Raw genomic sequence first — 114938 nt, forward strand, 5'->3', positions numbered from 1 at the left:
GGTTGCCCTGGCGCAATTGCTGGCTCGACAGGTTCACCGCCACCGTCACATCCGTGATGCCCTCACCGGCCCACGTACACAACTGGCGGCAAGCCTGGCGCAACACGAACTCGCCGATGGCCACTACCTGCCCTGTGGTTTCAGCGATGTCGATGAAGGCGCCTGGCAACAGCAGGCCGCGCTCTGGATGGTGCCATCGCACCAAGGCCTCGACGCCGACGATTCGGCTGTCACTGAGCCTGACCTTGGGCTGGTAGTGCACGTCCAGTTGCCCTTCGTTCAGCGCCTTGCGCAACTGGTGCTCCAGTTGCAGGCGCTGGTGGGCGTCAGCCTGCAGGCTTTCGGTGTAGAACTGCAGGTTGTCTCCGCCCAGGCGCTTGGCGGCTTGCATGGCGAGCTCGGCCTGGCTCATCAGCTCGTTGAGGTCGCGGGTGTTGTCAGGAAACAGGCTGATGCCGATCGAAGCGCCCAGGGTAACCTCGCGGCCGTCCAGCAGCAGCGGAGCGCGCAGCTTGGCCAACAGCCGAGTGGTCACGCGGATCAGGCTGGAGAGGTGGCTGTAGGCATCGAACAGCACCACGAACTCGTCGGCCCCCAGGCGGGCGATGGTATTGGCTTCCGGCAGCGCGGCGCTGATGCGCTTGGCCATCTGGCGCAACACTTCGTCGGCCTGGTCGTGGCCGAAGCTGTCATTGAGCAGCTTGAAGCGGTCCAGGTCGATGTGCAGCAACGCCAGGCTGCGGCCACCCTGGCGCAGCCCCTGGATTGCCTCGTACAGGCGCTGGCGAAACAGGCTGCGGTTGCCCAGCCCTGTCAGCTCGTCATGGTTCGTCAGGTAATAGAGGCGTTCCTCGGAAGCACGCCGCGAGGACAGGTCCGACACAAAGGCAATGACCTTGCGCGTTTGCCCCTTGTCGTCCCGCACCACGCTCAATTGCAGCCATTGCGGGTACAGCTCACCGGTAGCCCGCGCCTCCACTACCTCACCTTGCCAACTGCCGCGGGTAGCCATGGCCTGTTCGATCTGGGGCCAATGCCGGCGGGTGTCGTGGCTGCAGGGCCAGTCATGGAAAGGCAGGCCTTTGCAATCCGTGGCGGTATAGCCAGTGATTCGGGTGAACGCCTGGTTCAGGGCCTGCAGGTGGAAATCAGGCCCCAGGATCGCGATGCCTTCGCTGATTGCGCCAAACACGCTGGCTGCCAATTGCTGCTGCTCTTCTTGCTCACGCCTTGCACTGATGTCACGGCGGGTACCGAGCATTCGGATCACCCGGCCATTGGCCTCACGCTCCACCGCACGCCCGCGGTCTTCTATCCACAACCAGCGGCCGTCGCTATGGCGCACCCGGTATTCGACCCGGTAAGCATCGGTGCGGCCTTTCATATGGCTGACCAAAGCGCGGCGCAGCACCGGCAGGTCGTCGGGGTGCATGCGTGGCTTGAGATGTTCCAACACCCGCGCGCTGGTGTCTTCGGCGAGGCCGAACAGGCTCTGAAGATGCGTGTGGTGGACCTCATCGGTGCGCAAGTTCCAATCCCACAGCCCCAACTCGCTCGCCTCCAGCGCCATGGCCAGGCGCGCCTCGCTCTTGCTCAGCGCCTGGTGGGCGCTGTCCAGCGCACGGCTACGTTCTTCTACACGCTGTTCAAGGGTTGCATGAGCCTGATGCAACTGCGCCTGTGCCTGGCTGCGCCGCTCCATTTCGATCGCCAGCTCCTGGTTCAGGCGCGAAATCGCCACCTGCTCCTGCTGGAGAGATTCGATCAGCGCCTGATTCTGGAAACGCCTGAGCAAGCCGCGACGGATCAACCGGTGTACCTGCCAGGCCACCAGGCACAGCGAAACCAGCAGCATCAGCCCCAGCCACCCCCAGCCACGCTCATGCAGGCCACCGAAGGCCAGCAGGTAAACGATGGGCGGGCCCAGGCAGGGCAGCACAAAAGCCAGGAATGCGTTGATGCTCACGGCATAGGCGATGCTTGCCGACAAGGCTGCAGCGCCCAGCAGGCCGAAGATCCAGGCTTGCTGGATGAAATTGTCCTGAGGTGTGAGGGCGATTGCGGCCACACCCAACGTGAGGCCGCTGGCGCAGGCGCCAACGAGGAAGCGGCGCATCCAGCGAGGCGAAGCCTGGTCCGGCGGCAAAGCGGAATCGAAGGCTGCCATGAGGATCACCCGCAGGGCGATCAGGGCCATCAGCCAGATCAGCCAGGCGCTGACCAGCAGATGATTGCCCGGCAGCCAGGACAGCCAGGTACAAAGCATGCCGACCAGCAGCATCAACAATGTGGGCAGCAATGACCCCTGATACAGCAGGCGCGTGCGCTCGGCCGCCAATTGCGCGGTGAAGTCGCCCGGCAGGGCATGCAGAGGCTCCGTGGCACCGGTTGCTTCATTCATAGGCATGTTCTTGTTGTAGGGCCTTTGAGGCCACGCAGCATACACAACAATTGTGTCTACGACAGTGGTTACCCGGCGGCCGGGCGTGCAAGGTTTGCCCCGCGCCGCGCCGCGCCATAGAATGCCCCGATGCATGATGACCTCTCGTTTCTCCTCAACTCTCTCAACGATGCCCAGCGCCAGGCGGTAGCCGCCAGCCTCGGGCGCCAGTTGGTGCTCGCCGGTGCCGGCTCGGGCAAAACCCGCGTGCTGGTGCACCGTATCGCCTGGCTGATGCAGATCGAGGGCGCTTCGCCACATTCGATCCTGTCGGTGACCTTCACCAACAAGGCTGCCAGCGAGATGCGCCAGCGTATCGAGCAGTTGATCGGAGTGAGCCCGGCCGGGATGTGGGTTGGCACCTTCCACGGCCTGGCGCACCGCCTGCTGCGCGCGCATTGGCAAGAGGCGCGGCTGTCGCAGAACTTCCAGATCCTCGACAGTGATGACCAGCAACGGCTGGTCAAGCGAGTGATCCGCGAGTTGGGCCTGGATGACAACAAATGGCCCGCGCGCCAGGCGCAATGGTTCATCAACGGCCAGAAAGACGAAGGCCTGCGCCCGCATAACCTGCAGCCCAACGGCGACCTGTTCGTTACCACGATGCGCTCGATCTACGAAGCCTACGAGCAGGCGTGCGAGCGTGCCGGGGTCATCGACTTCTCCGAACTGTTGCTGCGCGCGCTCGACCTGTGGCGCGACCATCCGACGCTGCTGGAGCACTACCAACGGCGCTTCCGCCATGTGCTGGTCGACGAATTCCAGGACACCAACTCGGTGCAATACGCCTGGCTGCAGTTGCTGGCACGCGGTGGCCAAAGCCTGATGGTGGTGGGCGACGACGACCAGTCGATTTATGGCTGGCGCGGGGCCAAGATCGAGAACATCCAGCAATACAGCACCGACTTCCCCGATGCCGAGCTGATCCGCCTGGAGCAGAACTACCGCTCCACCGGCACCATTCTCAACGCTGCCAACGCGGTGATCGCCAATAACAGCGGCCGGCTGGGCAAGGAGCTGTGGAGCGATGTAGGCGAAGGCGAGCCGATCAGCCTCTATGCCGCCTACAACGAACACGACGAAGCCCGCTATGTTGTCGAGAGCATCGAGAGCGCGCTCAAAACGGGCCTGGCACGTAGCGAAATCGCAATTCTGTACCGCTCGAACGCACAGTCTCGCGTGCTGGAGGAGGCGCTGCTGCGTGAGCGCATTCCCTACCGCATCTACGGTGGGCAGCGCTTCTTCGAGCGTGCTGAGATCAAGAACGCCATGGCGTATCTGCGCCTGCTCGACGGGCGTGGCAACGATGCGGCACTGGAGCGAGTCATCAACCTGCCACCGCGCGGCATCGGCGAAAAAACCATCGAAAATCTTCGCGTGATGGCGCGTCAGGCCGGTGTATCGCTTTGGCAGGCGACGGTGACCGCCGCCGAAGGCAAGGGCCGTGCGGCCAATGCGTTGAAAGGCTTCATCGAGCTGGTCGAGACATTGGCAGCCGCGACTGAAGAGATGCCGCTGCACAAGATGACCCAGACGGTCATTTCGCAATCCGGGCTGATCGAATACCACGAGGCGGAAAAAGGCGAAAAAGGCCAGGCTCGGGTGGAGAACCTGGAAGAACTCGTCAGCGCCGCCCGCGCTTTCGAGAAAGAAGAGCCCGAGGACGACCAGACTCTGCTGGCCGCATTCCTCGGGCATGCTTCGCTGGAAGCGGGCGATACCCAGGCCGATGAGCATGAGGACAGCATCCAGCTGATGACCCTGCACAGCGCCAAGGGGCTGGAGTTTCCGTATGTGTTCCTGGTGGGGCTGGAAGAAGGGCTGTTCCCGCACAAGATGAGCATGGAAGAGCCAGGCCGGCTGGAAGAAGAGCGCCGCCTGGCTTACGTCGGCATTACCCGCGCCATGCAGCACCTGGTGCTGACCTACGCCGAAACACGCAGGCTCTACGGCAGCGAGACGTACAACAAGGCGTCGCGCTTCGTTCGCGAGATTCCACCGCAGGTGTTGCGCGAGGTTCGGCTGTCCGGCAGCGTCAGCCGCCCCTGGAGCGGCTCTTCTTCATCAGCCGCCACAACCAGCAACCTGTTCGCCAATGCGGGCATTCCACAAACCAGTTTCAACCTGGGGCAGCGCGTGCAGCATGCGGTGTTCGGCGAAGGGATCATCATGAACTTCGAAGGCTCCGGGGCACAGGCGCGGGTACAGGTCAATTTTGACGAAGGCAGCAAGTGGTTGATGCTGGGCTACGCCAAATTGGTACCTCTAGAAGGCTGATCCGCCAACCTCGAGCGCCTTTTTCGACAAACATGGAAACAATCTCCCCCTAGTCAGCCCTGATGGCCAGGGGCAACATGGCGCTTGTGATATCCGTTCACTATGGGAATTACTCGATGAAACGTTTTCTCAGCATTGCCATGGCGCTGTGCATAGGCTTGACCATGAGCCTGGATGCCTCCGCAGCCAAGCGCTTCGGCGGCGGCAAGAGCATGGGTGCCGCGCCAACCCACCAAACTCGCCAGGCCACGCCAAATTCGCCTGCCGCCACTACGCCTGCACAGGCTGGCCGCCCGGCCGCCAGCGGCGCTTCGCGCTGGCTCGGCCCGTTGGCTGGCATTGCCGCAGGCGGCCTGTTGGCTTCCATGTTCATGGGTGACGGCTTCGAGGGCTTCCAGTTCTTCGATATGTTGATCCTTGGCCTGATCGCCTTCCTGGTGTTTCGCTTCATCTCTGCCCGCCGCCGCCAGCAGCAGGCGCAGATGGCTACTCCTGCCGGCCCGGTGCCGTTCCAGCGCGAAGCACATGAGCAACCTGCTTCTGGTGGCCTGTTCGGTCGCCAGGGCGCGCCAGCCCACAACCCTGCTGCCAACGCCCCGGCCTGGTTCAACGAGCAGAATTTCCTGGGCGCCGCTCGCGAACATTTCGGTGCACTGCAGCGGCACTGGGACGCGAACGAGATGGACAAGATCGGCGAGTTCGTAACCCCTGAGCTGCTGCAAGCACTCAAGCAAGAGCGTGCCAGCCTCGGTGATGGCTACCAGGCCACTCACATCGAGAACCTGCACGTGCAGCTCGACGGTGTAGACGACCGTGCAGACCGTACCATCGCTACGCTGACCTTCACTGGTGTTTCCAAGGAGTCGCGCTTCGATCAGGGCGAGCCCTTCAGTGAAAGCTGGAACATGGAACGCGCCCAGGGTGAGAACCAGCCCTGGATCATTGCAGGTATTCGCCAGAACAGCTGACGCCGTCCAGCGGCTGAGCGCTTCAACAAAACCCCGGGCATCACGGCCCGGGGTTTTGCTTTGTGCAAATTGCTCTACTATCGGTCAAACACAGCAGTCGGCGCTGGCTTTGGGGCAAGCGCCGCATCAGTCGCTCAGCCGTTTTATGGAAGGACACCCCGTGGAAGACGTCATGGAACAACTTCGTGAAGCCAATGAACCCGTGCCGGTTGCGCTGGAATTGCCAGATGAAGACCTTTTGGTTGAGATTCAGGAGCTGCTTCTGATTCACATCCCCGATGACATGAAGGCGTTCCTGCTCACTGTCAGCGATGTGGTCTACGGTAGCCTGGAGCCGGTGACCGTTACCGATCCTCAGTCACACACCTATCTGCCGGAAGTTGCCGCCAATGCATGGGATGTGGGGATGCCTCGCGAGTACGTGCCGCTCTGCCAGGACGGGGATAATTACTACGCCGTGGAAGAGGATGGCACGGTGTTGCTGTGGGACGGCGATGAAGAAGCCGTCACCGAAGAGAGCTGGGATTCGGTATGGACCTGGGCCCGTGACGTCTGGCTGGAGTCCTGAGGCGTTTCAGTGCTTGTGCTCGCCACGCTCCTCTTGAGCGTGGTTGAGCGTCTCCAGCAGCGCTACCTGCATTCTGGTGTGCAGGCGGATCATCCAGCGCCATAGCAGCGCGGCAACGCCCAATGTCACCCCTACGATCACCAGCAGCATTTCAAGCGTCGGCAACATACTGGCCGAAAGCGTAGCCAGTACCACGAACAGCAATGCCAACGATGCGACCGGAATTACCTCCGCAATGATTCTTCGAACCCTGTAGGTGTGCCTGCCGGCGAAGTCGTCACCCACGCTCATTTCCGCGAGCAGCATCGCCAGCGCCTTGAGCTTGCGGTAAGCGGCGATAAGGAATGGCAACGCCAGCACCAACAGCGCGCCGCATAGCAAGGCCTTCTGCCCAGCCTCATCGCTGATCCAGGCCCCTAACCACTCTCCAAGCCGTGGTTCGAAATACCGGCCTGCCAGGCACAGCGCGATCACCAGCGCCAGGTTCACTCCTACTTGCAGCAATATCTTGCGAACCAGGGCCGCTAATTGCGCACGCTCGCCGCTAGGCTGGATATTACGAAGCCACTCGCCATACAAGCCCAGTACCCGGCTGGCACGTTGCGGTACGGCACGCCCGAGTATGCCGGCCAACGGATCAGCTGCACGGATGAGATAGGGGGTCAGCAATGTCGTGATAGCGGACACTGCCACCGCAACAGGATAGAGAAAGTCGCTTGTTACTTTGAGGCTTATACCCAGCGCGGCGATGATGAACGAGAATTCGCCGATCTGTGAAAGGCCCATCCCCACCCGTAGCGACGTGCGCCCATCGTTGCCAGCGACAAATGCACCGAGGCTGCAGGATATGACCTTGCCGAGCACCACCGCGCAGGTAATGACCGCGATGGGCCAGGCATACTCAAGCAGGATGGCAGGCTGAATCAACAGCCCTATCGCCACAAAGAAAATGGCGCTGAACAGATCACGCACTGGCTCGATCAATCGTTCTATCTTGGGCAGCTGGCGAGACTCGGCCATGATCGCGCCGATCAGGAAGGCGCCCAGCACCATGCTGTATTCCAGCTTCACCACCAGCAGGCAGAACCCGAAGCACAGCCCCAGCACCGTGATCAGCAACATCTCATCGCTCTGGAAACGAGCCACATACGCCAGCACCCGGGGCACCAGCAGGATGCCAACCACCAAAGCGACGATCATGAAGAGAGTGAGCTTGCCTACCGTGGAAAAGACCTCACCAGAACTGACACTGCCGCTGACCGCGATTCCCGAAAGCAACGCGATGATGCCGATGCCCAGGATGTCCTCGACGATCAGCACCCCGAATATCAACTGCGCAAAGCGCTGGTGCTTCATGTTCAGGTCGTTGAGCGCCTTGACGATAATGGTGGTCGAGGAAATCGCCAGGATCGCACCGAGGAACAATGAATCCATCGAACCCCAGCCGAACGCCTGGCCAATTTCATAGCCGATCCACATCATCAGCATGATTTCGAGGAACGCGGCAATGAATGCGGTGGCGCCTACCTTGAAGAGCTTGCGCAGGCTGAACTCCAGGCCCAGGCAGAACATCAGGAAGATCACGCCAAGCTCGGCGAGCGTCTTGATGGTTTCTTCGTCGTGGATGAGGCCGAAGGGCGGGGTGTAAGGCCCTATGAGAAAGCCCGAAACAATGTAGCCCAGCACGACGGGCTGGCGCAGGCGGTGAAACAGTACGGTGACCACGCCTGCTACGAGCATGATCACTGCAAGATCCTGGATGAAGGCCACTGCGTGCATGGTGAAAACTCCTTTCTTCCGCCACGGGCGCGATAGAAGCCAAGATAACACCGGCACACTTTTCCTAGGGTTCGTGCAATATACGGAAACAGATCTATAGCGTACCGAAGCCCGCCCGCAGAGCGGCGCTGGTGCACCCAAGCGGCGCCTCAAGCGCGCCCTTCAGCCCAAACCGTGAGCTTCTCTATGGAACCTGGAAACGCCCAGCTGACAATGACCGTGCTGATGACCCCGGACATGGCCAATTTCTCCGGCAATGTGCATGGCGGCACTCTGCTCAAGTATCTGGATGAAGTCGCATATGCCTGCGCCAGCCGCTACGCCGGCCGTTACGTGGTCACGCTTTCGGTAGATCAGGTGATCTTCCGTGAGCCTATACATGTGGGCGAGCTGGTTACCTTCCTTGCATCGGTGAACTACACCGGCAACACCTCGATGGAAATAGGCATCAAGGTGGTGACCGAGAATATCCAGCAGCGCTCGGTGCGCCACACCAATAGCTGCTTCTTCACCATGGTCGCGGTGGACGAGCAGCGCAAGCCCGCTACGGTGCCAACGCTGCAGCCAGACACCGCCGACGGCAAGCGGCGGTTCGCCCAGGCCCAGCAACGTCGGCTGATCCGCCAGGAACTGGAAAAGCGCTATCAGGACCTTCGCAACGAAGAGACGAACTGAGAGGGAGCGCGCTTCGAAGCGAACCCTGGGGTGCGCGATCCGATCCTGCGAGCGCACCAGCTCGAGCTCGTAGCTGCCGCAAGCCTGGGTTTCGAGCAAGACTTCGTGGACCGCCGCAGCAGCCGCTTCGAAGGCTGCCAGGGGAGAGTCGCCCAACAGCAAGCGTGAAAGGAACAGGCCTGAAGTCAGGTCCCCTACCCCGACTGGCTGCCTTGGGAAGGCCAGCAACGGTCGGCGGAGCAACCAGGTGCCTTGCTGGGTCACCAGCAGCATTTCAAAGTCCTCCGGCTTTCGGCCCGGGTAGTTCAAATGCTTGACCATCACCACCGCCGGGCCTTGAACGAGCAGCGCCCTGGCCATGGTCGCGCAGTCAGCCAGCGACTCAGGCTCGCGCCCCGCGAACGTATTGAGCTCGAGCTGATTGGGGCATAGCAGGTCGGCGCGTGGCACTGCGTTGTCGCGCAGAAAGCGGGTGACTGCCTCCGGAACGATGCAGCCTTTCTCCGGGTGGCCCATCACCGGGTCACAAAGGTAGATGGCCTTGGGGTTGGCAGCCTTGACGCGCTCGACCACCTGCAGAATTGCTTCGCCCTGCTCGGCGCTGCCCAGGTACCCGCTGAGCACCGCATCGCAGTTGCCCAATTCGCCAATTGCAGCGATGCCATCGACCAGCTGAGGAATTTTCGCGCTGTCGAGCACTTCTCCGGTCCAGCGGCCATACTGAGTGTGGTTGGAGAACTGCACGGTATTCAAGGGCCATACGTTGACCCCCGACCGCTGCATCGCGAACACGGCAGCGCTGTTTCCGGCGTGGCCGAAAACCACATGAGATTGAATCGCGAGCAGGTGGGGTGTGCGTGGCATGGTGGTTCCGTAACGACTGATAAAACACTGGTTGATGCCGCTCAGTATGGCGGCAAGCTGGCCTGTACGACAGGCCTGAGACACAGGTAAGCTGACTGCATTCCGCCGGAGCCTGACGCAATGTTGACCCTCGAGAACCTGATGGTGCTGTTGCTGTTCCTTGCAGCCGGCGGCTGGCTCTGGCACAACCATGGCCTTCGCGAAAAGGCGCTTGCAAAAGTGAAAGCCCATTGCGCGCAACTGGAGCTGGAACTGCTGGACGAGAACGTCGCTTTCAAGCGCTTTGCCTTTGTCCGCGATGCCAAAGGCCAGCGCCGCTTCGCTCGGCTCTACAGTTTCGAGTTCACCGTCACTGGCGAGCAACGCCACCCGGGCAATGTCACTCAGTTTGGCCCGCACTCTGTGCAGATCGAACTGGCGCCCTACCCCTTCGAGATCAAGACGCCACAGCCCACTGCAGAGATCATCGAATTGAGCCAGTGGCGGCAAGAGCACAAGAAGCGTCAGCCGTGAGGAGCGATTAGGCAAGCCTCCAGTACAGCGGACAATGCTGCAGCATCCTGAGAATGTTCGAAGATCAGCTCCAGGCGGCTGTCTCGTTGCCAGAGGCTGGGCGCCCACACCAGAGGTTGCCCCTGAATACCGTTGCTTGAAAACCAACCCTTCCTGCTGTGGATAACCATCTTGGCGCGTACCCACGGCCAACGACTCAACGCAGCTGCCAGCCTGTCGCAGTCAAAAAGTTGCTCCGCTGGCCAACATCTCCCGATCGACCAGTGTCGGGCTGACTGATTGATTTGCATGTCAGTGGCAGGGCCGGGCATTTCCAACCCGAAAGGCAGCGCCACAACCGGCTTATCCACAGATGCCCTCATATCCACCGGCAACATTTCCAGCCTTGCAGATTCGAGGATCAAAGACACTGCCAGCCCTGGCGCGAACCCTGCCATCAATTCCACCACCCGGCTTTGTTCAAGCAGGTCCACCTTGCTCAGAAGGATCCGACCAGCCTTAGGGAGGCTGGCTTGTACCTGTTCCGGCAGTAGCTGGCCTTGGGCCAAGGCCAGCGCGTCCAGTACCAGCACCAGCGGTTGCACATTCAGCACACCGGCCCAAGGCGCCTGGCATAACTGTTCAAGCAAGCTGGCAGGATGGCCAAGCCCTGATGCCTCGATGAACAAACGGTTTGGCCTGGCCTTGCGCAATAATCGCCCGAGCCCCACCTGAAAGGGCAGCCCGTTGACGCAGCACACGCACCCGCCCGCCACCTCGGCAATCGAGACTCCCGTGTCGTCGGTTGCCATCAAGGCTGCGTCCAGGCCGATCTGGCCAAACTCATTGACCAGCACTGCCCAGCGCTCACTGGCGGGCTTGTGTGCCAGCAATTGGCGTATCAGGCTGGTCTTGCCGGCTCCTAAGGGCCCAGCGATCAAATGGGTGGTAATCTGGCTGAGCATACAAGGCAGTCAATGAGGGCAGAGATGCGAGTGGTGTGGGTAATCGTGCTGTGGGCCATAGGCCAGGTCGCCTGGGCACAGGCCTGTATCGTGCACAGCACAGCCGATCGATTGGACGTCAAGGTTTGCCAGCAGAACCGTAACATACCCTCGGGGCTGTTCCACGACGGCTTTTGCCAGCCCCACCTGCCAGGCCAGAAGGTCTCCGTGAGCTTTGCGGATCAATGCCCCACGGGTGCCTTCGGTGTTTGCAGCGAAGCGTATGTGGATAACATGCCCTATCAGCAAGACATCTATTATTACGGCATAGCGTCAGATGCACGCTTCCTCAAACCCTTTTGTGAACAAAAGAGCAAAGGGTTGTGGATAACACCGAAATGATCAGTACCAACTGCCAAATGGGTCCTCTGTCCTCGCCCATGTGGCCGGGTCCGTAGCCCATTCATCGTCGGTGAGCAGGCATTTGTCCAAAGCAGCGGTCAGGCTGTCAATGTTCAAATCCTGGCCGATGAATACCAGCTCTTGGCGGCAGTCGCCGGTGCCGGCTCGCCACACTCGATCAATCGCTGCCCTCTCGTCTTTATCCACAGGCCATTGCGCTTTCGGGACGTACCTCCACCATTTGCCCGCACCGCCGAACCGCCCTATTCCACCGGCCTGGGACCAACTGCCGGCTTCTTCAAGACGAGTCGCGAGCCAGAAGTAGCCTTTTGAGCGCAGCAAACTGCCCTGCTCGAAAGGGCTGTTGATAAATTCGAAAAAGCGCTGTGGATGAAATGGGCGACGCGCATTGTAGGTCAAGGCGCGGATGCCATACTCATCCGACTCACTCACCTCCTCACCACGCATCACTGCCAGCCATCCCGGCGCCTGCTCGGCCTGTTGGAAGTCGAACAGGCCCGTACCGAGGATGCTCATCGGTTCGATCTCACCGTTGCTTACGGTCTCCAGGCGCGCCCGTGGGTTCAGGCTGGCGAGCACTGCCTTTAACGAAAGCAGCGCACTTTCACTCACCAGGTCAGCCTTGTTCATGATGATCACATCAGCGAACTCGACCTGCTCGATGAGCAGGTCCGTAACAGTGCGCTCGTCATCCTCACCCAGGTGCTGTTCACCATCGATGAGCGCCTCGGCGGCGGTGTAGCGCGCCATGAAAGTACGCGCATCGACCACAGTCACCATGGTATCGAGCCGGGCACGATCAGCCAGGCTGCGGCCCTCGTCGTCTGCGAAAGTGAAAGTTTCTGCGACGGGCATGGGTTCGGAGATGCCGGTAGATTCGATGATCAAATAATCGAAGCAGCCTGCATCCGCCAACCTTCCGACCTCTACCAAGAGGTCTTCGCGAAGCGTGCAACAGATACAACCGTTGCTCATCTCGACGAGCTTTTCTTCAGTTCGGTTGAGGCTTACGCCTTGCCGAACCTGCTGAGCGTCGATGTTGATATCGCTCATATCGTTCACGATCACCGCTACGCGCAGGCCATCGCGATTGCGCAGCACATGATTGAGCACGGTGGTTTTACCGGCGCCGAGAAAGCCCGACAACACGGTGACAGGAAGGCGGTTGTCAGGCATGGCAGCCCCTCGCTCATTAAAATCATGGGAGCGAGGACTATACGCTTAGTGTTACGTTATAACAAATTAACGTGTTTCACGTGGAACATTTCAAGTACGTGGTTTCACTGTTCCACAGTTCGGCCCCAGCCACACTGCGCGAGTGTTCATGCTGCCTTTTTGTTGAGTTCCTGAGGCATTGAAGGTGCCATTGACGGTAGTCGTGAACTCCTTGTCACTGGCGAAGCGCGCTTCACCGTTACCTTGCGCTCGCGGGCAGCTGAAGGTGAATTTCCACACGTTGCCATTACGCTCGGTGATGCGTTGGGTGCAGCCGGATTTGGGATCTTGAAGGGGAATGTCGTTAGCCTTCACCTGTTCAGGTGTAAGGCACGATTGGACGCCGTTACCGCCTACGGTGATGCCTTGCTTGCTCAGGGTTTGCTCCATCATGGCGCGTTGTTCCGGAGGTAAATTACGCAACTGGCCGAGCAGGAATTGCATGTCAGGAAGTGGCTTGCCATCAACTTGCATATTGCTGGTGGTCAACTCCCACAGCCCAGGCTGCAGCATCTGGCCGTAGGCAACAGGAGAAGCGATCAGCACGGCGGCAAGGGTGGCGGCTTTGAAACGCATGGCAAACTCCGGTCAGGTTAACTGGCTATATGGACCAGCAATAAGCTCATACGTTGCCCGAATGGGCACAGCAGTGCCACTCCCGGCAACTATGCTTGTCCAACCAGAACGAGCCGTTTCGCTTGATAGGTCTTTCATGGACGTCCATAGCCCGTTGTTCTTCGGATTGCTGCTAGGCCTGGTGCATACACTCGGTGTCATCGCCGCCGTGCATGCGCTGTTCACCGTGCGCACCTCTCAAGGTGCCATTGCGTGGGCCATGTCGCTGTTCTTCATCCCGTACTTCACGCTGATTCCCTATTTGATGTTTGGCCGCCGGGCGTTCGACGCTTACATCGACGCGCGGCGGCAGGCCAACAGGGAGATGCACAGCGCAATCGCTGATCTGAACTGGCGGCCCTGGATCGAAGAAGCTCTGGCAGCCAAAGCTTCAAGCTCCTATGGAGAGCTTCGTGCTTTGCGCAAGCTGGGGCGAATGCCGTGCCTTGCCAATAACAAGGTTGGCCTGCTGGTCAACGGAGAAGCGACGTTCACCGAAATATTTGCCGCCATCCGCAACGCGCGCCAAGTGGTGCTGATCCAGTTTTTCATCATCCACGATGATCTGATCGGCCGCCGCCTCCAGGCGTTACTGATAGAGAAGGCAGCTGCGGGAGTCGAGATCTTCGTTCTCTACGATAAGGTGGGCAGCCATGCCCTGCCCAAGCGCTACATTGACACCCTGACCAAGGCCGGCGTGCAGATGCGAGCATTTTCTACCCGCAAGGGTCTGTTCAACCGCTTCCAGGTAAACTTTCGAAACCACCGCAAGATTGTCGTGGTCGACGGCGAGAAGGGATTTGTGGGCGGCCATAACGTCGGTGATGAGTACCTGGGCGACCACCCCCCTCTTTCACCTTGGCGCGACACTCATGTTTGGGTAATAGGGCCGGTAGTGGCGTGCCTGCAGGAGTCATTCGCCGAGGACTGGTACTGGGCAACCCGTAGGTTGCCTCCGCTGCTGCTACCTGATGAATACCCCGACGACGGACTGCTCTGCCAGGTGCTGGCCAGTGGGCCGGCAGACGAGCATGAGACATGCGCACTGTTCTTCATGGAAGCAATCCACAGCGCTCGGCAGCGAATCTGGATCACCAGCCCCTACTTTGTGCCGGACGAAGCGGTCAGTGCCGCATTGCGGCTGGCAGTGTTGCGCGGTGTGGATGTTCGCATCCTGCTGCCGTCCAGGCCCGATCACAAGATCGTGTATGCCGCGTCCAGCCTGTATGCCTTCGAAGCGGTGCGGGCGGGCGTGAGAGTCTTTCGCTACCAACCTGGCTTCCTGCACCAGAAGGTCGTACTGATCGACGATGAAATCAGCGCCATCGGTAGCGCCAATATGGACAACCGATCGTTTCGCCTCAACTTCGAGGTGATGCTACTGACCGTTGATGCAGGGTTTACGAGTGAAGTGGAGGCCATGCTGGAAAACGACTTCAGCCAGTCGCATGAGCTGAGTGCAGCAGACATCACCGATACCCACCGCCTGCAGAAAATGAGTATGCGCATCGCTCGGCTGATCGCCCCGGTGCTGTAGTAAAACTACAGAGTTTTCTGACAGAAAATGCAGAAGCGTCCTGCATCCGCTCGCAGCGCAGGCATCATCTAATGCCCTCATCACTTTCATGAGGGCATACCGATGCACAGTCACAACCTGTTTCCCGAGCCAACCACCTTGTCCGTAAGCGATGAGATTGAAAGCTGTTTGAGTATCAACACGCCCGATGCGCAGATCGGCCTGATGAACTTGCTAGGGCTGGTCAGCCATGAGATCGCCCAAGAGAACGATGGTGTATTGCACACCCTGAGCTTTCGAAATGGGCATCGTTTGAAAGTGTTCAGCGATGGCACGCTGGTGACGGTGGTGGGTAAACGAATCAACTTTCACCCCAGTGAAATCTATCCGTTCAATACGTTACTCGGAGAGCCTGGGGAACAGCTTTGAGCTGTATTCCAACTGACCCGAAGTGAACTCCCGGTGGATGCGTTCGGTGTCCGGGATCGGGTGGCTCAGACGCCCTCTGGGAGCGCAATGTGAGGCTTCGAGTCAGCGCTCGAGGGCTCCGGCAGCGAAAGGGGTTGTGACCCTATAAAAAGATGGCCTCGCCCCGCACGATGTCAGCTATAGCGGCCGACCAGCGTTTGATCAGGTACATTTGCGAGAAAACGGGTGGAGTGTACATCCCATGGAAAGTCGCTCCTCACCCTTCTCCAGAACAAATAGTCAGTAAAGGCCGGTTGCACTACCAGGTTCGCATACCGGAACCTGATGCGCGCTGACCATGTTGTAGTTGAGCAGGAAGCCCACGCTACCTTCGGACTCAGCCACTTCAGCCACCCAACCAATAGGGTTGATGAACAACGAATTGTCATGGTTCAGCACTCCGACAGCCGCAGTGGTCTCATCAAAATCCCAAACGACATCGCCCCAGTGCCAGCCTTGCCCCTCTACGTATTGATGGCCGAGCAACGCGCCAAGCGCGAATATTTCACCTTCAGAGGGCGGGGTGCCATTCGCTTTGCAATTACGTATCCACTCCGTAATCGCCGCCACCACATCAACCGGAGCGTGGCCTTGGGTAAGGCCCAGTAAGCCGAGCCCCTGGTCTATCAAAACGCTGAGTTCCTCTACCAGGTTAGCAGGCACCTTACTGACTTCAGCCATTTCTTGTTCCTTTGTTTGAAACCTGCGTTCGGGCGGAGGCAGGCTGTTTCGCTCAGCCTGAAGCTGATTGACCCACCTGCGCAGCGCCCATTGACTCCTGCTTTACTCCACCGTCACCGACTTCGCCAAATTCCTCGGCTGGTCCACATCGGTGCCCTTGAGCACTGCCACATAATACGAAAGCAGCTGCAACGGAATGGTGTAGAGGATCGGTGCCAATGCGTCATCGACATGAGGCATCGCAACCACGGTAGTACCCTCGCCATTGCTCAACTGCGCCTGAGCATCAGCGAACACCACCAACTCACCGCCGCGTGCACGCACTTCCTGCAGGTTCGACTTGAGCTTTTCCAGCAACTCGTTGTTTGGGGCCACGGTCACCACGGGCATGTCCGCGTCTACGAGCGCCAGAGGGCCGTGCTTGAGCTCGCCGGCTGGGTATGCCTCGGCGTGGATATAGGAGATTTCCTTGAGCTTGAGGGCACCTTCCATGGCCACGGGGAATTGCGCGCCGCGGCCAAGGAACAGGGTGTGGTGCTTCTCGGCGAACAATTGCGCGACTTGCTCGATGGTGCTGTCCATCGCCAACGCTTCGCCCAAGCGCACCGGCAGGCGACGCAGCTCTTCAACCAGGTGAGCCTCAACGCCTTGCTCCAGAGTCCCTTGAGCCTGGCCGATCCCTAATGTCAGAAGCATCAGCGCCACCAGTTGCGTGGTGAAAGCCTTGGTTGAGGCTACGCCGATTTCCGGGCCTGCCTGGGTGAGCAATGTAAGATCGGATTCGCGTACCAGGGAGCTGATGCCCACGTTGCAGATCGCCAGGCTCCCCAGATACCCGAGCGACTTGGCATTACGCAGTGCTGCGAGAGTATCGGCTGTTTCACCCGACTGGGAGATGGTGACGAACAAGGTGCCTGGCTGAACTACGACCTTGCGGTAGCGGAACTCGGAAGCCACTTCCACCTGGCAAGGCACACCCGCCAAACCTTCAAGCCAGTAACGCGCGACCATGCCCGCATGGTAGCTAGTACCACACGCCACGATCTGCACATTGCGCACCTGGGCAAACAACGCAGGCGCCTGTGGCCCGAAAGAGGGCACCAGCACCTGCCCTTGACCCAGGCGACCTTCGAGCGTGCGCTGAACTACGCTGGGTTGCTCGTGAATTTCCTTGAGCATGAAGTGGCGGTATTCGCCCTTGTCGGCCGCCTCGGCGCCTTCTTGGTGCTGTACTACTTCGCGATGCACCGGTTGGCCATCGGCCGCCCAGATCTGCACTGACTCACGAGTAATCTGTGCGATGTCGCCCTCTTCCAGATACATGAAGCGGTCGGTGACCTGGCGCAGGGCGAGCTGGTCGGAGGCCAGGAAATTTTCTTCCAGGCCCAACCCGATCACCAACGGGCTACCACTGCGCGCAGCGACGAGGCGATCGGGCTGGCTCAAGCGAATGGCTGCCAGGCCGTAGGCACCGTGCAGTTGCTTGACAGTGGCCTTGAGCGCAGCGACCAATTCGCCGTGCTCTTTGAGTTTGTGATGCAGCAGGTGAGCGATCACCTCAGTATCGGTTTGCGAGCTGAAGACGTATCCGAGGCCTTGCAGTTCGGCGCGCAGAGGCTCGTGGTTCTCGATGATGCCGTTGTGCACGATTGCCAGCTCACCGTTGGAAAAATGCGGGTGAGCGTTGCCTTCGGTAGGCGAGCCGTGTGTAGCCCAGCGAGTATGGGCAATCCCCAGGCCACCGTTGAGCGGGGTGGTTTGAAGGGAGGCCGCCAGTTCGCTGACCTTACCGATACTGCGCCGGCGCTCGAGTTGGCCGTCACGGGTGACCACCGCCACCCCGGCACTGTCGTAGCCGCGGTACTCAAGGCGCTTGAGCCCCTCGACCAGCACAGGGATGACATTACGTTCGGCGACTGCGCCAACGATTCCACACATGGTTCAAATCTCCTGGGTAGCGGGGGCGCAGATCAGCGTAACGCCGAGGCCCCGGATGTGATCGCGCGCCTCGGGCGCCAGGCGATCATCGGTAATGAGTACATGGACACTGCTCCAAGGCAGCTCCAGATTGGGAATACGGCGGCCGATCTTGTCCGATTCGGCAAGCACGATGACTTCGCGAGAAACCTGCGCCATGACGCGGCTCAGGCCCAGCAGCTCATTGAATGTGGTGGTGCCACGCTCCAGGTCGATGCCATCAGCACCAATGAACAGCTGGTCGAAGTCATAAGACCGCAGCACCTGCTCAGCGACCTGGCCCTGGAAAGATTCGGAATGGGGGTCCCAGGTGCCGCCGGTCATCAGCAGAACGGGCTCATGTTCGAGCTCGCGCAGCGACGTGGCAACTTGCAGGGAGTTGGTCATCACCACCAGCCCAGGCTGCCGACCCAACTGCGGGATCATGGCGGCCGTGGTGCTGCCGCTGTCGAGAATGATGCGGGCGTGTTCACGAATGAGCTTAACAGCGGCCTGTGCGATCGCCTGCTTGTGCACAGATACCTTATGCACAGGCTCCTCGATCATTTCGCGAGGTACCGGTACAGCCCCACCATAACGGCGCAGCAGCAATCCGTTACTTTCTAACGCAGCGAGATCCTTGCGGATCGTCACCTCCGAGGTATGAAAGTGCTGCGCAAGGTTATCCACAGACACTTCACCCGCCTCTGAGAGGAGCGCAAGAATGCGGTGCCGGCGTTGTGGGGTATTACGTTTTGGGATCATTAAGTTTCGATTCGAAAGTTAAGTGCGCGAATCAAAACCTAAAATGCAGCTGAGGTCAAGGCCAGTGTTCACCGGCCCTGGACTGTGCATAACTTTTAAAGCTTGGGCTTCTTCACCGGCCGGGCCCAACCTTGCACGTTACGCTGGCGGCCTCGTGCAACGCCTAGCTCGTTGGCGGGTACATCCTGGGTGATGGTGGAACCCGCTGCAGTAGTGGAGCCATCGCCCAACGTCACAGGTGCCACCAGCGCACTGTTCGAGCCGACAAACACGTCCTCGCCCATCACAGTCTGATGTTTGTTCGCACCGTCGTAATTGCACGTTATGGTGCCAGCGCCGATGTTGGTACGCGCGCCGATCCGAGCGTCACCCAGGTAGCTCAGATGGCCGGCCTTGGCGCCTTCACCCAAGTGAGCATTTTTGAGCTCGACGAAGTTACCCACATGTGCGCGGGGCCCCAGTTCGCTACCAGGGCGTAGACGAGCAAATGGGCCAGCATCGGCACCCTCGCCTACCACGGCGCCTTCAAGGTGACTATGGGCCTTGATGACTGCGCCTTTGCGCAGAGTGCTGTCCTTGATCACACAGTTTGGGCCGATATGCACGTCGTCCTCGATGACCACCTCGCCCTCCAGGATGACGTTCACGTCGATCAGCACGTCGCGGCCGATTGTTACGCTGCCACGGACATCCAAACGGGCTGGATCGCGCAATGTCACACCCGCTGCCATCAGCCGTAACGCTTCACGGTGCTGATAATGGCGCTCCAGCTCAGCCAACTGCCGGCGATCATTGGCGCCCTGCACTTCCATGGCATCGAGCGGTTGCTCAGTGGCTACAACCAAACCATCGGCCACAGCCATGGCAATGACATCTGTCAGGTAATACTCGCCTTGGGCGTTATTGTTGGACAAGCGGCCCAACCATTGGGCGAGCCGTTCACGAGGCACTGCAAGAATGCCAGTATTGCCCTCGGAGATCGCCTTCTGCGCTTCGCTTGCGTCTTTCTGCTCGACGATGGAGGCAACCTTGCCCTGCTCGTCACGGACGATTCGGCCATATCCGGTCGGGTCGCCCAGTGTCACGGTGAGCAATGCGATCTGGTTGTCAGTCACACGGGCCAGCAGGCGTTGCAGGGTATCTACCTGAATCAGCGGGACATCGCCGTAGAGAATGAGCACGGTGGCGGCTGACAGAACGGGCAGCGCTTGCGCCACTGCATGTCCTGTACCCAGTTGCTCCGCCTGGATGACAAAATCCAGGTCGGGGGCCTGAAGCTGTTCTTTGACCTTGTCCGCGCCATGCCCCACCACGACGTGGATACCCACAGGGGAAAGCGCTCGTGCGCTGTGGATAACATGCCCGAGCATAGAGCGGCCGGCCACAGGATGAAGCACCTTGGGTAATGCGGAACGCATGCGGGTGCCCTGGCCAGCGGCGAGTACGACGATATCGAGAGACATAAGGTGAAGTATCCGTTTCTGATCGACCACCCGAAACACGCGTGGCCAGAAAAAGAAAAAGGGTAGCCGAAGCTACCCTTTCTACTCAACGCAAGGTGCCGATGAAATCAACCACCGAACTTCTTGCGGATCTGCTGGATGGTACGCAGCTGGGCAGCGGCCTCGGCCAGGCGGGCGGAAGCCGCGCTGTAGTCGAAGTCTGCGCCTCTTTCGTTAAGAGCCTTCTCGGCGGCCTTGACGGCCTCCTGAGCGGAGGCTTCATCCAGGTCGGCAGCGCGTTGCACGGTGTCGGCCAAGACCTTCACCACGTTAGGCTGCACCTCGAGAAACCCACCGGAGATGTAGAACACCTCGGCTTCACCACCCTGCTTGATCACACGGATCGGGCCCGGCTTGAGGTCGGTCAGCAAGGGCGCGTGGCCCGGAGCGATACCGAGATCACCCAGGTTACCGTGCGCGATTACCATCTCGACCAGGCCGGAGAAGATTTCCCCTTCCGCGCTGACGATATCGCAATGGACAGTCATAGCCATCTGTTTGCCTCAACCTGAGGGGTGCCCGCAAGCGGGCACCAGGATTACAGTTTCTTGGCTTTCTCGATCGCTTCGTCGATGCTACCGACCATGTAGAACGCTTGTTCCGGCATATGATCGAAGTCACCGTTGAGGATGCCTTTGAAGCCTGCAATGGTGTCCTTGAGCGAAACGTACTTGCCCGAGGCACCGGTGAAGACTTCAGCCACGAAGAACGGCTGGGACAGGAAGCGCTGGATCTTACGAGCGCGGGATACCAGCTGCTTGTCGGTTTCGGACAGCTCGTCCATACCGAGGATAGCAATGATGTCCTTCAGCTCTTTGTAGCGCTGCAGCACATACTGAACGCCGCGAGCGGTCTCGTAGTGCTCCTGGCCAACAACCAGCGGATCCAGCTGGCGCGAGGTCGAATCCAGTGGGTCGACCGCAGGGTAGATACCCAGCGAGGCGATGTCACGGGACAGTACGACAGTGGCGTCCAAGTGGGCGAAGGTGGTCGCAGGCGACGGGTCGGTCAAGTCATCCGCAGGAACGTATACGGCCTGGATGGAGGTGATCGAACCTTGCTTGGTCGAAGTGATGCGCTCTTGCAGCACGCCCATCTCTTCGGCCAGAGTCGGTTGGTAACCTACGGCAGAGGGCATACGGCCCAGCAGTGCAGACACTTCGGTACCGGCCAGGGTGTAACGGTAGATATTATCGACGAACAGCAGAACGTCGTTACCTTCGTCACGGAATTTCTCGGCCATGGTCAGGCCGGTCAGGGCAACGCGCAGGCGGTTCCCTGGTGGCTCGTTCATCTGGCCGTAGACCAGGGCAACCTTGTCGAGAACGTTGGAGTCCTTCATCTCGTGGTAGAAGTCGTTACCCTCACGAGTACGCTCACCCACACCTGCGAACACGGAATAACCGCTGTGTTCGATGGCGATGTTACGGATCAGCTCCATCATGTTCACGGTCTTGCCGACGCCGGCGCCGCCGAACAGGCCGACCTTGCCGCCTTTGGCGAACGGGCAAACCAGGTCGATTACCTTGATGCCGGTTTCCAGCAGGTCGTTGCCGCCAGCTTGCTCAGCGAAGGAAGGCGCGGCGCGGTGAATGCCCCAGCGCTCTTCTTCGCCGATCGGGCCGGCTTCGTCGATCGGATTGCCCAGCACGTCCATGATACGGCCCAGTGTGGCCTTGCCAACCGGGACAGAGATGGCCGCTTTGGTGTCGACCACGTCCAGGCCACGCTTGAGGCCTTCGGTGGAACCCATCGCAATGGTACGCACCACGCCGTCGCCCAGCTGCTGCTGAACTTCCAGAGTGGTTTCAGCGCCTTGAACCTTCAGGGCGTTGTAGATGTTCGGCACGCTGTCACGCGGGAATTCCACGTCGATGACGGCGCCGATGATTTGAACGATACGTCCGCTACTCATAGCTGGATCCTCTGAATATTTGAACCGTTAAACCGCGGCAGCGCCGCCGACGATTTCCGAGATCTCCTGGGTGATCGCAGCCTGACGCGCCTTGTTGTAGATCAACTGCAGTTCCTTGATAACGGAACCGGCGTTGTCTGTGGCGTTCTTCATCGCGATCATCCGCGCAGCCTGCTCGGCCGCGTTGTTCTCGACCACCGCCTGGTAGACCTGCGACTCCACGTAACGCACCATCAAGCCGTCAAGCAGCTCCTTGGCGTCGGGTTCGTACAGGTAGTCCCAGTGATGCTTGAGTTCCTGATCCGGGGTTGCAACCAACGGCACCAACTGCTCGATGGTGGGCTTTTGCACCATGGTGTTGACGAACTTGTTGGACACCACGGCCAGGCGATCGATACGGCCTTCCAGATACGCATCGAGCATCACCTTGACGCTACCGATCAGATCGTTGATCGATGGCTCTTCGCCCAGGTGGCTGATTGCGGCTACGACGTTGCCGCCGAAGTTGCGGAAGAAGGCTGCGCCCTTGCTGCCCACCACGCAGAGGTCAATCTCGACACCCTTCTCGCGGTTGGCCGACATGTCCTTGACCAAGGCCTTGAACAGGTTGGTGTTCAGGCCACCGCACAAGCCACGGTCACTGCTCACCACCACGTAACCGACACGCTTTACTTCGCGTTCGATCATGAAGGGATGGCGGTACTCCGGGTTGGCGTTGGCCAGATGACCGATCACCTGGCGGATACGCTCCGCGTACGGGCGGCTGGCAGCCATGCGCATTTGTGCTCTGCGCATCTTGCTGACAGCCACTTTTTCCATGGCGCTGGTAATCTTTTGCGTGCTTTTTACGCTCGCAATCTTACTGCGAATCTCTTTTGCGCCTGCCATGTATCACCTATCAGGTTAGCAAGCGGGGGCTTACGCCCCCGCTGCGGCTTACCAGGTCTGGGTGGCCTTGAACTTCTCGATGCCAGCCTTGAGGCCTGCGTCGATTTCGTCGTTGAAGTCACCCTTCTCGTTGATCTTCGCCAACAGTGCGGCGTGATCACGCTTGAAGTAAGCAATCATGGCCTGCTCGAAGCTGCCCACCTTGTCGATGGCCACGTCGGTCAGGAAGCCACGCTCGGCGGCATACAGCGACAGGGACATATCGGCAATGGACATAGGCGCGTATTGCTTCTGCTTCATCAGCTCGGTAACACGCTGGCCGTGCTCCAGTTGCTTGCGGGTCGCTTCGTCGAGATCGGAAGCGAACTGAGCGAAAGCAGCCAGTTCACGATACTGAGCCAGAGCGGTACGAATACCACCGGACAGCTTCTTGATGATCTTGGTCTGGGCTGCACCACCAACACGGGATACCGACACACCGGCGTTGACCGCCGGGCGCAGGCCCGAGTTGAACATGCCGGTTTCCAGGAAGATCTGACCGTCGGTGATGGAGATCACGTTGGTCGGAACGAACGCGGAAACGTCGCCAGCCTGGGTTTCGATGATCGGCAGGGCGGTCAGGGAACCGGTCTTGCCTTTCACTTCACCGTTGGTGAACTTCTCTACGTACTCTTCCGAAACGCGCGAGGCACGCTCCAGCAGGCGGGAGTGGAGATAGAACACGTCGCCTGGGTAGGCTTCACGGCCTGGCGGACGGCGCAGCAGCAGCGAGATCTGGCGGTAGGCAACGGCCTGTTTGGACAGGTCGTCGTACACGATCAGAGCATCTTCGCCGCGGTCGCGGAAGTATTCACCCATGGTGCAGCCGGAGTACGGAGCCAGGAACTGCAGGGCAGCCGATTCCGATGCGCTGGCGGCAACGATGATGGTGTTGGCCAGGGCGCCAGCTTCTTCAAGCTTGCGCACGACGTTGGCGATGGTCGACTGCTTCTGGCCAACGGCCACGTACACGCAGAAGATGCCGCTGTCTTTCTGGTTGATGATGGCGTCGATGGCCAGGGCGGTCTTGCCGATCTGACGGTCACCGATGATCAGCTCACGCTGGCCACGGCCTACCGGGATCATGGCATCGACGGCCTTGTAGCCAGTCTGCACAGGCTGGTCGACCGACTTACGCCAGATCACGCCCGGTGCAACTTTTTCGACAGCGTCGGTTTCGGTGGTGCTCAGCGGGCCCTTGCCATCGACTGGATTACCCAGTGCGTCGACAACGCGACCCAGCAAGCCCTTGCCTACCGGAACCTGCAGAATACGGCCGGTGCACTTGGCGCTCATGCCTTCTGCCAGGTCGGTATAAGCACCCAGGACCACTGCACCCACCGAGTCTTGCTCGAGGTTCAGGGCCATGCCGAAGACGCTGCCCGGGAATTCGATCATCTCGCCGTACATGACGTCGGTCAGACCATGGATCCGCACGATACCGTCAGAAACGCTGACGACGGTACCTTCGTTGCGGGCTTGGGAGGTCACGTCGAGTTTCTCGATGCGCCCCTTGATGATTTCACTAATTTCGGAAGGATTGAGTTGCTGCATTGCTCTGCTGCCCCTTCAAACTCAAGATTTCAATGCTTCGGCCAGTTTCGCGATTTTGCCGCGAACCGAGCCATCGATTACCAGGTCGCCGGCGCGGATGACGACGCCGCCGATCAGGCTGGCATCCTCCGACGCGTGCAGGCGAACTTCCTGGCCGAGCCGTGCACTGAGAACCTTGGCGAGTTTGTCTTGCTGATCTTGGTTCAACGCAAAAGCACTGGTGACTTCCACGTCCACGGATTTTTCCTGCTCGGCCTTGTACAGGTCGAACAGCGCAGCGATCTCCGGCAACAGCAGGAGGCGCTCGTTTTCCGCGGCAACATGAATGAAATTCTGTGCCTGGGCGTCAAACTTGTCGCCGCACACTTCAATGAAAGCGGCGGCCTTTTCGTCGTTCGTCAGACGCGGGGCCTTGAGCATGCGCTGGATGGTGCCGTCTTGCGACACCGCAGCGGCCAGGCCAAGCATCGCTGACCAATTGGCCAGCTGCTGGTGGGCCTGGGCATGCTCAAAGGCTGCCTTAGCGTAAGGTCGGGCCAACGTGGTCAGTTCTGCCATGATCGCCCTCGCTTAGATCTCTGCGGCCAATTTATTGACCAGATCCGCGTGTGCGTTTTGATCGATCGAAGCACCCAGAATCTTCTCCGCGCCAACGACAGCCAGGCTGCCGACTTGTGCACGCAGGGCGTCCTTGACGCCGTTGATTTCCTGCTCGATCTCCGCTGCCGCCTGAGCTTTCAGACGATCGGCTTCGACGCGAGCCTGCTCGCGAGCTTCCTCGACGATCTGGTTGCCGCTCTTCTTGGCCTGCTCAATGATTTCGCTTGCCTGAGCCTTCGCTTCGCGCAGTTGCTGACCCACTTTATCTTGGGCCAACTCCAGGTCGCGAGCAGCACGGCTGGCAGCGTCCAGACCATCAGCGATCTTCTTCTGGCGTTCCTGCAATGCCGCGATGACCGGAGGCCATACGCACTTCATGCAGAACCACACGAAAATGAAGAACGCAACGGACTGGCCTATCAGGGTTGCATTAATGTTCACGCCAACACCTCGCTCGTTCTTAGTCCATCACACCCGGTCACTCGAAAACGAGTGATCAACCGGCGACTTGAGCGACGAAGGGGTTTGCGAAGGTGAAGAACAGGGCGATACCCACACCGATCATGGTCACGGCGTCGAGCAGGCCGGCGACGATGAACATTTTGACTTGCAGCATCGGGACCATTTCTGGCTGGCGAGCAGCGCCTTCCAGGAACTTGCCACCCAGCAGGCCGAAGCCGATTGCGGTACCCAGAGCGCCCAGGCCGATCAGCAGAGCAACAGCGATAGCGGTCAGACCAACTACAGTTTCCATCTTTCCTCCCGACTTTTTACGTCGTATTGGTTAGGTTTCTTAGGTTTTTAACGGTAAAGCAAAGTCGTTACAGGGGCCCTGCCGGGGCGCGGCCCCTGTTCCCGCCCAGAAGGGCAGAAACAGTACACAAGACGCGCCAGACGAGCCTTAGTGGTTATCTTCGTTGGCCATCGACAGGTAGACGATGGTCAGCATCATGAAGATGAACGCTTGCAGCGTGATGATCAGGATGTGGAACACAGCCCACGCCCATTGCAGTGCGATACCCAGGCCGCTCAGCCAGAGAATGCCACTGCCGAACATCACAGCGATGAGGATGAACACCAGCTCGCCGGCATACATGTTGCCGAACAGTCGCAGTGCCAGCGAAACCGGCTTGGCGATCAGGGTGACGAACTCGAGCAGGAAGTTGACCGGGATCAGAATGATCTGAACCGCAATGTTCTTGCTGCTGAAAGGATGCAGGGTCAACTCGCCCAGGAAGCCGCCGATCCCCTTGATCTTGATGCTGTAGAAGATGATCAGGGCGAACACCGACAGAGCCATGCCCAGCGTTGCGTTCGGGTCGGTCGTGGGGACGGCACGGAAGGCGATTTCGTGGTTACCGGACAGCTTTGCGGCCACTTGAGGAATCCAGTCGACCGGGATCAGGTCGACGGCGTTCATCAGGAAGACCCAGGCGAAGATGGTCAGGGCCAGCGGTGCGATGACGGCACTACGGCCGTGGAAGCTGTCCCTGACGCTGGTGTCGACGAACTCCACCAGCACTTCGACGAAGTTCTGCAAGCGGCCGGGTTGGCCGGAAGTGGCCTTGCGTGCAGCCATGCGGAACAGCAGCACGAACAGCAGGCCCAGTGCTACGGACCAACCCAGGGTATCGACGTGGAATGCCCAGAAGCCCATTGCCTTGGCCTCGGCAGCAGAGTGCGCCAAGCCCCAGGTGCCGTCAGGAAGTTTCCCGAAGGTCAGGTTCTGCAAGTGGTGCTGTATATAGCCCGATGCGGTTTCTGCTGCCATGGTTGCCTCAAACGCCCTAAGGTCTCGAAAATCTTGTTTTCATGAGCAGGGGCGCAAACCAGCTGACCGATTGGGCCAGCAGAAAGCAGCCAAACAGCGCCAACGGCGCCAGTGGCTTAACCCCCGCGAACGCCAGTGCAAACAGCACTGCCGTGAGAATCATTTTGCCCGCCTCGCCGGCATAGAACGACCGAACGATGGCTTGGGCTGCCCTGGCGCCGGAATACCTGAACGCCTTATAAGCAAAATAAACATTCGGAAGCCAGGCAATCACGCCGCCAATCAGGCCGGAGTAACCGCTGACCGTTCCGTAAGCCCGCCACACTACACCGGCAGCTACCAACGAAACCAACATTTGCGCCAAAAGAACCGGGAACACCGGCCACCGATGAAAGGGCAAGCGGTTTGGCGTGCGGGTTTCCATCGACTTGGCTCCTTTTGGCCGGCCTGCCTTGAATCAACGACTTGGCATAAAATGTGCCGGCAAAATGCGCGCAGAGTATAGGGGTGGTTCAGCCCCTGTTCAACTGCCGCAGGGGCATTTCCGACTGGGCGACCACACCAGATATGTTTCAGCGAATGTGCGCAAGAACGCCCTGAAGTTCATCCAGCGAGTTGTAGCGAATCACGAGTTGGCCTTTGCCCTTCTGGCCATGCCGAATCTGCACCGCAGAGCCTAAACGCTCAGCCAGGCGCTGCTCGAGCCGGGTGATGTCCGGGTCGGGTTTGGCAGGCTCGGCTGGCGCAGGTTTGCCACTGAGCCATTGCCGAACCAGCGCCTCGGTCTGGCGTACGGTCAGCCCTCGTGCGACAACGTGTCGCGCCCCCTCGACCTGTTGATCGTCAGGCAAACCGAGCAGCGCGCGCGCATGCCCCATTTCCAGGTCACCGTGGGAAAGCATGGTCTTGATCACATCCGGCAAGGCGATCAAACGCATCAGGTTCGCCACGCTGACACGGGACTTGCCCACAGCGTCCGCGACCTGCTGCTGGGTCAGCTGGAATTCCTGCTGCAGGCGTTGCAGGGCGATGGCTTCCTCGACCGGGTTGAGGTCCTCGCGCTGGATGTTCTCGATCAGCGCCATGGCGATAGCCGCTTCGTCGGGCACCTCGCGCACCATTGCCGGGATAGTGTCCAGGCCCGCTTGCTGGCTGGCGCGCCACCGCCGTTCCCCGGCAATGATTTCGTAACGGTTCTGGCCGATCGGGCGTACCACGATCGGCTGCATCACGCCCTGGCTCTTGATCGACAGCGACAATTCTTCAAGCGCTTGCGGGTCCATATCGCGGCGCGGCTGGTATTTGCCACGCTGGATCAGGTCCAACGGCAAGTGCTGCAACTCGCTTTGGTCGATGCTGGCCGCCTGCTCTTCCAGCACGGTCGCGTTGGAGCCACTGAGCAGTGCGTCGAGCCCGCGGCCGAGCCCTCGTTTCTTGACAGCCATGGTGATTCCTCAGATGGCGGTGGCGCTGCGCGCTTTGCGGCGCTGCCGGCGAACCATTTCGTTTGCCAGTTCCAGGTAGGCCTGCGCCCCCCGGGACTGCTTGTCGTAGCTCAGCGCGGGCATGCCGAAGCTGGGTGCTTCGGCCAGGCGCACGTTGCGTGGAATCACCGTGTCGTACAGCTGGTCGCCAAAATGTTCCTTCAGCTGGGCCGATACATCGTTGATCAGGCTGAGCCGAGGATCGTACATGGTGCGCAGCAGGCCTTCGATCTTCAGGTCCGGATTGAGCAGCGTACCGATACGCTTGATGTTGTCCACAAGGTCGCTCAGCCCTTCGAGCGCGTAGTACTCGCACTGCATGGGGATAATCACCCCATCGGAGGCCACCAGGGCGTTGAGCGTGAGCATGGACAGCGATGGTGGACAGTCGATGAGGATGTAGTCGTAGTTTTCCCGGATCGGCGCCAGCGCAGTGCGCAGACGGCTTTCCTTCATCTGCATTTCAAGCAGTACGACTTCGGCCGCAGTGAGGTCACGATTGGCTGGCAGCAGCTGGTAGCCGCCGTGTTCGGAAAAATGCATGGCTTGAGCAAGGTCGCACTCACCTATCAGCACGTCGTAGACCGAATGCTCCAAGGCGTGTTTATCCACACCACTGCCCATCGTCGCGTTACCTTGGGGATCGAGATCGATCATCAGGACGCGCCGACGCGTCGCCACCAGCGATGCCGCAAGGTTGATGCAGGTTGTGGTTTTACCCACACCCCCTTTCTGGTTCGCGATCGCGAATACCTTAGCCATTGTTGCCTGTGTTCCCAGTCATGCCGTGCGGCGCAGTATCAGCAGATGGCGTTGGCCCTGACAACCAGGGACGGCCAAAGCCTGCTCGCTCTGCATTTCGAAATCCGGCGGCAATGCTACCAGTTCATCGGAAGGATGCAGACCCTTCATTGCCAACCAGTGGGTTTGTGTGTCGCCCAGATGCCGTGTCCAGCCAGTGAAGTCAGCCAGGCTGCTGAACGCGCGCGAAACGATGCCGTGATAGGGCTCGGCAGGTTGATGCTGCTCGACCCGGCTGTGGACAACTTGCAAGTTCGTCAGGCCGAGCTCCAGCTTGACCTGAGTCTGAAAGCGGGTCTTCTTGCCGTTGCTGTCGAGCGTAGTGATCTGTTTTTCCGGAAACATGATCGCCAGTGGAATCCCGGGCATTCCCCCACCGCTACCCACATCGAGCCAACGCTCGGCGTGGGGATCGATCCAAGGCAGGATGCTCAGGCTATCGAGCAGGTGCCGGGAGACCATTTCATCCGGATCGCGTACTGCGGTCAGGTTGTAGGCCTTGTTCCACTTGATCAACAGCGCCAGATATCCGAGCAGCCCATTGTGTTGCGCCTCGGTCATCTCTATGCCGAGCGCTCGTGCACCTGTGGACAACTCTTCGGCATGCCTGCCATTCACCACTTCACTCACGCACTGTGCTCCAGCTCGCGGCCCGCGCCGCGTTTTTTCAGATGAATCATCAACAGGCTCACAGCGGCGGGAGTCACACCGGGAATGCGTGAAGCCTGGCCGAGCGTTTCTGGGCGCGCCTTGTCGAGCTTGCCCTGGATCTCGCGGGAAAGCCCAGAGATGCCAAGATAGTCGATATCCACAGGCAGGCGGGTGTTTTCGCTGGCACGCAGCCGATCGATCTCATCCTGCTGGCGGTCGATGTAGCCGGCGTACTTGGTACGAATCTCGACTTGCTCTGCGACCTGTGGGTCAATCACGGCTGCCTCGGTCACCTGCGCAAGCGTGGCGTAGTCGATTTCAGGGCGGCTCAGCAATGCCAAAAGATTGTATTCATGCGTCAACGGCGTGCCGAAGCGTTCACTGATCGCATTGCCTATCGGCGTATTGGGCCGCACCCAGGTGCCTCGTAGCCGTTGCTCCTCAAGTTCGATAGCCTCGCGCTTGGCGCTGAAGGCAGCCCAGCGGGCATCATCCACAAGGCCCAGTTTGCGACCTTGCTCGGTCAGGCGCAGGTCGGCGTTGTCTTCCCGCAGGATCAACCGGTATTCGGCGCGAGAGGTGAACATCCGATAAGGCTCTTGAGTTCCCAAGGTGATCAGATCGTCAACCAGTACCCCGATGTAGGCTTCGTCGCGACGTGGGCACCAGCTCTCGTGCCCTTTGGCACGCAACGCGGCGTTGGTGCCGGCGAGCAGGCCTTGTGCGCCAGCCTCTTCGTAGCCGGTTGTACCGTTGATCTGGCCAGCGAAGAACAAACCGCCGATCACTTTGGTTTCCAGGCTGTACTTCAGGTCCCGGGGATCGAAGTAGTCATATTCGATCGCATAACCCGGACGCATGATGTGCGCGTTCTCCATCCCTCTGATCGAACGCACCACCTGCAGTTGCACGTCAAAAGGCAGCGACGTCGAGATGCCATTTGGATACAGCTCATGGGTCGTCAAGCCTTCCGGCTCGATGAATACCTGGTGACTGTCCTTATCGGCAAATCGATGGATCTTGTCTTCGATCGACGGGCAGTAGCGTGGCCCGACCCCTTCGATCACACCCGAATACATGGGTGAGCGATCCAGGTTGGCCGCGATGATTTCATGGGTCCGCGCGTTGGTATGGGTAATCCAGCAACTGACCTGACGCGGGTGCATCTGAGCGTCGCCCATGAACGACATCACCGGAATAGGGGTATCTCCCGGCTGTTCGGTCATTACCGAGAAATCCACAGACTTGCCGTCGATACGCGGCGGCGTACCGGTTTTCAAACGGCCCACACGCAGGGGCAGTTCGCGAAGCCGGCGTGCCAATGCGATTGAAGGCGGGTCACCTGCCCGGCCACCGGAATAGTTTTCCATCCCGATGTGGATAAGCCCGCCAAGGAAGGTGCCAGTTGTCAACACCACCGAGTCGGCTTCAAAGCGAAGGCCCATTTGGGTGACTACACCCTTGACCTGATCTTGTTCGACGATCAAGTCATCGCAGGCTTGCTGAAATATCCACAGGTTGGGCTGATTCTCAAGGATTTCGCGTACTGCGGCCTTGTAAAGAATACGGTCGGCCTGCGCTCGAGTAGCGCGCACTGCCGGGCCCTTCCGGTTGTTCAACACCCGAAACTGGATGCCGCCTTTGTCGGTGGCCAATGCCATTGCACCGCCGAGCGCATCGATTTCCTTGACCAGGTGGCTTTTGCCGATCCCCCCGATCGCGGGGTTGCAGCTCATCTGCCCCAGCGTTTCCACGTTGTGGGTCAGCAACAGGGTTTTCGCGCCCATGCGTGCCGAAGCCAGTGCTGCCTCGGTCCCGGCATGGCCGCCACCAATGACGATCACTTCAAAACGGGAAGGGAAATCCACCACGCACCTCGTGCCTGTTAGTAGATGGGAAATAGGGATAGCCGCGCAGTATAGGGAAACCAATAAGCGGAATGAAGCGGTTGAGCAAAAAATAGCCAGAGATGGACGAGCGGTTTCGAAGCCTTTCAGCTAAAAGAGATAAAAAAGAAAAAATGTATAAAAGCTTTGTTTTTATGTTTATGTATACAGAGGCCAATATCTGTGGATAAAGAGCTACATCCACCGCCAATCGTGGTGTACAGAGAATTTAAACCTTGTGATCATCCCGGCGTGGGCCCCTTGGAAAACCTGGAATAGCCTGTGCATAAATCTGCAGTTACGCACAGGCATGGTTTTCCTCAGGGTTATCCCTGTGCTTATCAATACCCCTCACGTAGGGTTTTCCACAGGGCTTATCCAGCGCTCGGGCGCAAAAAAGCCGGCATTGCGCCGGCTTGATGCCATTCTGGATCGGGCTATTTGCCGATGCAGAAGCTTGTGAATATTCGCCCCAGAAGGTCATCCGGCGTAAAAGCACCTGTAATTTCGCCCAAGGCCTGTTGTGCCAGCCGTAGGTCTTCTGCAAGCAGCTCCCCTGCGCCGGCCTCGGTCAACTGCAGATGGCCGTGCTCCAGCTGATCGCCTGCCCGCCGCAAGGCGTCCAGATGACGGCGCCGTGCACTGAAGCCGCTCTCGGAGGTCTGCTCATAGCCCATTGCAGCCTTCAGGTGGTTTCTGAGCAGTTGCAGGCCCTCATCTGCTCTGTTGGCACTCAGGCTCAACGTGACGTGGCCGTCAGTGTCTGTCACTGCTTGCACAGTTTCGCCGGATAGATCTGCCTTGTTGCGCACCAGGGTTACCTTGCCCGTGGGTGGCGCCTGATCCAGAAACTCGGGCCATAGCGCAAAAGGATTGGCAGCTTCCGGCGCGGTAGAGTCCACCACCAGCAATACGCGGTCTGCACCTGCGATCGCATCCAATGCACGTTGCACACCGATTTTTTCCACGCGGTCTTCGGTGTCGCGCAACCCGGCAGTGTCGATCACATGCAGCGGCATGCCATCGATGTGGATATGTTCACGCAGCACATCACGAGTGGTGCCGGCGACGTCCGTCACGATTGCCGCTTCCTTGCCCGCCAGCAGGTTGAGCAAGCTGGATTTACCGGCGTTAGGCCTGCCAGCGATCACGACAGTCATCCCATCGCGCAAAAGAGCCCCTTGGGCTGCTTGCCGAATCACCTCAGCCAAGTGCTGGCGAACGCCAGTCAGCTGGCTCAACACATGGCCATCGGCAAGAAAGTCGATTTCCTCCTCCGGAAAGTCGATGGCCGCTTCAACGTAGATGCGCAAGGCGATCAAGCGCTCCACCAGCTCATGGATCTGCCGTGAAAACTCACCTTGCAATGAGCGCAGCGCATTGCGCGCGGCTTGCTCTGAACTCGCCTCGATCAAGTCAGCGATCGCTTCGGCCTGTGCCAGGTCAAGTTTGTCGTTGAGGAAGGCGCGTTCACTGAATTCACCGGGCCGCGCCAGGCGGCAGCCGGCGTTGATGCAGGCATTGAGCAACAGGTCGAGTACCACGGGGCCGCCGTGCCCTTGCAGTTCCAGTACATCTTCACCGGTGAACGAGTGCGGCCCCGGGAAGTAAAGCGCCAGGCCTTGATCTATTACCGAGCCCTGAGCATCTCTGAGAGGACCGTAGTGGGCGTATCGCGGCTTGGGAGCGGGGTGAGCAACCTGGTGGGCCACCTCCAACGCCAGAGGCCCTGAGACTCGCACGATCCCCACTCCAGCCCTGCCTTGGGCAGTCGCGATCGCGGCAATGGTGTCTTTATTCACAGCCTGCTCCTGGTGATGAAAATGTCAGATAGCAAAACGCCCCTGAAGCAGGGGCGTTTTGTCCACAGCATAAGCCGCGTCAGGCTTCGGCTTTCTTGCTTGCGGCCTCGATGTTACGGGTAATTACCCACTGCTGCAGGATCGACAACGTGTTGTTGGTGATCCAGTACAGCACAAGGCCAGCCGGGAACATCAGGAAGAACGCGGTGAAGATGATCGGCATCAGCTTCATCACCTTGGCCTGCATCGGATCCGGCGGTGCGGGGTTCAGCCGCTGCTGAATGAACATGGTGGCGCCCATGATGATCGGCAGGATGAAGAAGGGGTCTTTGATCGACAGGTCGCTGATCCAGAACATCCAGGGCTGTTGGCGAACCTCGACGCTTTCCAGCAGTACCCAGTACAAGGCCAGGAAAACCGGCATCTGTACGACGATTGGCAAGCAACCGCCCAACGGGTTGATGCGCTCTTTCTTGTAGAGCTCCATCATCGCCTGGGACATTTTCTGACGGTCGTCACCGAACTGTTCCTTCAACGCGGCCAGGCGTGGCGCTACAGCACGCATGCGCGCCATCGAACGGTAGCTGGCGGCAGAAAGCGGGAAGAACAGCAGCTTGATCAGGATGGTCAGGCAGATGATCGACCAACCCCAGTTACCGAGCAGGTTGTGGATATGTTTCAGCAGCCAGAAGATCGGTTGGGCAATGAACCACAGGAAGCCGTAATCGACGGTCAATTCCAGGCCTGGCGAGAGTGCCTTTAGCTTGTCCTGGACTTTCGGGCCTGCGTAAAGCGTGACGTTCGCTTGCGCCTTGGTGCCAGGGGCCGCGGTGATCGTGGAACCCGTGAAACCGACGATGTAATTGCCTTGGCTGTCCTTGCGAGTGGAGACAACGTTGCTGTCATCCCTGGACGGAATCCAGACAGTCACGAAGTAATGTTGCAACCAGGCAACCCAACCACCTTGCACGGTTTCCTTGAAACTGCCTTTGTCGATGTCCTTCATCGCCACTTTTTTGTAGGGCTCGGAAGGTGTCCACACCGCAGCGCCGAGGTAGGTGGCGGTGCTGGTAGCAGTGCTGGCGGACGGATCCGCGCTGCTGTCGCGCTTGAGCTGAGCGAAAAGGTTGCCAGTCCAGGGCTGTGCGCTCTGGTTATCGATCAGGTAGCTCACCTGCACATCGTATTCGCCCCGCTTGAGGGTGAAGCGCTTGATGTAGTTGACCCCGGCGGCACTGTAGGTCAGGTCGACCACCAGTTGATCCTGGCCATCGGCCAGTTGATAACTTTTTTGCGTCGAAACGTAAAGCGGGCGGCCGGCTGCCTGGGCATCGGGGCCATTGGCGCCAATCAAGCCACTCTGGCCTACATACAGGCGCTCGCCGCCATTGTCGAACAACTGGAACGGAACGTCCGGGCGGCCTTGCTGGCGCGGATATTCAGGCAGTGTCAGCTGCACCACGTCCCCGCCTTTGGGGTCGATGGCCAAGTCAAGGACATCAGTGCGTACATGCACAAGTGATGCGCTCGCCGGGGCGGTTTCAGCAGCCGGGGCAGCAGGCGTGGTGTTAGGGACGTCGGACACCGTGGCGTTGTCCGAAGGAGCCTGCGGCACATCGCTCGGCACTTGGGCCTGATGGTTGGCCTGAGCGTCCGGCAGTTGCGCCTGGCCGTAATCCTGGTTCCATTTCAGGACCATGGTGTAGGCGACGACTGCCAGGGCGACCATCAGGATCGTGCGTTTAATATCCATGATTACTCGGCTATCGGAGAAGATCGAGAAGGAGAGGAAGGCGGAACCGGATCGACACCGCCCGGATGCCAAGGGTGGCAACGGCATAGCCGCCTGGTCGCCATCCAGCCACCACGCCACACGCCATGCAATTCGATGGCTTCAATGGCATAGGCTGAGCAGCTTGGGTAGAAACGACAGTGGCTGGCCATCAGCGGGCTAATGGCATAACGGTAAAACTGGATCGGAAGCAGGACCAGTTTACGCATCTTGACTGTGCTGCCCCTTTGAATCGGTTTCAGCGCAAGGTTGTGCTGCTCGTAGCCGTGCCAGCCGTTTCCAGAGTTTGCCGAAGTGCTGATGCAGCTCGGGGTTTTCTGTGTCGGCCAAGCCTTTGCGGGCCACGATGACCACATCCCATCCAGCCAACTGGTGTTGGTGCTGGCGGAATGATTCGCGAATTACACGCTTGAGCCGATTGCGCTGGACCGAAAGCTTCACGCTTTTCTTGCCAATCACAAAACCCAGGCGCGGGTGATCGAGCGCATTGTCGCGCGCAAGGATCAGGAGGTTCTTCCCCGGAACCTTGCCGGTCGGGGAGTCAAAGACCGCCTTGAATTGCCCGGGTACCAGCAGTCGCTTGCCCCGGCTGAAGTCCTGACTCACCTACCTGTGCCGGCTATATCAGACTGCCAGACGCTTGCGGCCCTTGGCACGGCGACGCGACAGAACGGTGCGGCCGTTCTTGGTGGCCATGCGAGCACGGAAGCCGTGAGTGCGAGCGCGCTTGATGGTGCTGGGTTGGAAAGTGCGTTTCATGGGTAGTTACCTGGTTCGTCAACCAGGGCCGGGATGGCCCCTGTTTTTAAGAGACCGGCGATTCTAGTGAAAGCCCGCACGCAGGTCAATTTCCGACCAATTTCTCCGTTGCTTCATACGGACGAGCGGTCGACCCACGTGCTCAAGGAGTAAAAAAGAAAAAGGCATATAAAGCTTCTTAGAAGATGTTGTAGTACTTAGAGAAGCCCGGTTCTGTGGATAAGCTACTGTAGGCCACAGAGTACGCAGCCCGTAGAGAAATGGAAACTGGCCTAAAAGCGGTGCGGCGGGGGTGGGCTACCCGTGCACGGGTTGTGGGTAAATACGTTTGTTATGCACAGGCATAGTTATGCACAGCTTTCACAGAGTGGTTTTCCCTAGAGCTCCAGGTCAGTTATGCACAGACCTCCTGAGTTTGTATTTCGGGAGGTCTATGCCAGTTTTCGCTCCGCCCGTCCTAGAGATCAGTGCCTCGGTGTGGATAAGTTAGGGGTACACCGGTACAATGGCGGGTCGATCTTGCCCTCGCTGTTTTTCTCTCAGGGGATGTCCGTGTCAGTGGAAATCTGGCAGCAATGCGTAGAGCTGCTACGCGAAGAGCTGCCTGCTCAATTGTTCAATACCTGGATCCGCCCACTTCAAGTGGAGATGGAAGGCGCAGAGCTTCGTGTCTATGCGCCTAATCGATTCGTTCTCGACTGGGTCAATGAAAAGTACCTGGGCCGCTTGCTTGAGCTCATGGGCGACAAGGGTGGCGTCCCCGCCGTGTCGTTGATGATCGGCAGCCGGCGTAGCCCTACTGCTCGGCAATCCCCTAGTGCGCCACCTCCGGCAGCATCGCCTGTAATCTCTGCTCCCAGTGCCGCAGCGCCTTTTGCTGAACCGGCAGCGCCCCGGGAAGTGCCCCAGGTGGTAACGCCTCCTGCTAGCGAAGTTCATGACATCCCGGCTTCTCCCGGCGGCAAGGGTGAAAAGCGTGATGTTCAGGTCGAGGGTGCGCTCAAGCACACCAGTTACCTGAACCGCACCTTTACGTTCGAAAACTTCGTCGAGGGCAAGTCCAACCAGTTGGCGCGCGCGGCTGCCTGGCAGGTAGCAGACAACCCCAAGCACGGTTACAACCCACTGTTCCTGTATGGCGGTGTGGGCTTGGGTAAAACGCACTTGATGCATGCTGTGGGTAACCATCTGCTCAAGAAGAACCCGAATGCCAAGGTGGTCTACTTGCACTCGGAGCGTTTCGTCGCTGACATGGTCAAGGCACTGCAGCTGAACGCCATCAACGAGTTCAAGCGCTTTTATCGCTCCGTCGATGCGCTGCTGATCGATGACATCCAGTTCTTTGCGCGCAAGGAGCGTTCCCAGGAGGAGTTTTTCCACACCTTCAACGCCCTGCTCGAGGGGGGCCAACAGGTCATCCTCACCAGCGATCGCTATCCAAAGGAAATCGAAGGCCTGGAAGAGCGTCTCAAGTCCCGCTTCGGTTGGGGCCTCACAGTGGCGGTTGAGCCTCCTGAGCTTGAGACGCGGGTCGCGATTCTGATGAAGAAGGCCGACCAGGCTAAAGTCGAGCTGCCTCATGACGCGGCGTTCTTCATTGCCCAGCGCATCCGCTCCAACGTCCGTGAACTGGAAGGCGCGCTCAAGCGTGTGATCGCGCATTCCCACTTCATGGGTCGCGATATCACGATCGAGTTGATTCGTGAGTCGCTCAAGGACTTGCTGGCGCTCCAGGACAAGCTCGTGAGTGTGGATAACATTCAGCGCACTGTCGCCGAGTACTACAAGATCAAGATCTCTGACCTGCTGTCCAAGCGTCGGTCGCGCTCAGTCGCCCGGCCGCGGCAAGTTGCCATGGCGTTGTCGAAGGAGCTTACCAACCACAGCCTGCCTGAAATCGGCGATGTGTTTGGTGGCCGTGACCATACGACAGTTCTGCACGCATGCAGAAAGATCAATGAGCTCAAAGAGTCTGACGCGGACATTCGCGAAGACTATAAAAACCTGCTGCGGACGTTGACCACATGACGCCACGGCTCGTAGAACTTTAAGGCAAGGACCAGACCATGCATTTCACCATTCAACGCGAAGCCCTGTTGAAGCCACTGCAGCTGGTTGCAGGTGTCGTAGAGCGACGTCAGACACTCCCAGTGCTCTCCAACGTGCTGCTGATCGTCGACGGCCAGCAGTTATCGCTGACCGGCACTGACCTTGAAGTCGAACTGGTAGGTCGTGTGCAATTGGATGAACCTGCCGAAGCCGGCGAGATTACCGTTCCCGCGCGCAAGCTGATGGACATCTGCAAAAGCCTGCCTGCCGACGCACTGATCGATGTGCGTGTCGACGAACAGAAGTTGATGGTAAAGGCGGGCCGCAGCCGTTTCACGCTTTCCACGCTGCCGGCCAAGGATTTCCCTACTGTCGAAGAAGGCCCGGGTTCACTGACCTGTTCGCTTGAGCAGAGCCGCCTGCGCCGGTTGATTGACCGGACTGGCTTCGCCATGGCGCAACAGGACGTTCGGTACTACCTCAATGGCATGCTGCTGGAAGTCAGTGCCGGCCTAATTCGCGCAGTCGCCACCGACGGCCACCGCCTTGCCATGTGCTCGATGAATGTAGATATAGGCCAGGCTGATCGCCATCAGGTGATCGTGCCTCGCAAGGGTATCCTCGAGCTTGCGCGTTTGTTGACCGAGCCTGATGGCCAGGTCGCTATTGTTCTGGGCCGGCATCACATAAGAGCCACTACAGGCGAATTCACGTTCACCTCGAAACTGGTCGACGGTAAATTCCCTGACTACGAACGCGTATTGCCTAAGGGCGGTGACAAGCACGTGGTCGGTGATCGCCAGGCGCTGCGTGAAGCATTCAGCCGAACGGCAATTCTGTCCAACGAAAAATACCGCGGGATTCGCCTGTTGCTCGAAAGCGGCCTGCTGAAAATTCAGGCTAACAACCCTGAACAGGAAGAGGCTGAAGAAGAGATCGGCGTTGACTACCAAGGCGACTCCCTGGAGATCGGCTTCAACGTCAGTTACCTGCTCGACGTACTCGGTGTCATGGGGACCGAGCAGGTTCGTTTGGTATTGTCCAATTCCAGCAGCAGTGCGCTTTTGCAAGAAGCGGATAACGAAGACTCGGCGTATGTTGTTATGCCGATGCGCCTCTAACCTGTAGATGGCATTGTGTCGCGTCACCGTCACCGCGCTGCGCAACCTGCGCGCGGTGACGTTACTCCCCTCCCCTCGTATCAATATCCTCTATGGCGAAAACGGCAGCGGTAAAACCAGCCTGCTGGAGTCGCTCCATGTGCTTGGCTTGGCTCGATCCTTCCGTAGTGCCAAATTACTTCCTGTGATTCAGCATGAGCAGGACGCCTGCACTGTGTTTGGTCAGGTAGACCTTGGATCAGGCCGTATCAGCAATTTGGGTGTTTCCCGCGAAAGGCAGGGCGATTTCACCATCAGGGTTGATGGGCAAAACGCAAAAAGTACGGCCCAGTTGGCAGAAATTCTTCCTTTGCAGTTGATCAACCCTGACAGCTTTCGCTTGCTCGAAGGGGCGCCCAAGGTGCGTCGCCAGTTTCTGGACTGGGGAGTGTTCCACGTGGAACCTCGATTCATGGCTACTTGGCAGCGTTTGCAGAAGGCGCTGAAGCAGCGGAACTCATGGTTGCGCCATGGTACACTTGATGCCATTTCTCAGGCGGCCTGGGACCGTGAATTATGCGGAGCCAGTGAGCAGCTCGACGAATTCAGGCGTGCTTACATCAAAGCGCTGAAACCAGTATTCGAGGAAGTTCTGGCTCAGCTTGTGGAGCTGGAGGGGCTAACCCTCAGTTACTACCGAGGTTGGGATAAAGACCGGCCGTTAAGTGATGTGCTTGCTGCGGGCCTGCACAGGGATCAGCAGCTTGGCCATACCCATGCCGGCCCTCAGCGCGCCGACCTTCGACTCAAGATAGGTGTGCATAACGCGGCAGATATCTTGTCGAGAGGCCAGCAGAAGCTGGTGGTGTGTGCGCTAAAAATTGCACAGGGGCACTTGGTAAGCCAAGTGCGCCGTGGTCAATGCGTCTACCTGGTCGACGACCTACCGTCCGAACTGGATGAGCGTCACCGTAGGGCACTGTGCCGATTATTGGAAGAATTGAAGTGCCAGGTGTTCATCACCTGCGTACAACATGAATTGTTGAGTGGGGACTGGCAGGCGGATACGCCGGTATCGATGTTCCACGTGGAACACGGTGAGATCACCCAGCACCTCGACCCTCGGGAGTAAGGCATGAGCGAAAATCAAACGTACGATTCCTCGAGTATCAAAGTACTCAAGGGCCTAGACGCCGTACGTAAACGGCCTGGCATGTACATCGGTGATACCGACGATGGCACGGGCCTTCACCACATGGTCTTCGAAGTGGTGGATAACTCTATTGACGAGGCACTGGCTGGTCACTGTGATGACATCACCGTCACTATCCACACCGATGAATCGATCTCGGTACGTGACAACGGCCGTGGTATTCCTGTGGATATCCACAAGGAAGAAGGTGTTTCTGCAGCCGAAGTCATCATGACCGTTCTGCACGCCGGCGGAAAATTTGACGATAACTCCTACAAAGTATCCGGCGGCCTCCATGGCGTTGGTGTGTCAGTGGTCAATGCGTTGTCTGAATCGCTGCGACTGACCGTGCGTCGCGCAGGCAAGATCTGGGAACAGCATTATGTTCACGGCGTGCCCCAGGCACCTATCGAGGCTGTTGGCGATAGCGAAACCAGCGGCACCGAGATCCATTTCAAGCCCTCTGACCAGACTTTTAAAAATATCCATTTCAGCTGGGATATTTTGGCCAAGCGCATCCGTGAGTTGTCGTTTCTTAACTCGGGCGTTGGCATTGTGCTGAGGGATGAGCGTTCGGGTAAGGAAGAGACCTTCCGCTATGAAGGCGGCTTGCGCGCATTCGTGGAGTACCTGAACACTAACAAGACATCGATCAACCAGCAGGTCTTTCACTTCAACGTTCAACGTGAAGACGGCGTAGGTGTTGAAATCGCTCTGCAATGGAATGACGGCTTCAACGAAAACCTGCTGTGCTTCACCAACAACATCCCACAACGGGACGGCGGTACGCACCTGGTGGGTTTTCGCTCGGCCCTGACTCGAAACCTGAACACCTATATCGAGCAGGAAGGCCTGGCGAAGAAGAACAAAGTTGCGACCACTGGTGACGATGCGCGCGAAGGCCTGACAGCCATCATTTCGGTGAAAGTGCCTGACCCGAAATTCAGCTCGCAGACCAAAGACAAGCTGGTCTCTTCCGAGGTGAAAACCGCGGTCGAGCAGGAGATGGGCAAGTACTTCTCTGACTTCCTGTTGGAAAACCCGAACGAAGCCAAAGCCGTAGTCGGCAAGATGATCGATGCGGCCCGTGCTCGTGAGGCTGCTCGTAAAGCCCGTGAGATGACGCGCCGTAAGGGCGCTCTGGACATCGCTGGTTTGCCAGGCAAGCTTGCCGACTGCCAGGAAAAGGACCCTGCCCTTTCCGAGCTTTACCTGGTGGAGGGTGATTCCGCCGGCGGCTCCGCGAAGCAGGGCCGTAACCGTAAGACTCAGGCCATCCTGCCCCTCAAAGGCAAGATCCTGAACGTCGAGAAAGCACGCTTTGACAAGATGATCTCGTCCCAGGAAGTGGGCACCCTGATCACCGCGCTGGGTTGCGGTATCGGGCGCGAGGAGTACAACATCGACAAGCTGCGCTACCACAACATCATCATCATGACCGATGCTGATGTGGACGGTTCGCACATCCGTACCTTGCTGCTGACCTTCTTCTTCCGCCAGTTGCCCGAGCTTGTCGAGCGTGGCTATGTGTACATTGCGCAACCGCCGCTGTACAAGGTCAAGCGCGGCAAGCACGAGCAATACATCAAGGACGATGAGGCCATGGAAGACTACATGACCCAGTCGGCCCTGGAAGATGCGAGCCTGCATCTGGGTGAAGGCGCGCCAGGCATCGGTGGCGAACAGCTCGAACGTTTGGTCAACGACTTCCGCACCGTGATGAAGACCCTCAAGCGTGTCTCCCGCCTCTACCCGCAGGAGATTACCGAGCACTTCGTTTATGTTCCGGCAGTGTCTCTGGAGCAACTGGCTGACCAGGCCTATATGAACCAGTGGCTGGAGAAGTTCTCTGCCCGCCTGCAGCGCTCTGAAAAGTCAGGCCTCACTTACAAGGCGACCCTGCGCGAAGATCGCGAGCGTAATGTCTGGCTGCCAGAGGTGGAAGTCAGTTCCCATGGCCTTTCCAGTTACGTGACCTTCAACCGTGACTTCTTCGGTAGCAATGACTACAAGACCGTCACGGCGCTGGGGGCTCAGCTGAGCAGCCTGTTCGATGAGGGTGCGTACGTTCAGCGTGGCGAGCGCAAGAAGCCTGTGAGCGAGTTCAAGGAAGCCCTGGAATGGCTGATGAACGAGAGCACCAAACGCCACACTATCCAGCGCTACAAAGGGCTGGGCGAGATGAACCCTGACCAACTGTGGGAAACCACCATGGACCCGGAAACTCGCCGCATGTTGAAGGTCACCATCGAAGACGCCATCGCGGCCGACCAGATCTTCAATACCTTGATGGGTGACGCGGTTGAACCACGTCGCGACTTCATCGAAAGCAACGCCCTGGCGGTGTCTAACCTCGACTTCTGACAGCCCCAGCATGCACTCAGGCCCGGCTGCCCAACAGCCGGGCCTTTTGTTTTTCGGCCTGAATACTCTCTGCTACCCTCCAGTTCAATCTTTGACTGGAGGTTACATGCTCAAACTCATCCGCCCTGCCCTCTCCGCGATACTGCTTGCAAGCGCCTGCAGTGCCGCTCAAGCGGCCCAGGACTGCTCAGGTGCTGTCAGTACCGTGGATATGCAGGAGTGCGCTCAGAAGTCGCTCAAGGCGGCTGATGCCGACCTCAACATGTCCTATCAGAAGCTACTCAAGCGCCTCTCTGGCAGTTCGGCGCCGGGCGAAGACAATGCCGCTTCCAGGCGCAAGCTGATCAATGCCCAGAAAGCCTGGATTGCATTTCGAGATGCTGATTGTGATGCGCAGTATCAAGCCCATATCGGTGGAACGTTGCGAGGCCTGGTTTTGCTGGGCTGTAAACAGCAGCACACCGAACAGCGCACCAAGGAACTGGATAACTACTTGCCCAACTGATTCCCTGTCATCGCTCATCGGGATAATCGGCGCAAAATGGGGCGGCCAGAGTTGCTTCTCTAGCCGCCCACGATCAACCCATTTGCCGGCAGTGGTAGCGCCGTTTTATACCGGACCTGCTTGAGTGCAAAGCTCGAGCGGATATTGGCCACCCTGGGAACCGCGTCAGGTGGTCCATGATGAAGCGTTCCAGCGCGTGGATATCGGGCACCAGCACGCGGATCAGGAAGTCCGCGTCGCCGCTCATCAAGTAGCACTCCATCACTTCATCACGCTGAGATATCGCCTGTTCGAAGCGAGCCAAGGCGTCTTCCACCTGTTTTTCCAGGCTCACGTGTATGAAAACGTTCACGTGCAGCCCCAGAAGCTCAGGCGCCAGCAAAGTCACCTGCTGTCTAATCAACCCCAACTCCTCCATCGCCTTGACTCGATTGAAGCAGGGTGTGGGCGAAAGGTTGACCGAACGCGCGAGCTCCGCGTTCGTGATACGTGCGTTGTCTTGCAGCGCATTGAGGATGCCGATGTCGGCACGGTCCAGCTTTCGCATTACGGGGCTCCCATAGGTTTGTGTGCAGAGCCAAAGCTGCTTTTTGCAGCAACGATGGCAACGAGCGCGAGCTTAGCTACTGTTCTTAGCGGATTTTGGTATGTGTTACGTATTAGGTTTTATTTCGTATGGCTCCAATAATTAATGGAGTTTAATGAATCTAGAAGTACGATAAAGTACGAATGAGCTAGGTCGCCATGAGCAGGTCCTGATTTCTGTCGCACAAATCAAGCAATGCGTCCCAAACCACCCTCAGCCTCACGGCCTTATGAAGTTCGCGCCGCGAACTGATCCAGTAACTGCGCTGCAGATGCTCGCCGGGCAATACCCTCACCAGCTCAGGATCCCCAGCAGCCATGTAGTTGGGCAATACCGCAATCCCGAGCCCTGCGCGGGCTGCGAACTGTTGCGCGATTACGCTGGTACTGCGAAACGCCACGTTAGGCGACCGGCAGAAACCATCGAGAAACAGCAGTTCCTGGCTGAACAGCAGATCGTCCACATAGCCGATCCACTGATGCAGGCCCAATTGTTCGCGTGATTCGAGGGGTGGCGCCTGATCCAGGTAGCCGGGGCTGGCATAGAGCGCCAGGCGGTAGTCGGTGAGTTTGCGTGTGATCAGCAAGTCGGCCTGCGGGCGCTCAAGCTGAATGCTGATCTCTGCTTCCCGATTGAGGATGCTCACGAACCGGGGAACCGCGACCATATCCATTTCCAGCCCGGGGTAGCGTGTGAGCAATTCGTTCATTCGTGGAGTGAGGAATGCCACACCCAACCCTTCGGTTACCCCGAGCCTTACCCTCCCCAAAGGCACAAGGTTTTGTGTAATAGCCTCCTGGGCCAACAGCGCCGCGTTCTCCATGGCCTCTGCATGGGTAACCAGCGCCTGCCCCGCAGGGGTAAGAACATGGCCGGCGGCGTGCTGTACGAATAACGCTGTACCCAGCGCTTGCTCGATGCGCTCGACATGCCGCGCGACCGTAGTATGCGTCGTTCCCAGGCGCTTGGCGGCCGCCAGCAAACGGCCGCTGCGGTGTAGCTCCAGAAAGAATTTCAGGTCATTCCAGTCGAACATGGCCGGCCCGTAAGTGTTTTTATTCTTGCCCTACAGCTCAGCACAGTTGTGCGAAAACGCACAGCCAGTGGGCGAAAACGCCGGTGGGCAAGGCGGTTTCAATCAACCACTATCAAAGGCGAACAATAAAAACAGGAGCGGAGGGGCTTATGCCACCAGCCAGCGAAACCTGGGATTACATCGTCGTTGGTGCCGGCCCGGCGGGTGCATTGCTCGCCAATCGGCTTTCGGCCGACCCAACAGCCCGAGTGCTGCTGCTCGAAGCCGGCGGCAACGACAACTACGCCTGGATTCACATCCCGGTGGGCTATCTCTATTGCATCGGTAACCCACGCACCGACTGGTGTTTCAAAACCTCAGAGCAACCCGGCCTTGGTGGCCGCAGCCTGAGCTACCCTCGCGGCAGGGTGCTGGGCGGCTGCTCCTCCATCAATGGCATGATCTACATGCGCGGCCAGGCACGCGATTACGACGGGTGGGCCGCGCAAGGCTGCAGTGGCTGGAGTTGGAACGACGTATTGCCGCTGTTCAAGAAAAGCGAGAACCACTTCGGAGGTGATAGCCAATGGCATGGTGGCAGTGGCGAATGGCGAGTCGAGCGCCAGCGTTATCACTGGCCAATCCTGGACGCTTTCCGCAGTGCAGCGGCTGAAGCCGGCATCGCGCCTGTGGATGACTTCAATACCGGCGACAACGAAGGCTGTGGATATTTTCAGGTCAACCAAAAGGGCGGTGTTCGGTGGAATTCGGCCAAAGCCTTCATCCGGCCTATTCTGAAGCGGCCGAATTTCACGCTGTTAACCCAAGCTACAGCTGACAGGCTGATTTTCGATGGCAGCAGGGTCAAGGGCCTCGAGGCCATCTGCCAAGGTGCCCGGCGCCGCTTCCATGCGCGCCGGGAAGTAATCCTCTGCGCTGGCGCTATCGGCTCACCGGCTATCCTTCAACGCTCCGGGCTTGGCCCTCGTAGCGCGTTGCACGCATTGGGGATCGAAGTTAGGCGTGACATGCCGAGCGTGGGGGCGAACCTGCAAGATCACCTTCAACTCAGGCTGATCTACAAAGTGAACAACGCCCGCACCCTGAATCAGGTGGCCAATTCACTGTGGGGCAAGATGGGCATGGGGCTGCGTTATCTTTACGACCGCAGCGGCCCGCTCGCTATGGCGCCAAGCCAACTGGGGGCCTTTGCCAAATCCAGCCCCGAGCAAGCCAGCGCCGATCTGCAATACCACGTACAACCGTTGTCACTGGACCGCTTTGGCGAACCGCTGCACACCTTCGCCGCCTTCACCGCTTCAGTCTGCAACCTGAGGCCGATGAGCCGGGGCAGTGTGCTCATCCAGTCAACTGCCGCCGGGGATGCGCCCAGGATTGATCCCAATTACCTCAGCCACCCCAAGACCTGAACGTTGCCGCCCGTGCCATTCGGCTGACTCGGCGTATCGTTCAGGCGCCATCACTGGCTCGCTTTGCACCAGAGGAATATCTGCCCGGTGCCAGCCTGCAAACCGAGGACGCATTGCACCAGGCCGCCAGTGCGATCGGAACCACGATCTTTCACCCAGCCGGTACATGTCGCATGGGCCATGACGACGCGGCGGTAGTGGATGATCAACTGCGAGTGCAAGGCGTGGCGGGGCTGCGCGTGGCTGACGCCTCGATCATGCCTACCATCGTGTCCGGCAATACCTGCTCACCCACACTGATGATCGCGGAAAAGGCAGCCCAATTGATCTTGCAGGGTGCTTCCCGGGGCGCCCAGGTAATCAACCACACCCCGAAGGAGGCGCCGCAGCCTGTAGCTAGCTGATGCAACAGCAGGGCTCCGACAGTGCAGTCGACCGGAGCTGACAGTGGACAACAACAATAATCACTGTGCCCCACCGGGGCCGAGGACCAGACCCATGTCGGACTACATCCAGCCACATCCAGGCGCCGTTGCGCCTGGCGCACGGCGCGAAGAGCGCAAGATCATCTTCGCCTCTTCTCTGGGTACCGTTTTCGAATGGTATGACTTCTTCCTGTACGGCGCTCTCGCCGCTGTCATCAGCAAGCAGTTCTTCTCCGGGGTGAATGACACCACGGCGTTCATTTTCGCGCTGATGGCGTTCGCTGCAGGCTTTCTGGTCAGGCCATTCGGTGCATTGGTGTTCGGCCGGCTCGGCGACATGATCGGGCGCAAGTACACCTTTCTCGTCACCATCGTGCTGATGGGCGTGTCGACCTTCGCGGTAGGCCTGCTGCCCTCCTACAGCAGCATCGGCATCGCCGCACCCGTGATCCTGATTGTGCTGCGCATGCTGCAGGGGCTGGCCCTTGGAGGAGAATATGGCGGGGCTGCTACCTATGTCGCTGAGCATGCGCCAGCGAACAAGCGTGGCCATCACACTGGCTGGATACAATCGACGGCAACGTTGGGGTTGTTGTTGTCGCTGGTCGTGGTGATGGGCTGCCGTTATATCAGCGGTGACCAATTCGAGGCATGGGGCTGGCGGCTACCGTTTCTGCTGTCTATCGTGTTGCTGGGTATCTCTACCTGGATTCGGCTGAGCCTTCATGAGTCCCCTGCCTTTCTGAAGATGAAATCCGAAGGCAAGACCTGCAAGGCCCCGATCCGCGAGTCCTTTGGCTCGTGGCCGAACCTCAAGGTCGTGCTGATCGCACTGTTCAGCATCAATGCAGGCCAGGCAGTCACGTTCTACACCGCACAGTTTTACGTGTTGTTCTTCCTCACCCAGATCCTGAAGATGGACCCCGGCCAGGCCAACAGCCTGATGATCGTCGCGGTGATACTGGGCGCGCCGTTCTTCGTGATTTGCGGGTGGCTGTCGGATCGCATTGGCCGCAAGCCCATTCTGGTAACCGGCCTGATATTGGCCACCGTACTGTACTTTCCATTGTTCAAAGCGCTCAGCCACTATGCCAACCCTGCCATCGACAGGGCCAGTGCTCAGGCGCCCATTACAGTAATGGCAGACCCCGCCACCTGCACCTTCCAGTTCGACCCGGTCGGCAAGGCCCGCTTCGACAGTCCTTGTGACAAGGTCAAGACCTTCCTGGTAAAGGCCGGCCTGCCCTATACGAGCCAGGCTGCACCCGCAGGCAGTGATGTGGTGGTGTCGGTGGGTGATACGCGAATCGCAGGGTTCGATCAGGCCGCGTTAGCTAACGCTGTGAATGCGGCAGGCTACCCCGCCAAGGCAGATCCCGGGCAGGTCAACCAGGTGATGGTGGTGGTCGTCATTTTTGCGCTGATCCTGATCGCGACCTTGTGTTACGGCCCGCTCGCTGCGGTGATGGTGGAGTTGTTCCCCACGCGCATCCGCTACACCTCGATGTCATTGCCTTATCACATCGGTAATGGTTGGTTTGGCGGCTTGCTGCCGACCGTATCCTTTGCGCTGGTGGTGTATACGGGAAATATTTTCTACGGGCTGTGGTACCCGGTGATTGTGACGGCAGTCAGCGTCATCGTGAGCCTGGCCTGCCTCAAGGAAACCCGGCACGTTGATATCACCAAGACGTGAAGCGTTTCAACGTCATTCACAATTGGAAGATAAAGAAATAAGCAGCTAATTCATGAGCTTAGCTGCTTATTTCAAAAGTTATTCCAAGTGTTGCTCACAAGTTATCCACAATCAGGCACTCGGCGCTTCGATGGGTTCGGGCAGTGAACCCATCGCGCGCTGTGCGGTTTCATTCCAGGCCTGTACGCGATCATTGAGCGCTGCGATGTCACGCGGGCCCTTGCCTTGGGCATACAGCGGTTCACCAATGACCAGCTCGATGGTGCCGCTGTATTTCCCCAGCCCTCTCTAGGCCAGTATTTGCCAGCGTTGTGCGCAATAGGCAGCACAGGCAGGTCGGCGTTTGCCGCCAGCGCCGCGCCGCTGCGGGTGAACTTGCCTACCTGGCCATAAGGCACGCGGGTGCCTTCGGGGAATATCAGCACCCAAACGCCATCCTTGAGCAGCTTGTCGCCTTCGGCGGCCACCAGTTTGAGCGCCTCTTTAGGGTTGTCGCGGTTGATTGCGATGGGCCTGAGCATCGCCATGGCCCAGCCGAAAAACGGCACGAACAACAGCTCACGCTTCAGCACCTGGCTCATAGGCTGGAAGTAGGCGGACAGGAAAAAGGTTTCCCAGGTGCTCTGGTGATTGGACACGATCACGCAGGGCTGCGCCGGCACGTTCTCGGCCCCGGTGATGCGTACATCCAGTTTGAGCACAATGCGCGCCAGGAAGATCGCAAAACGGCACCAGTGACCGTTGACGAACCGATAGCGCTTGGCGAACGGCAGGAACGGGGCGACAAAGAAGCTCAAAGTGCACCAGACCAGCGAGCTGCTGGCCAGAATGAAGTAGAACAAGGCGACGCGACCGGTCGACTGTTTGGTCATGGCGTTGTGTTCCGTAGCGGAGCCTGGGTGCTTCTGCACCCGCCTCCTGGTTGTTCTAAAGGTGGATAAGTGCCTGTGCCACGGCGGCCAGGTCTTCAAAAACCTGGGTGTCGGCTTCCAGGCCCTTGCTCAGAGTTCGCTCACCTTTGCCGGTTTTCACCAGCACAGGTTGGGCTCCCGCAGCGCGCGCCGCCTGCAGGTCGCTGGCGCTGTCGCCGACGAACCAGACACCCTCCAGCGGGACGCTGTAGTGGGCAGCGATCTGTTCAAGCATGCCGGGCAATGGCTTGCGGCAGGTGCAGTGTTCATCCGGCCCATGTGGGCAGTAGATGATCATGCCCACTTCGCCGCCCTCGCCCGCTACCAGCTCGCGCAGCCGCGCGTGCATGGCATCGAGTGTTGCCAGCGGGTAATAGCCGCGGGCGATGCCGGACTGGTTGGTGGCCACAGCCACCGTCCAGCCGGCTTTGCTCAGCTCAGCGATCGCACTGATGGAGCCGGGGATCGGAACCCACTCTTCCAACGACTTGATATAGGCGTCGGAATCCTGGTTGATCACACCGTCACGATCGAGAATGAGCAGCTTCACGGCTTACCCCAGCACAGAAATGTCGGCAACGCCGAGGAACAGCCCGCGCAGGCGTGCCAGCAGTGCATAGCGGTTGGCACGTACGTTGGCGTCCTCGGCGTTGACCATCACGGCCTCGAAGAACGCATCTACCGGCTCGCGCAACGCAGCCAGGCGAGCCAGGGCTTCGCTGTACTGGCGCGCCTGGAACATCGGCTGCACGGCATGGTCGGCTTGCTGGATGGCCGAATACAGCGAAAACTCGTTGGCGTTGTCGAAGTACTTGGGCTCGACACTGCTCGCGACATTGCCTTCGGCCTTGCCCAACAGGTTGGACACACGCTTGTTCACTGCGGCCAAAGCCTCGGCCTCGGGCAGCTTGCGGAAGGCCTGAACGGCCTGCACGCGCTGGTCGAAATCAAGCGCGGACGCAGGCTTGAGTGCACGCACTGCGAGGTAGCAGGCCACGTCCACACCTTCATCTTCGTAGCGAGCTCGCAGGCGATCGAAGACGAACTCCAGCACCTGTTCGCACAGCGCCGCAGCCTGCACCTTGTTGCCGTAGAGCGAGATGGTTTTTTCCACCGCTTCGACCAGGTTCAGGTCCAGCTGCTTCTCGATCAGAATACGCAGCACGCCCAGAGCGGCGCGGCGAAGTGCGTACGGGTCCTTGCTGCCGGTGGGCAGCATGCCGATGCCGAAGATGCCGACCAGGGTATCGAGCTTGTCGGCCAGTGCTACGGCAGCACCGGTGAGGGTTTCAGGCAGCTCGGCGCCAGCACCGCGCGGCATGTACTGCTCGTTCAGCGCTTTGGCGACGTCTTCGGGCTCACCGTCGTGAGTGGCGTAGTAGTAACCGGCGATGCCTTGCATTTCCGGGAATTCGCCGACCATTTCAGTGGCCAGGTCACATTTGGACAGCAGGCCTGCGCGCGCGGCGCGGTCGGCGTTGCCCTGAATGCGCGGCGCGACCCAGGCAGCCAGTTGCGATACACGCACGGCCTTGTCGTACACGGTGCCCAGCTGAGCCTGGAACACCACGTTTCGCAGCCGCTCGTTGAAGCTCTCGAGCGGTTGCTTCTTGTCCTGGTTGAAGAAGAACTCGGCATCGGTCAAGCGTGGGCGCACGACTTTTTCGTTGCCCGAGACGATCTGGAGCGGGTCCTTGCTCTCGACGTTGGCCACGGTGATGAAGCGCGGCAGCAGTTTGCCGTCAGCGTCCAGCAGGCAGAAGTACTTCTGGTTGTCCTGCATGGTGGTGATCAGCGCTTCCTGGGGCACCTCGAGGAAGCGCTCTTCGAACGAGCACACCAGCGGTACCGGCCATTCGACCAGCGCGGACACTTCATCGAGCAGCGCTGGCGGCACGATAGCGGTGCCTTCCTGCTGCAGGGCCAGCGCCTCGGTGCGCTTGGCGATCAGCTCGCGGCGCTCGACGAAGTCGGCCAGCACGTAGGCCTTGCGCAGGTCTTCGCGGTAGCTGGCGGGCGATTGGATACGCACGGCCTCCGGATGGTGGAAGCGGTGGCCGCGGGAGTCACGGCCGGCCCGTTGTGCCAACAGGGTGCAGTCGACGACTTCGTCACCGAACAGCATCACCAGCCATTGGGTCGGGCGCACGAACTCTTCCTTGCGCGCACCCCAGCGCATGCGCTTGGGGATCGGCAGGTCGTTGAGCGAGTCTTCGACGATGGTCGGCAGCAGGCTGGCAGTGGGCTTGCCCTTGATGTTCTGGCTGTAGCGCAACTTGGCGCCGCTGCGGTCGACTTCGGAGATATCCACACCGCACTTGCGGGCAAAGCCCAGGGCGGCCTGAGTCGGGTTGCCTTCAGCGTCGAAGGCTGCCTGCACGGGCGGGCCATCGAGGTTGATAGCGCGGTCGGCCTGCTGCACATCAAGGCTGTTGATCAGTACGGCAAGGCGGCGGGGGGCAGCATAGAACTGCTTGCCGGTGTAGTTCAGGCCTGCAGCCTGCAGGCCCTTCTCGATGCCGGCCAGGAAAGCTTCACCCAGCGCCTGCAGCGCCTTGGGTGGCAGTTCTTCGGTGCCCAGTTCTACCAGGAAATCTTGAGCACTCATTGCGCAGCCTCCAGCTTAGCCAACACTTCGTCTCGTATATCGGGGGATGCCATCGGGAAGCCCAGGCGAGCACGGGCTTGCAGGTAGCTTTGCGCGACGGCGCGGGCCAGGGTACGCACGCGCAGGATGTAGCGCTGGCGCTCGGTGACCGAAATGGCCCGGCGCGCATCCAGCAGGTTGAAGGTGTGCGAGGCCTTGAGCACCATTTCGTACGTTGGCAGCGGCAGTTGCAGCTCGATCAGGCGGTTGGCTTCGCTTTCGTAGAAGTCGAACAGCTCGAACAGCTTCTCGACATTGGCGTGCTCGAAATTGTAGGTCGACTGCTCCACCTCGTTCTGGTGGAACACATCGCCGTAGGTGACCTTGCCGAATGGGCCGTCGGTCCAGACCAGGTCGTAGACCGAGTCCACACCCTGCAGGTACATGGCCAGGCGCTCCAGGCCGTAGGTGATTTCACCAGTGACCGGATAGCATTCGATGCCGCCAACCTGCTGGAAGTAGGTGAACTGAGTCACCTCCATGCCGTTGAGCCAGATTTCCCAGCCCAGGCCCCACGCGCCCAGAGTCGGCGATTCCCAGTTGTCTTCGACGAAGCGGATGTCGTGCACTTGCGGGTCGAGCCCGATGTGCTTGAGCGAGCCCAGGTACAGCTCCTGGAAGTTCGCCGGGTTCGGCTTGAGCACCACCTGGAACTGGTAGTAATGCTGCAGGCGGTTGGGGTTTTCGCCATAGCGGCCGTCACCGGGGCGGCGGCTGGGCTGCACGTAGGCGGCATTCCAGTTTTCAGGGCCGACGGCGCGCAGGAAGGTGGCCGTGTGAAAGGTGCCCGCGCCTACTTCCATATCGTAGGGCTGGAGCACCACACAACCTTGCTCGGCCCAGTACTGTTGCAGGGCGAGAATCAAGTCTTGGAAGGTACGCACGGCTGGCGTAGGCTGGGTCACGAAGTCACCTGTCTCTTGGGCTGCACATGTAAAGAGCGGGAGTATACCGCGAATCGCCCCACCCCCACCACCCCCAAGGACGGCAAGATGCCCCGTTGTTTCTGGTGTTCCGATGACCCCCTCTATCAGGCTTACCACGATCAGGAGTGGGGCGTGCCGTTGCGGGACCCAGGGCGTTTGTTCGAGTTGCTGCTGCTCGAAGGCTTCCAGGCTGGGCTGTCTTGGATCACAGTGCTGCGCAAACGTGAGCGCTATCGCCAGGTGCTGTTCGGCTTCGATCCGGTGCGCCTGGCACGCATGACCGACGAAGAAATCGAAGCGCGCATGCAAGACCCCGGCATCATCCGCAATCTGCTCAAGCTCAAGGCTGCCCGGCGCAACGCACAGGCCTGGCTGGAGCTGCCTGACCCTGCAGCCTTTCTGTGGAGCTTCGTCGGCGGCCAGCCCATCATCAACCACCATGCTGGCCGCGAAACCATCGCCACAGAAACCGAAGAAGCGCGCGCCATGAGCAAAGCCCTCAAGAAGGCTGGCTTCACTTTCGTAGGGCCGACCATCTGCTACGCCTTCATGCAGGCCAGTGGCATGGTGATGGACCACACCACCGACTGCGATCGCTACGCACCGCTGGCCGGGTAGCGCGCATCGGTTAGAATGCCGCGCAACCGAAAGCTGCGACGGGACGATGCTGTGGAAACCTTCAAAGGCGCCCTGCTGGTGGGCGCGCTCAAAACCTTCGCCTTGCTGCCCTGGCGCGCCGTTCAAGGCGTGGGCGCTGGTATCGGCTGGTTGATGTGGAAACTGCCGAACCGCTCCCGCGAGGTGGTGCGCATAAACCTGGCCAAATGCTTTCCGGAAATGGACCCCGCAGCGCGTGAGCAACTGGTCGGGCGCAGCCTTAAAGGCATCGGCCGCTCCTTCACCGAGAGCGCCTGCGCCTGGATCTGGCCGGCCGAGCGCTCGCTGGCACTGGTGCGTGAAGTGCAGGGCCTCGAAGTACTGCAGGCGGCGCTGGCCAGCGGCAAGGGGGTAGTCGGCATCACCAGCCACCTGGGCAACTGGGAAGTGCTTAACCACTTCTACTGCCATCAGTGTAACCCGATCATCTTCTACCGGCCGCCGAAGCAGAAGGCCGTGGACGACCTGCTGCGCAAACAGCGCGTGCAGTTGGGCAACCGCGTCGCCCCCTCTACCAAGGAAGGCATCCTCAGCGTCATCAAGGAAGTGCGCAAAGGTGGCCAGGTCGGCATCCCGGCAGACCCGGAACCGGCCGAATCCGCCGGCCTGTTCGTGCCGTTTCTGGGCACGCTCGCCCTGACCAGCAAGTTCGTGCCCAACATGCTCAGCGGCGGCAAGGCGGTGGGTGTATTCCTGCACGCACTGCGCCTGCCCGACGGCAGCGGCTTCAAGGTGATTATCGAAGCCGCGCCGGAAGGCATGTACAGCGCAAACACCGAAGAGGCCGTGGCATCCATGAGCGCGGTGGTGGAGCGCTATGTGCGCGAATACCCCGACCAGTACATGTGGAGCATGAAGCGCTTCAAGAAGCGGCCTGCGGGTGAGGCGCGGTGGTACTGATGAAGCAGAAGCTGGGGATGGCCTGAAGTACTCGAATCCCCAGCTTCAACCCGCCCAGAGACAAGCTGAAAAACCGTTAATCCGCCCTGCCTGCGACTGTCCAGAGCCATTCGCCTGATTACGACGCACTTGTTCTGCCATCTCCGATATACGTCGTCGCGCCATCCACACATTCGGTAAGGCAAACCAAGTGATCATCTGCGCGTGATCCTTGGCCAAATCTGACCTTGGCTGCCAGGGTATTGATTGATCGCCTCCAGAATCCCCGCTGCCAGGCTGCGTTTCTCCAATAGCCTGCGCAAGTAATATGTTTGATAACGCAATTGCTGACTAGGGCTTTTCGAGCAGATCTACGAAGTTTTTCGGGAGTTTCCCGGAGATGTAGAGACGGAGCCGTTTTCGGCATCATTGAAATAATCAGCAACGGATGTTTTTAATGTAAAGCCAGAGTTGCAAAATATGTATTCGATGAAATATCTGTAAGAAACATCTCGGCATAAGATACTGGTTTTCGTCTCGTCAATCATGGTCTTAAGATTTATCTGTTCGTCCGGTTTAGCTTAATTTGGTAAGTGTGTGGTAGATATTGCTATCGAGTGAGATTTCATATGTGGCGATGCATGTTAGCGGTGTTTTTATGGAATCTGGCGCAGGGAGCGCAAGCAGAGAGCCGTTCAACAGATTTACTGAATGTCTATGAGGCAGCTCTATTGAATAGCGCGAGCCTGGCGGCGGCTGAAGCGAGAAGGCGCGAGGCCGTGGAAGTAATCCCCCAGGCGAAAGCGCAACTGCTGCCGAACCTGCGAGCGGGTGTGGCGTATCAGCAGGTCAGTAGCCATGGAGGTGAGGGGATGGCAGGTACGTATCAAGCGCCCAGGCTCACCGCAGCGTTGCGTCAACCCTTGTTCGACGCTGCACGCTGGTACCGGCTCGAAGGTGCGGGCCATGAGGCTGAGCAGGCCGAGCTGGATTATGTGCTTGCCATCAGCGGCCTCGTCCTGGAGGTCGCACAAGCCTATGGCCAAGCACTCAAGGCGCAGGTAACAGCCCATAGCGCTCAGCAGGAGGTTCAAGGGCTCTCGCAGCATGTGGCTTCGACCCATGCGCGCTTGATCAGCGGCATGGCTACCATCGTCGACCTGGCTGAAGCCCGTGCGGCGCTGGATCAGGCAAGGGCGCAATCGGCGTCTGCGGGCCACGCGGTGGCGGCAACTCAGGCGAAGCTCCGGCAACTCACCGGGTTACGGCCGCAAACGCTACGGCCGTTAGCCATTGAGCCTGTCGAAGTGCTGGAAGATACGCCGGGCACGCTGCTGGCCCAGGCGTTACAGCATAGCGCTTCGCTGAAACGTGCCGAGGCGCAGGTAAGCACGGCAGGGGCCGCCGTGAAAGCGGCCCGTGGTGCCCATGCTCCGACGCTCGATGCTGTGGTCAGCCATAGCCGCAGCGATTTGTCGGGTACCGGAAGCCGAACAGCACCCGGATTGTCGCAAACCCTGTGGGCAGTGGAATTGAATGTGCCACTGTTCGACGGGGGCGGCACGCAGTCACGCGTGCGCGCAGCAGCAGCGCAATTGCAAGCGGCCGAGTACGAGCAGGCGGCATTGCGTCAGGAAATCGCGACTCAGGTCAGTGTCTACCACAGTGAATGGCGTGTTGCCCGCCAGCAAGTCAAAGCGTATCGAGAGGCCGAATATTCAGCCATGCAGTTGTTGAAGGCGACGCGGGTGGGTCGCGACCTGGGCACGCGCAATACGCAGGACGTTATTGAAGCAGAGCGTCGTTGGTACAGCGCTCAACGTGATAGAGAACACGCAAGGCTCGATGTATGGGTCAGTCATTTGAAACTGAAACATGCCGTAGCACCCCTAACACGCGAAGATGTCGTGGCGTTGAATGCACAACTTTTGGCGAATGGTGATTGGCCTGAAGTTTGAATTTTTAAAACTGTAAGAAACTGTTAAAGAGAATAAAAAATGTTCGGGGAACAGTCTCCAGACACGGGCTTGGCTTGCTTGTTGATAATGGCGCAGCTGCATCAAGTCGCACTGTCAGCCCAGCAGTTGTCGCATCAGTTCAATACAGATGGCGGGCACTTCGACGCGAGCCGTTTGATCGCCGCTGCGCGGCACCATGGTTTCAAGGCAAGGTCGCTGGCGCCTGGCCAAGGCACCTTGGCGAGCTTCCCGTGGCCGGCGATTGCCCTGGGCGTTGACGGTGGTTTCTTTATCGTCGCCCGCGTGCAGGGCGATGAGGTGCTCATCCACGATCCTCTTTGCCAGGCCGCGCAGACCATCACCCTTGCCGCGTTGCAACAGCGCTGGAGCGGCGAAGTGATCGTGCTGCAAACCCAGGCGGCCGCCAGCGCCGGCAGCAGCCGGTTCGACTTCAGCTGGTTCATCCCAGCGGTCGTGAAGCACCGCAGCCTGTTGCTGGAAGTCCTTCTGGTGTCACTGGTGTTGCACTTGCTGTCACTCGCCACGCCTTTGTTCTTCCAGGTGGTGATGGACAAAGTGCTGGTGCACCAAGGGCTGTCGACACTTGACGTGATTGCTGTGGGCCTGTTGGCGGTGATGCTGTTCGAAACCGCATTGGGTGTGCTGCGCACCTATGTGTTCAGCCACACCACCAGCCGTATGGACGTCGAACTGGGTTCGCGGATGTTCCGCCACTTGCTGAATTTGCCGCTGGGGTACTTCCTGGCACGGCGGGTGGGGACTCCATCGCCCGGGTCCGCGAACTTGAAAACATTCGCGCGTTTCTGACGGGCAGTACCGTCACCGTGGTGCTGGATGTGCTGTTTTCGGTGGTGTTCATCGCCGTGATGTGGGTGTACAGCGGCTGGCTCGACGCTGGTGGTGCTGTTGTCCTTGCCGGTGTACATCGTACTGGCAGTGCTCATCACCCCTGTGCTGCGTGCACGCTTGAACGAGAGCTTTGCCCGGGGTGCCGAGAATCAGGCATTTCTGGTCGAAACCCTCAGCGGCATCGGCACACTCAAGGCACTGGCGGTGGAACCCAACATCGCCCGGCGCTGGGACGACCAGCTCGCCGCGTACGTCAAGGCCAGCTTTCGCACTCAGTGGGTCAACACCCTGGCCAACGAAGGGGTGGGGCTGGTGGGCAAACTGGTGACCGTCGCCACCTTATGGCTGGGCGCGCGGCTGGTCATCGACGGTGAGTTGTCGGTGGGGCAATTGATCGCTTTCAACATGCTGGCTGGCCGGGTGGCACAGCCGATCATGCGCCTGGCGCAGTTGTGGACGCAGTTTCAGCAGGCCGGTGTGTCGATGCAGCGGCTGGCCGACATCCTCGACCAGCCGCCGGAGCTGCAGCAAGCCTCACGCAGCCCTTTGCCACGCCTGCACGGCGCGGTGCAGTTTGATCAGGTCAGCTTTCGCTACCGTCCGGGTGCCAGCGCAGTGCTACAACAGGTCAGCTTCGCCATCCAGCCGGGCGAAGTGATTGGCGTAGTGGGCCGCTCCGGCTCTGGCAAAAGCACGCTTACCCGCCTGCTGCAACGCCTGCATGTGCCGGAAAGCGGTCGTGTGCTGGTCGACGGCTGTGACCTGGCCGTGGCCGACCCCACCTCGCTGCGCCGGCAGATCGGCGTGGTGCTGCAAGACAACGTACTGTTCAACCGTTCGGTGCGCGACAACATCGCCCTGGCCGACCCTGCCGCCACGCTTGAGCGGGTGATGGCGGCTGCACAACTGGCGGGCGCCCACGAGTTCATTCTGGAGCTGCCCGAAGGCTACGACACAGTCGTGGGTGAGCAGGGGGCGTCACTGTCCGGCGGCCAGCGTCAGCGCATTGCCATTGCCCGCGCGTTGATGGGCGACCCGCGCATCCTGATCTTCGACGAAGCCACCAGTGCGCTGGATTACGAATCCGAGCGGGCCATTCAGCAGAACATGCAGCACATCTGTGACGGCCGCACCGTGGTGATTATCGCCCACCGCCTCAGTGCCGTGCGCCATGCCCACCGCATTCTGGTGATGGAGCGTGGGCAGCTGGCCGAGCAAGGCAGTCATGAGCAGCTAATGAGTGTGCCCGGCGGCATCTACGCGCGCCTGCACCAGTTGCAACAGGGCGGTGGCCTATGAACCGCAGGCAGCGTTTCCGCGCACTGATGGCGCGCTACCGCGAAGCCTGGCAACAGGCGTGGGCGCAGCGCGTGCAGATGGCCGGGCCAAACCTGCAGCGGGCTGAGCTCGAGTTTCAACCCGCCGCGCTGGCCTTGCGCGACACCCCGGCTCACCCTGCGCCGCGCCTGGCGCTGCGAGTGCTGCTGGCTTTGATCGCCCTGGCGCTGCTATGGGCGGTGTTCGGCAAGGTCGATGTCGTTGCAACCGCAGCCGGCAAAGTGGTGCAAGGCGGCAACAGCAAACTTATCCAGCCCAGCGAGGCCGGGGTCGTCAGTGCTATTCACGTACGTGACGGCCAAACCGTGCAGGCCGGCGACATACTGCTGACGCTGGACGCCGGCGACGCCCATGCAGACGTGACGCGCCTGAACAGCGAGTGGCTCGCTGCCCAGGTGGACTACGCCCGTGCCAGTGCGCTGTTGCTCGCCGCCGACAATCACCTCCCGCCGCCGCCGGTGCAGGTCGACGGCATCCCCGCCGAACAACGGGCAGGCGCAGAGCGCTGGGTGCAAAGCCAATACCATGAGTGGCGCCGTGCCGTCGACAAAGCCCAGGCCGACATCGACCAGCGCCAGGCGCAACTAAAGGCAGTGCAAGCCAGCCTAGCGGCATTGGCGCGCTCTCTGCCCATTGCGCAGCAGCTGGCTGCCGATGATCAGCGCCTGCACAGCGAGCGTTACGTGCCCCAGCATGCCCTGCTGGAAAAACAGCAGGCATTGATCGAGCAAGAGCGCGAGCAGCAGGCACAACAGGCACGCCAGCAAGAACTGCGCGCCGCCCACCGCCAGGCCGGTACCCACCTTGCCTGGCTGAATGCACAAACCCGTCGGCAATGGCTGGAGCTGCAGCAACAAAGCGCTGTGCAACGCACCACCTTGCACAGCCAACTGCAAAAAGCCCAACGCCGCCTACGCCTCACTCAACTGCGCGCCCCGGTCACCGGCACCGTACAGCAACTGGCCGTGCACACCACGGGCGGCGTGGTCACCCAGGCCCAGCCGTTGATGGTGATCGTGCCAGACAACGCCCCACTGGAAATCGAAGCACGCCTGCAAAACAAGGACATCGGCTTCGTTCACGCCGGCCAGGCGGCGAAAGTGAAGGTAGAGACTTTTCTGTTCACCAAATACGGGTTGCTGGGCGGCACGGTGCGCACGGTTTCTCGCGATGCGATCGCCGATGAACACGGCGCGCTTCATTACAGCATGCGTGTCGCCCTGGCGCGGGACGCGCTGATGGTGGAGGGGGTGGAGCGCAAGTTGAGCCCGGGGATGGCGGTGCAAGTGGAAGTAAAAACAGGGCGCAGAACAGTAATGGATTATTTGTTGAGCCCTTTGAAGGTGGTGGTGAGTGAAAGTTTGGGAGAGCGTTAGTTGAGGCTTCAGGGGAATGCCAGATTTTTGCGTAGGAGCTCGGCTGCGCCGGGCGACGCGGAGATTTACACACCCGCAAAGTTCTTGAGTGGTTCACGGTCGTCGCGTCGCGCAACCTAGTTGCGCCCTACGGAGGTTAAGGCTTCGCATGTTGAGTGTAGGGGCGCGAGCCCCGATGAGTAATCGAAACTACTTGTAAAGGAGCGGAAGATGCTGGTTCTCCGATTGTCGCTTGAAAGAACGTGGAAGGCTGTAGTAGTCATGTGTGCGTGCTTGTTTCTCGCGGCCTGCACCAAACCCGTTTCCATAAGAAAGCCGTTTGAAGTGTCTCGTGCCGGGGAGGTGGTATCTGCACAATTCACTGTGAGGCGCTCGGGTGGCTACAGTTTTTCGCTTATGTTCGTGAAAGCGCCTGTGTTTGAAGACATCAAGAAGCAACAGATCATTTGGGGTGGCCCTTATAAAGACGGTATTGGAATTGATATGAATATTCGAATTATTCGAGATGGAGTTTTGATGCTGAATCAAAACGTACGTACTGTAGGGACATCGTGGGGCCAAGGGTTTTATTGGGGAAGTCGACACATCAATGCCTCAGCACGTGTAGTTCATACTCTTGGGTTGCCTCCGGGAGATTATGTTGTCGAAATGCGTACATTGCGTGAGACGCCAGAGTTCAGAGATATCGAGACGTTTGCTGAGTTTTCCTACGACGACCCGAAAGTTTGAGTCATTTAAAAATGTGTGCGATGAAAATATACATTGTGCCCCTTAGGGATGCTGAAGCAGGGCGTGTATATCAGTAGCAATTGAATAAAGGTGATTTTGAGGGAGCACTTTTTCTAACCATGAATATCCTCGCAGTCAGGGAACGACTCATCACCCAATGCGCCAATGCTCTGGCGCGGGATGCAGCATGTGCTCGGCGGATATCCGAAACTACTTGTAAAGGAGCGGAGCATGACCGTTTTAAAGTTTTATCTTAAAAGAGTATGGAAAGCTGTATTGGTGGTGGGCACTTGTCTATTGCTCCAGGCCTGTACTGAGCCCGTTACTATAGCTAAGCCATTTGAAGTGTCCCGTGCCGGGCAGGAGGTATCAGCTCAATTCACCGTGGGGCGCTCGGGCAACTACAGCTTTTCACTTGTGTTTGTGAAAGATAATGTTTTCGAAAAGATTAAGGAGCAGCAGCTTATTTGGGGTGACTCCTATAGAGACGGTGTTGGAATTGACATAAATATCCGGGTTGTTCGAGACGGGGTTTTGATGCTGAATCAAAACGTGCGGACTGCAGGGACATTTTGGCATCAAGGGTTTCGTTGGGAGGGTCGACGCTTCGAAACTTCACTGCGCGCAGTTCGTATACTGAATTTGACGCCAGGTGATTATGTTGTAGAAATGCGCACGATAGTTGATACCCCAGCATTTAAGGGTATTCAAACATTTGCTGAATTTTCCTACTACAACCCGAAAGTTTGATGCCTTAACCATGATAGTAAAAAGTTTGGTGCGCCGAAAAGCCCCATGTCGACCTCCAAGTTTTTTGCAGCAGGGTATGCATATCATTACCAAGCGAATATAGGTGAGCTGAAGTGCGCACTTTTTCCAACCATGAATATCCTCGTGGTCATGGAACGCCTCATCACCCAGTGCGCCAATGCTCTGGTGGGGGTGCAGCATGTGCCAAACGGATATCCGAAACTGCTTGTAAAGGAGCAAAGTATGATCGTTTTCAAATTTTCTCTTAGAAGAGTATGGAAAACTGTATTAGTTGTGGGCGCTTGCTTGTTGCTCCAGGCCTGTGCTGAACCCGTTTCTATAATCAAGCCATTTGAGGCATACCGTGCGGGGCAGGAGGTGTCAGCTCAATTCACCGTAAGGCGTTCAGGCAACTACAGCTTTTCACTTATGCTTGTAAAAGATAACGTTCTCGAAAAAATTAAGGAGCAGCAGATTATTTGGGGTGACTCCTATAGAGACGGTGTTGGAATTGACATGAATATCCGGATTGTTCGAAACGGGTTTTTGATGCTGGATCAAAACGTGCGTACTGCAGGGACATTTTGGCATAAAGGGTTTTGGTGGGAGGGTCGGCACTTTGAAACCTCGCTACGTGCAGTTCGCATACTGAATCTGCCGCCGGGTGATTATGTTGTAGAAATGCGTACATTGCATGATACCGCAGAGTTTAAAGCCATCGAGATATTTGCCTACTTTTCCTACCACAACCCGAAAGTTTAATATTCTAACCAAGAGGATGAAAAGATGAGTGCAGAGAAAAGATATAGAGTGACCTTCAAAGTTGCAGAGGCAGGATCTCCATATCAATATCAGGCCGATAAAGGCGATCATAAAGCGGGTGATGTAGTCGAGTCTTCAGGGGGCCACATGTGGTACTCTTTGGAAGATGGCGTGGATGAACCTCAGAGCTATGGATTCGCATCGAAACTCGGATCACCTTTTGGTGAAGGCGCAGTTACCAATAATGACGATCGCGCTTACAGCCAGACCACCTATGAAATGGATATAGAACTGACAGAAGAACAATTTACTACGCTGACTAATTTTTCAATTTCACCCAAGGAGTACGGATTTAATAGCGATGAATACAACGTTCTTAGCAATAGCTGTGTAGACTTCGTTTTCAAAGCGCTACATATCCTTGGCTATAATCCTACTGACTATCATGGCGACCTTCTTCCAACCGAAAACATCGACGATGTCAACAGGCTCCTATACAACTACGGCGCCGATATCGTCCTTCACGACCTTGATCGCCACGGCGATCACTATCAGGCGAAGGACGGTCAGCAAAGCCGTTGGCTCACTGCTGACGACGTTACAGCCGCGCCTGACATCCCAAGCCCCATCAACGTCGAAATCAACACCTCCCCACAACCCCAACAGCGCGTTGAAGGAGAGAGCAAAGCCCAGCAAGACGTCTCCAACGGCTTCATCAAGAACACGGCAACGGACAATGTTTTCGCTTCGGGCAATCTGCTCAGCGACAGCGATTTCGCCTCGACCCAGATGGCCGGCATGGCCAGCGGCGGCGTACGCCCGGGCGAAGTGCAGACTGACCCTAACCCCCGGCCAAATGCGCATCTGTCGTCGTTCTACGCCGCGCCAGACGCCGAAAGCCCGGACTTCAGCCTGCGCAACGCAACGACGTTGAACGGCCTTTCCACCCAGGCGAGCTTCAACACCTATGTCGATCCGTTGCTGCTGGACCTGACCGGCGAAGGCGTGCGCATGACTGACCTGAGCGACGCCGTGCTGTTCGATACCGACCACAGCGGCACCCTCAAGCGTAGCGGCTGGGCGGGCCCCAGCACCGGCATGCTGGTGGTCGACGACGGCAGTGGGCAGGTCAGCAATGCCAGCCAGATGTTCTCCGAATACTACGGCGGCCAGGCCGGGGCCGACGGGGCGGCGGGTGAGAGGCGCTTCAAGGACGGCTTCGCTGCGCTGGCCAGTGAGGACGCCGACCAGGACGGTGTGATCGGCCCGAGCGACCCGGTCTGGAGCAAGCTGCGGGTATGGGTGGACAGCAGCCACGATGCCAAGGTCGATGGCGGTGAACTCAAGACCCTGGACGAATTGGGCATCAGCCAGCTCACGGTGAGCCCCACCGGCCGAGAGCCGCAGGCCCGCGACGGCAACCGCGTGGTCGCCAGCGGGACGTTTACCGCCAATGGCCAAGCGCGGGAGATGCTGGCCGTAGACTTCGTCAGCGAAGCTGTGAGCAACCGCGTCGCCAGTGAGGAAGGCGGCGTGCGCATCACCTCTACCACCGGCGGCAACGACAGCCGCACGATCACCGCCTTTGCCAGCCAGAGCGATACCGCGCAAACCCTGGATGCGGCAGTGCTGGGGGTGAATAACCTCTATGGCGGCAGCGGTGACGACACCTTGACCGCAGCGCCCGCTGGCAGTTGGCTCGCCGGTGGTGCCGGTAGCAACACCTATAACGGTGGTGCCGGTGACGACGTGTTCGTCATCAGCGCGTCCGACGCCCCAGCGAACATTCACGGCAACGGCGGCCGTGACACCGCCATCATCGTCGGCAAAGAGGTGTGGAATTGAACATGGCCAAGGCCGGCCTGACCATCGCCCAGGGCGGTGATGGTAATGACAGGTTGGTCAGCGGCGGCTACGCGAGCGTGTTCCTCAAGGGAGGCACCGGCGATACGGTGATGATTGGCGGTGGCGGCACCGACGTGCTGGTGGGGGGCAGCGGCCGAAACAGTATCATCGGTGGCAGTGGCAAGGCGGTGATCTATGCCGGCCCCAACGGCGATACCATCTACGGGGCACAGAGCGGCAGCATCATCCACGCCGGTGGGGGCAATGACCGGATCGTCGCTGGCCCAAGTGACGATGTGATCGAGGTGGGCCACGGTAATGCAACGATCGATGGTGGCGGCGGAGTCGACATCGTTACCCTGCATGGCACCCATGGCGAGTACCGCATTACGCGAACCGACGAAGGCTTCGAGGTCGCCGACAATGTTGCCGGGCGGGATGGCACCGCCACCTTGAAGAATATCCAGAAGCTGAATTTCTCGAACATCTGCGCAGTCGATTTGCAGTTGCCCAACGCCATGCCGGTGGCCGATGTGCTGCGCACCAACCAGCAGGGCGAGCCTTTCGAGCGTAGCCGCGCGCAGTTGATCAGCGCCGCCACCCTGGTTGCCAATGACCTGTTGCTGGCCAGCCAGGGAGGCCTGCGCCTGGACAGCGTCGGTGATGCGATGGGCGGCTCGGTGAGCCTGACCGAGCAAGGCGATGTACTGTTCACCCCGGAGCCCGGTTACACAGGGATGATGAGCTTCAAGTACGGGATCGTCGATGCGGCGGGCAACCCGGCAGCAGCTGTGGTCAACCTGGGGGACGGCCAGAGTGCGCCGATGCGCGCCAGTGTGACCTTGCTGGAGCCCGGCATGCCCGATGATCCATTGGCCGCCCAGCAATGGTACCTGAGCGACAGCCGGGTGCTCCCGGTGTGGCAGGACTACTCCGGCAAGGGCGTACGCATCGCCATGTTCGAGCCAGGCGGCGAGTTTGCCACGGCACCGGAGACTTTCGACATTCAGCACCCGGACCTGGTGGCCAACGTGGACCCCACCTGGCTTGCGTCCCAACGCGAGAAAGGGGTGCTGCCTGGCCTGGCCTCTACCCACGCCACCATGGTTGCCGGGGTGATGGTTGCGGCGCGCAACGGCCAGGGCGGTGTGGGTGTCGCCCACGGCGCGACCCTGAGCGGCTATTACCTGGCGAACAAAGGTGATGACCTCACAGGCCTGGGGCACATGCTCAACCATGATATTGCCAACCACAGTTGGGGGTTTCAGACCGACTTCGCGCTTGGCAACCTAAATGGCAGTAGTGTCAACACGGCGGCGGCCTTGGCGAGCAATGCGCGTTACGCCGCGCACAACGGCCGCGGAGGGCTGGGCACGGTGATCGTCACCGCCGGCGGCAATGACCGCGCCAAAGGTGGCAGCGCCCAAGGTTCGCTGACCAATAACAACCGCTTCTCGATCGAGGTGGGGGCGATCAACGCCAAAGGTGACCTGTCTACCTTGCAGGTGGGGGGCACGCCGTTCTCGAACCCTGGTGCCAGCCTGCTGGTGTCAGCGCCTGGCAGTAATGTGTTGTCGACCAGCCGGCAGGTGGAAACCGATCGTGGCTCTACGTTCGGCAATGATTACAGCAGCATGCAAGGCACCAGCTTCGCCGCACCGATCGTTTCAGGTGTGGTCGCCTTGATGCTTGAGGCCAACCCCAACCTGGGCTATCGCGATGTGCAGCAGATTCTTGCGTTGTCTGCCCGGCGGGTGGCTGAAGGCGACGCCGGATGGCACGACAACGGTGCGCGCAACTGGAACGGCGGTGGTATGCATGCCAGCCACGATTATGGCTTCGGAAACGTGGATGCTCGTGCGGCCGTGCGTTTGGCCGAAAGCTGGATGGCCCGCAGTACGGGAGAGGACGAGCGTATGCTCGCAGCGGGTAGCGGCGCTCTGGGCCTGGCCCTGAGCGGCGGCGGCCAGTTGGTCAACACTCTGCAGATGGAAGCAGGGGTGAAGGTCGAGCACGTTGAAGTCGACCTGGATACCACCGTTGGCCGGCTCGGTGACCTTACCGTGACCCTGGTCTCGCCTGACGGCACCCGCAGCACGCTGCTCGACCGCGCTGGCAAGGTGCCGCAAGGCATGGAGGGGGCCAGCGACAGCGATGTGGGCAGCACCCGTACCGGTGATTTCAAATACAGTTTCATGAGCACCCATGGTTGGGGTGAGCGCTCGGCTGGCGTCTGGACACTTGAGGTAAACAGTGCCGCCAATGGTGAACCCGTGACGCTCAACAACTGGGCACTGCGCCTGTACGGCAGTGAGGCCACTGCAGACGACACCTACTTCTACACTGACGAATTCGCCCAGTCGCTGGCGAGCGCCGCTGGCCGTGGGACGCTGGATGATGCGAGCAGTGGCTCCGCAGGCGGGCGTAACACCCTGAATGCCGCTGCAGTCAGTGGCGATGTCAGCGTTTCGCTGGAGACCGGTAGCGCCAGCATCGCTGGGGCGGCATTGGCTCTGGCAAACCCGGCCGAAATCCACAACCTGGTGAGTGGCGACGGCAACGACACCTTGGTGGCGGGCCCCGCCGACGCGTTGCTCGACGGCGGCAGAGGGCACAACAGCCTCACCGGCGGCGGCGGCCAGGACCTGTTCGTGGTTCACCGTCGTGAGGGTGGCCAGGACACCTTGCAGCGTTTCGAGCCGGCGAAAGGTGAGGTGATCAACCTGGTTGGTTTTACCGGCAAGTCATTTGCCGACCTCGCCCTGAACCAGCAGGAAGCGGATGTGCGGGTAGAGCTGGGCAACGGCCAGCACATCCTGCTTGCACAGCAAACCGTGGAACAGCTCGGTGCCGCACACTTTCAGTTCCAGGACCACTTCGTCGCTCCCGCCCGCTATGTGAACAGCGCGCCGGTTCCGACTGGAGAAATTGCGCAGGCGGGTATCGTTGTGCTCAATGGTGGTGGCGCAGGGGTGAGCCTGACCACGGGTGACGACGGCCAATTCGTTTTCTCATTGGCCGGTAAGGTGTACAGCCGTGACAGTGCCAGCGCCGATCACTTCGTGATCAGCCACCAGCCCAACGCTCAGAACTACAAAAACGCTCTGCGTGGCTTCCGCCATGGGGTCGACAAAATTGACCTGAGCCAGGTCGGTGTTACCCGCTTTGAGGAGCTTTCGGTGGAAAAGCTGAACCGTGGCACCATCAATGGCATTTCGCAAATTCACGGTGTGGAGGTGAGCTCCCCAATGCTGCGAGGCGCGGGGGAGCCGGTAAAACTGCTGTACCTCGATGCTCTGGAGGCCGCGCAACTGGACGCTGGCGATTTTATTTTCGCCAGTGAGCATTTGCCGATGGAGACCGGAACGCCTCAACCCCTGGCGAGCCCACTTGCCGGCTTGCTTGCGGCGACTGCCCCAACCTCCATGGTTGATACGGTAGACGGACCCAGCGGCGGTGCGGACCGTCAGGCGGCGTCACATGCCAGCCAGTTGGTGCACGCCATGGCAGCCTTCGCCCCTGCCCCGGGTGTGGCGTTCGCTCAAGAGGCGCCGTACTGGGAACCCCAGCAGGGCATGTTGGCGGTAGCCTGAACCGTGTGCGTGGGTAGGGTGAGCCCTACCCACGTTCAACGTTCGGAAGCAGTGGTCGCCTGGCATGTAGCACTGCTGTTTGTTGTCTCGTTGAGTTTTTTTGCTCAACTCAGCTTGCGCAGAAACACAGCCATCTCCTTTTCCGCCTGCTTATCGCCCTGCCCTCGAGCCGCTTCGATCCCCTGCTCCCAGGCCTGGCGGGCAGCGGTGGGATCGCCAGCCGCCCTGTGTGCTTTGCCCAAAAGCTTCCACGCGGCCGAGTACTTGGCGTCATGTGCAACGCAGCGTGCCAGATGCTCTGCCGCCTGCGGGTAATCGCCCTGGTCCAGGTAGGCTTTGCCCAGGCCAAAGCGCAACAGTGAGTTATCCACACCCTTGGCCAGCATTTTCTCCAGGGATTCGATCATCTGGTGCTCTCCTAGAAGAAACTCAAACCGACGTGGAAGAGTTTTTCCACATCGCGAATCTGCTTTTTATCCACAACGAACAGGATGACGTGATCACCACTCTCGATCACGGTGCTGTCATGGGCGATCAGCACCTCATCGGCGCGGATGATCGCGCCGATGGTGGTCCCGCTGGGCAGGTTGATCTGCCCGATGGCGCGCCCCACCACCTTGCTCGAACGGGCATCACCGTGGGCAATGGCTTCGATGGCCTCGGCCGCGCCCCTGCGCAATGAGTGCACGCTGACGATATCGCCGCGGCGCACGTGCGTGAGCAACGTACCGATGGTCGCCAACTGCGGGCTGATGGCGATGTCGATCTCGCCCCCCTGGATCAGGTCGACATAGGCCGGGTTGTTGATGATCGTCATCACCTTGCGCGCACCCAGCCGCTTGGCCAGCAGCGACGACATGATGTTGGCCTCGTCATCGTTGGTCAGCGCCAGGAAGATATCCGCCTGGGCGATGTTCTCTTCCAGCAGCAGGTCGCGATCCGAAGCACTGCCTTGCAGCACCACCGTGCTGTCGAGGGTGTCCGAAAGCTGGCGGCAGCGCGCCGGGCTCATCTCGATGATCTTCACCTGGTAGCGGCTTTCGATGGCTTCGGCCAGCCGCTCGCCGATATGGCCACCGCCTGCGATGACGATGCGCTTGTTGTTCTGATCCAGTGTGCGCAGCTCGCCCATCACGGCTCGGATGTCGTTGCGCGCCGCGATGAAGAACACCTCGTCGTCGGCTTCGATCACGGTGTCGCCGCGTGGTGTGATGGGCCGGTCACGGCGAAAGATCGCCGCCACGCGCGTGTCTACGTTAGGCATGTGCTGGCGAATCTGGCGCAGTTGCTGGCCTACCAGCGGGCCGCCGTAGTAAGCCTTCACCGCCACCAACTGTGCCTTGCCTTCGGCGAAGTCGATCACTTGCAAGGCCCCAGGGTGCTCGATGAGGCGCCGGATGTAGTTGGTGACCACCTGTTCGGGGCTGATCAACACGTCCACGGGAATGGCGTCGTTGTCGAACAGGCCTGCCCGCGTGAGGTAGGCCGACTCGCGCACCCGGGCAATGCGGGTGGGGGTGTGAAACAGCGTGTACGCCACCTGGCAGGCGACCATGTTGGACTCATCGCTGCTGGTGACGGCCACCAGCATGTCGGCATCCTCGGCGCCGGCCTGGCGCAGCACCGTGGGAAAGGAGCCACGGCCTTGCACGGTGCGGATGTCCAGGCGATCACCGAGGGTACGCAGGCGGTCGCCATCGGTGTCCACTACCGTGATGTCGTTGGCCTCGCTGGCCAGGTACTCGGCCAGCGTGCCGCCAACCTGGCCGGCACCCAGAATGATGATCTTCATGATCGGCTCCCGTCAGGCCGCGGCGGCGGCGATCTTGATCAGTTTGGCGTAATAGAACCCATCGTGGCCGCCTTCCTGGGGGAACAACTGGCGCCCATGTGGCTGGGGGATGCCTGCCCCGGTGGGCAGTGCCAGCTCACGCGCGCCCGGGGTGCGAGCCAGGAACGCAGCGATGTTCTCGCTGTTCTCGGCCGGCAGCACCGAGCAGGTGGCATAGACCAGCACGCCGCCGACTTCCAGGGTTTTCCACAGGGCGTCGAGCAGCTCGCCTTGCAGCTGGGCCAGCGCCGGAATGCCATCGGGCTGGCGGGCCAGCTTGATGTCGGGGTGGCGGCGGATCACGCCAGTGGCAGAACAGGGTGCGTCGAGCAGGATGCGCTGGAAGGGTTTGCCGTCCCACCAGGCGCTGGCCTCGCGGCCGTCAGCAGCGATGAGGGTGGCCTGCAGCCCCAGGCGTGCGAGGTTGTCCTGCACGCGTACCAGGCGTTTGGGCTCAAGATCGATACCTACCACCTCGGCCAGCCCGGGCTCTTGCTCGAGCATGTGGCAGGTTTTGCCGCCAGGCGCGCAGCAGGCGTCGAGCACCCGTTGGCCGGGCTTGAGCTCCAGCAACCCGGCTGCCAATTGCGCGGCTTCATCCTGCACGCTGGCCCAGCCTTCAGCGAAGCCTGGCAACTGGTCCACGTCACAGGCCTGGGCCAGCGTCACGCCGTCGGCGCTGAAAGCACAAGGCTGGGCCGCGATGCCGGCCTGATCCAGCAGGCGCAGGTAATGGTCACGTTGTTGGTGGCGCACGTTCACGCGCAAGGTCATGGGCGGGTGTGCATTGCTTGCCAGGCAAAGCGCTTCCCACTGCTCTGGCCAGGCGGCCTTGAGGGCCTTCTGCAGCCAGCGCGGGTAAGCAGTGCGTGCGACCGGGTCGTTGCTCATGTCCTGCAATGTTTGCGCGCCATCACGCTGCGCGTTGCGCAGCACGGCATTGAGCAGGCCCTTGGCCCAAGGCTTCTCTAGCTTGTCGGCGCAGGCAACGGTTTCAGCGATAGCGGCGTGCGCCGGCACGCGGCTGTGCAGCAACTGATAAAGGCCCACCAGCAACAGCGCCTGGAGATCCAGGTCGTTGGCCTTGAAAGGCTTTTGCATCAGTTTGCCGATCAGCAACGACAGCGCCGGCTCCCAGCGTGCGGCGCCGAAGGCGAGGTCCTGGGCCAGGCCACGGTCGCGCGGCTCGACCTTGGCCAACTGCGGCGGTAGCGAGCTACCCAGCGACGCTTTACCGGCCAGCACTGCGGCCAGTGCCCGTGCAGCCGCCAGGCGCGGGCTCATTGGCCCAGCACCGTGCCGAGGGCGAATTGCTCGCGGCGGCTGTTGAACAGGTCGCTGAACGCCAGTGGCTTGCCACCGGGCAATTGCAGGCGTGTCAGGCGCAGTGCGCCCTGGCCGCAGGCGACCAGCAGGCCGGTTTTATCCACAGCGATCACCTCACCGGGCTGGCCGTTGCCCTCTTCCACGCCCGCAGCCAGCACCTTGACGGGTTCACCGTTGAGCGTGCTGTGGCAGACCGGCCAAGGGAAGAACGCGCGAATGGCGCGCTCCAGTTCAGCTGCGCTCAGTTGCCAATCCAGGCGCGCTTCGTCCTTGTTGAGCTTGTGCGCATAGGTGGCCAGCGAGTCGTCCTGCCGCTCGCCGTGCAGCGTGCCGGCGGCCAGGCCTTCGATTGCCTGCAGCACCGCGCCAGGGCCCATCTGCGCCAGGCGATCATGCAAGCTCCCGCCGGTGTCTCCGGCGCTGATCGGGGTACTCACTTTGAGCAGCATCGGGCCGGTGTCAAGGCCGGCTTCCATGCGCATCACCGTCACGCCGCTCTCTGCGTCACCTGCCTGCACGGCCCGCTGGATGGGCGCCGCGCCGCGCCAGCGGGGCAGCAACGAGGCATGGCTGTTGATGCAACCCAGGCGCGGGATGTCGAGCACTGCCTGCGGCAGGATCAGGCCGTAGGCGACCACCACCATCAGATCCGGTTGCAGCGCCGCCAGCACTTGCTGGGCCTCGACAGGCTTGAGGCTGGGCGGCTGATACACCTCGATACCATGCTCCACGGCCAACTGCTTCACCGGGCTTGGCATCAGCTTTTGCCCGCGCCCCGCCGGGCGGTCGGGTTGGGTGTAGACGGCGATCACGTCATGGTCACTGGCCAGCAGCGCCTTCAAGTGTTCGGCAGCAAATTCAGGTGTTCCGGCAAAAACGATGCGCATCGGTTCGAACCATCAAATAAAAAAGGCTTGCCGGGGCAAGCCTTTGTTGAAGTGGGTGGTCAAGCTTGCTGGCGTTGCTGTTTTTCCAGCTTCTTCTTGATCCGGTCGCGCTTGAGCGTCGACAGGTAATCGACGAACAGCTTGCCATTGAGGTGGTCGCACTCGTGCTGGATGCAGACTGCCAGCAAACCCTCGGCGATCATTTCAAACGGTTGGCCATCACGGCCCAGCGCGTTGATCCTGACCTTTTGCGGGCGGTCGACGTTTTCGTAGAAGCCCGGTACGGAGAGGCAGCCTTCCTGATACTGGTCCATCTGGTCGGTCAGCGATTCGAACTCCGGGTTGATGAACACCAGAGGTTCGCTACGATCTTCGGACAGGTCCATGACCACCACGCGCTTGTGCACGTTGACCTGGGTAGCGGCCAGGCCGATGCCAGGGGCGTCGTACATGGTTTCGAACATGTCGTCGATCAACTGGCGCAGGCTGTCGTCGACCTCGGCCACAGGCTTGGCGAGGGTGCGCAGGCGAGGGTCCGGGAATTCGAGAATGTTTAAAATAGCCATATGCTCAAGTGCCGTACTTTAAGGTAATGTCAGCGATGCGCTCAGGGGCGACCCGCCGGGCGCGGGCATTGACGAATGCGTACATGATAAAGGGATTCACGGCATGAGGAAATCACTACTGGCCCTGCTGTTGTTGGCCGCCAGCGGCCTTGCGCAGGCGCAAGTGCAACTCAGGGACGGTTATCCGGAGCGCTACACGGTAGTCCAGGGCGACACACTCTGGGACATTTCCGGCAGGTTCCTCAGCAAGCCCTGGCAGTGGCCCGAGATCTGGCATGCCAACCCGCAGATTGCCAACCCCGACCTGATCTACCCCGGCGATACTCTGGTGCTCACCTTCGTCGATGGCCAGCCACGGCTTTCGGTGCAGCGCGGCGCGTCACGGGGCACCATCGAGCTCTCGCCAACCGTGCGTACCAGCCCGGTCGCCGAAGCGATCCCGACCATTCCGCTCGGGGCAATCAACGCCTTTCTTCTCGACAACCGCGTAGTGGATTCTGCGGAAGATTTTGCCCGTGCCCCCTACATCGTCGCCGGCAATCAGGAGCGTGTACTCAGCGGGCGAGGCGATCGCATCTATGGGCGCGGGCAGTTTGCACCAGACCAGAGCGCCTACGGGATCTTCCGCCAGGGCAAGACCTACTTCGACCCGGCCACTCATGAGGTGCTGGGCATCAACGCCGACAACATCGGCGGCGCCGAGGTGATCGCCACCGAGGGCGACGTAGCCACCCTCGCCTTGCAGGCCTCCAACGCCGAAGTGCGCCTGGGTGATCGGTTGTTCCCGACCGGCCTGACGCCGGTGAACTCGTTCTTCTACCCCAGCCCGCCCACCCGCGAAGTGCATGGCACGATCCTGGACGTGCCCCGCGGTGTGACGCAGATCGGCAAATACGATGTGGTGACCTTGAATCGCGGCCGCCGCGATGGGCTCGTCGAGGGCAACGTGCTTGCCATCTACAAGACCGGGGAAACGGTCCGTGACCGAGTCACCGGCGAGCAGGTGAAAGTGCCTGACGAACGCGCGGGGATGCTGATGGTGTTCCGCACCTACGAAAAACTCAGCTATGGTCTAGTGCTCAACGCCAACCGTTCCCTGTCAATCATGGACAAAGTCACCAACCCATAGTGGCGTTTGTACAACATTCATCAACAGAGTTATCCACAGGCTGTGCATTTGAGCCTGTGACGCAGAGATCAAGGATGATCACATGCCATTGTTCGACCCCTGCGGGCATTCGCCCGCCGAGCTGGATGCTCGCCTGCGCCTGCATTTGCTTCCCGATATCGGTGCTATCCACTTCGCTCGCCTGATCCAGGCCTTTGGCAGCGGTTGCGCCGCACTGGCGGCTCCCGCCGCAGCCTGGCGCGCGTTGGGCCTGAAAGCCAGTAGCGCCGCAGCACGCCGCGAACCCATAATTAGGGACGCCGCCTTGGCCGCCAGCCGCTGGCTGGACCAACCAGGCCGGCATTTGCTCGCTTGGGACGCCTCGATCTACCCAGCCCTGCTCAAGGAAATTGCCGACCCCCGCCACTGCTCTTTGTGCGTGGCAACCCCGCATTGTTGGAACGCCCGCAGCTCGCCATCGTTGGCAGCCGCCGTGCCAGCACGCCAGGCCTGGACAACGCGCAGGCATTCGCCCAGGCATTGGCGAAAGCCGGTTTTGTGGTCACCAGCGGGCTGGCCCTGGGTATAGATGGCGCAGCGCATCGGGGGGCGATCAAGGCTGGGGGCGGCACCATCGCAGTGCTGGGCACGGGCCTCGAGAATATTTATCCACAGCGTCACAAGGGCCTGGCGGAAGAATTGGTCGAGGCGGGTGGCGCGCTGGTTTCCGAGTATCCGCTGGCAACTACTCCGGCCAAAGACAACTTCCCACGCCGCAACCGTTTGATCAGCGGCCTGAGCGTCGGTGTACTGGTGGTGGAGGCCCAATTGGCCAGCGGGTCGCTCATCACTGCGCGCCTGGCCGCCGAGCAGGGCCGGGAGGTGTATGCCGTGCCCGGTTCCATCCATCATCCTGGCGCCAGGGGTTGCCACCAGTTGATCCGCGATGGCGCGCAACTGGTAGAGAGCGTGGAGCACATTCTGGAGGGGCTCAGTGGCTGGACTTCCCACAGTGCCGCCCTGCCCGCTCCGGCGACCGTGGACGACCCGATACTTCGCGAGCTGGCCGCCGGTGCCCGCGGCAGTGAAGCACTGGCACGTGACCTGGGCTGGTCGTTGCCACGCTTGCTGGCCGCACTCACTGAACTCGAAATCACCGGGCAGGTCGTTTCTGAAGCCGGGCGATGGTTTGCCCGCCCGCTGCCGGATACACTGCGCGCACGTTGAAACGGGGAGTGACAGACATGGTGAGCAGTTGGCGCACGCAGCAGGCCGCACGAGCGATACGCGCAGGTGCGGTGCTGGCCTATCCGACCGAGGCTGTCTGGGGCCTGGGGTGTGACCCATGGGATGAGGAGGCGGTGATTCGCCTGCTGGCGATCAAGTCGCGGCCCATGGCCAAGGGGCTGATCCTCATCGCCGACAACATCCGCCAGTTCGACTTCCTGTTCGAAGATTATCCACAGGACTGGCTCGACAAGATGGCTTGTACCTGGCCAGGCCCCAATACCTGGTTGGTCCCCCACCGCGACCTGCTCCCGGAATGGATCACCGGCCAGCATGACAGCGTTGCGGTGCGGGTCAGCGACCACCCGCTGGTGCGGGAGCTGTGTGCGCTGGTCGGGCCGATCGTCTCGACCTCCGCCAACCCCCAGGGCAAGGACCCTGCCCGCACGCGCTTGCGTATCGAGCAGTATTTCCGAGGCCAGGTCGATCATGTGCTCGGTGGGCACCTGGGCGGGCGCAAGAACCCGAGCGTGATCCGCGACCTGCGCTCGGGTGAAGTCATCCGCCCTTAGGCTCTGTACGAAACTGACTGAAACGCAGGTTAGGCAAGGCGAAAACCGGCGAGGAAGCGGAGTTGACTGGTTGTCAATGAGCATTCCGAGCCGGTTTTCAACGCGGCATAACCAAGTTTCAGGCGGTTTCGTACAAAGCCTAGGGCAAGAGGATGGTCGAGCCGGTAGTGCGCCGGCCGGAAAGCTCGGTGTGCGCCTTGGCGGCTTCGGCCAGCGGGTAGCGCTGGTTGATCTCGATGTTGAGCTTGCCACTGGTGATCATGCCGAACAGCTCGTCGGCCATGCCTTGCAACGCGGAAGGCACCGCATAAGTGGCCAAGGTCGGGCGAGTCACATAGAGCGAGCCCTTGCTCGACAGCACGCCAAGATTTACCCCACTTACCGCGCCGGACGCGTTACCGAAGCTGACCAGCAAGCCACGCGGGGCTACGCAGTCGAGCGAGGTTTCCCATGTGTCCTTGCCTACGCCGTCGTACACCACCGGGCATTTCTTGCCGTCGGTCAGCTCCAGCACGCGCTGGGCAACGTTCTCATGGCTATAGTCGATCACTTCCCAGGCACCAGCGGCTTTTGCCTTGGCGGCCTTCTCCGGGGAGCTGACGGTGCCGATCACCCTGGCGCCCAACGCCTTGGCCCATTGGCAGGCCAGCAGCCCGACACCGCCTGCTGCCGCATGAAACAAAATAGTCTCGCCGGCTTCCAGCCGGTAGGTCTGGCGCAGCAGGTATTGCACGGTCAGGCCCTTGAGCATCACAGCGGCCGCCTGCTCGAAAGAGATCGCCTCGGGCAATTTGACCAGCACGTTGGAGGGCAGCACGTGTACGTCGCTGTACGCTCCCAATGGGCCGCCAGCATGGGCAACGCGGTCGCCGACTTTCAGATGGGTCACTGCGCTGCCCACCGCCTCGATCTCACCTGCCGCTTCTGTACCCAGGCCTGATGGAAAGTTGGAGATCGGATAGAGGCCACCACGGAAGTAAGTGTCGATGTAGTTGAGGCCAATGGCCTTGTTGCGAACGCGCACTTCATTCGGGCCCGGCTCGGCCGGGGTGTAGTCGACGTATTGCAATACTTCCGGGCCGCCGGTGGCGTCGAACTGGATACGTTTGGCCATGGTGATCTCCTTCGGGCAAGGGCAAAACACCTATCGGACGCCTTTGCGCAGGCTTCGTCAACTGCTGAGCGGCCGCCTCGGTGATATGCTGTGGGCCGTTTTAACCGGGCCCGGCAGTGCCACTGGGGCCCCTCGCGTCGAGGTCAGTTCATGAGCCACCCCGTACCGAAGCCGTCAAAGCCTATTTGCTCGACCTGCAAGACCGCATTTGCCAGGCACTTCAAGCCGAAGATGGCGGCGCCTCCTTCACTGAAGAGGCGTGGGTGCGCGAGGCCGGTGGCGGTGGCCGCACGCGGGTGATGGCTGAAGGTACGTTGATCGAAAAGGGCGGGGTCAATTTCTCACATGTCTTCGGTGCTGGCCTGCCGCCGTCGGCCAGTGCGCACCGGCCGGAACTCGCCGGGCGTGGGTTCGAGGCGCTGGGGGTGTCGCTGGTGATCCACCCGCACAACCCCCACATCCCGACCTCTCACGCCAACGTGCGCTTCTTCATTGCCGAAAAAGAAGGTGAAGAGCCGGTTTGGTGGTTTGGTGGCGGCTTCGACCTCACGCCTTATTACGCTCATGAAGAAGACTGCGTGCATTGGCACCGGGTGGCCGAGCGCGCCTGTGCGCCTTTCGGCGCCGACGTTTACCCGCGTTACAAGGCCTGGTGCGACCGCTACTTCCACCTCAAGCACCGCGGCGAGCCACGCGGCATCGGCGGGCTGTTCTTCGACGACCTGAACGAATGGGATTTCGACACCAGCTTTGCCTTCATGCGGGCCATCGGTGACGCCTACATCGAAGCTTATTTGCCCATTGTGCAGCGCCGCCGCCATCTTGCCTGGACGCCCGAGCAGCGTGAATTTCAGGAGTTTCGCCGTGGCCGCTATGTCGAGTTCAATCTCGTCTACGACCGCGGCACGTTGTTTGGCCTGCAATCGGGCGGGCGAACCGAGTCGATCCTGATGTCCCTGCCTCCTCAGGTACGTTGGGGCTACGATTGGCGCCCCGCCCCAGGCAGCGCGGAAGCGCGGCTGACCGACTACTTTCTTCAGGACCGCGACTGGCTCGGCCTGACCCCTGACAATCACGCGCCTGACCACGGGAAGTGCCTGTAATGGACCGCTACGTCGTATTTGGAAACCCGATTGCCCACAGTAAATCGCCGTTGATCCACCGCCTGTTCGCCGAACAAGCCAGCCAACAGCTCGACTACAGCACCCAGCTGGCGCCGCTGGACGGTTTCACAGCCTGCGCCAAGGATTTCTTTCATCAGGGCGGCCTGGGCGGCAACGTGACCGTACCGTTCAAGGAAGAAGCTTTTCGCCTGTGTGACGAGCTGACCGAGCGAGCCAAGCGAGCCGGTGCGGTGAACATGCTCAGCCGCCTGGAAGATGGCAGCCTGCGGGTGACGACACCGACGGCGAAGGCCTGGTGCGTGACCTGATGAGCAATGCCGGCGCCACGCTGGTGGGCAAGCGCATTTTGCTGCTCGGCGCAGGAGGGGCGGTGCGCGGGGTGCTGGAGCCATTGCTTGAGCAAGAACCCGAGGCGCTGGTCATTGCCAACCGTACCTTGGAGAAGGCTGAGCTGCTGGCGGAAATGTTCGCTGAACTGGGCCCCGTGAGTGCCAGTGCTTTTGGCGTGCTGGCAGAGCCTTTCGACCTGATCATCAATGCCACTGCCGCCAGCCTGGCTGGCGAGCTGCCGCCGCTCGCGGCCAGCCTCATCGCGCCGGGCCGCACGCTGTGCTACGACATGATGTATGGCAAGGAGCCTACGCCCTTCCTGCGATGGGCGACCGAGCATGGGGCGGCTCAGGCAATCGACGGTTTGGGCATGCTGGTAGAGCAGGCGGCGGTGGCGTTCCGTGCCTGGCGAGGGGTAGATGTGGACAGCGCGGTGGTGCTTCGCCAGTTGCGCGAGCAGTTAGGCTAAAACACCCCCAGAGCACTTGGCAGATGCCACTGTTTTCCAGGTGGAAGGGAGGCTTGCCGCGCGACATGCTGATTTCAGGGCATCACGTCGCCCGTTACACGGCGTCTGGCAAGCCGGCCTCCCACTGAACCTCACGCTCAGAGCCGGGCCTTCACCGCCTCGAGCGCATCCTTGCCGTCAACTGTCTTCACACCGGCCAGCCACTTATCCAACACCTCGGGATGTGCCTTGAGCCAGGCCTTGGCTGCCTCTGCGTTGCTTTTCTTGGTGTCCACCACGTCCGCCATGATGGTGTTTTCCATCTCGGGCGTGAACATCAGCTGGGTCAGCAACTTGCCCACTTGCGGGCAGGCCTGGGCATAGCCCGGGCGGGTCAGGGTGAACACGCTGCCGGTGGACCCGAAGTATTCTCGCCGCCAGTGAGGTACTTCATCTTCAACTTCACATTCATCGGGTGCGGCTGCCAGCCCAGGAACACGATGAATTTTTCTCGGCGTACGGCGCGGTCCACTTCGGCCAACATGGCCTGCTCGCTGGACTCGGTGAGCTTCCATTCGCCCAGGTGGAAGTCGTTTTTCTTGATGATTTCCTGCAGCGACTGATTGGCCGGCGCGCCCGCGCCAATGCCGTAAATCTTGTGATCGAACTTGTCTGCTTGCTTGTCGAGGTCAGCGAAGTCAGTGCACGCCGGCGTTGTACACGTAGTCCGGCACTGCCAGCGTGAATTCGGTGCCCTCCAGATTCTTGGCCAACTGCACCACTTTGCCGTTGGCGATGAACTGATCGTGGAAACCTTGTTGAGCCGGCATCCAGTTACCGAGGAAGACGTCCACCTGGCCGTCGCGCAAGCCACCATAGGTGATGGGCACTGCCAGCGAATCCACTTTTACCTGATAGCCCATGCCCTCGAGCAGAAAACTGGTGATGGCGTTGGTGGCGGCAATGTCGCTCCAACCCGGGTCGGCCATCTTGACCGGGCTACAGCTGTCCTCAGCCCAGGCGCCGGCGCTCATCGCCATTACGCTTGCGGCCATCACGGTGGTTATCGTCTTCATGGCTTCCCCTTTTTACTCGGATTGGCAGGGTTGTGGATAACGTGCCCTGCGCTCCAGATCGTCCAGGTCGATATGGTTGCGCATGTATTGCTGGCTGGCATCGACCAGCGGCTGGTGATCCCAGCTCTTGAGTTGCCCTTGAGCGAGCGAGGCGGCGACGAAGCGGCGCCGACGCTGGCTGGCCAGCACTTGCTGATGGATCGCCGGCATGTCCCATTTGTCCCGCGCCTCGGCAAGGAACCGGTCGAACAGCTCGCGATGATCAGGCGCTGTGCTCAGGTCCTCACGCTCTTGCGGATCTTGCCGCACGTTGTAGAGCAGGCAAGGGTCGGCCTCACTGTAGATGAATTTGTAGTCGCCCCGGCGGATCATCATCAGAGGGCTGTTGGTGCCCTCGGCCATGTACTCGCCGAATACCCCGTCGTGAGCTCCGCTGCCGTCGAGGTGGCCCAGCAGCGAGCGGCCATCGAGCGGCAACTGTGGCTGTACCTCGCCACCCGCCAGCTCCACCAGCGTTGGCAGCAGGTCGGCAGTGGACACCGAGGCGCTCACCCGCCTGGCGGGGAACTGGCCCGGTGCGTGGATCAGCGAAGGTACCCGCGCCGACATCTCGAACCAGTGCATCTTGTACCAGAGCCCCCGCTCGCCAAGCATGTCGCCATGGTCGCCGGAGAACACGATGATGGTGTCATCGGCCAAACCACACTCCTCCAACGTGGCCAGCAGCCGCCCGACGTTATGATCGATGTAACTGCATGCGCCGAAGTAGGCACGGCGAGCGTCGCGGATCTTGTTTTCCGGCAGCGGTTTGCCCAGAGATCGTAGACCTTGAGCAGGCGCTGAGAGTGGGGGTCGAGCGCCTGCTGATCGGGTACGTTCGCCGGCATCGGAATGTCGTCGTCGCCGTACAGGTCCCAGAACGGCTTGGGAATGGTGTACGGGTCGTGCGGGTGGGTCATCGACACGGTCAGGCAGAACGGCTGGCCGCTGGCCTCGCGCACGTGGTCGTAAAGGTATTGCTGGGCCTTGAATACCACTTCTTCGTCGAAGTCGAGCTGGTTGGTGCGCACGCAGGGCCCGGCTTGCAACACCGACGACATGTTGTGATACCAGCTGGGGCGTACGTCAGGCTCGTCCCAGTTCACCGCCCATCCGTAGTCGGCGGGGTAGATGTCGCTGGTCAGGCGCTGTTCGTAGCCGTGCAATTGGTCGGGGCCACAGAAGTGCATCTTTCCGGAGAGCGCCGTGTGGTAGCCCAGCTTGCGCAGGTAGTGGGCATAGGTGGGGACGTCCGCCGCAAAGTCGGCTGCGTTGTCGTAGGCGCCGATCTTGCTCGGCAATTGGCCGCTGACCAAGGTAAAGCGTGAAGGCGCGCACAGCGGGCTGTTGCAATAGGCGGAGTCGAACAGCACGGCTTCGCTCGCCAGGCGCGACAGGTGAGGCAACTTGATCGGAGACGGCGCGTAAAACGGCAGCAGGGTGCGGCCATCTGGTCGGCCATCAGGAAAAGAATGTTCTTGCGCTTCATAAGATCGCAGCGTTCCATTGTGGTGGGTTATGCGATATTGCTGAACGCAGGATGAAGCGCCGTGGCTCGTGGCGTAAATCCCGCACTCGATAATGCCTAGGATAAGCACAACTTATGTTTGAGAGCCTTGGTGTGGTATCGCTCGACGCGTTGCGCGCCTTCGAAGCCGCCGCGCGGCATCGCAGCTTCACCGCCGCAGCCGCAGAACTGGGCACCACTCAGCCGGCCATCAGCCAACAGATCAAGCGCCTTGAAGAGCAACTGGCCGTACGCCTGTTCGACCGGGTTTACCGGGGCATCGACCTGACCGACGCCGGCGCCACGCTGTTCGAGCACGTACAGGCAGGCTTGCAGAACATCGATACGGGCCTGGGCGCGATCACTGCTCAGGGCCAGCATGAGGTACTGCAGGTCGCGACCGATTTCGCCTTCGCCGCTTATTGGCTGATGCCGCGATTGCATCGCTTTCATCAGGCACACCCGCAGGTGGACGTAAGCCTTGTGACCTCCGAACGCAGCCACGGCATGTTGCGCAGCGATATCGATATTGCCGTGCTGTTTGGCGATGGCCGGTTTCGCCAGGGTGAAAGCCATTGGTTGTTCGATGAGCAAGTATTCCCGGTGTGCAGCCCCCGGCTTCTGGAAGCGGATGCCGCACACTTGCCGCTCAAGGCGCTGCAAGCTTTGCCACTGTTGCACCTGCGCGGGGAAACCAGCAGCCAGTGGTTCGATTGGGCGCGGCTGTTCCGGTATTGGGAGATCCCAGCACAGCCTGCGCCGGGGCAGTTGCGTTTCGATAACTACACCTTGCTGATCCAGGCCGCGATTGCCGGCCAGGGTGTGGCGATAGGTTGGCGGCACCTGGTCGATGCGCTGCTCGACCAAGGCCTGCTGTGCCGGCCGTTCCAGGAGAGTGCCCGTTCGAACATGGGCTATTACGTGGTAGTGCCCCAACGCAAGCGCCGCAGCCGAATGATCCAGCGCTTCGTCGATTGGCTGATGGTCGAGCAGGTTGGCCCATTGGCGCCTGAGCGCTTTGCACGCTGAGGCGCCAGGCGCGTCAGTCGAGCACGCCGCTCAGGATCTCGTAGATCACGCTGGTGCCGATGGCCACCAGCACTACATCAGGGCCGACTCGGCGCCATTCGTAGCCTTCGTAACGCGGCAGATGCGCCATGGCACGGCGGTCGAGTGGGCGGCCGTAGCCGTGAGGCAGGGGTTGGCCTCTGACCAGGTGCACGCCCGGCGGCATGGGCCGGCCCTGGCCGAAGTCGCCGCGGTGGTCGCTGATGCTCTGGCGCACGGGGCCGAAGTCGCGTGGCGGCTGTGGGCCGCCGCTTGGCTGGCCATGCGCGGCCGGTGGGTGGCCGCCAGGTCCTCCTGGGCCGCCCTGGCCTGGGCCATGGTCATCCGGGCCTGGCCCGGCTTGAACCAGTGGCGCAGCCGCAAGCAGTGCGATACCCAGGCCGGCAATCAGTGAGTGGGGCAGTTTCATCAAGGTTTCCTCAGCCAATGCCCGCGTGCGGGCAACGAAAAGGGCGCGAACCCTATGTGCTCGCGCCCTTGTGTTCTTGCCCGTTAGTGCCTGAAAAACCGAGGGAATTCCTCTGTATCAGAAACTTTACCCCACCTTGGCAGAGCCTTTACGTTCGCTGTTACAGGCGCGCAGCACGCACGCCTTCAGCCAGTTGCTTGCACAACCCGAGCACGCCTTCCACTGCTTCACCTGGGGTGGCGGCCTTGGCGATCTGATCGACCAGAGCCGAACCCACCACAACGCCGTCTGCCAGCCTCGCAATATCGGCAGCCTGCTCCGGCGTGCGAATGCCGAAGCCCACGCTGATCGGCAAGTCGGTGTGGCGACGCAGCCGCGCGACCGCCTCGGTCACGTGCTCGGTGGTGGCCGAGCCCGCGCCGGTCACACCCGCCACCGACACGTAATAGACGAACCCAGAGCTGCCGCTGAGCACCGTAGGCAGCCGCGCGTCGTCAGTGGTCGGTGTAGTCAGCCGGATGAAGTCGATGCCCGCAGCCTGGGCCGGGTCGCACAGGTCGTGGTTATGCTCTGGCGGCAGGTCGACCACGATCAGCCCATCGACGCCAGCCTCGCCCGCATCGGCGATGAAGCGCTCGATACCGTAATTGTGGATCGGGTTGAAGTAGCCCATCAGCACCAGCGGCGTGCTGCGGTCACCTGCGCGGAAGTCGCGGGCCATCTGCAGCGTCTTGGCCAGGGTCTGGCGCGCCTTGAGGGCACGGATGTTGGCCAGTTGAATGGCTGGGCCATCCGCCATGGGGTCAGTGAACGGCATGCCCAGCTCGATCACATCGGCGCCTGCCTGCGGCAGGCCCTTGAGAATCGCCAGCGACGTGTCGTAATCCGGGTCGCCGGAGGTGACGAAGGTCACCAGCGCGGCGCGGTTGGCTTGCTTGAGCTCGTCGAAGCGGCTTTGCAGGCGGCTCATCAGTGTTTCTCCCGCGTCGAAAGGTCCAGATGGTGCATCACGGTTTGCATGTCCTTGTCGCCGCGGCCGGAGAGGTTCACCACCATCAGGTGGTCCTTGGGCAACGTAGGGGCGCGCTTGAACACTTCAGCCAGGGCGTGAGCGCTTTCCAGCGCCGGAATGATGCCTTCGAGGCGGCAGCATTGGTGAAACGCTGCCAGGGCCTCGTCATCGGTGACCGACGTGTATTCGCCCCGCCCGATGTCATGCAGCCAGGCGTGCTCAGGGCCGATGCCGGGGTAGTCCAGGCCTGCGGAGATCGAGTGGGCGTCGATGATCTGGCCGTCTTCATCCTGCAACAGGAAGGTGCGGTTGCCGTGCAGCACGCCCGGGCGGCCGCCATTGAGGCTGGCGGCATGCTGGCCGGTGGCGATGCCGTGGCCTGCTGCTTCGACGCCGATGATCTGCACGCTCTTGTCGTCCAGGAAGGGGTGGAACAGGCCCATGGCGTTGGAGCCACCGCCGATGCACGCGACCAGGCTGTCAGGCAGGCGGCCTTCGGCAGCTTGCATCTGTTCGCGGGTTTCCTTGCCAATCACGGCCTGGAAGTCGCGCACCATCGCCGGATACGGGTGCGGGCCTGCGACGGTACCGATCAGGTAGAAGGTGCTCTCGACGTTGGTCACCCAGTCGCGCAGCGCCTCGTTCATAGCGTCCTTGAGCGTGCCGGTGCCTGCGGTGACCGGGATGATCTCGGCGCCCAGCAGCTTCATGCGGAACACGTTGGCCTGCTGGCGCTCGATATCGGTAGTGCCCATGTAGATCACGCATTTGAGGCCGAAGCGCGCGGCCACAGTGGCAGTCGCTACACCATGCATGCCGGCGCCGGTCTCGGCGATGATGCGTTGCTTGCCCATGCGCCGGGCCAGCAGGATCTGGCCGATGCAGTTGTTGATCTTGTGCGCGCCGGTGTGGTTGAGCTCTTCACGCTTTAGGTAGATCTTGGCGCCGCCGCAGTGTTCGGTCAGGCGCTCGGCGAAGTACAGCGGGCTGGGGCGGCCCACGTAGTCGCGTTGGAAGTACGCCAGCTCCTCGAGAAACGCTGGGTCGTTCTTGGCCGCTTCGTATTCGCGGTTCAGGTCGAGAATCAACGGCATCAGGGTTTCGGCAACATAGCGGCCACCGAACTGGCCAAACAGGCCGTTGGTATCAGGGCCGCTGCGGTATTGGGCTTGGGTCATGAATCACTCCCGCTGAAGGGTGGCTTGACGATGAAGCCACTTTACCCAGCCCACAGCCGGCTGAAAACCGATAAGATCGATTCAACCTGTCAGGAAAACTCACCTATATGCGCCGAGACCTTCCTTCACTCAATGCACTGCGGGCGTTTGACGCCACCGCTCGCTCAGGCAGCGTCAGCCAGGCGGCGGAAAGCCTGAACGTTACGCACGGCGCGGTCAGCCGGCAGCTCCGGCTGCTCGAAGATGAGCTTGGCGTGCAATTGTTCGCCAAGGACGGGCGCGGCCTTAAACTCACAGAATCCGGCGTTCGGTTGCGAGATGTTTGCGATGAGGCTTTCGGGCGTTTACGGCAGGTATGCGCACAGTTGAGCCAGGCTCAGGAGGGTGCGCCCTTTTTGCTGGGCTGCTCCGGAAGCCTGCTTGCACGCTGGTTCATTCCGCGGTTGGGGCAGCTCAACGCTGACCTTCCCGACCTGCGCCTGCACCTGTCGGCCGGCGAAGGCGACGTTGACCCGCGCAGCGCGACCTGGGATGCGTTGCTGGTGTTCGCCGAGCCGCCCTGGCCTGCGCAGATGCAGGTTCATGAACTGGTGCCGGAGCGTATCGGCCCTGTGCTCAGCCCGCGCCACCCCCGCTTCGAACAACTGGCCCATGCGCCAGCCCGTGCTCTGCTGGACGAGCCGTTGCTGCATACGCTGTCGCGGCCACAGGCGTGGCCCGAATGGGCACGGCGCAACGATCTCGCACCCGACGCGCTAACGCAGGGCCAAGGTTTCGAGCATCTGTATTATTTGCTGGAGGCTGCTGTGGCAGGGCTGGGCGTGGCGATTGCGCCCGAAGTGCTGGTGGCCGATGACTTGAAAGCCGGGCGTTTGGCGGCGCCGTGGGGCTTCAGCCAAACCCCGGCGCGCCTGGCACTATGGGTGCCGGGGCGCGCCGCGGACGGGCGTGCCCAGCGATTGGCGGCATGGCTCGCCACCGCGCTGGGCGCCACTGCGCTGGGCGCCGAGGATCAGTCGGAGCGTTTGCACAGCAGGTAGGCTGCCAGCAGGCCCAGAGCGCCGACGGCGATACCGGCAGTGGTCAGCGGGTGCTCTTGCGCGTAATCACGGGTAGCGATGCCGGTTTCACGGGTTTTGACCTTCACTTCTTCATACGCGTCGGCCAGCAGGCTGCGCGATTGCTTCAGTGCGGATTCGGCGCTGGCCTTGAGATTCTTGATGGTCTTGCGCGACTCATCGGTTGCGTCGTCCTTGAGGCCTTCGAGCGAGCGCAGCAGGCTCTCGATCTCGGCTTCCATGCTTTGCAGCGATGCTTTACGTAGCGAATTGGCCATTGGGTGTTCACTCCTGCGAGGTGAGTTGCGGTGTAGAGGTGGGACTTCAACACGTTGCGAAAGTGCGGTCGGGCTGAACTTTTGCTTCCGCTTCGCCCCTTAAAGGTATGAGCCACCAGCCGGTGGCGTGCGCCCTGAACAGGAGTAAGCCCATGTCTGATCATCACACTTACAAAAAGGCCGAACTGGTAGGTTCCTCCACCAACAGCGTCGAGGACGCCATCAACAATGCCCTGGCTGAAGCGAACAAATCGCTCGACTTGATGGAGTGGTTCGAGGTGGTAGAAACCCGTGGCCACATTCGCGATGGCAAGGTCGCTCATTTCCAGGTGACCATCAAAGTTGGCTTCAAGATCGCCAACAGCTGACCCAGGCACTGGCTAAAAAAATCTTTTTACGCTAATACAGTGGTGCCCTTCGAATGGGCCAGGATAGCTGAGCAGTATCAACAGACCAGGGAACGTGACCGATGAAAAAACTTTTGTTGGCGGTAGGGTTGTTGGGCATGGCGGGTTCCGCGTTCGCCGCGGGCACTTCGTGCGATACCGTTAAAGGCGATATCGACGCCAAGATCAAAGCCAAGGGCGCTTCGGGCTACAGCCTGGAAGTGGTCGACAAGGGCAGCGCAGCCGACGGCAAGGTGGTTGGCAGCTGCGAAGGTGGTACCAAGGAGATCGTCTACAAAAGAGGCTGAAGCACCGCCCTTGTGTAGGAACAGCGAAGCCCGGCCGATGCCGGGCTTCGTGCTTCAGGCAGTCATGATTTCAGACAGCAACCGATACGAGTGAAGCCGGTCGGCATGCTCGTACAGGTCGCAGGTGAAGATCAGTTCATCGGCCAGGGTCTGCTCCAGCAGCACCTCCAGCTTCGCGCGGATTTTCGCCGGGCTGCCGATCATGGCCAGGCCCAGGAAGCTGCCTACTGCGTCTTTTTCATGCGGCAGCCACAGCCCCTCCATGCTAGGCACGGGCGGCTGCTGAACCAGGCTTTGCCCGCGAATCAGGTTGAGGATGCGCCGGTAGACGGAGGTAGCCAGGTAATCGGCCTGCTCGTCAGAGTCGGCTGCCACCAGCGGGACGCCCAGCATCACGTACGGTTTATCGAGCACGGCTGATGGCGTGAAGTGATCGCGGTAGACACGAATCGCCTCATGCATCATGCGTGGCGCGAAATGCGAAGCGAAGGCATAAGGCAGGCCGCGCATGCCCGCCAGCTGCGCGCTGAACAGGCTTGAGCCGAGCAGCCAGATGGGCACCTCGGTGCCGCTGCCTGGTACTGCAATCACCCGCTGCCCTGGTGTGCGAGGGCCCAGATAGGCAGCCAGCTCCGCAACGTCATCGGGGAAGTCGTCAGAAGAGCCGGAGCGTTCACGGCGCAGTGCGCGGGCGGTCATCTGGTCTGAGCCGGGCGCGCGGCCCAGGCCGAGGTCGATCCGGCCCGGATAGAGGCTGGCAAGGGTGCCGAACTGTTCAGCGATCACCAGCGGCGCGTGGTTGGGCAGCATCACGCCACCCGAGCCTACTCGAATGGTGGAAGTGCCGCCCGCCAGGTAGCCCAGCAGCACAGACGTGGCTGAGCTGGCGATGCCGTCCATGTTGTGGTGCTCGGCCACCCAAAAGCGGTTATACCCCCAGCGTTCCACATGCTGGGCCAGGTCCAGCGAGTTGCGCAGTGACTGAGCCGGGCCCAGGTCTTGCCGAACTGGTACCAGGTCCAGCGCCGAATACTTGATGCTTGCCAACGTACTCATGAAAACTCCACTTAAAAAATGACACCCCCGCGCCGTTTTTTAATTGTCAGGCGGCTACATTGAACGCTTTCGCCGAACGGTGCAAACCGAGTGAACTTGCCTGGTGGCTGGCCCTCAGAACCCTTACTGAACCGGCACAATGCCAAAGGAGGCAGCATGACCATCAAGAAGCAAGCATCCGCTCACTGGGAAGGTGGCCTGAAAGACGGCACCGGCAAGATTTCCGTCGGCAGCGGCGCTTTCAGCGACCTGCCCTATGGTTTCAAAGCGCGTTTCGAAGGTGTCAAAGGCTCCAACCCTGAAGAGCTGATCGGTGCAGCCCACGCCGGCTGCTTCTCGATGGCGCTGTCGATGATCCTTGGTGAAGCGGGCCTGACCGCCACTGCGATCGATACCCAGGCTGAAGTGTCCCTGGAAGAGAAGCCTGACGGCTTTGCCATCACCGCTGTGCACCTGACCCTCAAGGCAAGCGTGCCGGGCGCCAGCGAAGAGCAGTTCAAGGAACTGGCCAACAAGGCCAAGGTTGGCTGCCCGGTGTCGAAAGTGCTGAATGCCGATATCACTCTCGATGCCTCGTTGGTGAATTGAGATGAGGCGCGCGGCGTTCTGGTGTGTGTTTGCCCTGTGGGCCGGCAGTGCCAGCGCCGCGCCGCTCGATTGTGAAACGCTCAAGGCTGAGATCGAGGCCAAGATCCAGTCCAATGGTGTGGCCGACTACACCCTCGAGATTGTGGACAGCGCTGAGGCCAAGGACCCGTCAATGATCGTCGGCAGTTGCGCCAACGGCACTCGCAAGATCATCTACCAGAAGAACGGCTGAGCCTTTACCACAGGCAGTAGTTGCTTCTGTCCTGCGCTACCACCTGATTGCTGGGGTCATACAGCAAGGCGCTGGGCTCGATGCCCAGATTGCGCGCCTGAATCCGATACCGGCCTCCCGCCTTGAACCCGTTGTACTGCACGGTGATGTAGCACATCCGCTCACTCGGCTGGCTCATGATTGCCAGCGGAGCGTTGGCTTCGTAGTCGTAGCGAAACTCAAGCGTGTGAGTGCCGGGCGTAACCTGAAAATAACGCCCGTCGTCCAGGCGCTTGCCGTCCAGCCGCTCGGCGAGGATCGCTTTGCCGTTCAGCATGCTCAGCTCGACCCATGCCTGTGCCGGGTCGTGTGGTGGCACCGGCGTAGTGTTGCAAGCACTGAGCAGTGCCAGAGTGGGCAGCAGGGCAAGCGTTAAGCGCATCGGTCAGCTCCAGGGCGTCGTTGGCGCCAGCATAACGCCAAAGCCTCAAGCGCGCTGGCAGCCGGCCGGCTGCCCCTTGCTCACCAGCTTGTTCCGCTCGTCGTAGAGCTTCGCCCAAGGCGTAAAGCCAACAGTGCCCGCCTGCAGGCGATAACGCTCACCGGCGTTGAAGTGGGCAAATTTGACGTTGAGCTGGCAGTCACGCCAAAGCGGGTTGGCGTCCGGCCCGATGTTGGTCGGTGCAACGGCGAATTGATAGCGCACGGTCAGCTCATGGCTGCCCGGCTGCACTTCGAAGTAGCGTTTGTCTTCCCACTGCTTGGCATCGACCTCTTGGGCGTGCAGAGAATTGTTCTGCGGCACCTGAAGGTCGACCCACGCTTGATGAGGGTCGGGGCTGGGCAGGCCGATCAGTGAGCAGCCTGGCAGTGCCAGCAGGCCGCAAAGTAACAATTTTTCACGCATTGGCGCACTCCGAAGCAGCAAAATGGGGGCGAATGGTGGCTGGCGATCTCTGTCGCGTCAGGTGCTGCACAGGGGGATGAAAATGATCTGGCAACGGCACACCCGCCACGGCAAACGAGACAACTCAAAGCGGCCCTGGGTTCCCCTGGTGCTGCTCGGCCTGCTGAGCGGTTGCTCCAGCGTTCGTTACTACAGCCAGCTTGCCGAGGGCCAATTGGCGCTGCTACACGCACGCGAGCCCGTTGAAGCCGTGATCGCCGACCCTTCACGCCCTGCGGCGCTGCGGCAGTACTTGAGCCAGGCGCTGCTTGCGCGGCGTTTCGCAAGCGAGCAACTGCACCTGCCCGATAACCGCAGCTACCGGCTCTACGCCGATATTCATCGCCCATTCGTGGTGTGGAACGTCTTCGCCACCGATGAGTTTTCCCTGCAGCCTCTGACCCACTGCTTCCCCATTGCCGGTTGTGTCGCCTATCAGGGCTTCTACGCTCAAGGCGCCGCACGCGGTGCGGCGGCGCTGTTGCGCCAGCAGGGCAAGGACGTCTACGTGGGCGGGGTCGAAACCTATTCCACGTTGGGCTGGTTCAATGACCCGATCATCAGCACCATGACCGGTTGGGGCCAGGAGCGGCTGGACACCTTGATCTTCCATGAGCTGGCGCACCAGCGTTTCTATGTGAAGAACGACACCCAATTCAATGAGTCTTTCGCAACCTTCGTGGAGCAGGAAGGCACTCGCCAATGGCGAGCATGGCGCAAGCTGCCGCCGGCCGATCAAGGCCAGCAGGCGCAGCGTGAGCAGTTCGTGCAACTGGTGCTGAGTGCTCGGCAAAAGCTGGACGCGCTGTATCGCCAGCCGCTTTCCAGTGGTGCCATGCGCGAGGCCAAGGCCGCACAATTTCAACGCCTGCGGGATGATTACCAGCGCTTGCGCGATCAACAGTGGCACGGCGACCGCCGTTACGATGCCTGGGTCTACTCGCCTTTGAACAATGCCAAGCTGTTGCCCTTCGGCTTGTACGATCAATGGGTGCCTGCCTTCGCTGCGGTGTTCATTCAGCAAGGGAAGGACTGGCCACGTTTCTACGCCGAGGTCGAGCGCCTTGGCGCCCTTCCTCCCGCCGAACGTGCAGCGGCATTGCAGGCGCTTATGCCGGCGAGCGAGAAAACGCCTGGTGCAACGCCTTGAGCGTAGCGAAGTGGTAGGTCGGCGCTTCGCCCAGCAGCTCGGCTTCGCTGCCGAACCCATAACCCACCGCTACGCAATCGAGCCCATTGGCCCGAGCGCCAATCAGATCGTGCTTGCGGTCACCAATCATCAGGGTATCGGCCGGTGCCAGCCCTTCTTCCTCGAGCAGGTGGGCGATGAGCTCGACCTTGTTGGTGCGGGTGCCGTCCAGCTCGCTGCCGTAGATCATTTTGAAGTGTCGGGCAAAATCGAAGTGCCTTGCGATCTCACGGGCGAACTCCCAGGGCTTGGACGTCGCGATGTACAGATGCCGACCTTGAGCAACCAGCGTTTCGAGCAACTCGGTGACACCTTCGAACATTTCGTTTTCATACAGGCCTGTGACGCGGAAGCGGTCTCGGTAATGGTTAACGGCTTCCCACGCCTGAGCCTCGCTCAAGGCATAAAACTGCATGAAGGCTTGCAGCAACGGCGGCCCGATGAAGTGCTCGAGCCTGGCGAGGTCTGGCTCATCGATACCCAACTTGCCGAGGGCGTACTGAATCGAACGTGTGATGCCTTCGCGCGGGTCGGTCAGGGTGCCGTCGAGGTCGAACAGGATGTTGCGGTGGTCCAGGCTCATGTGCGGTCGTACCCCGCCGCGAGGTGGCGGTCCTTGAGCTTGACGTAGTTGGCCGCGCTGTAGGTGAAGAATGCGCGTTCCTTGTCGGTGAGCTCGCGTGCCTGCCTGGCTGGGCTGCCAACGTACAGGTAGCCGCTTTCCAGGCGTTTGCCCGGTGGCACCAGGCTGCCGGCACCGATGATCACTTCATCCTCGACCACCGCACCATCCATGATGGTGCTGCCCATGCCCACCAGGATGCGGCTGCCCAGGGTGCACCCATGCAACATCACCTTGTGCCCGATGGTCACGTCGTCGCCGATCAGCAGCGGGAAGCCATCGGGGTTGAACGGCCCTGCGTGGGTGATGTGCAGCACGCTGGCGTCCTGCACACTGGTGCGCTGGCCGATGCGGATGTGGTGCATGTCGCCGCGGATCACTGCGAGCGGCCACACCGAGCTGTCATCGCCAATCTCGACATCGCCCAGCACCACCGCGCTGCGGTCGACGAATACCTTGGCTCCCAACTGGGGAGCATGTTGTTCGAACCTTCGAATGGACACGATAGCCTCCTTTGATGCCGCCGATTTGCTGCGGTCGGGGTCGATTGTAATTGAAGATGGTCCCATGATTCTTCAGAGCCAAGGTGCAAATACCGTGAGCGAGAACAACCCGCTGCTTCAGCCCTACGACCTGCCACCCTTTTCCGCGATCCTTCCTGAGCATGTGCAGCCTGCCATCGAACAGATCCTGAGCGATAACCGTGCCGCCCTCGTCGGCCTTTTGCAAAGCCAGGCGGGCAAACCTACCTGGAACGGCCTGGTGCTGGCGATGGACGAGCTCAATGATCGCCTGGGCGCCGCCTGGAGCCCGGTGAGCCACCTCAATGCAGTGTGCAACAGCCCCGAACTGCGCCAGGCGTATGAAGCCTGCCTGCCTGCCTTGAGCGCCTACTCCACCGAGATCGGCCAGAACCGCGAGCTGTTCGACGCCTTCCAGGCCCTGGCGAACAGCCCAGAAGCGGCCGGTTTCGATGTGGGGCAGAAAACCACGCTGGAGCACTCGCTGCGCGACTTCCGCCTATCGGGCATCGACCTGCCGGCCGACAAGCAGAAGCGCTACGCCGAAGTGCAAAGCAAGCTCTCCGAACTGGGCAGCCAGTTCTCCAACCAGCTGCTCGACGCCACCCAGGCCTGGAGCAAGCACGTCACCGACGAGGCGCAACTGGCCGGCCTGACTGATTCGGCCAAGGCGCAGATGGCTGCTGCGGCCCAGGCCAAGGGCCTTGAAGGTTGGCTGATCACTCTGGAATTTCCCAGCTACTACGCAGTGATGACCTATGCCCACGACCGGGCACTGCGTGAAGAGGTGTACCGCGCCTACAGCACTCGCGCCTCCGATCAGGGCCCGAATGCCGGCCAGAACGACAATGGCCCGGTGATGCAGCAACTGCTGGATTTGCGCCAGGAGCTGGCCAGCCTGCTGGGCTTTGCCAACTACGCCGAGAAAAGCCTCGCCACCAAGATGGCTGAGAGCGGCGACCAGGTATTGAGCTTCCTGCGGGACCTGGCCAAACGCAGCAAGCCCTTCGCCGCCAAAGACCTCGAAGAGCTCAAGGCCTACGCCGCCGAGCAAGGCTGCCCGACGCTGGAAAGCTGGGACACCGGCTACTACGGCGAAAAGCTTCGCGAGCAGCGCTACAGCGTTTCGCAGGAAGCGCTTCGGGCGTACTTCCCGATCGATAAAGTGTTGAGCGGCCTGTTCAGCCTGGTCGAGCGCCTCTATGGCATCCAGATCGCCGAGCTCGAGGGTTTCGACAGCTGGCACCCGGATGTGCGCCTGTTCGAGATCAAGGAAAACGGCCAGCACGTAGGCCGCTTCTTCTTCGACCTCTACGCCCGCGCCAACAAGCGCGGCGGCGCCTGGATGGACGGTGCGCGCGACCGCCGCCGTACCGCCGATGGCACGCTGCAGAGCCCTGTGGCAAACCTGGTGTGCAATTTCACCCCGGCAGTTCCCGGCAAGCCGGCACTGCTCACCCACGATGAAGTGACCACGTTGTTCCACGAGTTCGGCCATGGCCTGCATCACCTGCTCACCCGCATCGAGCACGCCGGGGTCTCCGGCATCAATGGTGTGGCGTGGGACGCAGTCGAGCTGCCCAGCCAGTTCATGGAAAACTGGTGCTGGGAACCTGAAGGTCTGGCGCTGATTTCCGGCCATTACGAAACCGGCGAGCCGCTGCCGCAGGACCTGCTCGACAAGATGCTGGCCGCCAAGAACTTCCAGTCTGGCCTGATGATGGTGCGCCAGCTGGAGTTCTCGCTGTTCGACTTCGAACTGCACGCCACCCATGGCGACGGCCGCTCGGCGTTGCAGGTGCTGGAGGCGGTGCGCGACGAGGTGTCGGTGATGCGCCCGCCCGCCTACAACCGTTTCCCCAACAGCTTTGCGCACATCTTCGCTGGCGGTTACGCGGCCGGTTATTACAGCTACAAGTGGGCTGAAGTGTTGTCGGCCGATGCGTTCTCGCGCTTCGAAGAAGAAGGCGTGCTCAACGGCGATACCGGCCGTGCATTCCGTGATGCGATCCTGGCCCGTGGTGGGTCGCAGGCGCCGATGGTGCTGTTCGTCGACTTCCGTGGCCGCGAGCCATCGATCGACGCACTGCTGCGCCACAGCGGCCTGGCGGATGAGCGTGCTGCCTGATGGAGCCTACCGTGACCAAGACCCCGAAACGCTTCATCGCCGGCGCTGTGTGCCCGGCGTGCAGCGAGCAGGACAAGCTGATGATGTGGAGCGAGGATGACGTGCCGCACCGTGAGTGCGTTGCCTGCGGTTATTCCGATACGCTCAACGCGCAAGGGCAGTCGGTGCCGCGTGAGCTCGGCACGCGGGTGAACCAGGCCGAGGTGAAACCCAAGCCCAAGGTTCAGACGGTGCAGTTCTTCCCGAACCCGAAACTCAAGAAGTAGATGTCAGGCGCGGCGCGGGTACCCACCCGTGCCGCTCAACCTGCCTTGAACCGTTCACGGCTGTTGGACAGGTGCAGCCACATGGCGGCGCGTGCGCCGTCGCTGTCCTGGCGCTGAATCGCGCTGTAGATCCCTTCGTGCTCGCGAGCTGCCGGCAATGCCAGTGCGGACAAGTCGCTGCTGCCCCGCTCCACGGGCTTTACCTGTGTGCGCGGGATCATCCCCCGGCCCAGATGCAACATCAGGTCGGTGAAGTAGCGATTACCGGTGGCCTCGGCAATCAACAGATGAAATCGCCAATCCGCCGCGGCGCAGCGCTCATCGTCGCCCAGGTGGGCCTGGTAGTCGTCCAGCGCTTCGCGCATATCCTGCAGGTGTTCCATTTGCCTGTGGCGCGCGGCCAGCGCGGCGGCCTGGCTTTCCAGCCCGAGGCGCACATCAAGGATTCTCCCGACTGCCTGCGCGGTATCGGCGGCAAGGCGCAAGCCTGGCTCACCGGCCAGTACGAAAGTGCCCACGCCATGGCGGGTTTCGACCATGCCCGCCGCCTGCAACCTGGAAAGCGCTTCTCGCACGACCGTACGGCTGACGCCGAATGCCTGGACGATGGTGTTTTCCGGCGGCAGCTTGCTGCCTGCGGCGTACGTACCTGCACGGATGCGTTGGCTGAGGGCGTCGACCAGGCCTTGAGCGAGGCTCTGGCCACGTCTGCGTGGGGTGTTGCTGACCATGGCGAAACCTTGGTGAAAATTTGAGCGCATGATGTAAGAACGGTAGTTGTAATACAACTATACGGTTCGTTGTATCGGCCGCAATTTATGGCTTTTATGAGTGGTGCACGCCATCTGGACGGCAGCGTTGTCAGTTTTAAAATCAGGTCGTATGATGTCTATCGACTGGCGTTTCGCGTTCGAATGCTGCGATGCCGTTATCGACCTCCAAGGACACTCCCCCATGAACAACACCAACAATGCTGTGGGCAGCGCACCGATCATCACCGAGCTGCAGGTCGTGCCCGTCGCCGGCCATGACAGCATGCTGATGAACCTCTCTGGCGCACACGGGCCTTACTTCACCCGCAATATCGTGATCCTCAAGGACAACGCCGGCCATGTCGGTGTGGGCGAAGTGCCAGGCGGCGAGAAGATTCGCCAGACCCTCGAAGACGCCCGCAGCCTGTTGGTCGGCAAGCCCATCGGCCAGTACCAGCGCATTCTTAACGACATGCGCCGTGAGTTCGCTGCGCGCGACGTAGGTGGCCGTGGGCTGCAGACATTCGACCTGCGCATCACCGTGCATGCGGTCACCGCCGTGGAAGCCGCGCTGCTCGACCTGCTTGGCCAATTCCTCGATGTGCCTGTAGCGGCGCTGCTGGGCGAAGGCCAGCAACGTGAAGCAGTGAAAATGCTCGGTTACCTTTTTTATGTAGGCGATCGCAACAAGACCGACCTGGCCTACCGCAGTGAGCCGGAGGCCGACAACGACTGGTTCCGTGTGCGCCACGACGAGGCGCTTACGCCTGAGCGGGTGGTTCGCCTGGCAGAAGCTGCTCATGCGAAATATGGTTTTGAAGACTTCAAGCTCAAAGGCGGCGTGCTGCGCGGCGACGAAGAGATCGAAGCGGTGACCGCTCTGGCCGAACGCTTCCCGCAAGCGCGCGTGACACTGGACCCCAACGGGGCCTGGTCGCTCCAGGAGGCAATCCGCCTGTGCCGCGATCAGCACAAGGTGTTGGCTTATGCCGAAGACCCTTGCGGTGCAGAAAACGGTTATTCCGGCCGCGAAGTGATGGCCGAGTTCCGCCGCGCCACCGGCTTGCCCACTGCCACCAACATGATCGCCACCGACTGGCGCCAGATGGGCCACGCCATTCAGTTGCAGTCAGTGGACATCCCGCTGGCCGACCCACACTTCTGGACCATGCAAGGCTCGGTACGGGTGGCGCAGATGTGCAACGACTGGGGCCTGACCTGGGGCTCGCATTCGAACAACCACTTCGATATCTCGCTGGCCATGTTCACGCACGTCGCAGCCGCAGCCCCGGGCAACATCACCGCCATCGACACTCACTGGATCTGGCAGGACGGCCAGCGCCTGACCAAAGAGCCTTTGCAGATCGTCGGTGGCGAAGTCCGAGTGCCGGCCAAGCCTGGCCTGGGTGTGGAGATCGACATGGACCAGGTCGCCAAGGCCCACGAGCTGTACAAGGGCATGGGCCTGGGCGCACGCGATGACGCCGTGGCCATGCAGTTCCTGATCCCGAACTGGACCTTCGATAACAAGAAGCCCTGCCTGGTCAGGTGAGTCTCTAGCGGCGAGCTGCAAGCTGCTAGCAGAGGCGGGTGGTGTGTCACCGCTTTACTGGACACCTGACTTGAGCGGCAGCACGGTTTCATAGGGGGTTTTGTATCCCAGTGAGCCGTGCGGTCGTTCGAAATTGTAGTACTCGATATATTCCTGGATCAGCCGTTTTGTCCGCGCATGAGGTTGGGCGCCCCAGCGCTTGAGCCACTCGCGCTTCAAAAGACTGAACCAGCTCTCGGCGCAGGCATTATCCCAGCAGTTACCTTTCCGAGACATGCTTTGGGCAAAGCCATGTTGCAGGAGCCAGCGGCGTACCCGCTCGCCACGATATTGGACGCCCTGATCACTATGAAACAACCCTTGGTGCGTTAGTCCTTCTGCTCTTCTGGCCATCTCGAGGGCCTTGATCACCAGCTCTTCCCGGGGCTGCAAACTCATCGAATGGCCGATCAGACGACGATTGGGCAATGACAGCACGGTCGCCAGATAAAACCAGCATCCATTTTCCAGGCGCAGTTGCGTGATGTCCGAGACCCATGTTTGCTTGGCCGGCGGGTTGTCGAACTGTCGCTCAAGCAAGTTGGGACGCGCAGGGTCGAGTACGCGCGCATATCGACGTTTGCGAGGCACGTAACAGGCGCGGCGGTCCATTTTTCGCATCAGGCGATGAACCCGATTGCGGCCGACTTTGACACCTTCCTGAGTCAATTGGTGGTGGATCTTACGGCTGCCCAATATCTGCATGGACTGGTCATGCAACTGCTCGATCCGCTCACTCAAAGCCATATTCTCCTGCTTGCGCAGGGAGCCGGGCCCCTGAGAGCTGGCCAGCCAAGCGTAGTAACCACTGCGCGCGACGTTGAGTACCCGACAGCACACCGCAACGGGCCATTCGTTCATTTGGTCGCGAATGGCCACATAAATTACTGCTGGCGCTTTGCAAAGTACTCTTCGGCCTTTTTTAAGATGGCAGTCTCCATCTTCAGTCGCTCGATTTCACGCTTCAGCCGCTTGTTCTCGCGCTCAAGATCCGCATTGCTGCGAGCAGGCGGTTCCGGTTTTTCTGCCATGGTGTGTGCCCCTATTCTGCCGGTACGAGAATACTCAGTACGCCAACGGCTGAGTACCGCGAGATGGATACCCAGCTCTTTGGCGGTTTCAGTGAGCGTACCGGCAGACTCGATTGAGCGCTTGACCGCTTGAGCTTTGAAAGCGTCGCTGAAGCGACGACGATGTTGGCATTGCATGGACACCCCTCCGTTTGAAAGGGTGTCCAGCAAATTGGTGACACACCACGGGCCTGATGAGTGGCCCGCCTTTTCTTTCGGCTTGGGGCTAACAGCTAGTGGCTCAGCTCTGCTGAACCTGATTGCGCCCAGCTGCCTTGGCTTTGTACAGCGCCTGGTCGGCACGCTTGAGCGCGGAGTCGCCCGGCTCGCCCGAGGCGAAGGCGGTGCTGCCGATGGAGACGGTGATGGTTACGCGCTCGCCTTTGAAGTGAAACGGGCAGGCCTCGATGGAGCTTCGCAGGGTTTCCAACAATGCGGCGGCCGCTTCGGGCTGCGTTTCAGGCATCAGCAGTACGAACTCTTCCCCGCCGAAGCGCGCGAGGAAATCTCCTGAACGCAGGCGCCTGCCGAGCACGGTGGCGACGATCTTCAGTACCTTGTCCCCGGCCAGATGACCGTAGCCGTCATTGATGGCTTTGAAGTGATCCAGGTCGAAGATGGCCACCTGAAGGTCGGAGCCCTCCTGTTCACGCTGGCTGATCGCCCGATCCAGCCGCTCACCCCAGGCGGCACGGTTGGGCAGGCCGGTCAGTGGGTCGAGTAACGCCTTCTGCCGTTGTACTTCGAGGTTTTCACGGTAGTGCTGGGCCTCCTGCTCCATGCTGGCGACCCGCTGCGCAAGGCCTTGCAGGCGCTCGGCGGTTTCCTGATCGCGCAGTTCGCGTTGCTTTCGGTGTTCATCCAGGGTGCCAACCAGCCCGTCCAGCCGGTTCTCCAGTACACGACGCAACCCCGCCGCGTCGGGCGCCTGGTTGACCGAGTCACGCAGGCCACCCACTTGTTCACGCAGTGACCGATCGAGTTGGTGAGCGGCATCCTGGCTCTGGTTATGCCCTTCACTGGTGATGTGTAACTGATCGATGAAGTGGTCGAAGCGTTCGTTGAGCTCGGCCAGGTAGCGTTGCAACTCCAGCTGGCCATGGTCGCTGATGCCCAAGGCCAATACCGCGACGTCGTCGAGCAGGGGGAGCAGCTCGTACCAGTTGAGCCCGTGTGCCAGCCGGCCGCGCATGGACTCAGCCAACGGCAGCAGCCGCTCTGGCAAGGTGCAGGTCGTCCAGCATGCCCAGCATCGTGCTTTCGATGTGCGTGGCGACCGAGCTGTAGGATGGCTCGGGCGACTCGGGCAGCACGTAGAGCAGCTCTTCGTCGGTGGCGTCCGGGTCTGCGGCGGCGATGGCCTGGGCCATCAGGTCAGGCAAGGGAAGGCTGTCGAGCAATACCGGGCGTGTGGGCGGCGGCTCGCTCGGCTCTTGTGCAGGTTCGGCCACGGGTACAGCCACAGCTGTTGTCGGTGCGGGTTCGGCACGTTCGGGGGCGGGCGCGGGTTCAGGCTCGGCCGCGGGGTGCTCGGCGCTGGCGTTTTTTGCTGGCTCTGGCTCTGCTCCGGCCTCGGGCTCGGCCGCTTTGGCGGCAGGCTGTTCAACATTGGGGGCAGCTTCTTGAGGCGTGGCAAAGGCTGCAGGTTCTTGCGCAATTTCGGCTTGGACGGGCTTTTGCACCGGCTCCGCAGCAGCGCTCGGCGCCAGCAGCTCCTCTCGGGCCAAGGCCTCTGCAGGTAACGGAGCCGCCTGCGGCACTGCGGTGTCGGACGCCTCAGCCGAATCCTGCCCTCCTGCCTCGGCGCGATTACCGAACAATCGCTCAAGCAACCCTGGCCGCGCGGCGTGTTCGTTAGGTTCGAGGGCTGAAAGCGCCTGGCCTTGCAGGCTGCTGAGCTCTGTCAGCAGCACCGGCAACTCGCGGCTCTGCCCGGCGCGCTTGTCCAGGGAACCCGCGAACTTGCGCAGCGGCCGGCTGGCTTCCTTGGGCAAAGGCAGCGCCTGCAACTGGGTAACCAGAGACGTCAATGCGGTGGAGATCTGGGTGACGCGTGTCCGCGGCGTTGCTCGGAGTCGAGCACGGCTTTTTCGAGACGGGGGATCAGGGTGGCGAGGGCGGCGTCCATGTTGTCGGTGCGCACCACTTCGCGCATTTCCTTCATGCAGGCGTCGACGGCCTTGTCAGCACCCTCGGCCGCCAGAGTGCTGCGCACAAGGCCCCGGCGCAGCAAGTCGAGGCGCGCGTTCCAACGGCGCTCGAGCTTTTCCTGATCCTCGATGCTCTTGAGGTATTTCTCTTTCCAGCGCTGGGCGTCGTCGGTCATGGCGGGCTAGGTGCCGATGAGTTGGGCTCATGAAACGCAAAAAGCGCCCTTCGCCGCCGTGTTTACGGGGCAAAGAGCGCTTTCGCAGGGCTGGCGCGAGTGGTTACTTGCTCGCCTGCCGCTCTTTCTCGATCAGAGTATCGGCAACCTTGAGGATTTCTTCAGGCCCGCCGGCAGAGCCGAGGTCGAAGCGGTACTTGCCATTGACGATCATGGTCGGTACACCGGTCACGCCGTAAGCCACTGCCAGTTGCTTGTACTTGGCGACGATGCCTTTGAGGGCGAAGGAATTGTAGGTTTCCAGGAACTTGTTCTTGTCGACACCCTTGGTGGCGACGAAGTCGGCCATCTCTTCAGGGGTCTTGAACATCTTGTGTTCCTTGTGGATCGCATCGAACACGGCGGTATGCACGCTGTGCTCCACACCCATGGTTTCGAGGGTCAGGAACATCTGGCCATGAACGTCCCAGATGCCGCCGAACATGGCCGGGATACGGTGGAAGTTCACGTCAGCCGGCAGTTTTTCGATCCATGGGTTGATGTAGGGCTCGAAGGCATAGCAGTGCGGGCAGCCGTACCAGAACAGCTCGACCACTTCGATCTTGCCGGGTTGCGACACCGGGACGGGGCTTTCCAGAACGGTGTACTGCTTGCCGGCTTCGATATCGGCGGCATTGGCCATGCCGGCCAGGCCGAACAGGCTGACCAGCGCAAGGGCTGCGCTGACGATCAGGTTACGCATGCTTGACTCCTGACACTTGAGGGATCGCTTGAATACAACGAGCGCTATGACTGATGCAAACAAGAGTGAGTTCGATAGTGTAACGGCTGATGTAGCTCGAGGGGCGACCTAACCGCAACGCCGAAGCAAATTTATGTTCACTCGATGAAGCCAAGGTTAACGCCATGCCGGCACAGCAAGGGCCAAGGCGATATACTGCCGGCTTTGCCCTGTTGCTCCCCGGGATGCCCATGTCGTTCAAGAATCCGCTCATTGGCCTTTGCCAGCAAGCCACCTTCGCTATCAGCGCGGCCAAGGTCGATCAATGCCCTGCCGATGCGGGCTACGAAGTCGCCTTTGCCGGCCGCTCCAACGCCGGCAAGTCCAGTGCGCTGAATACCCTCACCCATGCAAGCCTTGCGCGCACCTCCAAAACCCCGGGGCGCACGCAATTGCTGAACTTCTTCAGGCTCGATGACGACCGGCGCCTGGTCGATCTGCCCGGCTATGGTTTTGCCAAGGTGCCGATCCCGCTCAAGCAACACTGGCAACGGCACCTTGAGGCCTACCTGGGAAGCCGCGAATGTCTCAAGGGTGTGATCCTGATGATGGACGTTCGCCACCCGATGACCGACTTCGACCGGATGATGCTCGACTGGACCGTCGCCAGCGGCATGCCGATGCACATCCTGCTGACCAAGGCCGACAAGCTTACGTTTGGCGCAGCCAAGAACACGCTGCTCAAGGTTCAGAGCGAGGTGCACAAAGGATGGGGCAAAAGCGTAAGCCTGCAGCTGTTCTCTGCACCCAAGCGTCAAGGCCTGGACGAGGCCTATCAGGTGCTGGCCCAGTGGATGGGAACTGCCGAAGAGTAACGGCGGGCTTTTCCCGGGGCGAAAAAGCCCCGGCCTTCACGTGGGGGAGGAGGAAGGTCCGGGGTTCAATGCCAGGGCGCCTTTCGGCTCACCCGGCTATCTGCCAACACTTAACACAACACTAGGAGCATCGAAGGGCTTTAAAAGCCATTCGCACACTCTGAGTGCCTGGAAAGAGGTTAAGTTCCTTCCCAGAGGCGTTGCAGCGTGTTCATGAAGCAGGTTTCACAAACACGCGCCGCGCTTCATCTGCCTCAGCGAGCCTCGTCCCAGTTGCTGCCCACGCCTACTTCCACCAGCAGTGGCACATCCAGTTGGGCGGCATTGCCCATGTGCTCACGCAGCTGCTGGCTGACCTCCTCGACCAGATCCTCGCGCACCTCCAGCACCAGTTCGTCGTGCACCTGCAGGATCATGCGCGCGTCCACGCCGCTGCTCTGCAGCCAGGCGTCCACGGCGATCATGGCCTTCTTCACGATATCGGCCGCCGTGCCCTGCATCGGCGCGTTGATCGCAGTGCGCTCGGCGCCGCGGCGCAGCGCAGGGTTTTCTGGCCTTGATGTCCGGCACATACAGGCGCCGGCCGAAGAGGGTCTCGACGAAGCCCTGCTCGGTGGCCTGGGCGCGGGTGCGCTCCATATAGGCCAGCACGCCGGGGTAACGGGCGAAGTAGCGGTCGATGTAGTCCTGCGACTGTTTGCGGTCCACGCCGATCTGCCGTGCCAGGCCGAAGGCGCTCATGCCGTAGATCAGGCCGAAGTTGATGGCCTTGGCGCTACGGCGCATGTCGTTGGTCACGGCGTCCAGCTCGACGCCGAACACCTCGGCGGCGGTGGCGCGGTGCACGTCGAGGTTGTTCTGGAACGCATTGAGCAACCCTTCATCCTTGGCCAGGTGCGCCATGATGCGCAGCTCGATCTGCGAGTAGTCGGCTGCCAGCAGCTTATACCCTGGCGCTGCCACGAACGCCTGGCGAATGCGCCGGCCCTCGGCGGTGCGGATCGGGATGTTCTGCAGGTTCGGCTCGCTCGAAGACAAGCGCCCGGTGGCTGCCACGGCCTGGCCATAGGAGGTGTGGATGCGCCCGGTGCGCGGGTTGATCTGCTCGGGCAGTTTGTCGGTGTAGGTGCTTTTCAGCTTGCTCAGCGAGCGGTACTGCATCAGCACCTTGGGCAGCGGGTAATCCTGCTCGGCCAGCTCGGCGAGCACCGCTTCGGCGGTGGACGGCTGGCCGGTCGCGGTCTTGCTGATTACCGGCAGGCCGAGCTTTTCATACAGGATCGTGCCCAGTTGCTTGGGTGAGCCCAGGTTGAACTCTTCGCCCGCGATCTCGAAGGCTTCGCGCTCGAACGCCACCAGCTTTTCACCCAGCTCCAGGCTCTGTGCGCCCAACAGCTTGGCATCGACCAGCGCGCCGGTGCGCTCGATGCGCGCCAGCACCGGCACCAGTGGCATCTCGATGTCGCGCAGAATGGGCTCCAGGCTCGGCACCTCGGCGAGCTTTTCGCTGAGCACCTGATGCAGGCGCAAGGTGATGTCGGCGTCTTCAGCGGCATACGGGGCCGCCTGCTCCAGGGCGATCTGGTCGAAGGTCAGTTGCTTGGCGCCTTTGCCGGCGATGTCGGTGAAGGCCACGGTGGTGTGGTTCAGATAACGCTGGGCCAGGCTGTCCATGTCATGGCGGGTGGCAGTGGAGTCGAGTACGTAGGATTCGAGCATGGTGTCGAAGGCGACGCCCTGGACCAGAATGCCGGCAGCCTGGTCACCGCCGATCGCGCAGTTGGCCAGCACGTTCATGTCGTACTTGGCGTGTTGCGCCACTTTGGGCCGCTTCGGATCCTCGAGCAGCGGCTTGAGCGCCAGCAGCACGGTGTCGCGGTCCAGTTGCTCCGGCACGCCCATGTAGCTGTGCGTGAGCGGGATGTAAGCGGCCTCGTGAGGCTGCACCGCGAACGAAAGCCCCACCAGCTGCGCGCGCTGGGCATCCAGGGAAGTGGTTTCGGTATCGAAGGCGAACAGCTCGGCACTTTCGAGCTTCTTGAGCCAGGTGTCGAAGCTGGCCTGGTCGAGAACGGTGTCGTACTTCACCTCGGCCGCAGGCGTTGCCTCTGCGGGTTCGGCAGCGCCTGCTGCGGCCGCTTCGCGCGTCAGGTCGTCGAGCGGGCCGCGGAACTCCAGCTCGGTGAACAGCGCGATCAGCGCTTCGCGGTCCGGCTCGCCGCAGATCAGCGCGTCGACATGGATATCCAGCGGCACGTCGGTCTTGATGGTTGCCAGTTCATAGGACAGGAACGCCATGTCGCGGTGTTCCTCGAGCTTGGCCGGCAAGCCCTTGGCGCCGCGGATCGGCAGCGCGGGCACTTTGTCGAGATTTTCGTAAAGCTCTTTGAGCCCGCCGCCGATGCCGACCAGCAGGCCTTGAGCGGTTTTTTCACCCACGCCGGGCACGCCTGGAATGTTGTCGACCTTGTCGCCCATCAGGGCCAGGTAATCGATGATGTGCTCCGGCCCCACCCCGAACTTTTCTCGCACACCCGGCACGTCGAGTGAGCTACCGCTCATGGTGTTGACCAGGGTGATGTGCTCGCTCACCAGCTGCGCCATGTCCTTGTCACCAGTGGAAATCACTACCTCGCGCCCGCCAGCTGCGCTCTGCCGGGCCAGCGTGCCGATCACGTCATCGGCTTCGACACCTTCTATGCACAGCAGCGGGTAGCCCAGCGCACGTACGCTCTGATGCAGCGGTTCGACCTGCACGCGCAGGTCATCCGGCATGCTCGGGCGATTGGCCTTGTACTCGGCGTACAGCTCATCGCGGAAGGTGCCCCCCTTGGCGTCGAACACCACCGCGAAAGGGCTCTTGGGGTATTGCTTGCGCAGGCTCTTGAGCATGTTCAGCACGCCCTTCACCGCACCGGTGGGCATGCCCTTGGTAGTGGCCAGGGGGGCAGGGCATGGAAGGCGCGGTAGAGATAGGACGAACCGTCCACCAGGACGAGAGGCGCTTGGCTCATGGGCAGAATCAACCTTTTGGCGGGAAGGCAGCGCCAGCTGGCGTGCCTGCCCAGTAGAATGTCGGGGTTCGAGGACCACAAAGAGACAAGGTTAACATGCGCCCGTTTCCCTGCCTGATGCTGATTGCCGCGCTTGTGGCCGGTTTCGCGACCCCTGCCCTGGCCGCTGGGCGAGCCTCGCTCCGACGGCACACAGGTGACCGAGTACGCCCAGGGCGATACGCGGATCCAGGAATACCGTATTCGCGGCCGAGCTGTATCAGGTGAAGGTTATTCCCGCGCATGGCAAGCCTTACATGCTGGCACCTGCGGACGGCAGCGACAACGATCTGACCCGTGCCGACAAACCCACGCTGCACATCCCTCAATGGACGCTGTTGCAGTGGTAGAATGCCGGCCCTTTCAATCAACCTGGCGCGCTTCCCCATGTCCGTTTTCACGCCCCTGACCCGGCCCCAGCTCGAAACCTTCCTCGCCCCTATGGCCTGGGCCGTCTGCTGGACTTTCAGGGCATCGCCGCTGGCAGTGAAAACACCAACTTCTTCGTGAGCCTGGAGCGGGTGAGTTCGTGCTTACGCTGGTCGAGCGGGGGCCGGTGAGCGAGATGCCATTCTTCATCGAGCTGCTCGACGTGCTGCATGAGGCCGACTTGCCGGTGCCGTTCGCGATCCGCACCACCACCGGTGACGCGTTGCGGGAGCTCGAGGGCAAGCCTGCGCTTCTGCAACCCCGGCTCTCGGGCAAGCACCCGCATGAACCCAATGCCGAGCTGTGCAACCAGGCCGGGCGGCTGGTTGCCAGTATCCACCTCGCAACGCGCGGCGAACGGATGATCGAGCGCCGTACCGACCGTGGCCTGGCCTGGATGCTCGAAGAAGGTGAGCAGTTGGCCCGGGGCATGGCGCCGGAAGCGGCGAGCCTGCTGCAGGCTGCGCTCGCCGAGATCCGCCAGCACCAACAGGCGATCATGGCGCTGCCTCAGGCCAACCTGCATGCCGACCTGTTCCGTGACAATGTCATGGTCGAAGGCAACCACATCAGCGGCGTGATCGACTTCTACAACGCGTGCTCGGGGCCGATGCTGTACGACGTGGCGATCAGCCTGAACGACTGGTGCTCCCATGCCGACGGCAGCCTCGACCTCGCTCGGGCGCGGGCATTTCTGGCCGGCTATTCGGCGCTGCGGCACTTCACTCCGGCCGAGGCCGAGCTGTGGCCGACGCTGCTGCGGGTGGCGTGTGTGCGGTTCTGGTTGTCACGCCTGATCGCAGCTGCCTCGTTCGCCGGCCGTGACGTGGTGGTGCACGACCCGGCAGAGTTCGAACAGCGCCTGGCTCAGCGCCAGCAGGTGTCGCTGGCGTTACCTTTCGCGTTTTAGGCCTGAAGTCGTGGCGGCGAGCCGCGCGACAGGCTGCATCGGCCTGAGGCCTGAGCGTCGCCCGGCAAGCCGGCCTCCCACCTCCTTAAAGGCTCTCAAGGCAGCCGGCGAGGTTATCGGCGAGGGTATCGAGCAAGTGCTCGTAGCCGTCTGCGCGGGCATCGCTGAACCCACCTAGCGCATCGAGCTCGGCCAATTTCACCGGCAGGCCGGCAGTGAGGGTTTCGGCCAGCCTCGGGCGCAGCGGCGGCTCGCTGAACACGCACGTCTTGCCCACGTCCTGAAGTTGCGCGCGCATTGCAGCCACGTGCCGTGCGCCGGGCTGCACTTCCGAGGCCACTGCAAACACACCGGCGTGTTTGAGGCCATAAGCATCCTCGAAATAATCGAAGGCTTCGTGGAACACGAAATACGGCTTGCCCTGAACACCTGCAACGCGGGCTTTGATGCGGGCGTCGAGGGCATCGAGGCGCTGACTGAAGGCCGTGGCGTTGGCCTGGTAGCGGTTGGCGTTGGAGGGGTCGGCCTTGGCCAGGTCGGTAGCCATGCGCGCTGCAATCACTCGGGCGTTGACTGTGGACAGCCACAGGTGAGCATCCACTGAGCCAGGGCGATGGTCGTGATCGTGCTCGTCGGCCTCCTCCTCGGCATGAGAATCGCCACTCTCGGTAAAGCGGCGCAGGCTCAGCCCCGGCAGGTTCTGCACCACGACGGTCGGTTTGCTGCGCGCTTGCAGAGCCTTGCCCAGAAAGCCTTCCATGTCCGGGCCGATCCAGTACACCAGGTCAGCATCGGCCACGCGGCGGACGTCGGACGGGCGCAAGGCATAGTGGTGCGGCGAGGCTCCCGGGGGCAGTAGCACTTCTGGCGTTCCAGTGCCCTCCTGCACGGCTGCGGCAATCAATTGCAACGGCTTGATGCTGGTCAGTACCTTGACCTCGGCACTGGCCCCCAGCGACAGCGCACTCAGCGCGAAAAACACGAAAACACGGAGAAAACTCGGCACAATGCACCCCTTCAGGCCCGTTTAGCGGGTAACATAATAACGTCTCTAGCCCAGGTCGTCGTCGCCCATGCTTAAAACGCCTTTGGCCAACCAGCCTCATGATCACTCTCGCTGCGTGCACAGCGCGCTGTCCGAAGCCGATGCCATTTGCGCACAGAAAGGCCTGCGCCTGACTGCGCTGCGCAAGCGCGTGCTCGAGTTGGTCTGGCAGAGCCACAAGCCTCTTGGTGCCTATGACATCCTGGCCGTGCTCAGCGAGCAGGACGGCCGCCGCGCCGCGCCGCCTACAGTCTACCGGGCCCTGGATTTCCTTCTGGAAAACAACCTGGTGCACCGCCTGGCTTCACTCAATGCCTTCATGGGCTGCGCCCACCCCGAGCATGCGCATCAGGGCCAGTTCCTGATCTGCCGCCAATGCCATGTGGCTGTGGAGCTCGAGCAAGTGAACATTACCCAAGCCATCGAGGCGGGTGCCGCCGGCATCGGCTTTACGGTGGAGTCGCAAACCGTTGAAGTCGTGGGCCTGTGCACCAACTGCAAGGCGGCCTGATGAGCGACGCGCTGATTCGCCTGGAGCAGGTCACGGTTTCATTTGCTGGGCAGAACACCCTGGAACGCATCGACCTGGCCGTGCGGCCTGGCGAGATCGTCACCTTGATCGGCCCCAACGGTGCCGGCAAAACGACCTTGGTACGCGCTGTTCTGGGCCTGCTCACACCGGATAGCGGCAAAGTGTGGCGCAAGTCCAGGCTGCGTATCGGCTACATGCCGCAGAAGCTTCAGGTGGATGCGACCCTGCCCCTTTCGGTGCTGCGCTTTCTGCGCCTGGTGCCTGGCGTCACCCGTGAACAAGCCTTGGCGGCACTCCACGAGGTAGGCGCGGCGCAGGTGATCGACAGCCCTGTCCAGACGATTTCCGGCGGTGAGACGCAGCGAGTGCTGCTCGCCCGTGCCCTTCTGCGAGAGCCCGAGCTGCTGGTGCTGGACGAACCGGTTCAGGGGGTCGACGTCGCCGGCCAGGCCGAGCTGTACAGCCTGATCACGCGCCTGCGCGACCGCCATCGCTGCGGTGTACTGATGGTGTCTCACGACCTGCACGTGGTGATGAGCACCACCGATCAGGTCGCGTGCCTGAACCGGCATGTTCGCCGTTCAGGCCACCCTGAGCAGGTCAGTGGCGACCCCGCTTTCGTCGAGCTGTTCGGCGAAGCCGCGCGCAGCCTGGCCATCTATCACCACCATCACGACCACGCCCACACCTTGCACGGCGAAGTGGTCGCCGATGCGGGGCACACGCATTCGCACGGTACACACTGCAACCATGGCTGATTTTCTGCTCTACGCCCTGCTGGCGGGCCTTTCACTTGCAGTGGTCGCGGGGCCGTTGGGCTCGTTCGTGGTCTGGCGGCGCATGGCCTATTTCGGCGATACGCTGTCCCACGCTGCATTACTGGGCGTAGCGCTGGGCCTGGCACTCGATGTAAGCCCGGCGCTGGCGGTCACTGCCGGTTGCCTGTTACTGGCGGTGATACTGGTATCGCTGCAACGGCGCCAGCCGCTGGCGTCTGACACCCTTCTGGGCATCCTGGCACCCAGCACGCTTTCGTTGGGCCTGGTTGTGCTGAGCTTCATGCGCGATGTGCGCATCGACCTGATGGCCTATCTGTTTGGCGACTTGCTGGCCATCAGCCCCAGCGACCTTTACTGGATCGTTGGCGGCAGCCTGGTGGTGCTGGCCCTCCTCGGCCTGCTGTGGCGCCCGCTGCTGGCGATTACGGTTCACGAGGAACTGGCCAGGGTCGAAGGCCTGCCAGTGGCGAGCTTGCGCCTGGGGTTGATGCTGCTGATCGCCATCGTGATTGCAGTGGCGATGAAGATCGTAGGTGTGTTGCTGATCACCTCGCTGTTGATCATCCCGGCGGCTGCAGCGCAGCGCCATGCACGTTCGCCTGAGCAGATGGCGCTTGGCGCCAGCGTGCTTGGGGTGCTGGCGGTGTGCGCAGGGCTGTCGCTGTCCTGGTTCAAGGACACCCCGGCCGGCCCGTCGATCGTGGTCAGCGCGGCGCTGCTGTTCCTGCTCAGCTTTGCCTTGCCCCGGCGTGCCTAGGGCTTTTTCGCCTGGCCGATTAGCGTGTAAACTGCGCGGATTTTGCGCAACTAGAGAATTGCCCGCAATGATATCTCCTGCCCTTCGCTGTCTGCTGGTCGCGTGGGTTTCGCTGGGCCTGGCCGCCTGTGCGGGCAAGCCAACCGAGCCGGCACCCCCTGCCGCGCCGTCGGCTGCGCAGGTGTTGCAGCAGAACATCGCCAGCGGCGAGCTGGCCACTGCCGAAGACCAATTGAGCACCTTGCAGGCACAGAGCCCGGCCGATCCAGAGCTGGACAACCTGCAACGGCAGTTGGCCGAGGCTTACCTGCAGCGCAGCCAGGTCTCTCTGCAAAAGGTGATGTGAACGCAGCGGCCACTGCTCTGGCTCGCGCCCGCGCCCTTATGCCTAAGGCGCCTGCGTTGGTGGGGGGTGTCAACGGTGCCATCACTCAGGCGCGTAAAGCTGAGCTCGAACAGGCCGAGGCTGCTCTGAAGGCAGCCGAAGCGAAACCTGCCGCCAAGGTCATCGACCCGGCTGCTACCAGCACCCCGGTAGCTCTGGATACCACCCATATTCGCAAGATGCAGGCACAGCTCGATGACATCGCGACCGATGTCGTCAACTACAACTGCGATGTCGTGGTCCAGGTGCCCCGCAAGGCAGACGCCCCCTGGCTGGAGGCTCTGCTGCGCAAGCGAGTCGACAAGTTGAACCCTGCACTTGAGTGGAAACTCTCGCACAGGGTAGATCGGGCTCAACCGGCAATCATCATTCTTAGCCCGGCCAAGCCCTGATCCTGTTCCTCAGGCCGGTACTGCCTTGGCTTTCGGCTCACGAGCCCACACGCGGTGCTGGCCGATAGCCTTGATGAACTTGGCCGGGTCACCGATTACCAGGCCCTCATCTTCGTCCAGTTGCAGGCTGTCGATCAGGGTCTTGGCGCCGGGGCAGGCGCCGATGGCTTTGAGGTGCTTGTAGGCTTCGAGCACAAAATGCTTGGCCACGCCGTCCTGCGACAGCGCCTTGACCGCCTCATCGCCGCCGATTACCCAGATGGCGTCGAACGCCACCGACGGCATGCCTTCCATGGAAGCATCCACTTCAAGTGTCTTGCCCTCCGCGGTTTTGACAGGCGCTGACGTTGGGCCCAGCAACTTGGCGTGAGCGCCTTCGTCAGCCAGCGCCTTGCGCACCGTATCCACAGCCTTGGCTTCACTGCCATCAGCCACCAGCAGTGCCACCTTGCGGCCCTTGATGTTGCCAGGCAGCAAGTTTTGCTGGCTGAGAGCGGGCGACTCTTTCAACGAAGACTGCTTGCCCTTGGTGCCGGCAGCCGGCGCAGGCAGGCCCAGATTCTTGGCCACGCGTGCAGCCAGCTCTGCGTCGATATTGGCCAGAATCTCGTTCACCTGGCGCTCGCGAATGTGCACACGCTCGACCTTGCCCAGCTCGAAGCTGTAGGCAGCGATGATGTGTTCTTTTTCCGGCGTACTCATGCTGTTGAAGAACAGGCTTGCCTGGGAAAAGTGATCGCCGAACGACTCGCTGCGCTCCCGAACCTTGTGCGCTTCCACACGTTCCTGGTAGCTCTCGAAGCCCCCGTTCTGGGGGGCGGACGGCGTTTCTTTCGGCCAGCCACCATCGATCGAGTTGGGTTCGTAAGACGCGCGACCCTTGTCGATGGTCATGCGGTGCATCGCGTCACGTTGGCCATTGTGGTTGGGTGCCAGCGGGCGATTGATGGGGATCTCGTGGAAGTTCGGCCCACCGAGGCGGCTGATCTGAGTGTCGGTATAGGAGAACAGGCGGCCCTGCAGGAGCGGGTCGTTGGTGAAGTCGATACCTGGCACGATATGGCCTGGGCAGAACGCGACCTGCTCGGTTTCGGCGAAGTAGTTATCCGGGTTCCGGTTGAGCACCATCTTGCCCAGCGGGGTAACCGGTACTAGCTCTTCGGGAATGATCTTGGTCGGGTCGAGCAGGTCGAATTCGAACTTGTGTTCGTCTTCTTCCGGCACGATCTGCACACCCAGTTCCCATTCCGGGTAATCGCCGGTTTCAATGGCTTCCCAGAGGTCACGGCGGTGGTAGTCGGTGTCTTTGCCGGCGAGCTTCTGCGCCTCATCCCATACCAGCGAGCAAACGCCCTGCGCTGGTTTCCAGTGGAATTTGACGAACACGGCTTTGCCATCGGTGTTGATCAGGCGGAAGGTGTGGATTCCGAAGCCCTGCATGCTGCGCAGGCTTTTGGGGATCGCACGGTCCGACATTGCCCAGATGACCATGTGCGCGGATTCCGGCACCAGAGAGACGAAGTCCCAGAAGGTGTCGTGTGCAGAGCCGCCGGTAGGAATCTCGTTCTGAGGTTCAGGTTTCACTGCGTGGACGAAGTCAGGGAACTTGATCGCATCCTGAATGAAGAACACTGGCATGTTATTGCCGACCAGATCGAAGTTGCCTTCATCGGTGTAGAACTTGACTGCGAAACCTCGCACATCACGAACGGTGTCGCCGGAGCCGCGCGGGCCCTGCACGGTAGAGAAGCGTACGAATACTGGCGTTTGCTTGCCCTTGCCACGCAGGAAGCCTGCCTTGCTCAGCTCGCTGTGATCGGCATAAGACTCGAAGTAGCCATGCGCCGCGCAACCGCGAGCGTGCACGATTCGCTCCGGAATACGCTCGTGGTCAAAGTGCGTGATCTTCTCGCGCATGATGAAGTCTTCGAGCAACGACGGGCCGCGCGAACCCACCTTGAGGGTGTTCTGGTTATCACTGACCTTGACGCCCTGATTGGTGCGCAGCGCCTGGCCGGTCGCATCGGAGCGATAGCTCTCGAGTGCGTCGGTCTTGGCGTTGTCGTTGGCGCGGTCCGGGGTATCGGTGCCGGCCAGCTCACTTTTGCCTGCTTTCATTCTGCCCTCTCCTCAGTTGCGTAGGCCCCTTGGCAGGGCTCGTAACGCATGGATGCAATCGACGGTGTCTGGGTAGTGACTGAAGTGCTTGTGCGCTCGTTCCTTTTTCAGGCAGCCGGTCGGGCATATGGCCAAAATCAAGGCACAGGATGAAATTAGTGCTAAGGCGCTGCGGCGACGTCAGGTAAAATGGCCGGCTTTTTTGGCTATCAGCCCCTATTTCGTGCCCAAAAGGTCCGCTCCTTGATCGAATTTCACGACGTCCACAAGACTTACCGCGTGGCCGGGAAAGACATCCCCGCCCTGCATCCCACGCAGCTGACGGTGCCCCGAGGGCAGGTGTTCGGCCTCATCGGCCATTCGGGGGCCGGCAAGAGTACTCTGCTGCGCCTGATCAACCGCCTGGAAGCGCCCAGCGGCGGCCGAGTGATGGTCGACGGCGAGGATGTAACGGCCATGAACGCCCGCCAACTGCGCGGCTTCCGCCAGCAGGTCGGGATGATCTTCCAGCACTTCAACCTGCTGGCCTCCAAAACCGTGGCAGACAACGTCGCCTTGCCACTGCGCCTCGCCGGTGGCCTGAGCCAGCGGGAAATCGATGAGCGCGTGGCCAGCCTGCTCGCCCGCGTAGGCCTGGCCGACCATGCGAGCAAGTATCCCGCGCAACTTTCCGGCGGCCAGAAGCAACGGGTAGGTATCGCCCGTGCGCTGGCCACTGAGCCCAAGATCCTGCTGTGCGACGAGGCCACCAGTGCGCTGGACCCTCAGACCACCGCGTCGGTGCTGCAACTGCTGGCCCAGATCAACCGGGAGCTGAAGCTCACCATCGTATTGATCACCCACGAAATGGACGTGATCCGCCGGGTGTGCGACCAAGTGGCGGTGATGGACGCCGGCCGTATCGTCGAACAAGGCCCAGTGGCCGAGGTGTTCCTGCATCCGCAACATCCGACTACGCGACGCTTCGTTCAGGAAGACGAGCAAGTGGATGAAAACGCGCAGCACGACGACTTCCGCCACGTTCAGGGCCGCATCGTGCGACTGACCTTCCAGGGTGAGGCGACCTACGCACCGTTGCTGGGTACCGTGGCACGTGAAACCGGGGTCGACTACAGCATCCTGGCGGGGCGTATAGACCGTATCAAGGACAGCCCCTACGGCCAGCTCACGCTGGCCATCACCGGCGGTGACATGGACGCCGCTTTCGCCCGCTTCGCGGCAGCCGATGTGCATATGGAGGTCCTGCGCTGATGGACATTCTCGAGCCTTTTCCCTAATGTCGACGTGTTCGAGATCTGGGAGGCCTCCCGCGATACACTCCTGATGCTGGGCTGGTCACTGCTGTTCACTGTGGTGCTGGGCCTGCCGCTGGGCGTGGTGCTGTTCCTGGCCAGCCCACGGCAGCTGCTCGAAAGCCGCCGTATTTACCAGTGCCTTTCGGTGGTGGTGAACCTTTTGAGGTCCTTGCCGTTCATTATCCTGCTGGTACTGATGATGCCGATCACGCCATTGATCGCGGGTACTTCGCTGGGTGTGCCGGGTGCCATTCCGCCCTTGGTGGTGGGTACGGCACCCTTCTTCGCGCGGCTGGTTGAAACCGCCTTGCGTGAAGTGGACCGGGGCATCATCGAAGCCACGCAGTCGATGGGCGCAACCATTCGCCAGATCGTGTTCCGCGCGCTGCTGCCAGAGGCCCTGCCGGGCATTATCGCGGCGGTCACCGTCACCACGATCGCGTTGGTGGGTTACACCGCCATGGCGGGTGCCGTGGGTGCCGGCGGGCTCGGGGACCTGGCCATTCGCAATGGTTACCAACGGTTCCAGACCGATGTGATGGTCGTTACGGTGGTAGTTCTGGTGGTACTGGTGCAAGTGGTGCAATCGGTGGGTGATCGCCTGGTAGCGCATTTTCTCGCAAGTAAATGATTGCCTGGCCGCCTTGCCGGCGGCCTTCACAAGGAGTCGATTCATGAAAAAACTGCTGGTCGCCTGCGCCGCGCTGTTCGCACTGCAAGCACACGCCGACGAAACCCTCAACGTGGCTGCCACCGCTGTGCCGCACGCCGAGATTCTCGAGTTCGTCAAACCCCAGCTGGCCCAGGAAGGCGTGGTGCTCAACGTGCGAGTGTTCACCGACTACGTTCAGCCCAACGTTCAGGTAGCCGAAAAGCGCCTGGACGCCAACTTCTTCCAGCACCAGCCCTGACCTGAACGAGTTCAATGCCGGTAAGGGCACTGACCTGGTCGCGGTCACAGGCGTACATCTGGAGCCGCTGGGCGCCTATTCCAGCAAATACAAGAAGCTTGACGAGCTGCCCGGCGGGGCTACCGTGGTGATCCCCAACGACGCCACCAATGGCGGCCGTGCCCTGCTGCTGCTGCAAAACGCCGGGCTGATCAAGCTGAAGAACCCGACCGATATCCTGTCCACGCCCAAGGACATCGTGGAGAACAGCAAGGACCTGAAAATCCGTGAGCTAGAGGCAGCTACCCTGCCCCGCGTTTACACCACCGTCGACCTGGCATTGATCAACACCAACTATGCCCTGCAGGCCAAGCTCGATCCTTCCAAGGATGCGCTGGTGATCGAAGGCAAGGATTCGCCCTACGTGAACATCCTGGTTGCCCGCCCGGACAACAAGGATTCACCGGCCATGCAGAAGCTTGCCGCCGCGCTGCACAGCCCGGAGCTCAAGCAGTTCATTCAGGAGAACATACCAAGGCGCCGTAGTGCCTGCGTTCTAAGCCAGGCTAGGCAGGGGCTCGGGTGGCGCCGCCACCAGCTCGCGAAACTGCCTGGCATCCAGGGCTTCGGCGAACAGCCAGCCCTGGCCGTAGTCCACGCCCTCGCCGTGCAACAGCTCGGCCTGGGCCTCGGACTCGATCCCTTCGGCAATCACCTTCATGCCCAACGCGTGCGCCATGCGAATGATATGCGGCGCTACTCCACTGCTGGCGGCATCTTCCCCAACGCATCCACGAACGCCTTGTCGATTTTCAGGCAATCCACCGGCAGGTTCTGCAGGTAGGCCAGGCTGCTGTAGCCCGTTCCGAAATCGTCGATCAGTACCCGGTGGCCTCGCTCGCGAAAGGCTTTGAGGGTTTTCTGGGCCAGGGTCACGTCCACCAGG

99 protein-coding genes and 14 pseudogenes (2 of these 113 running past the window's edge) are annotated in these 114938 nt (G+C 60.7%); 51 read left to right on the forward strand and 62 right to left on the reverse strand.

Annotated features, from left to right (window positions below; genetic code table 11):
- Window positions 1-2401, reverse strand: partial view of an EAL domain-containing protein gene (locus LN139_RS21170; protein ID WP_236356629.1) — the 5' portion only. Its footprint begins 440 nt before the window's first position; the window shows 2401 of its 2841 coding nt (coding positions 1-2401); its start codon is at window positions 2399-2401; the stop codon falls past the left edge of the window.
- A 129-nt stretch (window positions 2402-2530) separates the two neighbouring features.
- Here LN139_RS21170 and uvrD point away from each other — a divergent pair, with 129 nt between their 5' ends.
- The 3 genes from uvrD (at window position 2531) to LN139_RS21185 (ending at window position 6253) form a co-directional block, all read left to right on the forward strand.
- A complete protein-coding gene (gene uvrD, locus LN139_RS21175) occupies window positions 2531-4717 on the forward strand; it encodes a DNA helicase II (protein ID WP_236356631.1) in 2187 nt (728 codons plus the stop codon).
- 116 nt (window positions 4718-4833) lie between these two features.
- Complete coding sequence (locus LN139_RS21180; RefSeq protein ID WP_236356633.1) at window positions 4834-5685, forward strand: Tim44 domain-containing protein; 852 nt, start codon at window positions 4834-4836, stop codon at window positions 5683-5685.
- A gap of 160 nt (window positions 5686-5845) precedes the next feature.
- The gene (locus tag LN139_RS21185; RefSeq protein WP_236356635.1) at window positions 5846-6253 is read left to right on the forward strand and encodes an SMI1/KNR4 family protein; all 408 of its coding nucleotides are present in this window, start codon (window positions 5846-5848) and stop codon (window positions 6251-6253) included.
- 6 nt (window positions 6254-6259) lie between these two features.
- Here the strand turns inward: LN139_RS21185 and LN139_RS21190 are convergent, their stop codons facing one another.
- Window positions 6260-8032, reverse strand: coding sequence for a cation:proton antiporter (locus LN139_RS21190; protein ID WP_236360550.1), 1773 nt, complete (start codon window positions 8030-8032; stop codon window positions 6260-6262).
- A gap of 186 nt (window positions 8033-8218) precedes the next feature.
- On the opposite strand from LN139_RS21190, the gene LN139_RS21195 reads away from it, so the two are divergent.
- A complete protein-coding gene (locus LN139_RS21195; RefSeq protein WP_236360552.1) occupies window positions 8219-8707 on the forward strand; it encodes an acyl-CoA thioesterase in 489 nt (162 codons plus the stop codon).
- A 9-nt stretch (window positions 8708-8716) separates the two neighbouring features.
- Here the strand turns inward: LN139_RS21195 and pdxY are convergent.
- Window positions 8717-9571, reverse strand: a pseudogene (gene pdxY / locus LN139_RS21200) (pyridoxal kinase PdxY); the annotation flags it as partial.
- Window positions 9572-9691: 120 nt separating this feature from the next.
- Between pdxY and LN139_RS21205 the strand changes: the two are divergent.
- Complete coding sequence (locus LN139_RS21205; protein WP_236356637.1) at window positions 9692-10084, forward strand: DUF3301 domain-containing protein; 393 nt, start codon at window positions 9692-9694, stop codon at window positions 10082-10084.
- Here the strand turns inward: LN139_RS21205 and LN139_RS21210 are convergent.
- A complete protein-coding gene (locus LN139_RS21210) occupies window positions 10075-11028 on the reverse strand; it encodes a CobW family GTP-binding protein (RefSeq protein ID WP_236356639.1) in 954 nt (317 codons plus the stop codon). The genes LN139_RS21205 and LN139_RS21210 overlap by 10 nt on opposite strands.
- Window positions 11029-11052: 24 nt before the next feature.
- Here LN139_RS21210 and LN139_RS21215 point away from each other — a divergent pair, with 24 nt between their 5' ends.
- On the forward strand, window positions 11053-11409 hold the full coding sequence (locus LN139_RS21215; RefSeq protein ID WP_236356641.1) for an NADH:ubiquinone oxidoreductase: 357 nt from the start codon (window positions 11053-11055) through the stop codon (window positions 11407-11409).
- On the opposite strand, the gene zigA is transcribed toward LN139_RS21215, so the two are convergent.
- Together zigA and LN139_RS21225 are read right to left on the reverse strand one after the other, a co-directional pair.
- A complete protein-coding gene (gene zigA / locus LN139_RS21220) occupies window positions 11410-12606 on the reverse strand; it encodes a zinc metallochaperone GTPase ZigA (protein ID WP_236356650.1) in 1197 nt (398 codons plus the stop codon).
- Between the two features lie 90 nt (window positions 12607-12696).
- Window positions 12697-13221, reverse strand: a complete 525-nt coding sequence (locus LN139_RS21225) for a DUF3617 domain-containing protein (protein WP_236356652.1) — start codon at window positions 13219-13221, stop codon at window positions 12697-12699.
- Between the two features lie 136 nt (window positions 13222-13357).
- On the opposite strand from LN139_RS21225, the gene cls reads away from it, so the two are divergent.
- Complete coding sequence (gene cls / locus LN139_RS21230) at window positions 13358-14797, forward strand: cardiolipin synthase (protein ID WP_236356662.1); 1440 nt, start codon at window positions 13358-13360, stop codon at window positions 14795-14797.
- A gap of 102 nt (window positions 14798-14899) precedes the next feature.
- The gene (locus tag LN139_RS21235) at window positions 14900-15205 is read left to right on the forward strand and encodes a hypothetical protein (protein ID WP_236356664.1); all 306 of its coding nucleotides are present in this window, start codon (window positions 14900-14902) and stop codon (window positions 15203-15205) included.
- A 279-nt stretch (window positions 15206-15484) separates the two neighbouring features.
- On the opposite strand, the gene LN139_RS21240 is transcribed toward LN139_RS21235, so the two are convergent.
- From LN139_RS21240 to rpmH, 22 genes are all read right to left on the reverse strand, one after another.
- A complete protein-coding gene (locus LN139_RS21240) occupies window positions 15485-15925 on the reverse strand; it encodes a hypothetical protein (protein ID WP_236356666.1) in 441 nt (146 codons plus the stop codon).
- 102 nt (window positions 15926-16027) lie between these two features.
- Window positions 16028-17863 (reverse strand): glutamine--fructose-6-phosphate transaminase (isomerizing), encoded by a 1836-nt coding sequence (gene glmS / locus LN139_RS21245; RefSeq protein WP_236356667.1) that lies wholly within the window; start codon window positions 17861-17863, stop codon window positions 16028-16030.
- Between the two features lie 3 nt (window positions 17864-17866).
- Entirely contained in the window at window positions 17867-18646 is a 780-nt protein-coding gene (locus tag LN139_RS21250) for a DeoR/GlpR family DNA-binding transcription regulator (RefSeq protein WP_236356677.1), read from the reverse strand.
- A gap of 95 nt (window positions 18647-18741) precedes the next feature.
- Window positions 18742-20109, reverse strand: coding sequence for a bifunctional UDP-N-acetylglucosamine diphosphorylase/glucosamine-1-phosphate N-acetyltransferase GlmU (glmU, locus tag LN139_RS21255; protein WP_236356679.1), 1368 nt, complete (start codon window positions 20107-20109; stop codon window positions 18742-18744).
- Between the two features lie 107 nt (window positions 20110-20216).
- Window positions 20217-20642, reverse strand: coding sequence for a F0F1 ATP synthase subunit epsilon (locus tag LN139_RS21260; protein WP_236356681.1), 426 nt, complete (start codon window positions 20640-20642; stop codon window positions 20217-20219).
- A 44-nt stretch (window positions 20643-20686) separates the two neighbouring features.
- Entirely contained in the window at window positions 20687-22063 is a 1377-nt protein-coding gene (gene atpD / locus LN139_RS21265; RefSeq protein WP_236356682.1) for a F0F1 ATP synthase subunit beta, read from the reverse strand.
- A 27-nt stretch (window positions 22064-22090) separates the two neighbouring features.
- Window positions 22091-22951 carry a F0F1 ATP synthase subunit gamma gene (gene atpG, locus LN139_RS21270; RefSeq protein WP_236356690.1) on the reverse strand — a complete coding sequence of 287 codons (861 nt, stop codon included), beginning with the start codon at window positions 22949-22951 and terminating at the stop codon, window positions 22091-22093.
- A gap of 48 nt (window positions 22952-22999) precedes the next feature.
- Window positions 23000-24544, reverse strand: a complete 1545-nt coding sequence (gene atpA / locus LN139_RS21275; protein ID WP_236356692.1) for a F0F1 ATP synthase subunit alpha — start codon at window positions 24542-24544, stop codon at window positions 23000-23002.
- Window positions 24545-24565: 21 nt separating this feature from the next.
- Complete coding sequence (locus tag LN139_RS21280; RefSeq protein WP_236356693.1) at window positions 24566-25102, reverse strand: F0F1 ATP synthase subunit delta; 537 nt, start codon at window positions 25100-25102, stop codon at window positions 24566-24568.
- 12 nt (window positions 25103-25114) lie between these two features.
- A complete protein-coding gene (locus LN139_RS21285; RefSeq protein ID WP_097087904.1) occupies window positions 25115-25585 on the reverse strand; it encodes a F0F1 ATP synthase subunit B in 471 nt (156 codons plus the stop codon).
- Between the two features lie 55 nt (window positions 25586-25640).
- A complete protein-coding gene (atpE, locus tag LN139_RS21290; RefSeq protein WP_009834415.1) occupies window positions 25641-25898 on the reverse strand; it encodes a F0F1 ATP synthase subunit C in 258 nt (85 codons plus the stop codon).
- Between the two features lie 147 nt (window positions 25899-26045).
- Window positions 26046-26915, reverse strand: a complete 870-nt coding sequence (atpB, locus tag LN139_RS21295) for a F0F1 ATP synthase subunit A (RefSeq protein ID WP_236356694.1) — start codon at window positions 26913-26915, stop codon at window positions 26046-26048.
- A gap of 16 nt (window positions 26916-26931) precedes the next feature.
- Complete coding sequence (locus LN139_RS21300; protein ID WP_236356696.1) at window positions 26932-27339, reverse strand: F0F1 ATP synthase subunit I; 408 nt, start codon at window positions 27337-27339, stop codon at window positions 26932-26934.
- Window positions 27340-27487: 148 nt separating this feature from the next.
- Window positions 27488-28360, reverse strand: coding sequence for a ParB/RepB/Spo0J family partition protein (locus LN139_RS21305; protein ID WP_236356706.1), 873 nt, complete (start codon window positions 28358-28360; stop codon window positions 27488-27490).
- A 9-nt stretch (window positions 28361-28369) separates the two neighbouring features.
- Entirely contained in the window at window positions 28370-29161 is a 792-nt protein-coding gene (locus tag LN139_RS21310; RefSeq protein ID WP_236356708.1) for a ParA family protein, read from the reverse strand.
- 18 nt (window positions 29162-29179) lie between these two features.
- Entirely contained in the window at window positions 29180-29761 is a 582-nt protein-coding gene (gene rsmG / locus LN139_RS21315; protein WP_442964456.1) for a 16S rRNA (guanine(527)-N(7))-methyltransferase RsmG, read from the reverse strand.
- Between the two features lie 65 nt (window positions 29762-29826).
- Entirely contained in the window at window positions 29827-31719 is a 1893-nt protein-coding gene (mnmG, locus tag LN139_RS21320) for a tRNA uridine-5-carboxymethylaminomethyl(34) synthesis enzyme MnmG (protein ID WP_236356718.1), read from the reverse strand.
- Between the two features lie 455 nt (window positions 31720-32174).
- Window positions 32175-33539: a tRNA uridine-5-carboxymethylaminomethyl(34) synthesis GTPase MnmE gene (gene mnmE / locus LN139_RS21325; RefSeq protein WP_236356720.1), complete on the reverse strand. Its 1365-nt coding sequence runs from the start codon at window positions 33537-33539 to the stop codon at window positions 32175-32177.
- 79 nt (window positions 33540-33618) lie between these two features.
- The gene (gene yidC / locus LN139_RS21330; protein WP_236356722.1) at window positions 33619-35292 is read right to left on the reverse strand and encodes a membrane protein insertase YidC; all 1674 of its coding nucleotides are present in this window, start codon (window positions 35290-35292) and stop codon (window positions 33619-33621) included.
- 2 nt (window positions 35293-35294) lie between these two features.
- The gene (yidD, locus tag LN139_RS21335; RefSeq protein ID WP_236356724.1) at window positions 35295-35540 is read right to left on the reverse strand and encodes a membrane protein insertion efficiency factor YidD; all 246 of its coding nucleotides are present in this window, start codon (window positions 35538-35540) and stop codon (window positions 35295-35297) included.
- Window positions 35533-35937 (reverse strand): ribonuclease P protein component, encoded by a 405-nt coding sequence (rnpA, locus tag LN139_RS21340; protein WP_236356727.1) that lies wholly within the window; start codon window positions 35935-35937, stop codon window positions 35533-35535. Before rnpA ends, yidD begins: the two co-directional genes overlap by 8 nt.
- Window positions 35938-35955: 18 nt before the next feature.
- The gene (rpmH, locus tag LN139_RS21345; RefSeq protein WP_043192020.1) at window positions 35956-36090 is read right to left on the reverse strand and encodes a 50S ribosomal protein L34; all 135 of its coding nucleotides are present in this window, start codon (window positions 36088-36090) and stop codon (window positions 35956-35958) included.
- A 552-nt stretch (window positions 36091-36642) separates the two neighbouring features.
- Between rpmH and dnaA the strand changes: the two genes are divergently transcribed.
- From dnaA to LN139_RS21370, 5 genes are all read left to right on the forward strand, one after another.
- Window positions 36643-38118: a chromosomal replication initiator protein DnaA gene (gene dnaA / locus LN139_RS21350; protein WP_236360554.1), complete on the forward strand. Its 1476-nt coding sequence runs from the start codon at window positions 36643-36645 to the stop codon at window positions 38116-38118.
- 38 nt (window positions 38119-38156) lie between these two features.
- Window positions 38157-39260, forward strand: coding sequence for a DNA polymerase III subunit beta (gene dnaN / locus LN139_RS21355; protein WP_236356738.1), 1104 nt, complete (start codon window positions 38157-38159; stop codon window positions 39258-39260).
- A gap of 7 nt (window positions 39261-39267) precedes the next feature.
- Window positions 39268-40371, forward strand: coding sequence for a DNA replication/repair protein RecF (gene recF / locus LN139_RS21360; protein WP_236356740.1), 1104 nt, complete (start codon window positions 39268-39270; stop codon window positions 40369-40371).
- 3 nt (window positions 40372-40374) lie between these two features.
- Window positions 40375-42795 carry a DNA topoisomerase (ATP-hydrolyzing) subunit B gene (gyrB, locus tag LN139_RS21365; protein WP_236356743.1) on the forward strand — a complete coding sequence of 807 codons (2421 nt, stop codon included), beginning with the start codon at window positions 40375-40377 and terminating at the stop codon, window positions 42793-42795.
- Window positions 42796-42901: 106 nt separating this feature from the next.
- Window positions 42902-43300 carry a lysozyme inhibitor LprI family protein gene (locus tag LN139_RS21370; RefSeq protein WP_236356748.1) on the forward strand — a complete coding sequence of 133 codons (399 nt, stop codon included), beginning with the start codon at window positions 42902-42904 and terminating at the stop codon, window positions 43298-43300.
- Between the two features lie 59 nt (window positions 43301-43359).
- Here LN139_RS21370 and bkdR read toward each other — a convergent pair.
- Both bkdR and LN139_RS21380 read right to left on the reverse strand, forming a co-directional pair.
- Window positions 43360-43847: pseudogene (gene bkdR / locus LN139_RS21375) on the reverse strand (Bkd operon transcriptional regulator BkdR).
- Between the two features lie 187 nt (window positions 43848-44034).
- The gene (locus tag LN139_RS21380; protein ID WP_236356749.1) at window positions 44035-44922 is read right to left on the reverse strand and encodes a LysR family transcriptional regulator; all 888 of its coding nucleotides are present in this window, start codon (window positions 44920-44922) and stop codon (window positions 44035-44037) included.
- 149 nt (window positions 44923-45071) lie between these two features.
- On the opposite strand from LN139_RS21380, the gene LN139_RS21385 reads away from it, so the two are divergent.
- From LN139_RS21385 to LN139_RS21390, 3 genes are all read left to right on the forward strand, one after another.
- The gene (locus tag LN139_RS21385) at window positions 45072-46331 is read left to right on the forward strand and encodes a GMC family oxidoreductase (RefSeq protein ID WP_442964348.1); all 1260 of its coding nucleotides are present in this window, start codon (window positions 45072-45074) and stop codon (window positions 46329-46331) included.
- 35 nt (window positions 46332-46366) lie between these two features.
- Window positions 46367-46735 carry a GMC oxidoreductase gene (locus tag LN139_RS25880; protein ID WP_442964457.1) on the forward strand — a complete coding sequence of 123 codons (369 nt, stop codon included), beginning with the start codon at window positions 46367-46369 and terminating at the stop codon, window positions 46733-46735.
- A gap of 94 nt (window positions 46736-46829) precedes the next feature.
- A complete protein-coding gene (locus LN139_RS21390; RefSeq protein WP_236356751.1) occupies window positions 46830-48452 on the forward strand; it encodes an MFS transporter in 1623 nt (540 codons plus the stop codon).
- A 111-nt stretch (window positions 48453-48563) separates the two neighbouring features.
- Here the strand turns inward: LN139_RS21390 and LN139_RS21395 are convergent.
- The 4 genes and pseudogenes from LN139_RS21395 to glyQ all read right to left on the reverse strand — a co-directional run bounded on the left by LN139_RS21395 (window position 48564) and on the right by glyQ (window position 52915).
- Window positions 48564-49324: pseudogene (locus LN139_RS21395) on the reverse strand (lysophospholipid acyltransferase family protein).
- Window positions 49325-49379: 55 nt separating this feature from the next.
- Window positions 49380-49913 (reverse strand): D-glycero-beta-D-manno-heptose 1,7-bisphosphate 7-phosphatase, encoded by a 534-nt coding sequence (gene gmhB, locus LN139_RS21400; protein WP_236356753.1) that lies wholly within the window; start codon window positions 49911-49913, stop codon window positions 49380-49382.
- Between the two features lie 3 nt (window positions 49914-49916).
- Entirely contained in the window at window positions 49917-51971 is a 2055-nt protein-coding gene (gene glyS / locus LN139_RS21405; protein WP_236356756.1) for a glycine--tRNA ligase subunit beta, read from the reverse strand.
- Window positions 51968-52915, reverse strand: coding sequence for a glycine--tRNA ligase subunit alpha (gene glyQ, locus LN139_RS21410; protein ID WP_236356759.1), 948 nt, complete (start codon window positions 52913-52915; stop codon window positions 51968-51970). Before glyQ ends, glyS begins: the two co-directional genes overlap by 4 nt.
- 87 nt (window positions 52916-53002) lie before the next feature.
- On the opposite strand from glyQ, the gene LN139_RS21415 reads away from it, so the two are divergent.
- The 10 genes and pseudogenes from LN139_RS21415 to LN139_RS21465 all read left to right on the forward strand — a co-directional run bounded on the left by LN139_RS21415 (window position 53003) and on the right by LN139_RS21465 (window position 67693).
- Window positions 53003-53554 carry a DNA-3-methyladenine glycosylase I gene (locus LN139_RS21415; RefSeq protein ID WP_236356761.1) on the forward strand — a complete coding sequence of 184 codons (552 nt, stop codon included), beginning with the start codon at window positions 53003-53005 and terminating at the stop codon, window positions 53552-53554.
- Window positions 53555-53605: 51 nt separating this feature from the next.
- Window positions 53606-54493: a lysophospholipid acyltransferase gene (locus tag LN139_RS21420; protein WP_236356763.1), complete on the forward strand. Its 888-nt coding sequence runs from the start codon at window positions 53606-53608 to the stop codon at window positions 54491-54493.
- A gap of 620 nt (window positions 54494-55113) precedes the next feature.
- The gene (locus tag LN139_RS21425) at window positions 55114-56430 is read left to right on the forward strand and encodes a TolC family outer membrane protein (protein WP_236356773.1); all 1317 of its coding nucleotides are present in this window, start codon (window positions 55114-55116) and stop codon (window positions 56428-56430) included.
- 39 nt (window positions 56431-56469) lie between these two features.
- A pseudogene (locus tag LN139_RS25885) lies at window positions 56470-58599 on the forward strand (type I secretion system permease/ATPase).
- Window positions 58596-60014, forward strand: a complete 1419-nt coding sequence (locus LN139_RS21440) for an HlyD family type I secretion periplasmic adaptor subunit (RefSeq protein WP_236356776.1) — start codon at window positions 58596-58598, stop codon at window positions 60012-60014. The pseudogene LN139_RS25885 and the gene LN139_RS21440 overlap by 4 nt, the downstream one beginning before the upstream one ends.
- 210 nt (window positions 60015-60224) lie before the next feature.
- The gene (locus tag LN139_RS21445) at window positions 60225-60743 is read left to right on the forward strand and encodes a DUF5625 family protein (protein ID WP_236356778.1); all 519 of its coding nucleotides are present in this window, start codon (window positions 60225-60227) and stop codon (window positions 60741-60743) included.
- Between the two features lie 231 nt (window positions 60744-60974).
- On the forward strand, window positions 60975-61493 hold the full coding sequence (locus tag LN139_RS21450) for a DUF5625 family protein (protein ID WP_236356781.1): 519 nt from the start codon (window positions 60975-60977) through the stop codon (window positions 61491-61493).
- A 45-nt stretch (window positions 61494-61538) separates the two neighbouring features.
- Window positions 61539-62255: a DUF5625 family protein gene (locus LN139_RS21455; RefSeq protein ID WP_236356783.1), complete on the forward strand. Its 717-nt coding sequence runs from the start codon at window positions 61539-61541 to the stop codon at window positions 62253-62255.
- A 48-nt stretch (window positions 62256-62303) separates the two neighbouring features.
- Window positions 62304-64100, forward strand: a complete 1797-nt coding sequence (locus tag LN139_RS21460) for a hypothetical protein (RefSeq protein WP_236356785.1) — start codon at window positions 62304-62306, stop codon at window positions 64098-64100.
- A 2-nt stretch (window positions 64101-64102) separates the two neighbouring features.
- A complete protein-coding gene (locus tag LN139_RS21465) occupies window positions 64103-67693 on the forward strand; it encodes a S8 family serine peptidase (protein ID WP_236356788.1) in 3591 nt (1196 codons plus the stop codon).
- 104 nt (window positions 67694-67797) lie between these two features.
- Here the strand turns inward: LN139_RS21465 and LN139_RS21470 are convergent, their stop codons facing one another.
- Genes LN139_RS21470 through def form a run of 5 tightly spaced genes read right to left on the reverse strand, consistent with a single transcriptional unit; the run spans window position 67798 to window position 72303 of the window.
- The gene (locus LN139_RS21470) at window positions 67798-68100 is read right to left on the reverse strand and encodes a tetratricopeptide repeat protein (protein WP_236356790.1); all 303 of its coding nucleotides are present in this window, start codon (window positions 68098-68100) and stop codon (window positions 67798-67800) included.
- An 11-nt stretch (window positions 68101-68111) separates the two neighbouring features.
- A complete protein-coding gene (trkA, locus tag LN139_RS21475; RefSeq protein ID WP_236356792.1) occupies window positions 68112-69485 on the reverse strand; it encodes a Trk system potassium transporter TrkA in 1374 nt (457 codons plus the stop codon).
- A 12-nt stretch (window positions 69486-69497) separates the two neighbouring features.
- Window positions 69498-70808, reverse strand: coding sequence for a 16S rRNA (cytosine(967)-C(5))-methyltransferase RsmB (gene rsmB / locus LN139_RS21480; RefSeq protein ID WP_236356795.1), 1311 nt, complete (start codon window positions 70806-70808; stop codon window positions 69498-69500).
- Window positions 70805-71737, reverse strand: coding sequence for a methionyl-tRNA formyltransferase (gene fmt, locus LN139_RS21485; protein ID WP_236356798.1), 933 nt, complete (start codon window positions 71735-71737; stop codon window positions 70805-70807). The genes rsmB and fmt overlap by 4 nt, the downstream gene beginning before the upstream one ends.
- A 59-nt stretch (window positions 71738-71796) precedes the next feature.
- Window positions 71797-72303: a peptide deformylase gene (gene def, locus LN139_RS21490; protein WP_236356808.1), complete on the reverse strand. Its 507-nt coding sequence runs from the start codon at window positions 72301-72303 to the stop codon at window positions 71797-71799.
- A 103-nt stretch (window positions 72304-72406) separates the two neighbouring features.
- Here def and LN139_RS21495 point away from each other — a divergent pair, with 103 nt between their 5' ends.
- Entirely contained in the window at window positions 72407-73432 is a 1026-nt protein-coding gene (locus LN139_RS21495; protein ID WP_236356810.1) for a LysM peptidoglycan-binding domain-containing protein, read from the forward strand.
- Here LN139_RS21495 and LN139_RS21500 read toward each other — a convergent pair.
- Window positions 73419-73604: a hypothetical protein gene (locus LN139_RS21500; RefSeq protein ID WP_236360615.1), complete on the reverse strand. Its 186-nt coding sequence runs from the start codon at window positions 73602-73604 to the stop codon at window positions 73419-73421. The genes LN139_RS21495 and LN139_RS21500 overlap by 14 nt on opposite strands.
- On the opposite strand from LN139_RS21500, the pseudogene dprA reads away from it, so the two are divergent.
- Window positions 73515-74638: pseudogene (gene dprA / locus LN139_RS21505) on the forward strand (DNA-processing protein DprA). The gene LN139_RS21500 and the pseudogene dprA sit on opposite strands and share 90 nt — an antisense overlap.
- Window positions 74639-74655: 17 nt before the next feature.
- Window positions 74656-75210, forward strand: coding sequence for an L-threonylcarbamoyladenylate synthase (locus LN139_RS21510; protein ID WP_236356831.1), 555 nt, complete (start codon window positions 74656-74658; stop codon window positions 75208-75210).
- A gap of 139 nt (window positions 75211-75349) precedes the next feature.
- Here LN139_RS21510 and LN139_RS21515 read toward each other — a convergent pair whose 3' ends face one another.
- Window positions 75350-76324 carry an NADPH:quinone reductase gene (locus tag LN139_RS21515; RefSeq protein ID WP_236356833.1) on the reverse strand — a complete coding sequence of 325 codons (975 nt, stop codon included), beginning with the start codon at window positions 76322-76324 and terminating at the stop codon, window positions 75350-75352.
- 122 nt (window positions 76325-76446) lie between these two features.
- On the opposite strand from LN139_RS21515, the gene hemF reads away from it, so the two are divergent.
- Window positions 76447-77427: an oxygen-dependent coproporphyrinogen oxidase gene (gene hemF / locus LN139_RS21520; RefSeq protein ID WP_236360559.1), complete on the forward strand. Its 981-nt coding sequence runs from the start codon at window positions 76447-76449 to the stop codon at window positions 77425-77427.
- A pseudogene (gene aroE / locus LN139_RS21525) lies at window positions 77427-78247 on the forward strand (shikimate dehydrogenase). The gene hemF and the pseudogene aroE overlap by 1 nt, the downstream one beginning before the upstream one ends.
- Before the next feature lie 137 nt (window positions 78248-78384).
- On the opposite strand, the pseudogene LN139_RS21530 reads toward aroE, so the two are convergent.
- The 3 genes and pseudogenes from LN139_RS21530 to betC all read right to left on the reverse strand — a co-directional run bounded on the left by LN139_RS21530 (window position 78385) and on the right by betC (window position 80830).
- A pseudogene (locus LN139_RS21530) lies at window positions 78385-79031 on the reverse strand (glycine betaine ABC transporter substrate-binding protein).
- A complete protein-coding gene (locus LN139_RS25890; RefSeq protein WP_442964349.1) occupies window positions 78925-79302 on the reverse strand; it encodes a glycine betaine ABC transporter substrate-binding protein in 378 nt (125 codons plus the stop codon). The pseudogene LN139_RS21530 and the gene LN139_RS25890 overlap by 107 nt, the downstream one beginning before the upstream one ends.
- A 12-nt stretch (window positions 79303-79314) precedes the next feature.
- Window positions 79315-80830: pseudogene (gene betC, locus LN139_RS24990) on the reverse strand (choline-sulfatase).
- 114 nt (window positions 80831-80944) lie between these two features.
- Between betC and LN139_RS21545 the strand changes: the two are divergent.
- Window positions 80945-81877, forward strand: coding sequence for a choline sulfate utilization transcriptional regulator (locus tag LN139_RS21545; protein WP_236356835.1), 933 nt, complete (start codon window positions 80945-80947; stop codon window positions 81875-81877).
- A 13-nt stretch (window positions 81878-81890) separates the two neighbouring features.
- Here LN139_RS21545 and LN139_RS21550 read toward each other — a convergent pair whose 3' ends face one another.
- From LN139_RS21550 to trpB, 3 genes are all read right to left on the reverse strand, one after another.
- Window positions 81891-82325 (reverse strand): anti-virulence regulator CigR family protein, encoded by a 435-nt coding sequence (locus LN139_RS21550; protein ID WP_236356837.1) that lies wholly within the window; start codon window positions 82323-82325, stop codon window positions 81891-81893.
- A gap of 160 nt (window positions 82326-82485) precedes the next feature.
- Window positions 82486-83295 carry a tryptophan synthase subunit alpha gene (gene trpA, locus LN139_RS21555; protein WP_236356839.1) on the reverse strand — a complete coding sequence of 270 codons (810 nt, stop codon included), beginning with the start codon at window positions 83293-83295 and terminating at the stop codon, window positions 82486-82488.
- A complete protein-coding gene (gene trpB / locus LN139_RS21560) occupies window positions 83295-84515 on the reverse strand; it encodes a tryptophan synthase subunit beta (RefSeq protein ID WP_236356841.1) in 1221 nt (406 codons plus the stop codon). The genes trpA and trpB overlap by 1 nt, the downstream gene beginning before the upstream one ends.
- Window positions 84516-84622: 107 nt before the next feature.
- Between trpB and LN139_RS21565 the strand changes: the two genes are divergently transcribed.
- Entirely contained in the window at window positions 84623-85555 is a 933-nt protein-coding gene (locus tag LN139_RS21565) for a LysR family transcriptional regulator (protein ID WP_236356843.1), read from the forward strand.
- On the opposite strand, the gene LN139_RS21570 is transcribed toward LN139_RS21565, so the two are convergent.
- Window positions 85528-85851: a DUF883 family protein gene (locus LN139_RS21570; protein ID WP_236356845.1), complete on the reverse strand. Its 324-nt coding sequence runs from the start codon at window positions 85849-85851 to the stop codon at window positions 85528-85530. The genes LN139_RS21565 and LN139_RS21570 overlap by 28 nt on opposite strands.
- Before the next feature lie 152 nt (window positions 85852-86003).
- Here LN139_RS21570 and LN139_RS21575 point away from each other — a divergent pair, with 152 nt between their 5' ends.
- Both LN139_RS21575 and LN139_RS21580 read left to right on the forward strand, forming a co-directional pair.
- Window positions 86004-86219 carry a dodecin gene (locus tag LN139_RS21575; protein ID WP_236356847.1) on the forward strand — a complete coding sequence of 72 codons (216 nt, stop codon included), beginning with the start codon at window positions 86004-86006 and terminating at the stop codon, window positions 86217-86219.
- Window positions 86220-86320: 101 nt separating this feature from the next.
- On the forward strand, window positions 86321-86545 hold the full coding sequence (locus LN139_RS21580; protein WP_236356849.1) for a DUF1161 domain-containing protein: 225 nt from the start codon (window positions 86321-86323) through the stop codon (window positions 86543-86545).
- Window positions 86546-86599: 54 nt separating this feature from the next.
- On the opposite strand, the gene LN139_RS21585 is transcribed toward LN139_RS21580, so the two are convergent.
- Complete coding sequence (locus LN139_RS21585; protein WP_236356852.1) at window positions 86600-87601, reverse strand: LLM class flavin-dependent oxidoreductase; 1002 nt, start codon at window positions 87599-87601, stop codon at window positions 86600-86602.
- A 156-nt stretch (window positions 87602-87757) separates the two neighbouring features.
- On the opposite strand from LN139_RS21585, the gene LN139_RS21590 reads away from it, so the two are divergent.
- Entirely contained in the window at window positions 87758-88189 is a 432-nt protein-coding gene (locus LN139_RS21590) for an OsmC family protein (RefSeq protein WP_236356854.1), read from the forward strand.
- Between the two features lies 1 nt (window position 88190).
- Window positions 88191-88421: a DUF1161 domain-containing protein gene (locus LN139_RS21595; protein WP_236356856.1), complete on the forward strand. Its 231-nt coding sequence runs from the start codon at window positions 88191-88193 to the stop codon at window positions 88419-88421.
- 4 nt (window positions 88422-88425) lie between these two features.
- Here the strand turns inward: LN139_RS21595 and LN139_RS21600 are convergent, their stop codons facing one another.
- A complete protein-coding gene (locus tag LN139_RS21600) occupies window positions 88426-88842 on the reverse strand; it encodes a PA0061/PA0062 family lipoprotein (protein WP_236356858.1) in 417 nt (138 codons plus the stop codon).
- A 45-nt stretch (window positions 88843-88887) separates the two neighbouring features.
- Entirely contained in the window at window positions 88888-89307 is a 420-nt protein-coding gene (locus LN139_RS21605) for a PA0061/PA0062 family lipoprotein (protein WP_236356861.1), read from the reverse strand.
- Between the two features lie 82 nt (window positions 89308-89389).
- Between LN139_RS21605 and LN139_RS21610 the strand changes: the two genes are divergently transcribed.
- Entirely contained in the window at window positions 89390-90496 is a 1107-nt protein-coding gene (locus LN139_RS21610) for an aminopeptidase (protein ID WP_236360563.1), read from the forward strand.
- Here the strand turns inward: LN139_RS21610 and LN139_RS21615 are convergent.
- On the reverse strand, window positions 90456-91118 hold the full coding sequence (locus tag LN139_RS21615) for an HAD family hydrolase (protein WP_442964350.1): 663 nt from the start codon (window positions 91116-91118) through the stop codon (window positions 90456-90458). The two genes, LN139_RS21610 and LN139_RS21615, sit on opposite strands and share 41 nt — an antisense overlap.
- On the reverse strand, window positions 91115-91660 hold the full coding sequence (locus LN139_RS21620; RefSeq protein ID WP_236356863.1) for a gamma carbonic anhydrase family protein: 546 nt from the start codon (window positions 91658-91660) through the stop codon (window positions 91115-91117). Before LN139_RS21620 ends, LN139_RS21615 begins: the two co-directional genes overlap by 4 nt.
- A gap of 64 nt (window positions 91661-91724) precedes the next feature.
- On the opposite strand from LN139_RS21620, the gene prlC reads away from it, so the two are divergent.
- Window positions 91725-93806: an oligopeptidase A gene (gene prlC, locus LN139_RS21625; protein WP_236356865.1), complete on the forward strand. Its 2082-nt coding sequence runs from the start codon at window positions 91725-91727 to the stop codon at window positions 93804-93806.
- Window positions 93806-94072 carry a YheV family putative zinc ribbon protein gene (locus LN139_RS21630; protein WP_236356867.1) on the forward strand — a complete coding sequence of 89 codons (267 nt, stop codon included), beginning with the start codon at window positions 93806-93808 and terminating at the stop codon, window positions 94070-94072. The genes prlC and LN139_RS21630 overlap by 1 nt, the downstream gene beginning before the upstream one ends.
- Before the next feature lie 35 nt (window positions 94073-94107).
- On the opposite strand, the gene LN139_RS21635 is transcribed toward LN139_RS21630, so the two are convergent.
- Complete coding sequence (locus tag LN139_RS21635; protein ID WP_236356869.1) at window positions 94108-94803, reverse strand: FadR/GntR family transcriptional regulator; 696 nt, start codon at window positions 94801-94803, stop codon at window positions 94108-94110.
- Between the two features lie 223 nt (window positions 94804-95026).
- Between LN139_RS21635 and gudD the strand changes: the two genes are divergently transcribed.
- A complete protein-coding gene (gene gudD, locus LN139_RS21640) occupies window positions 95027-96376 on the forward strand; it encodes a glucarate dehydratase (RefSeq protein WP_236356871.1) in 1350 nt (449 codons plus the stop codon).
- Window positions 96377-96430: 54 nt separating this feature from the next.
- Here gudD and LN139_RS21645 read toward each other — a convergent pair whose 3' ends face one another.
- The 4 genes and pseudogenes from LN139_RS21645 to LN139_RS21660 all read right to left on the reverse strand — a co-directional run bounded on the left by LN139_RS21645 (window position 96431) and on the right by LN139_RS21660 (window position 100553).
- Window positions 96431-97294 carry an IS3 family transposase gene (locus tag LN139_RS21645; protein WP_236356873.1) on the reverse strand — a complete coding sequence of 288 codons (864 nt, stop codon included), beginning with the start codon at window positions 97292-97294 and terminating at the stop codon, window positions 96431-96433.
- A 5-nt stretch (window positions 97295-97299) separates the two neighbouring features.
- Window positions 97300-97623, reverse strand: coding sequence for a transposase (locus LN139_RS21650; protein ID WP_236355192.1), 324 nt, complete (start codon window positions 97621-97623; stop codon window positions 97300-97302).
- 103 nt (window positions 97624-97726) lie between these two features.
- Window positions 97727-99811 (reverse strand): annotated as a pseudogene (locus LN139_RS21655) (GGDEF domain-containing protein).
- Window positions 99812-99914: 103 nt separating this feature from the next.
- Window positions 99915-100553: a thiol:disulfide interchange protein DsbA/DsbL gene (locus LN139_RS21660; protein WP_236356875.1), complete on the reverse strand. Its 639-nt coding sequence runs from the start codon at window positions 100551-100553 to the stop codon at window positions 99915-99917.
- Window positions 100554-100783: 230 nt separating this feature from the next.
- Between LN139_RS21660 and yihA the strand changes: the two genes are divergently transcribed.
- Window positions 100784-101407: a ribosome biogenesis GTP-binding protein YihA/YsxC gene (yihA, locus tag LN139_RS21665; protein WP_236356877.1), complete on the forward strand. Its 624-nt coding sequence runs from the start codon at window positions 100784-100786 to the stop codon at window positions 101405-101407.
- A 254-nt stretch (window positions 101408-101661) separates the two neighbouring features.
- Here yihA and polA read toward each other — a convergent pair.
- Window positions 101662-104421 (reverse strand): annotated as a pseudogene (polA, locus tag LN139_RS21670) (DNA polymerase I).
- 263 nt (window positions 104422-104684) lie between these two features.
- Between polA and LN139_RS21675 the strand changes: the two are divergent.
- Window positions 104685-104810: a DUF2782 domain-containing protein gene (locus tag LN139_RS21675; RefSeq protein ID WP_442964351.1), complete on the forward strand. Its 126-nt coding sequence runs from the start codon at window positions 104685-104687 to the stop codon at window positions 104808-104810.
- Between the two features lie 37 nt (window positions 104811-104847).
- A pseudogene (locus LN139_RS21680) lies at window positions 104848-105799 on the forward strand (homoserine kinase).
- 85 nt (window positions 105800-105884) lie between these two features.
- Here LN139_RS21680 and LN139_RS21685 read toward each other — a convergent pair.
- Window positions 105885-106805, reverse strand: coding sequence for a zinc ABC transporter substrate-binding protein (locus LN139_RS21685; RefSeq protein ID WP_442964352.1), 921 nt, complete (start codon window positions 106803-106805; stop codon window positions 105885-105887).
- A 67-nt stretch (window positions 106806-106872) separates the two neighbouring features.
- Here LN139_RS21685 and LN139_RS21690 point away from each other — a divergent pair, with 67 nt between their 5' ends.
- The 4 genes and pseudogenes from LN139_RS21690 (at window position 106873) to LN139_RS21705 (ending at window position 109689) form a co-directional block, all read left to right on the forward strand.
- Window positions 106873-107355 (forward strand): Fur family transcriptional regulator, encoded by a 483-nt coding sequence (locus LN139_RS21690; protein WP_236356881.1) that lies wholly within the window; start codon window positions 106873-106875, stop codon window positions 107353-107355.
- Window positions 107355-108134 carry a zinc ABC transporter ATP-binding protein ZnuC gene (znuC, locus tag LN139_RS21695; protein WP_236356883.1) on the forward strand — a complete coding sequence of 260 codons (780 nt, stop codon included), beginning with the start codon at window positions 107355-107357 and terminating at the stop codon, window positions 108132-108134. Before LN139_RS21690 ends, znuC begins: the two co-directional genes overlap by 1 nt.
- Window positions 108127-108912 carry a zinc ABC transporter permease subunit ZnuB gene (gene znuB, locus LN139_RS21700; RefSeq protein ID WP_236356885.1) on the forward strand — a complete coding sequence of 262 codons (786 nt, stop codon included), beginning with the start codon at window positions 108127-108129 and terminating at the stop codon, window positions 108910-108912. The genes znuC and znuB overlap by 8 nt, the downstream gene beginning before the upstream one ends.
- A gap of 67 nt (window positions 108913-108979) precedes the next feature.
- Window positions 108980-109689 (forward strand): annotated as a pseudogene (locus LN139_RS21705) (PA5502 family lipoprotein).
- Window positions 109690-109698: 9 nt separating this feature from the next.
- Here the strand turns inward: LN139_RS21705 and katE are convergent.
- The gene (gene katE / locus LN139_RS21710; protein ID WP_236356887.1) at window positions 109699-111807 is read right to left on the reverse strand and encodes a catalase HPII; all 2109 of its coding nucleotides are present in this window, start codon (window positions 111805-111807) and stop codon (window positions 109699-109701) included.
- 243 nt (window positions 111808-112050) lie between these two features.
- On the opposite strand from katE, the gene LN139_RS21715 reads away from it, so the two are divergent.
- From LN139_RS21715 to LN139_RS21725, 3 genes and pseudogenes are all read left to right on the forward strand, one after another.
- Window positions 112051-113058, forward strand: a complete 1008-nt coding sequence (locus LN139_RS21715) for a methionine ABC transporter ATP-binding protein (protein ID WP_236356889.1) — start codon at window positions 112051-112053, stop codon at window positions 113056-113058.
- A gap of 33 nt (window positions 113059-113091) precedes the next feature.
- Entirely contained in the window at window positions 113092-113733 is a 642-nt protein-coding gene (locus tag LN139_RS21720) for a methionine ABC transporter permease (protein WP_236356891.1), read from the forward strand.
- A gap of 43 nt (window positions 113734-113776) precedes the next feature.
- Window positions 113777-114552, forward strand: a pseudogene (locus tag LN139_RS21725) (MetQ/NlpA family ABC transporter substrate-binding protein).
- Here LN139_RS21725 and LN139_RS21730 read toward each other — a convergent pair.
- Window positions 114549-114938: pseudogene (locus LN139_RS21730) on the reverse strand (EAL domain-containing protein); it runs 1213 nt beyond the window's last position. The pseudogenes LN139_RS21725 and LN139_RS21730 overlap by 4 nt on opposite strands.

This window comes from Pseudomonas sp. KNUC1026 (genome assembly GCF_021650705.1).
Lineage (GTDB): Bacteria > Pseudomonadota > Gammaproteobacteria > Pseudomonadales > Pseudomonadaceae > Aquipseudomonas.

What these genes read in the sequence shown, in the direction of transcription:
- uvrD (WP_236356631.1), top strand. Translation starts at nt 2,531, where the DNA reads ATGCATGATGACCTCTCGTTTCTCCTCAACTCTCTCAACGATGCCCAG.
- LN139_RS21180 (WP_236356633.1), top strand. Translation starts at nt 4,834, where the DNA reads ATGAAACGTTTTCTCAGCATTGCCATGGCGCTGTGCATAGGCTTGACC.
- LN139_RS21190 (WP_236360550.1), bottom strand. Translation starts at nt 8,032, where the DNA reads ATGCACGCAGTGGCCTTCATCCAGGATCTTGCAGTGATCATGCTCGTA.
- LN139_RS21195 (WP_236360552.1), top strand. Translation starts at nt 8,219, where the DNA reads ATGGAACCTGGAAACGCCCAGCTGACAATGACCGTGCTGATGACCCCG.
- LN139_RS21205 (WP_236356637.1), top strand. Translation starts at nt 9,692, where the DNA reads ATGTTGACCCTCGAGAACCTGATGGTGCTGTTGCTGTTCCTTGCAGCC.
- LN139_RS21210 (WP_236356639.1), bottom strand. Translation starts at nt 11,028, where the DNA reads ATGCTCAGCCAGATTACCACCCATTTGATCGCTGGGCCCTTAGGAGCC.
- LN139_RS21215 (WP_236356641.1), top strand. Translation starts at nt 11,053, where the DNA reads ATGCGAGTGGTGTGGGTAATCGTGCTGTGGGCCATAGGCCAGGTCGCC.
- zigA (WP_236356650.1), bottom strand. Translation starts at nt 12,606, where the DNA reads ATGCCTGACAACCGCCTTCCTGTCACCGTGTTGTCGGGCTTTCTCGGC.
- LN139_RS21225 (WP_236356652.1), bottom strand. Translation starts at nt 13,221, where the DNA reads ATGCGTTTCAAAGCCGCCACCCTTGCCGCCGTGCTGATCGCTTCTCCT.
- cls (WP_236356662.1), top strand. Translation starts at nt 13,358, where the DNA reads ATGGACGTCCATAGCCCGTTGTTCTTCGGATTGCTGCTAGGCCTGGTG.
- LN139_RS21235 (WP_236356664.1), top strand. Translation starts at nt 14,900, where the DNA reads ATGCACAGTCACAACCTGTTTCCCGAGCCAACCACCTTGTCCGTAAGC.
- LN139_RS21240 (WP_236356666.1), bottom strand. Translation starts at nt 15,925, where the DNA reads ATGGCTGAAGTCAGTAAGGTGCCTGCTAACCTGGTAGAGGAACTCAGC.
- glmS (WP_236356667.1), bottom strand. Translation starts at nt 17,863, where the DNA reads ATGTGTGGAATCGTTGGCGCAGTCGCCGAACGTAATGTCATCCCTGTG.
- LN139_RS21250 (WP_236356677.1), bottom strand. Translation starts at nt 18,646, where the DNA reads ATGATCCCAAAACGTAATACCCCACAACGCCGGCACCGCATTCTTGCG.
- glmU (WP_236356679.1), bottom strand. Translation starts at nt 20,109, where the DNA reads ATGTCTCTCGATATCGTCGTACTCGCCGCTGGCCAGGGCACCCGCATG.
- LN139_RS21260 (WP_236356681.1), bottom strand. Translation starts at nt 20,642, where the DNA reads ATGGCTATGACTGTCCATTGCGATATCGTCAGCGCGGAAGGGGAAATC.
- atpD (WP_236356682.1), bottom strand. Translation starts at nt 22,063, where the DNA reads ATGAGTAGCGGACGTATCGTTCAAATCATCGGCGCCGTCATCGACGTG.
- atpG (WP_236356690.1), bottom strand. Translation starts at nt 22,951, where the DNA reads ATGGCAGGCGCAAAAGAGATTCGCAGTAAGATTGCGAGCGTAAAAAGC.
- atpA (WP_236356692.1), bottom strand. Translation starts at nt 24,544, where the DNA reads ATGCAGCAACTCAATCCTTCCGAAATTAGTGAAATCATCAAGGGGCGC.
- LN139_RS21280 (WP_236356693.1), bottom strand. Translation starts at nt 25,102, where the DNA reads ATGGCAGAACTGACCACGTTGGCCCGACCTTACGCTAAGGCAGCCTTT.
- atpE (WP_009834415.1), bottom strand. Translation starts at nt 25,898, where the DNA reads ATGGAAACTGTAGTTGGTCTGACCGCTATCGCTGTTGCTCTGCTGATC.
- atpB (WP_236356694.1), bottom strand. Translation starts at nt 26,915, where the DNA reads ATGGCAGCAGAAACCGCATCGGGCTATATACAGCACCACTTGCAGAAC.
- LN139_RS21300 (WP_236356696.1), bottom strand. Translation starts at nt 27,339, where the DNA reads ATGGAAACCCGCACGCCAAACCGCTTGCCCTTTCATCGGTGGCCGGTG.
- LN139_RS21305 (WP_236356706.1), bottom strand. Translation starts at nt 28,360, where the DNA reads ATGGCTGTCAAGAAACGAGGGCTCGGCCGCGGGCTCGACGCACTGCTC.
- LN139_RS21310 (WP_236356708.1), bottom strand. Translation starts at nt 29,161, where the DNA reads ATGGCTAAGGTATTCGCGATCGCGAACCAGAAAGGGGGTGTGGGTAAA.
- rsmG (WP_442964456.1), bottom strand. Translation starts at nt 29,761, where the DNA reads ATGACCGAGGCGCAACACAATGGGCTGCTCGGATATCTGGCGCTGTTG.
- yidC (WP_236356722.1), bottom strand. Translation starts at nt 35,292, where the DNA reads ATGGATATTAAACGCACGATCCTGATGGTCGCCCTGGCAGTCGTCGCC.
- yidD (WP_236356724.1), bottom strand. Translation starts at nt 35,540, where the DNA reads ATGCGTAAACTGGTCCTGCTTCCGATCCAGTTTTACCGTTATGCCATT.
- rpmH (WP_043192020.1), bottom strand. Translation starts at nt 36,090, where the DNA reads ATGAAACGCACTTTCCAACCCAGCACCATCAAGCGCGCTCGCACTCAC.
- dnaN (WP_236356738.1), top strand. Translation starts at nt 38,157, where the DNA reads ATGCATTTCACCATTCAACGCGAAGCCCTGTTGAAGCCACTGCAGCTG.
- recF (WP_236356740.1), top strand. Translation starts at nt 39,268, where the DNA reads ATGGCATTGTGTCGCGTCACCGTCACCGCGCTGCGCAACCTGCGCGCG.
- gyrB (WP_236356743.1), top strand. Translation starts at nt 40,375, where the DNA reads ATGAGCGAAAATCAAACGTACGATTCCTCGAGTATCAAAGTACTCAAG.
- LN139_RS21370 (WP_236356748.1), top strand. Translation starts at nt 42,902, where the DNA reads ATGCTCAAACTCATCCGCCCTGCCCTCTCCGCGATACTGCTTGCAAGC.
- LN139_RS21380 (WP_236356749.1), bottom strand. Translation starts at nt 44,922, where the DNA reads ATGTTCGACTGGAATGACCTGAAATTCTTTCTGGAGCTACACCGCAGC.
- LN139_RS21385 (WP_442964348.1), top strand. Translation starts at nt 45,072, where the DNA reads ATGCCACCAGCCAGCGAAACCTGGGATTACATCGTCGTTGGTGCCGGC.
- LN139_RS21390 (WP_236356751.1), top strand. Translation starts at nt 46,830, where the DNA reads ATGTCGGACTACATCCAGCCACATCCAGGCGCCGTTGCGCCTGGCGCA.
- glyS (WP_236356756.1), bottom strand. Translation starts at nt 51,971, where the DNA reads ATGAGTGCTCAAGATTTCCTGGTAGAACTGGGCACCGAAGAACTGCCA.
- LN139_RS21415 (WP_236356761.1), top strand. Translation starts at nt 53,003, where the DNA reads ATGCCCCGTTGTTTCTGGTGTTCCGATGACCCCCTCTATCAGGCTTAC.
- LN139_RS21425 (WP_236356773.1), top strand. Translation starts at nt 55,114, where the DNA reads ATGTTAGCGGTGTTTTTATGGAATCTGGCGCAGGGAGCGCAAGCAGAG.
- LN139_RS21440 (WP_236356776.1), top strand. Translation starts at nt 58,596, where the DNA reads ATGAACCGCAGGCAGCGTTTCCGCGCACTGATGGCGCGCTACCGCGAA.
- LN139_RS21445 (WP_236356778.1), top strand. Translation starts at nt 60,225, where the DNA reads ATGCTGGTTCTCCGATTGTCGCTTGAAAGAACGTGGAAGGCTGTAGTA.
- LN139_RS21450 (WP_236356781.1), top strand. Translation starts at nt 60,975, where the DNA reads ATGACCGTTTTAAAGTTTTATCTTAAAAGAGTATGGAAAGCTGTATTG.
- LN139_RS21455 (WP_236356783.1), top strand. Translation starts at nt 61,539, where the DNA reads ATGTCGACCTCCAAGTTTTTTGCAGCAGGGTATGCATATCATTACCAA.
- LN139_RS21465 (WP_236356788.1), top strand. Translation starts at nt 64,103, where the DNA reads ATGGCCAAGGCCGGCCTGACCATCGCCCAGGGCGGTGATGGTAATGAC.
- LN139_RS21470 (WP_236356790.1), bottom strand. Translation starts at nt 68,100, where the DNA reads ATGATCGAATCCCTGGAGAAAATGCTGGCCAAGGGTGTGGATAACTCA.
- trkA (WP_236356792.1), bottom strand. Translation starts at nt 69,485, where the DNA reads ATGAAGATCATCATTCTGGGTGCCGGCCAGGTTGGCGGCACGCTGGCC.
- rsmB (WP_236356795.1), bottom strand. Translation starts at nt 70,808, where the DNA reads ATGAGCCCGCGCCTGGCGGCTGCACGGGCACTGGCCGCAGTGCTGGCC.
- fmt (WP_236356798.1), bottom strand. Translation starts at nt 71,737, where the DNA reads ATGCGCATCGTTTTTGCCGGAACACCTGAATTTGCTGCCGAACACTTG.
- def (WP_236356808.1), bottom strand. Translation starts at nt 72,303, where the DNA reads ATGGCTATTTTAAACATTCTCGAATTCCCGGACCCTCGCCTGCGCACC.
- LN139_RS21495 (WP_236356810.1), top strand. Translation starts at nt 72,407, where the DNA reads ATGAGGAAATCACTACTGGCCCTGCTGTTGTTGGCCGCCAGCGGCCTT.
- LN139_RS21510 (WP_236356831.1), top strand. Translation starts at nt 74,656, where the DNA reads ATGGTGAGCAGTTGGCGCACGCAGCAGGCCGCACGAGCGATACGCGCA.
- LN139_RS21515 (WP_236356833.1), bottom strand. Translation starts at nt 76,324, where the DNA reads ATGGCCAAACGTATCCAGTTCGACGCCACCGGCGGCCCGGAAGTATTG.
- LN139_RS25890 (WP_442964349.1), bottom strand. Translation starts at nt 79,302, where the DNA reads ATGAAGACGATAACCACCGTGATGGCCGCAAGCGTAATGGCGATGAGC.
- LN139_RS21545 (WP_236356835.1), top strand. Translation starts at nt 80,945, where the DNA reads ATGTTTGAGAGCCTTGGTGTGGTATCGCTCGACGCGTTGCGCGCCTTC.
- LN139_RS21550 (WP_236356837.1), bottom strand. Translation starts at nt 82,325, where the DNA reads ATGAAACTGCCCCACTCACTGATTGCCGGCCTGGGTATCGCACTGCTT.
- trpA (WP_236356839.1), bottom strand. Translation starts at nt 83,295, where the DNA reads ATGAGCCGCCTGCAAAGCCGCTTCGACGAGCTCAAGCAAGCCAACCGC.
- trpB (WP_236356841.1), bottom strand. Translation starts at nt 84,515, where the DNA reads ATGACCCAAGCCCAATACCGCAGCGGCCCTGATACCAACGGCCTGTTT.
- LN139_RS21565 (WP_236356843.1), top strand. Translation starts at nt 84,623, where the DNA reads ATGCGCCGAGACCTTCCTTCACTCAATGCACTGCGGGCGTTTGACGCC.
- LN139_RS21570 (WP_236356845.1), bottom strand. Translation starts at nt 85,851, where the DNA reads ATGGCCAATTCGCTACGTAAAGCATCGCTGCAAAGCATGGAAGCCGAG.
- LN139_RS21575 (WP_236356847.1), top strand. Translation starts at nt 86,004, where the DNA reads ATGTCTGATCATCACACTTACAAAAAGGCCGAACTGGTAGGTTCCTCC.
- LN139_RS21580 (WP_236356849.1), top strand. Translation starts at nt 86,321, where the DNA reads ATGAAAAAACTTTTGTTGGCGGTAGGGTTGTTGGGCATGGCGGGTTCC.
- LN139_RS21585 (WP_236356852.1), bottom strand. Translation starts at nt 87,601, where the DNA reads ATGAGTACGTTGGCAAGCATCAAGTATTCGGCGCTGGACCTGGTACCA.
- LN139_RS21590 (WP_236356854.1), top strand. Translation starts at nt 87,758, where the DNA reads ATGACCATCAAGAAGCAAGCATCCGCTCACTGGGAAGGTGGCCTGAAA.
- LN139_RS21595 (WP_236356856.1), top strand. Translation starts at nt 88,191, where the DNA reads ATGAGGCGCGCGGCGTTCTGGTGTGTGTTTGCCCTGTGGGCCGGCAGT.
- LN139_RS21600 (WP_236356858.1), bottom strand. Translation starts at nt 88,842, where the DNA reads ATGCGCTTAACGCTTGCCCTGCTGCCCACTCTGGCACTGCTCAGTGCT.
- LN139_RS21605 (WP_236356861.1), bottom strand. Translation starts at nt 89,307, where the DNA reads ATGCGTGAAAAATTGTTACTTTGCGGCCTGCTGGCACTGCCAGGCTGC.
- LN139_RS21610 (WP_236360563.1), top strand. Translation starts at nt 89,390, where the DNA reads ATGATCTGGCAACGGCACACCCGCCACGGCAAACGAGACAACTCAAAG.
- LN139_RS21615 (WP_442964350.1), bottom strand. Translation starts at nt 91,118, where the DNA reads ATGAGCCTGGACCACCGCAACATCCTGTTCGACCTCGACGGCACCCTG.
- prlC (WP_236356865.1), top strand. Translation starts at nt 91,725, where the DNA reads ATGATTCTTCAGAGCCAAGGTGCAAATACCGTGAGCGAGAACAACCCG.
- LN139_RS21630 (WP_236356867.1), top strand. Translation starts at nt 93,806, where the DNA reads ATGGAGCCTACCGTGACCAAGACCCCGAAACGCTTCATCGCCGGCGCT.
- LN139_RS21635 (WP_236356869.1), bottom strand. Translation starts at nt 94,803, where the DNA reads ATGGTCAGCAACACCCCACGCAGACGTGGCCAGAGCCTCGCTCAAGGC.
- gudD (WP_236356871.1), top strand. Translation starts at nt 95,027, where the DNA reads ATGAACAACACCAACAATGCTGTGGGCAGCGCACCGATCATCACCGAG.
- LN139_RS21650 (WP_236355192.1), bottom strand. Translation starts at nt 97,623, where the DNA reads ATGCAATGCCAACATCGTCGTCGCTTCAGCGACGCTTTCAAAGCTCAA.
- LN139_RS21660 (WP_236356875.1), bottom strand. Translation starts at nt 100,553, where the DNA reads ATGCGTAACCTGATCGTCAGCGCAGCCCTTGCGCTGGTCAGCCTGTTC.
- yihA (WP_236356877.1), top strand. Translation starts at nt 100,784, where the DNA reads ATGTCGTTCAAGAATCCGCTCATTGGCCTTTGCCAGCAAGCCACCTTC.
- LN139_RS21690 (WP_236356881.1), top strand. Translation starts at nt 106,873, where the DNA reads ATGCTTAAAACGCCTTTGGCCAACCAGCCTCATGATCACTCTCGCTGC.
- znuC (WP_236356883.1), top strand. Translation starts at nt 107,355, where the DNA reads ATGAGCGACGCGCTGATTCGCCTGGAGCAGGTCACGGTTTCATTTGCT.
- znuB (WP_236356885.1), top strand. Translation starts at nt 108,127, where the DNA reads ATGGCTGATTTTCTGCTCTACGCCCTGCTGGCGGGCCTTTCACTTGCA.
- katE (WP_236356887.1), bottom strand. Translation starts at nt 111,807, where the DNA reads ATGAAAGCAGGCAAAAGTGAGCTGGCCGGCACCGATACCCCGGACCGC.